The sequence below is a fragment of the Exiguobacterium sp. s157 genome, from assembly GCF_018618205.1.
GTDB classification, from domain to species: domain Bacteria; phylum Bacillota; class Bacilli; order Exiguobacteriales; family Exiguobacteriaceae; genus Exiguobacterium; species Exiguobacterium chiriqhucha.
On record NZ_JACSLQ010000001.1, the window covers coordinates 230687 to 346029 of the forward strand.

The 115343-nt window shown below is 53.2% G+C and carries 121 protein-coding genes, 1 other RNA gene and 3 other annotated features (2 of these 125 running past the window's edge); of the genes, 96 read left to right on the top strand and 26 right to left on the bottom strand.

Annotated elements, in window-relative coordinates; genetic code table 11:
- From KNP67_RS01215 to KNP67_RS01305, 19 genes are all read left to right on the top strand, one after another.
- Positions 1-161: the 3' end of a prepilin-type N-terminal cleavage/methylation domain-containing protein gene (locus KNP67_RS01215; RefSeq protein WP_052090090.1), read on the top strand. 301 nt of this gene lie to the left of the window's left edge; only the last 161 of its 462 coding nucleotides appear in the window; its start codon lies off the left edge, out of view; its stop codon occupies positions 159-161.
- A gap of 88 nt (positions 162-249) precedes the next feature.
- The gene (locus tag KNP67_RS01220; protein WP_214755737.1) at positions 250-1002 is read left to right on the top strand and encodes a prepilin peptidase; all 753 of its coding nucleotides are present in this window, start codon (positions 250-252) and stop codon (positions 1000-1002) included.
- Positions 1003-1014: 12 nt separating this feature from the next.
- A complete protein-coding gene (pilM, locus tag KNP67_RS01225; protein ID WP_214755738.1) occupies positions 1015-2658 on the top strand; it encodes a pilus assembly protein PilM in 1644 nt (547 codons plus the stop codon).
- On the top strand, positions 2655-3362 hold the full coding sequence (locus KNP67_RS01230; RefSeq protein WP_058763221.1) for a hypothetical protein: 708 nt from the start codon (positions 2655-2657) through the stop codon (positions 3360-3362). The genes pilM and KNP67_RS01230 overlap by 4 nt, the downstream gene beginning before the upstream one ends.
- Positions 3363-3500: 138 nt before the next feature.
- Positions 3501-4088, top strand: coding sequence for a Maf family protein (locus KNP67_RS01235; protein ID WP_251130757.1), 588 nt, complete (start codon positions 3501-3503; stop codon positions 4086-4088).
- A 29-nt stretch (positions 4089-4117) separates the two neighbouring features.
- Positions 4118-4741 (top strand): RadC family protein, encoded by a 624-nt coding sequence (gene radC / locus KNP67_RS01240; RefSeq protein WP_235420135.1) that lies wholly within the window; start codon positions 4118-4120, stop codon positions 4739-4741.
- 186 nt (positions 4742-4927) lie between these two features.
- The gene (locus KNP67_RS01245; protein ID WP_214755740.1) at positions 4928-5764 is read left to right on the top strand and encodes a DUF2785 domain-containing protein; all 837 of its coding nucleotides are present in this window, start codon (positions 4928-4930) and stop codon (positions 5762-5764) included.
- A gap of 193 nt (positions 5765-5957) precedes the next feature.
- Positions 5958-6995, top strand: coding sequence for a rod shape-determining protein (locus KNP67_RS01250; protein WP_021066877.1), 1038 nt, complete (start codon positions 5958-5960; stop codon positions 6993-6995).
- A 13-nt stretch (positions 6996-7008) separates the two neighbouring features.
- Positions 7009-7899, top strand: coding sequence for a rod shape-determining protein MreC (mreC, locus tag KNP67_RS01255; protein ID WP_021066878.1), 891 nt, complete (start codon positions 7009-7011; stop codon positions 7897-7899).
- A gap of 1 nt (position 7900) precedes the next feature.
- Positions 7901-8395: a rod shape-determining protein MreD gene (gene mreD / locus KNP67_RS01260; RefSeq protein WP_052013683.1), complete on the top strand. Its 495-nt coding sequence runs from the start codon at positions 7901-7903 to the stop codon at positions 8393-8395.
- A 5-nt stretch (positions 8396-8400) separates the two neighbouring features.
- Positions 8401-9069, top strand: a complete 669-nt coding sequence (locus KNP67_RS01265) for a septum site-determining protein MinC (protein ID WP_021066880.1) — start codon at positions 8401-8403, stop codon at positions 9067-9069.
- A gap of 5 nt (positions 9070-9074) precedes the next feature.
- Positions 9075-9932 carry a septum site-determining protein MinD gene (minD, locus tag KNP67_RS01270; RefSeq protein ID WP_021066881.1) on the top strand — a complete coding sequence of 286 codons (858 nt, stop codon included), beginning with the start codon at positions 9075-9077 and terminating at the stop codon, positions 9930-9932.
- Between the two features lie 42 nt (positions 9933-9974).
- Entirely contained in the window at positions 9975-11300 is a 1326-nt protein-coding gene (locus tag KNP67_RS01275) for a ribonuclease E/G (RefSeq protein ID WP_214755741.1), read from the top strand.
- A gap of 55 nt (positions 11301-11355) precedes the next feature.
- Positions 11356-11427: a sequence feature (ribosomal protein L21 leader region), on the top strand.
- Positions 11428-11442: 15 nt separating this feature from the next.
- A complete protein-coding gene (gene rplU / locus KNP67_RS01280) occupies positions 11443-11751 on the top strand; it encodes a 50S ribosomal protein L21 (protein WP_016508528.1) in 309 nt (102 codons plus the stop codon).
- 3 nt (positions 11752-11754) lie between these two features.
- Complete coding sequence (locus KNP67_RS01285) at positions 11755-12090, top strand: ribosomal-processing cysteine protease Prp (protein ID WP_031200131.1); 336 nt, start codon at positions 11755-11757, stop codon at positions 12088-12090.
- A 12-nt stretch (positions 12091-12102) separates the two neighbouring features.
- On the top strand, positions 12103-12384 hold the full coding sequence (gene rpmA / locus KNP67_RS01290; protein WP_016508537.1) for a 50S ribosomal protein L27: 282 nt from the start codon (positions 12103-12105) through the stop codon (positions 12382-12384).
- Positions 12385-12459: 75 nt separating this feature from the next.
- On the top strand, positions 12460-12900 hold the full coding sequence (locus tag KNP67_RS01295; RefSeq protein WP_021066884.1) for a Spo0B domain-containing protein: 441 nt from the start codon (positions 12460-12462) through the stop codon (positions 12898-12900).
- Entirely contained in the window at positions 12901-14190 is a 1290-nt protein-coding gene (gene obgE / locus KNP67_RS01300) for a GTPase ObgE (protein ID WP_021066885.1), read from the top strand.
- A gap of 16 nt (positions 14191-14206) precedes the next feature.
- Positions 14207-15493 carry a hemolysin family protein gene (locus KNP67_RS01305; protein ID WP_285800916.1) on the top strand — a complete coding sequence of 429 codons (1287 nt, stop codon included), beginning with the start codon at positions 14207-14209 and terminating at the stop codon, positions 15491-15493.
- A gap of 43 nt (positions 15494-15536) precedes the next feature.
- Here the strand turns inward: KNP67_RS01305 and KNP67_RS01310 are convergent, their stop codons facing one another.
- The 4 genes from KNP67_RS01310 to KNP67_RS01325 all read right to left on the bottom strand — a co-directional run bounded on the left by KNP67_RS01310 (position 15537) and on the right by KNP67_RS01325 (position 18772).
- Positions 15537-16313 carry an NUDIX domain-containing protein gene (locus KNP67_RS01310; RefSeq protein ID WP_131471096.1) on the bottom strand — a complete coding sequence of 259 codons (777 nt, stop codon included), beginning with the start codon at positions 16311-16313 and terminating at the stop codon, positions 15537-15539.
- 125 nt (positions 16314-16438) lie between these two features.
- Positions 16439-17020 (bottom strand): DedA family protein, encoded by a 582-nt coding sequence (locus KNP67_RS01315; RefSeq protein WP_214755743.1) that lies wholly within the window; start codon positions 17018-17020, stop codon positions 16439-16441.
- Between the two features lie 104 nt (positions 17021-17124).
- Positions 17125-17664 carry a transcription repressor NadR gene (locus tag KNP67_RS01320; RefSeq protein WP_021066889.1) on the bottom strand — a complete coding sequence of 180 codons (540 nt, stop codon included), beginning with the start codon at positions 17662-17664 and terminating at the stop codon, positions 17125-17127.
- Positions 17642-18772, bottom strand: coding sequence for a cysteine desulfurase family protein (locus KNP67_RS01325; RefSeq protein ID WP_131471098.1), 1131 nt, complete (start codon positions 18770-18772; stop codon positions 17642-17644). The genes KNP67_RS01320 and KNP67_RS01325 overlap by 23 nt, the downstream gene beginning before the upstream one ends.
- Positions 18773-18868: 96 nt before the next feature.
- Between KNP67_RS01325 and KNP67_RS01330 the strand changes: the two genes are divergently transcribed.
- From KNP67_RS01330 to KNP67_RS01370, 9 genes are all read left to right on the top strand, one after another.
- Entirely contained in the window at positions 18869-20302 is a 1434-nt protein-coding gene (locus tag KNP67_RS01330) for an L-aspartate oxidase (protein WP_214755744.1), read from the top strand.
- Positions 20256-21125 (top strand): carboxylating nicotinate-nucleotide diphosphorylase, encoded by an 870-nt coding sequence (gene nadC / locus KNP67_RS01335; RefSeq protein WP_214755745.1) that lies wholly within the window; start codon positions 20256-20258, stop codon positions 21123-21125. Before KNP67_RS01330 ends, nadC begins: the two co-directional genes overlap by 47 nt.
- A complete protein-coding gene (gene nadA / locus KNP67_RS01340; protein ID WP_214755746.1) occupies positions 21088-22167 on the top strand; it encodes a quinolinate synthase NadA in 1080 nt (359 codons plus the stop codon). The genes nadC and nadA overlap by 38 nt, the downstream gene beginning before the upstream one ends.
- A gap of 83 nt (positions 22168-22250) precedes the next feature.
- A complete protein-coding gene (ruvA, locus tag KNP67_RS01345) occupies positions 22251-22838 on the top strand; it encodes a Holliday junction branch migration protein RuvA (RefSeq protein ID WP_021066894.1) in 588 nt (195 codons plus the stop codon).
- Positions 22839-22848: 10 nt separating this feature from the next.
- The gene (gene ruvB / locus KNP67_RS01350) at positions 22849-23844 is read left to right on the top strand and encodes a Holliday junction branch migration DNA helicase RuvB (RefSeq protein ID WP_021066895.1); all 996 of its coding nucleotides are present in this window, start codon (positions 22849-22851) and stop codon (positions 23842-23844) included.
- A gap of 20 nt (positions 23845-23864) precedes the next feature.
- On the top strand, positions 23865-24908 hold the full coding sequence (queA, locus tag KNP67_RS01355) for a tRNA preQ1(34) S-adenosylmethionine ribosyltransferase-isomerase QueA (RefSeq protein WP_144429852.1): 1044 nt from the start codon (positions 23865-23867) through the stop codon (positions 24906-24908).
- Positions 24905-26050 carry a tRNA guanosine(34) transglycosylase Tgt gene (gene tgt, locus KNP67_RS01360; RefSeq protein WP_021066897.1) on the top strand — a complete coding sequence of 382 codons (1146 nt, stop codon included), beginning with the start codon at positions 24905-24907 and terminating at the stop codon, positions 26048-26050. The genes queA and tgt overlap by 4 nt, the downstream gene beginning before the upstream one ends.
- Before the next feature lie 83 nt (positions 26051-26133).
- Positions 26134-26412 (top strand): preprotein translocase subunit YajC, encoded by a 279-nt coding sequence (gene yajC, locus KNP67_RS01365; protein ID WP_021066898.1) that lies wholly within the window; start codon positions 26134-26136, stop codon positions 26410-26412.
- A gap of 186 nt (positions 26413-26598) precedes the next feature.
- Entirely contained in the window at positions 26599-28359 is a 1761-nt protein-coding gene (locus KNP67_RS01370) for a methyl-accepting chemotaxis protein (RefSeq protein ID WP_214755747.1), read from the top strand.
- Positions 28360-28399: 40 nt separating this feature from the next.
- Here KNP67_RS01370 and zupT read toward each other — a convergent pair whose 3' ends face one another.
- Positions 28400-29254 (bottom strand): zinc transporter ZupT, encoded by an 855-nt coding sequence (zupT, locus tag KNP67_RS01375; protein WP_214755748.1) that lies wholly within the window; start codon positions 29252-29254, stop codon positions 28400-28402.
- 217 nt (positions 29255-29471) lie between these two features.
- Between zupT and secD the strand changes: the two genes are divergently transcribed.
- The 8 genes from secD (at position 29472) to aspS (ending at position 40800) form a co-directional block, all read left to right on the top strand.
- Positions 29472-30773 (top strand): protein translocase subunit SecD, encoded by a 1302-nt coding sequence (gene secD, locus KNP67_RS01380; RefSeq protein WP_131471102.1) that lies wholly within the window; start codon positions 29472-29474, stop codon positions 30771-30773.
- Positions 30763-31686, top strand: a complete 924-nt coding sequence (gene secF / locus KNP67_RS01385; protein ID WP_125318020.1) for a protein translocase subunit SecF — start codon at positions 30763-30765, stop codon at positions 31684-31686. Before secD ends, secF begins: the two co-directional genes overlap by 11 nt.
- Before the next feature lie 101 nt (positions 31687-31787).
- Positions 31788-34079, top strand: a complete 2292-nt coding sequence (gene recJ / locus KNP67_RS01390; RefSeq protein ID WP_214755749.1) for a single-stranded-DNA-specific exonuclease RecJ — start codon at positions 31788-31790, stop codon at positions 34077-34079.
- A 1-nt stretch (position 34080) separates the two neighbouring features.
- Positions 34081-34599: an adenine phosphoribosyltransferase gene (locus tag KNP67_RS01395; protein WP_021066904.1), complete on the top strand. Its 519-nt coding sequence runs from the start codon at positions 34081-34083 to the stop codon at positions 34597-34599.
- Between the two features lie 189 nt (positions 34600-34788).
- A complete protein-coding gene (locus KNP67_RS01400; RefSeq protein WP_021066905.1) occupies positions 34789-36978 on the top strand; it encodes a RelA/SpoT family protein in 2190 nt (729 codons plus the stop codon).
- Positions 36979-36994: 16 nt separating this feature from the next.
- Positions 36995-37438: a D-aminoacyl-tRNA deacylase gene (gene dtd, locus KNP67_RS01405; protein WP_021066906.1), complete on the top strand. Its 444-nt coding sequence runs from the start codon at positions 36995-36997 to the stop codon at positions 37436-37438.
- Positions 37439-37476: 38 nt separating this feature from the next.
- Positions 37477-37711 (top strand) — a binding site (T-box leader).
- Between the two features lie 39 nt (positions 37712-37750).
- Positions 37751-39031 carry a histidine--tRNA ligase gene (hisS, locus tag KNP67_RS01410; protein ID WP_021066907.1) on the top strand — a complete coding sequence of 427 codons (1281 nt, stop codon included), beginning with the start codon at positions 37751-37753 and terminating at the stop codon, positions 39029-39031.
- The gene (aspS, locus tag KNP67_RS01415) at positions 39028-40800 is read left to right on the top strand and encodes an aspartate--tRNA ligase (RefSeq protein WP_131471105.1); all 1773 of its coding nucleotides are present in this window, start codon (positions 39028-39030) and stop codon (positions 40798-40800) included. The genes hisS and aspS overlap by 4 nt, the downstream gene beginning before the upstream one ends.
- Positions 40801-40840: 40 nt before the next feature.
- On the opposite strand, the gene KNP67_RS01420 is transcribed toward aspS, so the two are convergent.
- From KNP67_RS01420 to KNP67_RS01430, 3 genes are all read right to left on the bottom strand, one after another.
- Entirely contained in the window at positions 40841-41692 is an 852-nt protein-coding gene (locus KNP67_RS01420) for an alpha/beta fold hydrolase (protein WP_251130759.1), read from the bottom strand.
- Between the two features lie 85 nt (positions 41693-41777).
- Positions 41778-41996 carry a hypothetical protein gene (locus KNP67_RS01425; RefSeq protein WP_125318019.1) on the bottom strand — a complete coding sequence of 73 codons (219 nt, stop codon included), beginning with the start codon at positions 41994-41996 and terminating at the stop codon, positions 41778-41780.
- A complete protein-coding gene (locus tag KNP67_RS01430) occupies positions 41969-42319 on the bottom strand; it encodes an iron-sulfur cluster biosynthesis family protein (protein ID WP_021066911.1) in 351 nt (116 codons plus the stop codon). The genes KNP67_RS01425 and KNP67_RS01430 overlap by 28 nt, the downstream gene beginning before the upstream one ends.
- A gap of 118 nt (positions 42320-42437) precedes the next feature.
- Between KNP67_RS01430 and KNP67_RS01435 the strand changes: the two genes are divergently transcribed.
- The 3 genes from KNP67_RS01435 to tnpB all read left to right on the top strand — a co-directional run bounded on the left by KNP67_RS01435 (position 42438) and on the right by tnpB (position 46612).
- Complete coding sequence (locus KNP67_RS01435; RefSeq protein ID WP_214755750.1) at positions 42438-44150, top strand: ABC transporter ATP-binding protein; 1713 nt, start codon at positions 42438-42440, stop codon at positions 44148-44150.
- A 91-nt stretch (positions 44151-44241) separates the two neighbouring features.
- Positions 44242-45276, top strand: a complete 1035-nt coding sequence (locus KNP67_RS01440) for a zinc-binding dehydrogenase (protein ID WP_131471107.1) — start codon at positions 44242-44244, stop codon at positions 45274-45276.
- Positions 45277-45439: 163 nt separating this feature from the next.
- Positions 45440-46612, top strand: a complete 1173-nt coding sequence (gene tnpB / locus KNP67_RS01445) for an IS200/IS605 family element RNA-guided endonuclease TnpB (protein WP_214755751.1) — start codon at positions 45440-45442, stop codon at positions 46610-46612.
- A gap of 71 nt (positions 46613-46683) precedes the next feature.
- On the opposite strand, the gene KNP67_RS01450 is transcribed toward tnpB, so the two are convergent.
- Positions 46684-47328: a YczE/YyaS/YitT family protein gene (locus KNP67_RS01450; protein WP_214752749.1), complete on the bottom strand. Its 645-nt coding sequence runs from the start codon at positions 47326-47328 to the stop codon at positions 46684-46686.
- Between the two features lie 344 nt (positions 47329-47672).
- Here KNP67_RS01450 and KNP67_RS01455 point away from each other — a divergent pair, with 344 nt between their 5' ends.
- From KNP67_RS01455 to KNP67_RS01465, 3 genes are all read left to right on the top strand, one after another.
- Complete coding sequence (locus tag KNP67_RS01455) at positions 47673-48887, top strand: DASH family cryptochrome (protein WP_131471109.1); 1215 nt, start codon at positions 47673-47675, stop codon at positions 48885-48887.
- Between the two features lie 75 nt (positions 48888-48962).
- Positions 48963-49149, top strand: a non-coding RNA gene (gene ssrS, locus KNP67_RS01460) — 6S RNA.
- 95 nt (positions 49150-49244) lie between these two features.
- Positions 49245-50012: a tRNA threonylcarbamoyladenosine dehydratase gene (locus KNP67_RS01465; RefSeq protein ID WP_021066918.1), complete on the top strand. Its 768-nt coding sequence runs from the start codon at positions 49245-49247 to the stop codon at positions 50010-50012.
- Between the two features lie 24 nt (positions 50013-50036).
- Here KNP67_RS01465 and KNP67_RS01470 read toward each other — a convergent pair whose 3' ends face one another.
- Complete coding sequence (locus tag KNP67_RS01470) at positions 50037-51344, bottom strand: replication-associated recombination protein A (RefSeq protein ID WP_058763253.1); 1308 nt, start codon at positions 51342-51344, stop codon at positions 50037-50039.
- A 60-nt stretch (positions 51345-51404) separates the two neighbouring features.
- Between KNP67_RS01470 and cymR the strand changes: the two genes are divergently transcribed.
- Genes cymR through KNP67_RS01490 form a run of 4 tightly spaced genes read left to right on the top strand, consistent with a single transcriptional unit; the run spans position 51405 to position 54761 of the window.
- A complete protein-coding gene (gene cymR, locus KNP67_RS01475; RefSeq protein ID WP_058763254.1) occupies positions 51405-51812 on the top strand; it encodes a cysteine metabolism transcriptional regulator CymR in 408 nt (135 codons plus the stop codon).
- A 17-nt stretch (positions 51813-51829) separates the two neighbouring features.
- On the top strand, positions 51830-52966 hold the full coding sequence (locus tag KNP67_RS01480) for a cysteine desulfurase family protein (RefSeq protein WP_058763255.1): 1137 nt from the start codon (positions 51830-51832) through the stop codon (positions 52964-52966).
- 3 nt (positions 52967-52969) lie between these two features.
- Positions 52970-54091: a tRNA 2-thiouridine(34) synthase MnmA gene (mnmA, locus tag KNP67_RS01485; protein ID WP_214713888.1), complete on the top strand. Its 1122-nt coding sequence runs from the start codon at positions 52970-52972 to the stop codon at positions 54089-54091.
- Between the two features lie 4 nt (positions 54092-54095).
- A complete protein-coding gene (locus KNP67_RS01490) occupies positions 54096-54761 on the top strand; it encodes a tetratricopeptide repeat protein (RefSeq protein WP_214755752.1) in 666 nt (221 codons plus the stop codon).
- Positions 54762-54805: 44 nt separating this feature from the next.
- Here the strand turns inward: KNP67_RS01490 and KNP67_RS01495 are convergent, their stop codons facing one another.
- From KNP67_RS01495 to KNP67_RS01505, 3 genes are all read right to left on the bottom strand, one after another.
- The gene (locus KNP67_RS01495; RefSeq protein ID WP_021066924.1) at positions 54806-55252 is read right to left on the bottom strand and encodes a hypothetical protein; all 447 of its coding nucleotides are present in this window, start codon (positions 55250-55252) and stop codon (positions 54806-54808) included.
- Entirely contained in the window at positions 55249-55524 is a 276-nt protein-coding gene (locus KNP67_RS01500) for a hypothetical protein (protein ID WP_021066925.1), read from the bottom strand. The genes KNP67_RS01495 and KNP67_RS01500 overlap by 4 nt, the downstream gene beginning before the upstream one ends.
- A 63-nt stretch (positions 55525-55587) precedes the next feature.
- Positions 55588-56136 carry a VOC family protein gene (locus KNP67_RS01505; RefSeq protein ID WP_021066926.1) on the bottom strand — a complete coding sequence of 183 codons (549 nt, stop codon included), beginning with the start codon at positions 56134-56136 and terminating at the stop codon, positions 55588-55590.
- Positions 56137-56252: 116 nt separating this feature from the next.
- On the opposite strand from KNP67_RS01505, the gene KNP67_RS01510 reads away from it, so the two are divergent.
- From KNP67_RS01510 to udk, 9 genes are all read left to right on the top strand, one after another.
- Entirely contained in the window at positions 56253-56939 is a 687-nt protein-coding gene (locus KNP67_RS01510; protein ID WP_021066927.1) for a magnesium and cobalt transport protein CorA, read from the top strand.
- Positions 56940-57009: 70 nt separating this feature from the next.
- Positions 57010-59217 (top strand): SF1B family DNA helicase RecD2, encoded by a 2208-nt coding sequence (gene recD2 / locus KNP67_RS01515; RefSeq protein ID WP_034797288.1) that lies wholly within the window; start codon positions 57010-57012, stop codon positions 59215-59217.
- A gap of 310 nt (positions 59218-59527) precedes the next feature.
- Positions 59528-62167: an alanine--tRNA ligase gene (alaS, locus tag KNP67_RS01520; protein ID WP_029595798.1), complete on the top strand. Its 2640-nt coding sequence runs from the start codon at positions 59528-59530 to the stop codon at positions 62165-62167.
- A gap of 37 nt (positions 62168-62204) precedes the next feature.
- Positions 62205-62471 carry an IreB family regulatory phosphoprotein gene (locus KNP67_RS01525; RefSeq protein WP_029595797.1) on the top strand — a complete coding sequence of 89 codons (267 nt, stop codon included), beginning with the start codon at positions 62205-62207 and terminating at the stop codon, positions 62469-62471.
- A 1-nt stretch (position 62472) separates the two neighbouring features.
- Entirely contained in the window at positions 62473-62895 is a 423-nt protein-coding gene (gene ruvX / locus KNP67_RS01530) for a Holliday junction resolvase RuvX (RefSeq protein WP_214752772.1), read from the top strand.
- A 13-nt stretch (positions 62896-62908) separates the two neighbouring features.
- The gene (locus KNP67_RS01535; protein ID WP_021066932.1) at positions 62909-63208 is read left to right on the top strand and encodes a DUF1292 domain-containing protein; all 300 of its coding nucleotides are present in this window, start codon (positions 62909-62911) and stop codon (positions 63206-63208) included.
- Between the two features lie 71 nt (positions 63209-63279).
- Positions 63280-64422 (top strand): endolytic transglycosylase MltG, encoded by a 1143-nt coding sequence (gene mltG, locus KNP67_RS01540; RefSeq protein ID WP_214752774.1) that lies wholly within the window; start codon positions 63280-63282, stop codon positions 64420-64422.
- 66 nt (positions 64423-64488) lie between these two features.
- Positions 64489-65130, top strand: a complete 642-nt coding sequence (locus KNP67_RS01545; protein ID WP_214719531.1) for an O-methyltransferase — start codon at positions 64489-64491, stop codon at positions 65128-65130.
- A 16-nt stretch (positions 65131-65146) separates the two neighbouring features.
- Positions 65147-65782 carry a uridine kinase gene (gene udk, locus KNP67_RS01550; protein WP_214719530.1) on the top strand — a complete coding sequence of 212 codons (636 nt, stop codon included), beginning with the start codon at positions 65147-65149 and terminating at the stop codon, positions 65780-65782.
- Positions 65783-65881: 99 nt separating this feature from the next.
- Here the strand turns inward: udk and KNP67_RS01555 are convergent, their stop codons facing one another.
- Positions 65882-67015, bottom strand: a complete 1134-nt coding sequence (locus KNP67_RS01555; RefSeq protein WP_214755753.1) for an RNA-guided endonuclease TnpB family protein — start codon at positions 67013-67015, stop codon at positions 65882-65884.
- Between the two features lie 659 nt (positions 67016-67674).
- Here KNP67_RS01555 and greA point away from each other — a divergent pair.
- The 6 genes from greA (at position 67675) to KNP67_RS01585 (ending at position 74633) form a co-directional block, all read left to right on the top strand.
- Positions 67675-68148 carry a transcription elongation factor GreA gene (gene greA / locus KNP67_RS01560; RefSeq protein WP_138859707.1) on the top strand — a complete coding sequence of 158 codons (474 nt, stop codon included), beginning with the start codon at positions 67675-67677 and terminating at the stop codon, positions 68146-68148.
- A gap of 55 nt (positions 68149-68203) precedes the next feature.
- The gene (gene mtnN / locus KNP67_RS01565; RefSeq protein WP_214752776.1) at positions 68204-68908 is read left to right on the top strand and encodes a 5'-methylthioadenosine/S-adenosylhomocysteine nucleosidase; all 705 of its coding nucleotides are present in this window, start codon (positions 68204-68206) and stop codon (positions 68906-68908) included.
- Between the two features lie 75 nt (positions 68909-68983).
- On the top strand, positions 68984-69943 hold the full coding sequence (locus KNP67_RS01570) for a beta-ketoacyl-ACP synthase III (RefSeq protein ID WP_214755754.1): 960 nt from the start codon (positions 68984-68986) through the stop codon (positions 69941-69943).
- Positions 69940-71172, top strand: a complete 1233-nt coding sequence (fabF, locus tag KNP67_RS01575; protein ID WP_214755755.1) for a beta-ketoacyl-ACP synthase II — start codon at positions 69940-69942, stop codon at positions 71170-71172. Before KNP67_RS01570 ends, fabF begins: the two co-directional genes overlap by 4 nt.
- A 66-nt stretch (positions 71173-71238) precedes the next feature.
- Positions 71239-72771: a peptide ABC transporter substrate-binding protein gene (locus KNP67_RS01580; RefSeq protein ID WP_214755756.1), complete on the top strand. Its 1533-nt coding sequence runs from the start codon at positions 71239-71241 to the stop codon at positions 72769-72771.
- A gap of 203 nt (positions 72772-72974) precedes the next feature.
- Positions 72975-74633, top strand: coding sequence for a peptide ABC transporter substrate-binding protein (locus KNP67_RS01585; protein WP_214755757.1), 1659 nt, complete (start codon positions 72975-72977; stop codon positions 74631-74633).
- Between the two features lie 117 nt (positions 74634-74750).
- Here KNP67_RS01585 and trpS read toward each other — a convergent pair whose 3' ends face one another.
- The gene (gene trpS, locus KNP67_RS01590) at positions 74751-75752 is read right to left on the bottom strand and encodes a tryptophan--tRNA ligase (RefSeq protein WP_021066942.1); all 1002 of its coding nucleotides are present in this window, start codon (positions 75750-75752) and stop codon (positions 74751-74753) included.
- A gap of 47 nt (positions 75753-75799) precedes the next feature.
- Positions 75800-76007 (bottom strand) — a binding site (T-box leader).
- Positions 76008-76053: 46 nt separating this feature from the next.
- A complete protein-coding gene (locus tag KNP67_RS01595) occupies positions 76054-76422 on the bottom strand; it encodes a DUF3899 domain-containing protein (RefSeq protein WP_214755758.1) in 369 nt (122 codons plus the stop codon).
- A 272-nt stretch (positions 76423-76694) separates the two neighbouring features.
- Here KNP67_RS01595 and KNP67_RS01600 point away from each other — a divergent pair, with 272 nt between their 5' ends.
- The 5 genes from KNP67_RS01600 (at position 76695) to KNP67_RS01620 (ending at position 82613) form a co-directional block, all read left to right on the top strand.
- The gene (locus KNP67_RS01600) at positions 76695-78311 is read left to right on the top strand and encodes a peptide ABC transporter substrate-binding protein (protein WP_029595786.1); all 1617 of its coding nucleotides are present in this window, start codon (positions 76695-76697) and stop codon (positions 78309-78311) included.
- Between the two features lie 302 nt (positions 78312-78613).
- The gene (gene opp3b, locus KNP67_RS01605; protein ID WP_021066945.1) at positions 78614-79540 is read left to right on the top strand and encodes an oligopeptide ABC transporter permease; all 927 of its coding nucleotides are present in this window, start codon (positions 78614-78616) and stop codon (positions 79538-79540) included.
- Complete coding sequence (opp3C, locus tag KNP67_RS01610; RefSeq protein ID WP_021066946.1) at positions 79540-80565, top strand: oligopeptide ABC transporter permease; 1026 nt, start codon at positions 79540-79542, stop codon at positions 80563-80565. Before opp3b ends, opp3C begins: the two co-directional genes overlap by 1 nt.
- 24 nt (positions 80566-80589) lie before the next feature.
- Positions 80590-81663 carry an ABC transporter ATP-binding protein gene (locus KNP67_RS01615; protein WP_021066947.1) on the top strand — a complete coding sequence of 358 codons (1074 nt, stop codon included), beginning with the start codon at positions 80590-80592 and terminating at the stop codon, positions 81661-81663.
- Positions 81663-82613, top strand: a complete 951-nt coding sequence (locus tag KNP67_RS01620; protein ID WP_021066948.1) for an ABC transporter ATP-binding protein — start codon at positions 81663-81665, stop codon at positions 82611-82613. Before KNP67_RS01615 ends, KNP67_RS01620 begins: the two co-directional genes overlap by 1 nt.
- A gap of 71 nt (positions 82614-82684) precedes the next feature.
- On the opposite strand, the gene KNP67_RS01625 is transcribed toward KNP67_RS01620, so the two are convergent.
- Positions 82685-83218, bottom strand: a complete 534-nt coding sequence (locus KNP67_RS01625) for an HD domain-containing protein (RefSeq protein WP_021066949.1) — start codon at positions 83216-83218, stop codon at positions 82685-82687.
- Positions 83219-83438: 220 nt separating this feature from the next.
- Between KNP67_RS01625 and KNP67_RS01630 the strand changes: the two genes are divergently transcribed.
- The 4 genes from KNP67_RS01630 to KNP67_RS01645 all read left to right on the top strand — a co-directional run bounded on the left by KNP67_RS01630 (position 83439) and on the right by KNP67_RS01645 (position 86287).
- The gene (locus tag KNP67_RS01630; protein WP_021066950.1) at positions 83439-83576 is read left to right on the top strand and encodes a hypothetical protein; all 138 of its coding nucleotides are present in this window, start codon (positions 83439-83441) and stop codon (positions 83574-83576) included.
- Positions 83577-83755: 179 nt separating this feature from the next.
- A complete protein-coding gene (gene spxA / locus KNP67_RS01635; protein ID WP_015881217.1) occupies positions 83756-84154 on the top strand; it encodes a transcriptional regulator SpxA in 399 nt (132 codons plus the stop codon).
- Between the two features lie 180 nt (positions 84155-84334).
- Entirely contained in the window at positions 84335-84988 is a 654-nt protein-coding gene (mecA, locus tag KNP67_RS01640; protein WP_021066951.1) for an adaptor protein MecA, read from the top strand.
- Between the two features lie 66 nt (positions 84989-85054).
- On the top strand, positions 85055-86287 hold the full coding sequence (locus tag KNP67_RS01645) for a DUF2254 domain-containing protein (RefSeq protein WP_214755759.1): 1233 nt from the start codon (positions 85055-85057) through the stop codon (positions 86285-86287).
- Positions 86288-86324: 37 nt separating this feature from the next.
- Here the strand turns inward: KNP67_RS01645 and KNP67_RS01650 are convergent, their stop codons facing one another.
- Complete coding sequence (locus tag KNP67_RS01650; protein ID WP_214755760.1) at positions 86325-87047, bottom strand: SDR family NAD(P)-dependent oxidoreductase; 723 nt, start codon at positions 87045-87047, stop codon at positions 86325-86327.
- Between the two features lie 81 nt (positions 87048-87128).
- Here KNP67_RS01650 and cls point away from each other — a divergent pair, with 81 nt between their 5' ends.
- Genes cls through pepF form a run of 3 tightly spaced genes read left to right on the top strand, consistent with a single transcriptional unit; the run spans position 87129 to position 91534 of the window.
- Positions 87129-88640 (top strand): cardiolipin synthase, encoded by a 1512-nt coding sequence (gene cls, locus KNP67_RS01655; RefSeq protein ID WP_029595781.1) that lies wholly within the window; start codon positions 87129-87131, stop codon positions 88638-88640.
- A 12-nt stretch (positions 88641-88652) separates the two neighbouring features.
- Positions 88653-89714, top strand: a complete 1062-nt coding sequence (locus tag KNP67_RS01660) for a competence protein CoiA (protein ID WP_214755761.1) — start codon at positions 88653-88655, stop codon at positions 89712-89714.
- A 17-nt stretch (positions 89715-89731) separates the two neighbouring features.
- Positions 89732-91534, top strand: coding sequence for an oligoendopeptidase F (gene pepF, locus KNP67_RS01665; protein WP_131471117.1), 1803 nt, complete (start codon positions 89732-89734; stop codon positions 91532-91534).
- Between the two features lie 219 nt (positions 91535-91753).
- On the opposite strand, the gene KNP67_RS01670 is transcribed toward pepF, so the two are convergent.
- Together KNP67_RS01670 and KNP67_RS01675 are read right to left on the bottom strand one after the other, a co-directional pair.
- A complete protein-coding gene (locus KNP67_RS01670; RefSeq protein WP_236355671.1) occupies positions 91754-92290 on the bottom strand; it encodes a DsbA family protein in 537 nt (178 codons plus the stop codon).
- 322 nt (positions 92291-92612) lie between these two features.
- Positions 92613-93194, bottom strand: a complete 582-nt coding sequence (locus KNP67_RS01675; protein ID WP_207391684.1) for a CYTH domain-containing protein — start codon at positions 93192-93194, stop codon at positions 92613-92615.
- Positions 93195-93301: 107 nt separating this feature from the next.
- On the opposite strand from KNP67_RS01675, the gene yjbM reads away from it, so the two are divergent.
- Genes yjbM through KNP67_RS01690 form a run of 3 tightly spaced genes read left to right on the top strand, consistent with a single transcriptional unit; the run spans position 93302 to position 95625 of the window.
- Entirely contained in the window at positions 93302-93946 is a 645-nt protein-coding gene (gene yjbM / locus KNP67_RS01680) for a GTP diphosphokinase (protein ID WP_021066959.1), read from the top strand.
- A gap of 11 nt (positions 93947-93957) precedes the next feature.
- The gene (locus tag KNP67_RS01685) at positions 93958-94755 is read left to right on the top strand and encodes an NAD kinase (protein WP_021066960.1); all 798 of its coding nucleotides are present in this window, start codon (positions 93958-93960) and stop codon (positions 94753-94755) included.
- 3 nt (positions 94756-94758) lie between these two features.
- Positions 94759-95625 carry an RluA family pseudouridine synthase gene (locus KNP67_RS01690; RefSeq protein WP_214755762.1) on the top strand — a complete coding sequence of 289 codons (867 nt, stop codon included), beginning with the start codon at positions 94759-94761 and terminating at the stop codon, positions 95623-95625.
- A gap of 40 nt (positions 95626-95665) precedes the next feature.
- On the opposite strand, the gene KNP67_RS01695 is transcribed toward KNP67_RS01690, so the two are convergent.
- Positions 95666-96832, bottom strand: a complete 1167-nt coding sequence (locus tag KNP67_RS01695; protein ID WP_021066962.1) for an FtsW/RodA/SpoVE family cell cycle protein — start codon at positions 96830-96832, stop codon at positions 95666-95668.
- Positions 96833-96982: 150 nt separating this feature from the next.
- Here KNP67_RS01695 and fabI point away from each other — a divergent pair, with 150 nt between their 5' ends.
- Together fabI and KNP67_RS01705 are read left to right on the top strand one after the other, a co-directional pair.
- A complete protein-coding gene (gene fabI / locus KNP67_RS01700) occupies positions 96983-97756 on the top strand; it encodes an enoyl-ACP reductase FabI (RefSeq protein WP_029595774.1) in 774 nt (257 codons plus the stop codon).
- An 84-nt stretch (positions 97757-97840) separates the two neighbouring features.
- On the top strand, positions 97841-98029 hold the full coding sequence (locus tag KNP67_RS01705; RefSeq protein WP_021066964.1) for a hypothetical protein: 189 nt from the start codon (positions 97841-97843) through the stop codon (positions 98027-98029).
- 2 nt (positions 98030-98031) lie between these two features.
- Here KNP67_RS01705 and KNP67_RS01710 read toward each other — a convergent pair whose 3' ends face one another.
- A complete protein-coding gene (locus KNP67_RS01710) occupies positions 98032-98541 on the bottom strand; it encodes a YjcG family protein (protein ID WP_021066965.1) in 510 nt (169 codons plus the stop codon).
- Between the two features lie 172 nt (positions 98542-98713).
- On the opposite strand from KNP67_RS01710, the gene KNP67_RS01715 reads away from it, so the two are divergent.
- The 4 genes from KNP67_RS01715 to KNP67_RS01730 are packed head-to-tail and all read left to right on the top strand — an operon-like array spanning position 98714 to position 100561.
- Positions 98714-99259, top strand: a complete 546-nt coding sequence (locus KNP67_RS01715; protein ID WP_029595773.1) for a phosphatidylglycerophosphatase A family protein — start codon at positions 98714-98716, stop codon at positions 99257-99259.
- Positions 99259-99843, top strand: coding sequence for a phosphatase PAP2 family protein (locus KNP67_RS01720; RefSeq protein WP_029595772.1), 585 nt, complete (start codon positions 99259-99261; stop codon positions 99841-99843). The genes KNP67_RS01715 and KNP67_RS01720 overlap by 1 nt, the downstream gene beginning before the upstream one ends.
- A complete protein-coding gene (locus KNP67_RS01725; RefSeq protein ID WP_029595771.1) occupies positions 99840-100373 on the top strand; it encodes a hypothetical protein in 534 nt (177 codons plus the stop codon). The genes KNP67_RS01720 and KNP67_RS01725 overlap by 4 nt, the downstream gene beginning before the upstream one ends.
- Positions 100370-100561: a hypothetical protein gene (locus tag KNP67_RS01730; RefSeq protein WP_029595770.1), complete on the top strand. Its 192-nt coding sequence runs from the start codon at positions 100370-100372 to the stop codon at positions 100559-100561. Before KNP67_RS01725 ends, KNP67_RS01730 begins: the two co-directional genes overlap by 4 nt.
- 20 nt (positions 100562-100581) lie before the next feature.
- On the opposite strand, the gene KNP67_RS01735 is transcribed toward KNP67_RS01730, so the two are convergent.
- Both KNP67_RS01735 and KNP67_RS01740 read right to left on the bottom strand, forming a co-directional pair.
- The gene (locus tag KNP67_RS01735; protein ID WP_029595769.1) at positions 100582-100869 is read right to left on the bottom strand and encodes an FHA domain-containing protein; all 288 of its coding nucleotides are present in this window, start codon (positions 100867-100869) and stop codon (positions 100582-100584) included.
- Positions 100870-101142: 273 nt separating this feature from the next.
- Positions 101143-101874: a hypothetical protein gene (locus KNP67_RS01740; protein WP_021066974.1), complete on the bottom strand. Its 732-nt coding sequence runs from the start codon at positions 101872-101874 to the stop codon at positions 101143-101145.
- A gap of 151 nt (positions 101875-102025) precedes the next feature.
- Between KNP67_RS01740 and KNP67_RS01745 the strand changes: the two genes are divergently transcribed.
- From KNP67_RS01745 to nadE, 8 genes are all read left to right on the top strand, one after another.
- Complete coding sequence (locus tag KNP67_RS01745) at positions 102026-102592, top strand: GNAT family N-acetyltransferase (protein WP_021066975.1); 567 nt, start codon at positions 102026-102028, stop codon at positions 102590-102592.
- Between the two features lie 2 nt (positions 102593-102594).
- Positions 102595-103308, top strand: a complete 714-nt coding sequence (locus tag KNP67_RS01750; protein ID WP_158001044.1) for an alpha/beta fold hydrolase — start codon at positions 102595-102597, stop codon at positions 103306-103308.
- A complete protein-coding gene (locus KNP67_RS01755; RefSeq protein ID WP_029595767.1) occupies positions 103301-103861 on the top strand; it encodes an NADPH-dependent FMN reductase in 561 nt (186 codons plus the stop codon). The genes KNP67_RS01750 and KNP67_RS01755 overlap by 8 nt, the downstream gene beginning before the upstream one ends.
- Before the next feature lie 69 nt (positions 103862-103930).
- Complete coding sequence (locus KNP67_RS01760; RefSeq protein ID WP_035385680.1) at positions 103931-104170, top strand: hypothetical protein; 240 nt, start codon at positions 103931-103933, stop codon at positions 104168-104170.
- 72 nt (positions 104171-104242) lie between these two features.
- The gene (locus KNP67_RS01765; protein WP_029595766.1) at positions 104243-105334 is read left to right on the top strand and encodes a virulence factor; all 1092 of its coding nucleotides are present in this window, start codon (positions 104243-104245) and stop codon (positions 105332-105334) included.
- Between the two features lie 244 nt (positions 105335-105578).
- On the top strand, positions 105579-105773 hold the full coding sequence (locus KNP67_RS01770; protein ID WP_021066980.1) for a hypothetical protein: 195 nt from the start codon (positions 105579-105581) through the stop codon (positions 105771-105773).
- A gap of 100 nt (positions 105774-105873) precedes the next feature.
- Positions 105874-106716, top strand: coding sequence for a BsuPI-related putative proteinase inhibitor (locus KNP67_RS01775; RefSeq protein WP_242678884.1), 843 nt, complete (start codon positions 105874-105876; stop codon positions 106714-106716).
- Positions 106717-106833: 117 nt separating this feature from the next.
- Complete coding sequence (gene nadE, locus KNP67_RS01780) at positions 106834-107649, top strand: ammonia-dependent NAD(+) synthetase (protein WP_131471123.1); 816 nt, start codon at positions 106834-106836, stop codon at positions 107647-107649.
- A 381-nt stretch (positions 107650-108030) separates the two neighbouring features.
- On the opposite strand, the gene KNP67_RS01785 is transcribed toward nadE, so the two are convergent.
- Positions 108031-108420, bottom strand: a complete 390-nt coding sequence (locus tag KNP67_RS01785) for a disulfide bond formation protein B (RefSeq protein ID WP_214755763.1) — start codon at positions 108418-108420, stop codon at positions 108031-108033.
- Between the two features lie 110 nt (positions 108421-108530).
- On the opposite strand from KNP67_RS01785, the gene KNP67_RS01790 reads away from it, so the two are divergent.
- From KNP67_RS01790 to KNP67_RS01810, 5 genes are all read left to right on the top strand, one after another.
- Positions 108531-109409 carry a transcriptional regulator CcpC gene (locus KNP67_RS01790; RefSeq protein WP_021066984.1) on the top strand — a complete coding sequence of 293 codons (879 nt, stop codon included), beginning with the start codon at positions 108531-108533 and terminating at the stop codon, positions 109407-109409.
- Positions 109406-110527 (top strand): N-acetyldiaminopimelate deacetylase, encoded by a 1122-nt coding sequence (locus KNP67_RS01795; protein ID WP_131471124.1) that lies wholly within the window; start codon positions 109406-109408, stop codon positions 110525-110527. The genes KNP67_RS01790 and KNP67_RS01795 overlap by 4 nt, the downstream gene beginning before the upstream one ends.
- Before the next feature lie 268 nt (positions 110528-110795).
- Positions 110796-112184, top strand: coding sequence for a cytochrome ubiquinol oxidase subunit I (locus tag KNP67_RS01800; RefSeq protein ID WP_214755764.1), 1389 nt, complete (start codon positions 110796-110798; stop codon positions 112182-112184).
- A gap of 14 nt (positions 112185-112198) precedes the next feature.
- On the top strand, positions 112199-113230 hold the full coding sequence (locus tag KNP67_RS01805; protein ID WP_021066987.1) for a cytochrome d ubiquinol oxidase subunit II: 1032 nt from the start codon (positions 112199-112201) through the stop codon (positions 113228-113230).
- 107 nt (positions 113231-113337) lie between these two features.
- Positions 113338-114000 carry a potassium channel family protein gene (locus KNP67_RS01810; protein ID WP_029595762.1) on the top strand — a complete coding sequence of 221 codons (663 nt, stop codon included), beginning with the start codon at positions 113338-113340 and terminating at the stop codon, positions 113998-114000.
- 32 nt (positions 114001-114032) lie between these two features.
- On the opposite strand, the gene KNP67_RS01815 is transcribed toward KNP67_RS01810, so the two are convergent.
- Positions 114033-114809, bottom strand: a complete 777-nt coding sequence (locus tag KNP67_RS01815) for a Cof-type HAD-IIB family hydrolase (RefSeq protein ID WP_214719506.1) — start codon at positions 114807-114809, stop codon at positions 114033-114035.
- A gap of 219 nt (positions 114810-115028) precedes the next feature.
- On the opposite strand from KNP67_RS01815, the gene rnjA reads away from it, so the two are divergent.
- Positions 115029-115343, top strand: partial view of a ribonuclease J1 gene (rnjA, locus tag KNP67_RS01820; protein WP_021066990.1) — the start only. It continues 1353 nt past the right edge of the window; only the first 315 of its 1668 coding nucleotides appear in the window; the start codon lies at positions 115029-115031; the stop codon falls past the right edge of the window.

Genomic DNA, 115343 nt, shown 5'->3' on the forward strand with positions numbered 1-115343 from the left:
ATGCAGCATATAAAGCATCTAATGTTGTAATCACTGAGGATGCTACTACAAAAGGGAAATTTAATTACGCTGTTAACTTAGAGGGCACAAAGTACAAATTCACTGGAGTTTCTGAAGGGTCATTAAACAAAGAAGATGCAAATCTTGTTGCAGTAAAATAATATTTCCTCCGGCTGGCGCTGGGCACTCGCTCAGTCTAGCCGGTTTTCTTTTTTTGGCATATACTTACAAGTAAGGAAGTGACCTTGATTGGTTGAATTCATCGGACTTATTTACAGCCTCGTCCTTGGGGCCGTCATCACGTCATTCACGAACGTCGTCGGGCTCCGAGTGCCACGCAAACAGTCCATCGTCACGCCGCGCTCGCACTGTCCGTCATGCGGACACGTCTTATCCGCTTGGGAACTGATTCCGGTCTTCGGTTACGTGTTCCTGCGCGGGAAATGCCGCGGCTGTGGCGGGCGGATCGCGCCGACGTACCCGCTCTTTGAACTGCTCGGAGCGGTCGGTTACGCTTATAGCTTCTGGCTGTATGGCTTTAGCCTCACGACGCTTCTCGCCTTCGTCTTCTTATCGACGCTCCTCGCACTAGCGATGTCGGATTTGTCGACGATGCTCGTCCCGAACGTCATTTTGCTGTTCACGGCACCGGTCCTCATGTTGCTCGCCTATAGCGCGGGTGTGGCATGGTGGAGCCCGATTGCCGGGGCGGCACTCGGTTTCTCTGTCCTCGCCACCGTTTTTTTCGTCTCCAAGGGGGGACTTGGGGCCGGCGATGTCAAACTATTTACAGTAATCGGGCTCGTTCTCGGGCCGCGCGACGTCCTCGTCGCACTCTTTTTATCGAGCTTGATTGGCGCGATCGTCGGATTGACGCTCATCGGCTTGAAACGGATGGATCGCAAACAGCCGATTCCGTTCGTGCCGTCGATCGCACTCGGCACGATGCTGACGTTTTGGTTCGGCGAACGCTTCTTTGATTGGTATTTTGATTTGATGTAGGGGGAAACCAGCATGAGCCGGTCTATAGAGAAAGGAACGGTCGCGTATTTCTCGTTCGATGCGCTCAGCATCCACGGGGCCGTGATTAAACAAGGCGTGTTCAAACGCAGCGCGTCCGTCCAATTGGCGAAAGGCGCGTACGTGGGGGGACGGATTGAAGACGAGAACGCATTCGGTCTCGCATTCGATGAACTGTGCCGTAAACTGAAAGTACGAAAAGGGATGGTCTGTGCCGTCGATATGGCCGAGACCGAGGTATTGTCCCGTAAAGTCGAGATTCCATCGACGATCCCGAAAGATGAGATTCGAGGCTATCTGTTCATGGAAATCGGCAGCTCGATCATCTTGCCGTTCGACGACGTCGCCTTCGACTACGAGGTGCTCGGCGAGACGGAGACGAAGACCGAGGTCATGCTCCACGCCGTCTCGGTCGATTTGACGAAAGCCATCCGCGCCTACATGAAGAAACGTGGGTTCCAATTGAAGAAAATCGTCCCACGCCCGGTCGCGATCGCGAACGGCGTGAGCCGAATCGAGACGCTCGACCCGCTCAAATCAACACTCCTCTGGCACGTGACACCGTTCGCGCACCAGTTGCTCGTCCTCGAGGAAGGGCAAGTCCGGTTCATCCGGGCCATCGAGACCGACCTCCCGTATCGCGCCGAGACGACGGACGGAATCATCACGTATACATATAGCGGCTCGAAGGAGACGCTCGCGACGCAGACGGACGAGTGGTTGAACGAACTCGCTCGCTTCCTCGACTTCTATCGCTACTCGCTCCGGACGGACGGACGTCCGATTGACGAGTTGCTCGTCTCGGGGACGGTCCCGAACCTTGACGACCTTGTTCGGACGATTGAAAGCGAGGCGATGGTGCCGGTCAAACGCATCGACGACCCGCTCCCGCTCTCTCATGCGACACCGTTGTCGCACCAGATGTTGCCGCTCCTCGGAATGGCGACGCTTGACAAAGAGCACGACGCCAACTTCATCAACTCGACCGATGTGACACTCCGGTGGCCGATTATCGCGAGCCTGCTCGCGCTCTTGATTGGCGGCGGGGCGACCGGTTACTTGTTCTATGAAGTGAACGAATTAAAACAGAACGAGGCCCAGGTCGAAGAACAGTTGCAGCTCGTCCGCATCTATCAAACCGAGCAAGTGAACTCGAAGGGGCAGCAAGTCCTATCGCTCGACCAGACGGTGACGGCGCTCACGGCCGAAGAGAAGTTAGCCGTGCCAGCACTACGGGCCTTGACGGAACAACTGCCACCGACGGGCTACGTGTTGACATATAACTACGCCGACGGTTCGTTCATGAGCGTGCGCACCCAGTTCGAGACGCTCGCCGATTTGAACGTGTTCCAACGCTCGCTCTTGAACGACGTGCGGTTTGAGAACGTCAAACTGCTCGGCGTGACGACCGAGACGAAAGCGGAGACGGAACAGGAAGAGACGGATACCGAAACGGATTCGACGCTGTCGCCGAGCGTGCTCGATTCGACAGACGAACCGCTCCCACGCTACATCGGCGAGTTCACCTTCACGTTCATCGATGCCGAACCGGAGACGCCGGAAGGGGAGAGCCCAGATGGTGAGACACCGGACGGCGAGACGGAAGAGACGACCGATGAGGAGGTGGTGAGCGAATGAAACGCTCGACGATTTATTTGATTTTCACAATCTGTTTGTTCGCGGCCATCGCCGTACCTTCTTACTTCGGTTACCAGTATTTCATCCACCAAGGCAACGTCAAGTCGCTCGAACGGGAACTGTCGCTCGAACAGACGAAGCTCGAACTGTTGCGCCAAGAAGGCGAAGTCGTCGACGTCGCCGATTCGCAGCGCCTGCAGACGCGTGTCCCGACCGAAGCAGCCCTCGACACGGTCGTCGAGACGCTGTCCCAGGCGAGCCAACTGTCTGACGTTCGCGTGACGAGCATCGCTTTCGCCGACGGCATCATCGCTGAATCGGAAGTACCAGAAGACATCGACGAGCCGGAACCGAACGATGTGAGTGCGACGGCTGAACCGGCCGAACCGGTTGAAATCACGCCGGTCAACGCCTCATCGGTCCGCTCGACGGTGTCGCTCCAAGCGGACACGTACGAGTCGCTCGTCCTGTTCCTTGAGTCGGTCGAATCGATGAACCGGATTCACATCTTGCGCACGGTCCAATTCACTGGACCTACGGAGACGGGACCGAACACGACCGAGACGGCTGAGCCGCTCGACTTCACGGTCGAACTCGATGCGTTCTATCGCCCGGACCTCGATCAACTCGTCGAAGACCGCTACGTACCGGCCCAGACGTTCACACCGAAAGACATCCCGGTGTACGACTATACGACACCGTGACCGCACGTCCCTTCGAAAAGAAGGGGCGTTTTTTTGAGAGGTCTCTGATTGTATTCGCGTGCCCGTTTGCCTACAATCTACAGTGAAGTGTGATACGGAAAAGAAGCCCGTTACGCACATATGGAAGGAGTCGTTACAATGAAACCAACACAGAAACGTGTCATCCTTGCCTCGATGTCGCCGCGGCGGACCGAGCTGTTGACCCAGGCCGGCATCACGCATGAAGTCATCCCCTCGAACGTCATCGAAGGGACGAACGGACGGGAACATCCGGACGAGTACGTCGGACGCCTCGCCCGCGAGAAAGCGATGGACGTCGCCCGCGACAACCGTGACGCCATCGTCATCGGCTCGGATACGGTCGTCGTCTTAGACGGGACGATTTTAGAGAAACCGAAAGACCGGGACGATGCGCGAGCCATGCTACAACGGCTTTCGGGAGCGACGCATGAAGTGCTCACCGGCGTCAGCATCATCGGGCCCGAGCGGCAGGACTTGTTCGTCACGACGACGCACGTCACGTTCATCGACATCCCGGACGCGTGGCTCGACGGCTACCTCGATTCGACGGAGCCGTACGATAAAGCCGGCGCTTACGGCATCCAAGGATCGGGCGGTCTGTTCGTCGAACGGCTCGAAGGAGACTTTTATAACGTCGTCGGTCTGCCGATTCGTCCACTCGTCGAGACGCTCGAACGACACGGGGTATCGCCGCGCTTTCTGTGAATGAAGCGAAAGTTGGTGAAGGAATGACCATGGTGCTCGACCGAAGTGTTGAATCCGCGATCGCCCGGCTGCTCCAAATCGGGGGCAGGGGTGGCGACCCGCACGAGACGGCCCGACGGCTGTCCGACGTATATCCGACGCTCCGGGCGCTGTCGCAGGCGTCTGTGAGCGACCTCTGTCAAATCGAGGGCATGACGAAGAAGAAAGCCGAGCAGTTGCTCGCGGCGTTTGCGATCGGTCTCCGTTACGTCGAGGAACCGAAAGTGGAGACGCCGACAATCCGTTCGCCGCAGGACGCCTATGAACTGCTCCGTGATGAACTCCGGCTGTTGAATCAGGAGCACTTCATCTGCCTGTATTTGAACACGAAGAACCAGCTCATCGCCCGCAAGACGCTGTTCGTCGGCGGGCTCAATTCATCGATTGTCCATCCGCGCGACGTGTTCCGCGAGGCGCTCAAACTGTCGGCGGCGTGTTTCATCGCCGTGCATAACCATCCGAGCGGGGACGCGACCCCGAGCCGGGAAGATATCGAAGTGTCGGAGCGGCTCGTCGAGGCCGGTCATATCGTGGGCATCGCTTGCCTCGATCACGTCATCATCGGGGAGGACCATTACGTCAGCATGAAGCAACGCGGGTATATGAACGGGTGAACGGTGGGCAGGCGCATATGCGTCTGCTTTTTTGTTCAGACTTCATACTTCCTGACGCTCAGTCGCCGTCTTCATCGTAGCCATATTTTAGATGTTGTTGGTCCGTAACAGGAATCGTTCAACCGGTCGTCGAACACCGAGAGTAGACGTTTACATGCGACCTACGAAGAGGGAATGTGATCAGACATGAATGAAGAGACTATTTATAGCGAGCTTGATTCGAAAGTGATTTTGACAGATATCAAAAACCGAGCGACGAATCTGGAAGAGTTAGACGAAACTAGGCTTATCCAATCCATGCTCCATCACATTGGCTCGACGGATCCCGAACTTCGAGATCAGTTGATCTACACGTTATTCTATCGATTCATCATCGAAGACGAGCAGTTGACGAACGAGCAGGTGACGGACATGTTCCAGACGACGCTCAAATATCATTTGTTCCACGGCATCGGGGAGACGGAATCGGACACCGTCTTCACACGGGCGTTCTCGACGCTGTTGATCGCCTTGATTTTGTATCAGGACCGGCAACAGAGATTTTTATCGGAAACGGACCTGGACATGTTGAAAGCGAAACTTTTGGCGTATCTCGATTGTGAAATCGACATGAGAGGGTACGTGTCCGGGAAAGGGTGGGCTCATTCGATTGCCCATGTGGCCGACGCGTTCGACGAGCTCGTCCTGCATCCGCACCTCGACGAGTCCGAGTTCGGCGAGATGCTCGAGGCGTTGTGGGACAAGGTGATGATTCCGAGCTTATACGTGCATGACGAGGATGAGCGGTTGTTGAATCCCATCTTCGCCTTGCTCGGACGCGGGATGGACGAGCACGAAATCGTCGATCGATTAGACGGCTTGCCGGCTCAACTGAGCGCCCAAAAACAGCAACTCGGGCCCGAACAGTATTGGCATGTCGTCCATAACATGAAAACGTTTCTGAAGAGCTTTTTCGTAAAATTGAGTGAAACGAATCGACCCATGCTTCAAACCGCCGTATCCGAAACGTTGAAGCAGATGTGACGAAGTCTAAGCAGGCGCTTTCACGCGCTTGCTTTTTGATTTGCGTTTTTGTCGAAAAGAAGGCACACTAATATACGGTGAGACAGGACTGAGATGAACGTTATTGTAAATAACCTGTAATCGAATGAACGTTTTCAAACATGATTTTTCCGTTATAATAAAAAATAGTGTAACCAAGAGAGGAGCAGCACGTATGTTTCGTAGTTTTAACCGAGAAATCGGAATCGACCTTGGAACGGCAAATACGCTCGTTTATGTAAAAGGTCAAGGCATCGTTGTTCGTGAACCGTCGGTAGTGGCGTTCCGTACAGATACAGGTAGAATTGAGGCCGTGGGTAACCAGGCCAAGGATATGATTGGACGTACGCCGGGTAACGTCACGGCACGCCGTCCGATGAAAGATGGGGTTATCGCCGATTTCGAAACGACAGCGACGATGATCAAATACTTCATGGAGCAAGCGCAGAAGTCGAAGAGCGGTTTGTTCTCATCGAAGACGAACGTCATGATTTGTGTGCCAAGCGGCATCACGTCAGTTGAAAAACGTGCCGTGGAAGACGCAGCCAAGCAAGCAGGCGCGCGTGAAGCGTACACAATCGAAGAACCGTTCGCGGCAGCAATCGGTGCCGGTCTCCCAGTTTGGGAACCGACAGGCTCGATGGTCGTGGATATCGGTGGCGGTACGACCGAAGTCGCAGTGATTTCACTCGGCGGCATCGTGACGAGCCAATCGATTCGTGTCGGCGGTGACGAAATGGATGACGCCATTATTCGTTACATCAAAAACAAATACAACCTCATGATCGGGGAGCGGACGTCAGAGACGCTCAAGATGGAAGTCGGTTCGGCTCGCATCGACGCTTCGAACGAAAATGAGAAAATGGAAATCCGTGGTCGCGATCTCGTGACAGGTCTTCCGAAACAAATCGAAGTCTCGGCTGCTGAAGTGTGTGAAGCACTCTCGGATACGGTCGAAGCGATCCTCGCTGGCGTGAAACAAACACTCGAGCAGACGCCACCGGAACTTGCGGCTGACGTCATGGACCGCGGCATCGTCCTCACAGGCGGTGGAGCACTCCTTAAAAACTTGGATGACGTGATCTCAGATGAGACACACATCCCGACACTCGTCGCGGATGAGCCGCTCGATTGCGTCGCCATCGGGACAGGAAAATCTCTTGAAATGATGGACGTCCTCCGTTCAAAATCAGGCATCTCGTCGCGTCGATGAGTGGTGACACACGATGAGCCGGTTCGTACGGAATAAAAAGCTCATCATCACGCTGATCGGTATCATCTTATTCGTAGTGATTTTAGGGGTTTCGATTCGAGGACGGTCGGAATCCGCTTGGTACCAAGACGTCACGCGTGATGTGGTCGGAACGTTCCAACGGGTGTTCACGGTGCCGATCGGCTGGATGGACAGTACCGTGTCCTCGATTTCGAACGTACGCGATATTTATGAAGAGAACCGTCAATTGAAACAACATTTGACGAAATACGCGGAAGTGTCGGTCGAAGCCGATGACCTGCGCCGTGAGAACGAAGAATTGCGGCAAATGGTCGAGGCGGCCGATACATCGCTCCGTGACTTCGATTTGATTCCCGCCGAAGTGATCGGGCGCACGCCGAACGACTGGCAGCGCTATGTGACGATCAACGTCGGGGAAGAGCGCGGTGTCGAGAAAGGCATGGCCGTCACGGCCGCCGGCGGTATGGTCGGTCGCGTCATTCAAACGAGCGCCTACACGTCGCAAGTGCAACTCCTCTCGGACAACAACCGGACGAACAATGTCTCGGCCGTCGTCAAGGACGAGGACGGCAAAGCGACGTACGGGACGATTGACGGCTTCGACAGCGAGACGAACGAGCTCTTCTTCACGAAGGTCTCGAACAGCGTCAAGTTGAAAGAAGGCGAGATCGTGTCGACGTCAGGTCTCGGTGGCCGTTATCCGGCCGGTCTTGTCATCGGAACGGTCGAGTCGATCGAGACGGATGAATATGGCGTATCTCAAGTCGCCCGCATCAAACCAGAAGCGGACTTCAATGAGTTCTCGCAAATGTTCGTCATCAATCGAACGCTCGACGAACCGTTCTTGACGGGTCCCGAGGAAGGAGGAGCAGCGGGTGAGTAACATGAAAGTGTTCATCGCCCTGTTCCTCCTCTTTCTTATTGAAGGGACATGGGCCGCCATCTTCTCATGGCACTATGTGACGCCGTTCTTGTATTTGACATTGATCGGCTTGATGTACGTCGGTTTGTATGGTCGCTTCGAGGCGGCGTTCGGATTCGGACTCGTCTTTGGACTGTTGTATGACATCGTCTATACCGACTTGCTCGGAATTTACTTATTTACTTTTTCACTCATTCCTCTCTTAGTCAGCTTCGTGTTAAAATATATAGGTGAGAACTTCTTCTCGGTCGTCATCACGTTCACGTTCATGATTCTCGTGTTTTCCTTCGGGATCTTTAGCGTCATGACGGCGGTCGGTGGGACAACCATGACCATTCAAACACTATTAGTTGAACAGATTCCAGGGACGCTCGTCGCCAACGCTGTCGCCATCGCATTGTTATACGTGCCGATGACACGATACGTGGCGCCGCGACCTGTAGCGAAAAGAGGGTAGCCATGATGGAGCGTAAACGACATATTACGATAAAAGGACATCGCAACGGTATTGCAATCCACTTCAATCCACGGAGTGGCATCGATGAGGTGCTCGGAGAGCTTGAGGCCACGTTACAAGAAATGGAGCCGCCCTCTGGGAAGATTGCACTCAAATTGCACGCGGGTACTCGTTATTTAGACGAGGAGCTGTCACGTCAAATTCGTGAAGTCGTCGCTCGTCATGGCGTTTTTTATATCGAGGAGCTATCGAGCGAGGTCATGTTGACCGAAGAAGCGAAAGCGACCTACGGCAAAAAGACGTTCCACTACCATAGCGGGACGATTCGAAGCGGACAAGTGCTCGATTTCGATGGCTCGGTGCTCATTATCGGAGACATCAACCCTGGGTCCGAGGTTCGGGCGACGGGAAGTATCTATTGTTTAGGGACGATACGAGGAAATGTGCGTGCCGGTGTCGAAGGATGGGAGGAAGCGGTCATCACCGCCAGTCTACTCCATCCGAAGTTTTTAGCGATCGGTGAACACGTGCTCGCGTCGGACGACGGCGAAGAGCTTCCGGAGATCGAGATGGGATGCGCATATCAGACGAATCAAGGTATTGAAATGACGCGTCTCCGTCAAGTCATGACTGGGCTGAAAGACGCATATGCAATGGAATTACAGAGAGGGTGAGTTTGATGGAGCAAGTAGTAGAGCCTGTACATACAGCGAAAGAAGTGAAGAAAGGTCGGTCCATCGTCGTGACGTCGGGGAAAGGTGGCGTCGGGAAGACGACCACGACCGCGAACCTCGGGACCGGCCTCGCATTGTCTGGTCACTCGGTCTGTCTCGTCGATACGGATATCGGTCTTCGTAACCTCGACATCATCTTAGGACTCGACAACCGCAGCATCTATAACCTCGTCGACGTCATCAACGGCCAATGCAAATTGCATCAGGCGCTCGTCCGTGACAAGCGGTTCGAAGAGATGTATCTCTTGCCTGCGGCCCAGTCGAAAGACAAGACATCGGTCCAACCGGAGCAAGTGAAAGAAATCATCGACCAGTTGAAGACAGAATATGATTTCGTCTTGATCGATTGCCCGGCCGGCATCGAGCAAGGCTTCATGAACGCTATCGCCGGCGCCGATGAGGCCGTCGTCGTGACGACGCCTGAGAAGGCCGCCGTTCAGGACGCGGACCGCATCATCGGGATGCTCGAGCAAGCGGAACATGTCGCTGCGCCGAAATTGATCGTCAACCGCGTCAAGAACCACCTTGTGGAATCAGGGGACATGCTCGACATCGATGACATCATGCGCATCTTGTCGATCGACCTGCTTGGCGTCGTCGTTGACGATGAAGAAGTCATCGCCGCCGCGAACCGCGGGGTACCTGTCACGATGAACCCGGATAACAACGCCGGACAAGCGTACCGCAACATCACGCGCCGGATTCTTGGGGAGTCGGTGCCGCTCATGTCGATTCAGACCGAACAAAAACCGGTCGGCTTCTGGACACGACTCATGATGAAATTTGGAATGAAAAAAGCCTAAGGCAACGAAAGTTGCCTTTTTGTGTCGAAAGGAGAGACGCATATGCGATTGATCTATGAACGGACCCCGTCCATCGAACGGGCCATGCTCGTCGACGGGGAGCGTCTGCTCGAAGTCGAGGAACGCTTCATCGACCAACTGTCGATCGGGACGATTCTCGAGGCCGCGATCGAACGGATTCATCCGTCGCTCGGCGCCGCGTTTTTGACGACCGGCGAGACGACGCTCTTCTTGCCAATTGCCGAGACGCTGAAAGCGCTCGAGGCGTATCCGGACGTGCCAGCCATCGGTCAGGCGGCCGTCGTCGGTGAGAAGCGACTCGTCCAAGTGACGAAAGAAGGCATCAACGGCAAACACCATAAAGTGACGGAGAACATCCGCTTCGGCGGACGACATATCGTCTACTTCCCTTATGGTCGGCGCCAGTTGTATAGCCGCAAGCTCGATTTCGTCACCCAGGACCGGTTATCGAAAGTGTTCGACCTCGAAGAGGCAGAAGGGGTGTTGTTCCGGACCGAGTCGGGGCAGGCAAGCCCTGAAGACCTTCAAGAAGAGCTCGACTTGCTCCGGACGCGTGCCAAGGACGTCATCACGGCACGCGGGGGACAGGATGAGCTGTTGTGCGAACAGTTCGTGCGACGCCATGCGGTCGAATCGGTCATGTTGAATGACAAGGAAGCGCAGGACCGGTTGACGCGGCTCGAGGTCAACGTCGAACGTCACATCGGCAAAGGCCGGATGAAAGAAGCGGTCCGGCTCGACGGGGCAATCGAGAAGCTCGGCCAGCGTGTCGTCTGGCTCGAAGGCGGTTCGTACGTCTTGATTGAACAAGTCGAGACGATGACCGTCATCGATGTCAACAGCGGCAAGAACGTCGCCGTCAAAGACAAGGGTCGCGCCGCCGACACGATTAACGAGGCCGCGCTCTACGCCGTCATGGAACAGCTCCGGTTACGCAATATTGGCGGTATGGTCGTCATCGACTTCTTGAGGGGGTCAAAGGATGGACAGGCCCGGCTCTTGAAGAAGATGAAAGAGCTCGGTGCCCGCGATCCTCGCCGTGTCGAAGTGTACGGCTTCACGCGCATGGGCTTGTTCGAACTGTCGCGAGAACGAACCGGACGTTCGATGCAAGACCGGATGACCTATAACGGTAACCCGTCGAAGCTTGCCGTCTTCTCGCAGCTGGAGCGGACGCTGATGGAGCTCGCGCCTCAAGCCGAGGGTGTCGTCGTGACACTCCCGAGCAAGTGGCATGACGCGTCGTGGGACGGTTTTGACTGCACGGTCTTGCTCGTCGACGGGGAACCGGATGTGGCGTTCTACGGGACGCTCGAGGAATGTCAAAATTTCGTATCTCGTCATTGACAATGATTGAACGAGAGTGGTATTATCTATAACGTTAGTTCGTTTGGAAGCACCCAAATGGCTACAACCGCACAGAACGGGTTGAAATGGTTTCGCCCTGCCCTGGATGGCGAGTCTGAGTTTAATAAGGAGGTGCACGTATATGTACGCAATCATCAAAACTGGTGGTAAGCAAATCAAAGTTGAAGCAGGTCAAGAGATCTACATCGAAAAACTCGATGCTGATGTCGAGGGTACTGTAGAATTCGGTGAAGTTCTTTTCGTTGGTGGTGACGATGTTAAAGTCGGAGCTCCACTCGTAGAGGGCGCTAAAGTCGTAGCAACTGTCGTTAAACACGGTCGCGCGAAGAAGATCACTGTCTTCAAAATGAAAGCTAAGAAAAACTACCGTCGTAAGCAAGGTCACCGTCAGCCTTACACGAAAGTTCGCATTGAGAAAATCGAAGCGTAAGCTATGATTCGAGTAATGGTCAGACGAGACGAGACGAAGTCGATTCGTTCCGTTGAAGTGACAGGTCACGCCAACTTTGCTGAACCCGGTTCTGATTTGGTCTGTGCCGGCGTTTCTGCCATCATCTTTGGGGCATATAACGCTGTCGAGGTACTTGCCGGTCAATCGCTTCTTGTAGAAATGGCAGACAAAACAGAGGGTGGCTACTTTTATGTCGAGACATATCCTGACGTATCACCGGAGGACATGACTCGCACCCAACTGTTATTAGAAGGGATGCTCGTGCAACTAGACACGATCGCCCATAGTTACGGTGATTATATCCAAATTGAACAATAGGAGGTGGACCTCATGTTACAATTGAACCTTCAGTTCTTCGCATCGAAAAAGGGAGTAGGATCGACTAAAAACGGTCGTGACTCGATTTCGAAACGCCTCGGCGCTAAACGCGCTGACGGACAGACTGTTTCAGCTGGATCGATTCTCTACCGTCAACGCGGTACGAAAATTCACCCAGGTGAAAACGTCGGCCGTGGTGGCGACGACACATTGTTTGCAAAAGTTGACGGCGTAGTACGCTTCGAGCGTCTTGGTCGCGACAAGAAACAAGTGAGCGTTTACCCAGTTGCGTAAGTAGAACCACGCAGAAGACTCTAGCCACTTATTTGGTTAGAGTCTTTTTTACTAGTTTTACTAGGAGAGGATTGCATGAACTCACAAGCAGCACTGAAACTATTATCGACCGTCCGTCACGAATGGATGAATCGGCTTCAGATGATCTCCTTGTACGCGGCGCTCGAGCCTGAAAAACTTGAGGAGCTGTACGAGCGATATCGTCAGCACGCCGACGAGGAGAGTGCGCTCATTCGCTTGGACATGCCGACGACGAGTCTCGTCCTCATGCAAGCGAACTGGGAAGGGCGGTTGACCTATAAGGTATCGGCCGACCGCGTGTCGCTAGACGACGCACGCGTGGCGGACAAGCTTGTCCGTCTTCTGTCAGGAACGGATGGACCGATTCATGTGACGTTCACGGACGGACTGATGGTCCGCGTCTTCGGTCACGTACCGGACGACGTGTTCACGTCAGATGAAGTGTACGAGCAAACAGTAGAATGTTCTACGTTCGTTATAAAGGAGGGGAATTAAATGTTTGTCGATCAGGTTAATATTTTTGTAAAAGCTGGAGACGGCGGTAAAGGGATGGTTGCATTCCGCCGCGAGAAGTATGTTCCAGACGGTGGACCAGCAGGAGGAGACGGAGGTCATGGTGGTGACGTCGTCTTTGAAGTAGAAGAGGGATTACGTACACTCGTTGATTTCCGATTCTCGAAAAAGTTCATCGCCCATGACGGTGAAAAAGGGATGTCGAAAGGCATGCACGGACGAAAAGCGAAGCCGCTCGTCGTCAAAGTCCCACCAGGTACGATCGTGTTCGATGCACAAACAGATACGGTCATCGCCGACCTTACCGAGCACGGCCAACGGGCCACGATCGCCAAAGGTGGACGTGGGGGCCGCGGGAACTGTCGTTTTGCGACGCCATCTAACCCGGCACCAGAGATCGCCGAGAACGGGGAGCCAGGTCAAGAGCGTGAATTGCGCCTTGAGTTGAAATTGCTCGCTGACGTCGGTCTTGTCGGATTCCCGTCAGTCGGGAAATCGACGCTCTTGTCAGTCGTCTCGTCGGCACGCCCGAAAATCGGCGCGTACCACTTCACGACGATCACACCGAACCTCGGTGTCGTCAAGACGGCAGACGACCGTGACTTCGTCATGGCCGACCTTCCTGGACTCATCGAAGGGGCGAGCCAAGGCGTCGGCCTCGGTCACCAATTCTTGCGTCACATCGAGCGGACGAAAGTCATCGTTCACATGATCGATATGAGCGGCATGGAAGGGCGCGACCCGTTCGAAGACTACACGACGATCAACCGCGAGCTCGAGTCGTACAACTTACGTCTCCTCGAGCGTCCGCAAATCGTTGTCGCCAACAAGATGGACATGCCGGATGCGCCGGAATTACTTGAAGAATTCCAGAAGAAAATCGGAGACGACGTCAAAGTCTTCCCGATCTCGGCACTCGCCAAAGAAGGACTTCGCAACCTGCTCATCGAAGTAGCTAATCTTGTAGACTCGACACCTGAGTTCCCACTCGAAGAGCTCGAAGAGAAGACGGCCACACCACGTGTCGTTTATCGTTACGAGAAGGAAGAGAAGGGGTATCAGATTCATATTGATGAATACGAACGCTTCGTGATCACAGGGCCTCGTATCGAGAAGCTCTTCAAGATGACGAACTTCGATCACGACGAATCCATCAAGCGCTTTGCGCGTCAAATGCGTCAAATGGGCGTCGATGACGACCTTCGCAAATTAGGTGCCGAAGACGGTAGCGTCGTCGCCATCTTGGACTTTGAATTCGAATTCGTCGAATAATCTTTTTAATTAGGAAATGGAGTGTGAAGTAAACGTGGACCCTGTGCCCTCGTCTAGTTTAATTCTTTATGTAGTTTTAGTTATGTTGTCAGCTTTCTTCTCTTCTGCCGAGACCGCGCTTTCGAGTGTGAACCGTGTCCGGATGATTCGTATGTCGGAAGATGGGGACAAGGGCGCCAAGCGCGTCCTTCACCTCGTCGACCGCTTCGACGATACGCTCTCGACGATTCTCGTCGGGAACAACATCGTCAACATCGGGGCAGCGACCGTCTCGACAGCCATCGCCACGAGTATTTACTCGGGCGGGACTGGCCTCGTCATCTCGACGTTCGTGACGACTGTCATCATCTTGATCTTCGGTGAGATTTTACCTAAGTCGCTCGCGAAAGAGTTCGCCGAGAAGTATTCGCTTCTCATCAGCGGCATCTTGCTGTTCCTCGTCAAAATCTTGAAACCGATCACGATGATTTTCACTGGCTTGAAAAAGCTCGTGCTTCGTCTGTTCGGTATGAGTACGAAGGAGCCGTCGGTGACGGAAGAAGAGTTGAAAGTGCTCGTGGATATGGGAGAAGAAGAAGGGGTGCTCGGCGAGACCGAAGCGGAACTCGTGCATAGCGCCTTCGCCTTCAACGACATCACTGTCGACGATGTGTTGACGCCGCGGATTGATATCCTCGCCGTCGACATCGACGATACGCTCGAAGAAATCAAAGACACGATCTTTAGCGGTGGGCATTCTCGTCTACCGGTATATAAAGACTCGATTGACAACGTCATCGGGGTGTTGTCAGAACGTGATTTCCTTCGTTCGATGATGCGGGATGAAGTGACGGACGTTCGTTCGCTCATTCGTCCGCTCACATACGTATCACCGCAGACAAAATTAATTGAACTGCTCCCAGTCCTTCAGCAAAAACAATCGCACATGGCGATCGTCCTCGACGAGTTCGGTGGGACGGCCGGCCTCATCACACTCGAAGACATGCTCGAGGAGCTCGTCGGAGACATTTGGGATGAGCACGATGAGTCGATCGTCTATCTCAAACGACTCCGTGACGGGGTCTACGAGTGTATGGCCGACATGGATGTCGATGAATTTGCGGATGAGATGGGAATTAAAGAACCTGAAGTAGATGCCAACACGATGGGTGGTTGGATCGTCGAACTGTTAGGAGACATTCCAGAGAAAGGTGCGCGTGTCACGTATGAAGACATGACGTTCACCGTTCTCCACGTCGAAAAGCGTCGGATTCGCAAATTGCTCGTCGAAACGGGTCAATCCGAAGCGGCGGAACAAGCGTAAACGAACAGAGGAGGGATCGCCAACCGGCGGTCCCTCCTTTTGTTTATACAGTGTGGTGGCGCTCGACGCGTTCGAGCAGCTCGTAAGGGCGTACTTTATAGATGGCGTGCGGCATATACGTCGGATCGATCGCATCAAGCAGGCGCATCTGGAAGTGATTGCGCTTGATATAGTCGCCGACGTTCGAGGCGTCGACCTTGAAGAAGCCGACTTCTTGCGTCTCACCTTCCTGCGGTTGCAGGTCGCCCGAGACGTAGCGCGCGCGGAACGTGACACAGAGTACGCGTGAGGATACGTTTTGATAGATGCCGGTGATCCCGTCGACCTCGATCTCAATCCCGGTCTCTTCTTTTACTTCGCGATGCACGGCGTCGACGATCGATTCATGTTCCTCGACTTGTCCGCCCGGCATCTCATACGTATCGTTCCGGTGCGTGTTCTGAACGAGGAGCACCTCGCCGTCGGCGTTCGTGACGTAGGCCGTCACGGAGACGATGGTGCGCGGTGGTGTGTAGTGACCGGTCGGCATCATGAATTCCTCGCTCGACTTGATATATAAATCTTTGCCGAGACGGGCCCGCTTCTTCATCGCCTCGCGGCGCAGGCTGCTTGAGCGGTAATCGCGTTCGACTTGTTCGTAATGCTCGCGGTCACGATATTCCCAGAGGGCCATGACCTCGTCCTTGTCTTCGGTCACCCAACGACCGACGAGACGGGCGCCGTGCGATACCTGTATCGGATACAGGTATGTATGGAAAAACTCGGTGAATTCATCTAAGCGTTCAGGACGGATGGTGTACGTTTTTCGACGATGGAACATGGTAATTCCTCCTTTGAAGGTGGTAATCTCTATTCCGAGAAAAAAACGCTTTCCTCACTATTCTTAATTCGGTACCAGATCCGATTTTCCCTCTATTCAAAAAAAGTCAGCTCGAGCGAATTTGCTCAGGCTGACTTTTTGAATAGACGCGGATTCGCGCGGATATAGCGGATGAGGACATATAGTCCGATGGCGGTGCCGACGTACGGCAAGAACCCGTGCGAGACTTCACCGATATGACGCCAATTGCTACCGAGCATCATCCCGAGTTTGACGAACACGAACGACCAGACGGCGAAGACGACGACGGTCACCGTCAAAAATTTCCGGAACGACAAGCGCATGACGCCGGCGCTGACGGCGAACAGCTGGCGCCAAATGACGCTCAGACAGACAATCCAGGCGCCATACGTCTCGAACCACGTCTCGGCGCGCTGTTGCTTCGCTTCACTGATGCGAAATGACTTGTAGAGCCGAAGGGTGACAGGACGACCGCCGTAACGGCCAATCCAATAGAGAACGATTTGACTGAAGACGAACGCCGACCACGCGAGGAGGAAGACGAGCAGGAACGAGACGTCGAGAGACCCGATCAAGTGGCCCCCGTAGGCGAGCACGAGCTCGTTCGGGATGAATTGGATGAAGATGCCGAGCGGGACGCTGAAGACGCCGCAGCCGAGCAACAGTTGTTCAAAGAAATGCCACATGACCGTTCCCTCCTTTCCAAATTATGTACGGTCTTTGTTCCATCCATCAGTATAACGGACATGGACTGAAAGCAAAAGAAAAGATGTCACGTATTTGTGACATCTTAGTCGAGCTCGGAGACGAGGACGCCGAGCCGCTCGAGTTCCGAGACGGCGGCATCGATGGCGTCTTCGCTATCGGCCTCGAGCGTGTGGATATGCAAGCCACCCGTCAAATGCGAAAGTGGGGCGGCCTGGTTCGCCTCGACCCGTTCGAGGAAAGCACGGACGTCGCGACGGCTCTTCACCATCAACTGACCCGTTAACGAACCGTAGACCGGATGATCGATGATGACGTCCCGAATTGTGACGCCTTCGTCGACGATGGCGTTCATTTCGGCCTCCATGGCCTCCGCCTCGTGACGACAGACGATTTTACGGGTGTAGGCGGACGGCGACGACTCGCCCGGTAGATAGACGTATCCACGGGCGGTCGCGACGATTTGATGGCCCTTCGCCTTCAAGAGCGACAAGTCTTGGACGACGACTTGTCGGCTGACGGCGACGCGGCGGGCGAGCTCGGAGCCGGTGATCGGCTCGGAACTCTGTTCAATCATTTCCAATAATGTGCGCCGGCGTTCTTCACCGGCTAAGCGTTTGTTCATAAGATCCAACTCTCCTTGCTAAAGTGACGATGGCTTCGGCGAGCGCCGTCGTGGCTTCAACGGTCGTGGCTTCGCCGAAGGAAATGCGGACGAGGCCGTGGCAGGCGCTCGTCTCATAGCCGAGTGACTCGAGCATCCGGTTCGGTCCGTTTTGGCCGGCCCGACAGGCCGAGCCTGCCGAGACTTGGAAGCCGAGCCCGTCGAGTTCGGTCATCCACCATTGTCCGTCCCGCTGATTCGAGACGAACGAGAAGATGGCGGGACTCTGCTGGTCGAACTCGAGCCAGTCCACGTAAGACGATGTCTTCTCTTTCAAGATAGCACGAAACGCCAAGAAATTTCTTTCATGACGTGTCCGTGCCTCGTGCCGGTCGGTGAACGCTTTAACGAATGCACAGATGCCGGGGACGTCAATCGTGCCGGGACGAATGCCGTACTGGTGGTGTCCCGGATAGTAGGGCGGTGGCAACAGCCGTTCCATATAGAGGCCGCCGACGCCTTTTGGACCGCCGACCTTATGGGCGCTGAACGAATAGGCGTCAATCCCGTCGACCGAGACAGGAATCTTGCCGAGCGCCTGGACGCCGTCGATATGGAGCAACACTTTCTTATATTTCAATTGGCAGAGGATGTTGTGGAGCGGCAGCGTCCATCCGGTATCGGAGTTGACGTGCTGGAACGTCACGAGCCCGATATCACGGTCGAGCAGACGCGTGAACGTCTCTTGGTCGAAGCGACCGTCTTTTAGTTTCAGCCGATGGACGGTCACGCCTTCCGCTTCCCATTCGTCGAGAAGGAGGGCGACCGAGTCGTGCTCTTGCCACGACGTGATGACTTCACTGCCTTTCATGCGCTTACGGAGACTCGTTAGCGCGATATAGTTGCTCTCCGAACCGCTCCCGGTGAAGAGCAGCTTCCCGCGGAGCATGTCGAGCCCGAGAGCCTGCTTCACCAAACGCCTTGCCTCGGTCAAGTAATCTTCGGCCATATATCCGTGCGTGTGGAGGGAAGACGGATTACCGTATACGCTCCGCGCCATGGCGACGTAATGGTCGAGGGCGGATTTTGTCATCGGGTGCGTCGCCGCATAATCAAAGTAACGGTTCATCGTAAAGTTCCCCTTTTCTTATGTTGTCTTCTTCACAAAATTATGCGAAACTAGTTTACAAGTCAAAATTACATATGAAAAACAGGTGATATACAGATGTCTTTACAGTTTGAACGGGTCGATGTGTTGATTATCGGGGCCGGTTTGGCCGCTGTGACGGTCGCCCTCCATCTGCCCCGGACGTTGAACGTCCTGCTCGTCGCCAAGCATGAAGTGACGAGTGCGAACTCGGACTTGGCTCAAGGCGGAATCGCTAGCTCGTACTTGGAACCGTCGAGCGTCGACCATGAGCGGGATACGCTCGTCGCCTCGAAACTTGCGGCCGTACCCGACCGTGTTTATACACTCGTCGAGGAAGGGCGGACGGCGATTCAAGAGCTGGAGCGGTTCGGCGTCGTCTTCGATCGCGACGCGACTGGCTACGCGGTCGGTCGGGAAGGTGCCCATGGCATGAATCGAATCTTTCACGCCGGTGGCGATGAGACGGGACGGCACGTGATGGCGACGCTGCGGCGTCAACTGCCTGACAATGTGACCGTCATGGAGCATGTCCTGATCGATACGTTGACGAAAAGCGGTGGCCGTGTGAGCGGGGCGACCGGTTTCAACGGTGAGACACGCCTCCACGTTCAGGCCGGGGCCGTCGTCCTCGCGACCGGTGGCATCGGCGGACTGATTGACTGGACGTCGAACTGTCGCTCGGTCACAGGAGACGGGCTCGTCTTGGCAGAATCGGTCGGGGCTCGGCTCACGAACTTGTCTCGGATTCAGTTTCATCCGACGCTACTCGCAGTCGATTCACCCCATCTCGTGACCGAAGCGCTACGCGGGGCGGGAGCCACGCTCGTCGATACGTCCGGGAACCATGTGATGGGACAACACCCGCTCGGTAGCCTCGCCCCGAGGGATGAGGTCGCACGAACGCTCACGAACCATGTCGGACCGGTGTACTTGGATACGAGTCGTGTCGAACGGCTCGATGAGCGGTTCCCGAAACTGGTGGCGACATGTGACGCGCACGGCATCGACATCCGGCGCATCCCGGTCCGGCCGGGACTACATTTCCACATGGGCGGTGTCGACGTCGACGCCTATGGACGAACCAAGGTAGCGGGACTATATGCGGTCGGGGAGGTCGCCGATACGGGCGTCCATGGGAAGAATCGACTCGCGTCAAACTCGTTACTTGAATGCTGGGTGTTCGGGAAGCGGGTGGCGGCGACGATGACTTTGGAGGAGAAGCCGTTCGCGGTGAACGAGACGACCGTATTTGAGGTTTCAGATGATCTGTTCGGCCGCTATCGGCAACAGATTGGGGAATGGCTGACAATCTCGTCGCAACTCGGCAAAATCGTAAGTTTCTTAGAAAATACCCAACAACTGCCACGGACGAAACACGTGACAAGACAATTAAGTGAACAGACATTGAGTATAGAAGCGGCACGGCTTTTGGCTCGTGCCATGATGAGGACGGAGGATGGTTATGAACAAGATTGCTTTGCGCGAACAGCTGACGGCATTTCTACATGAGGACATCGGCTTTGGCGATATCTCGAGCGGACTGATCGATCAGCGCGAGACGTCATTCGCCACGGTCACCGCCAAAATGGATGGGGTGTTCTGTGGCATGGATGTCGTCCTGGAGCTGGCCCAGATGCAACGGCTCGTCGTCGAGTCATGCCAACCGGACGGCACGGTTGTCTCGACTGGAGATGAACTGTTCACGTTGCGGGGCAAGACACGGACGCTCCTCGAGACGGAACGGGTGTTATTAAACCTTATCCAACATTTGAGCGGGATCGCCACGATGACGCGGCGCTGCGTCGAACAGCTCAATGACCCGACGATTGCCGTCACGGACACGCGCAAGACGACACCTGGACTCCGCATGCTCGAGAAGCATGCCGTCCGTTCGGGTGGTGGGAAGAACCACCGGCTCCGGCTCGACGATGCCGTCATGATTAAAGACAACCACATCACGGCACTCGGTGGGATCACGAACGCGGTCGCCCGGGCCCGGATGCTTGCTGGCCACACGACGCCGATTGAAGTCGAGGTCGAGACGCTCGAACAGTTGCATGAGGCGATTGCGGCGGACGCCGACATCATCATGTTCGACAACCGGACGCCAGAAGAACTGAAGGCGTGGCGCGCGCTCGTCCCAAGTCATATCAAGACGGAAGCGTCAGGCGGCATCACGGTCGAGACGATCGCCTCGTATCGCGGTACGGGCGTCGACGTCATCTCAATCGGGCAGTTGACCCATTCGGTGAGGGCGCTCGATTGTAGTTTAAATCTCGTAGGAGGAATCAAACATGCAGTTACTCGGAACGATGCCAGCGCTATACGCTGACTTGACGCTTGAACAGATGGAACAACGGATTGAAGCCATTAAAGCACGGCTCGGCAGCCGCCTATTTTTACCGGCCCACCACTATCAAAAGGACGAGGTCGTCCAGTTCGCGGACGCGACCGGAGATTCGCTCCAGCTCGCACGGCTCGCCGAACAGATGAACGAGGCCGAATTCATCGTCTTTTGCGGCGTCCACTTCATGGCCGAGACGGCCGACATGTTGACGCGTGACGACCAGCTCGTCATCTTACCGGATATGCGGGCCGGGTGTTCGATGGCCGACATGGCTGATATCGATCAGACGGAGATTGCGTGGGAAGAGCTGACCGATACGTTCGGCGACAGTATCGTCCCGATCACATACGTCAACTCGACAGCGGCCATCAAGGCATTCGTCGGCAAGCATGGCGGGGCGACGGTCACGTCGTCGAACGCCCATGACATCGTGCGTTGGGCACTCGAAGCGGGCGAACGGATCTTGTTCTTACCGGATCAGCATCTCGGACGCAACACGGCATATGACTTGGGCGTGCCGCTCGAGGCGATGGCCGTCTGGGACCCGCTCCGGGAACGACTCGTCTATGAAGGCGATATTGAGGACGTCCGCGTCATTTTATGGAAAGGGCATTGCTCGGTCCATGAGAAGTTCAACGTCGCCCAAATCGAGGCGTTACGGAAGAACGACCCGGAGCGACGCATCATCGTCCATCCCGAGTGCACGTTCGATGTCGTGCAGGCAGCGGACGAGGCCGGGTCGACGTCATATATCATCGACCAGATCGAGGCGAGCGCGCCGGGGACGAAGTGGGCCGTCGGCACCGAGATGAACTTGGTCAATCGACTTGCGGCGACGCACCCTGAGCTCGACATCAATTCGCTCAACCCGTACATGTGCCCGTGCTTGACGATGAACCGAATCGATTTGCCTCATTTGCTCTGGGCGCTCGAGTCACTCGAGACCGATCCCGTAAATATTATTCGCGTCGATCAAGAGACGACAAAGTGGGCGACACTCGCCCTCGAGCGGATGCTCGCACGCTAAGGACAGGCAATCGCCTGTCCTTTTTTCGTGGCGACGGTTATGGTACAATGAATGCAGTTTTCCTATGAAGAGGAGATATGACCGTGATTGAATTCGTAAAAGGCTCCGTCGCCTATGTGTGCGCGGAATATATAACGTTGGATGTTTCGGGCGTCGGCTACAAAGTACATGTGCCTAACCCGTTTTTTTATCGTGAACAAGACGAACATGTAATCGTATTTACGCACCATTACGTGCGCGAAGATCAACAGACGCTGTACGGTTTCCGTTCACGTCGCGAACGCGAACTGTTCAATAAATTGCTCGGCGTCAACGGAATCGGACCGAAAGGCGCACTCGCGATCGTCGCCTCGGGCGATATGGATGCGCTCATCGACGCAATCGAGACTGAGAACGAGAAGTATTTGATGAAGTTCCCAGGTGTCGGCAAGAAGACGGCGAAACAGATGGCGCTCGACTTGAAAGGCAAGCTGTCCGAGCTCGCCCCGGATTATGTACCGAACACCGGACTGTTCGCCCAAGGCGCGTCCGAACTAGACGAGGCGTGCGAAGCGCTCGTTGCGCTCGGTTACTCAGAGCGTGAGATCACCCGTGTCCGCAAGGAACTGAATTCAGAAATATTGACGACAGACGCTTACATAAAGCGCGCCCTGCAATTGCTATTGAAATAAGGAGGAGACCATGGACGAACGATTGTTGTCACAATCCCATCAACAATATGAAGACTCTGAAGAGTGGAGCTTGCGTCCGCAAAAGTTCGAGCAATATATCGGACAGGAGAAGGCGAAAGGAAACTTGTCGATCTTCATCCAAGCCGCGAAGCTCCGCAGCGAAACACTCGACCACGTCCTCCTATACGGTCCCCCGGGACTCGGAAAGACGACACTCGCCCAAATCATCGCCAACGAGATGGGTGTCGGCATCAAGACGACGGCCGGCCCGGCCATCGAACGTCCGGGTGACCTCGCCGCAATCCTCTCGACCCTCGAACCGGGCGATGTTCTGTTCATCGATGAGATTCATCGCTTGAGCCGCACGATTGAAGAGATCCTCTATCCGGCGATGGAGGACTACTGTCTCGACATCGTTTACGGACAAGGCGAGATGGCGCGAAGCGTCCGCATCGACTTGCCACCGTTCACGCTCGTCGGCGCGACGACGCGGGCCGGCATGTTGTCGGCCCCGCTCCGTGACCGCTTTGGTGTCACGTTAAAGCTCGAATACTACGAGACGCATGAGCTCGCCGCCATCGTCAGTCGGACGGCCCAACTGTTCCGCCTGTCGATTTCACCAGAGGCGAGCGGTGCCATCGCGAAACGTGCACGCGGCACGCCGCGGATTGCCAACCGGCTGTTACGCCGGGTTCGTGATTTCGCCCAAGTGGCAGGAACGAAAGAAATCGATCCGGTGCTTGCCTCAGACGCACTCGACCGGTTACACGTCGACGCCCTCGGGCTCGATGAAGTCGACCACCGGCTTTTACGGGCGATGGTTGAACGGTTCGGCGGTGGTCCGGTCGGACTCGAGACGCTTGCCGCGACGATCGGGGAAGATGCCCAGACGATTGAGGACGTGTATGAGCCGTACTTGTTGCAGCAAGGTTTCCTGCAACGGACGCCGCGCGGCCGCATGATCACCCAGTACGCAAAGACGCATTTTGGCTATGAAGAGGAGTAAACGATATGCAAGACATTCAATTGAACGTAAACGATTATGATTTTGACTTACCGGAAGAACTGATCGCCCAAGTACCGCTCCTCGATCGGACGAGCTCACGACTGCTCGTCCTCGACCGCGACACGGGCGACATCGAGCATCGTCACTTCCGCGACGTGCTCGACTATTTGCAGGCAGGCGACGCCCTCGTCGTCAACGACTCGCGCGTGCTCCCGGCTCGACTGTTCGGGGCGAAGCAAGAGACGGGCGGGAAAGTCGAACTTCTTCTTTTGAAGCAGACGGAAGATGATGTCTGGGAAGCGCTCGTCAAACCGGCGAAGAAAGTCCGCGTCGGCGCCATCGTCGAGTTCGGCAACGGATTGCTCCGGGCCGAATGCGTCGAAGAGCTGCCGGAAGGGGGACGCCGCTTCAAGTTCGATTATGACGGCATCTTCTATGAGATTTTAGATGAGCTCGGCACGATGCCGCTCCCGCCATACATCCGTGAACAGCTCGACGACCAAGACCGTTATCAGACGGTGTACGCCCGTGAACGCGGGAGTGCGGCCGCACCGACGGCAGGTCTTCACTTCACGGAAGAACTGCTCGCAGCGGCAGAAGCGAAAGGCGTCAAGTTGATTCCGCTCACGCTTCACGTCGGGCTCGGCACGTTCCGTCCCGTCACGGCGGATACGATTGAAGAACACACGATGCACAGTGAGTATTTCGAGCTGTCGGCCGCTTCGGCCGAGGCGCTCCGTGACGTCCGTACAAACGGCGGCCGTATCTTCGCAGTTGGGACGACATCGACCCGGACGCTCGAGACGATCGTGCGCGACCATGGGGATTTCGTCGAGTCATCGGGCTGGACGGACATCTTTATCTACCCAGGCGTCGAGTTGAAGGCGATTGATGGACTGATCACGAACTTCCATCTGCCGAAGTCGACACTCGTCATGCTCGTCTCGGCGTTCGCGTCGCGCGACATCATTTTGAACGCGTACCGCACGGCGGTACAAGAACGTTACCGCTTCTTCAGCTTTGGAGACGCGATGCTCATCACGAGGAAGGAAGAGAACAAATGACCAAACACGCAGTCACATACGAACATATCCACACATGTAAACAGACGGGAGCGCGGCACGGAATCGTCCATACGCCGCACGGCTCGTTCGAGACACCTGTCTTCATGCCGGTCGGCACGCAGGCGACCGTCAAGACGATGGCCCCGGAACAAGTCAAGGCGATGGGAGCGAACATCATCCTCTCGAACACGTATCACCTTTGGATTCGTCCAGGACACGAAGTCGTCAAACAAGCCGGAGGCCTTCATAAGTTCATGAACTGGGACGGCGCGATTTTGACAGACTCGGGCGGCTTCCAAGTCTTCTCGCTCGCCGACCTGCGCAACATCCAAGAAGAAGGCGTCCATTTCCGCAACCACTTGAACGGCGACAAGTTGTTCTTGTCACCGGAGAAAGCGATGGAGATTCAAAACGCGCTCGGTTCGGATATTATGATGGCGTTCGACGAGTGCCCGCCGTTCCCGGCGACACATGAGTACATGAAGAAGTCGGTCGAGCGGACGAGCCGTTGGGCTGAGCGTTGCCTCGCGGCACACGAACGTCCGGAAGACCAGGCATTGTTCGGTATCATCCAAGGCGGCGAGTACGAAGATCTCCGTCGTCAAAGTGCGGCCGACCTCGTCTCGCTTGATTTCCCAGGTTATGCTGTCGGTGGATTATCGGTCGGCGAACCGAAAGACGTCATGTACCGCGCGCTCGAGTTCACGACACCGTTCATGCCGGAGAACAAGCCGCGCTACTTGATGGGCGTCGGTTCACCGGATGCGTTGATTGAAGGCTCGATTCGCGGCATCGACATGTTCGACTGCGTCTTGCCGACCCGAATCGCCCGCAACGGGACGCTCATGACATCGAAAGGCCGTGTCACGATCAAACATGCGAAACATAAGACGGACTTCGGCCCAATCGACGAGAAGTGCGATTGCTACACGTGTAAGAACTATTCACGTGCGTACGTCCACCACTTGATTCGTGCCGACGAGATGTTCGGGCTTCACCTCTGCTCGACACACAACCTTCACTTCCTCGTGAACTTGATGAGTCAAGTACGTCAAGCCATCCGCGAAGACCGTCTCTTGGACTTCAAGGAAGAGTTTTTCGAAGAATATGGGTATAACAAACCAAACGCCAAGAATTTCTAATTGTTCTGACAGCGATTATGTGACAACGTTTCAGTTTCACGGTATAATGAACCTGATATTGAAGGAAAGGGTGAATTTTACGCATGGAAACTCTCGTAGCACTATTACCGATGATCCTTATTTTCGTCGTGTTCTACTTCTTGTTGATCCGTCCGCAGACGAAACGTCAGAAAGAAGTACAATCGATGCAAAACGCGCTTGAGCGTGGGGATCACGTCGTAACAATCGGCGGCCTTCACGGCGTCGTCCACCAAATCGAAGACACACAAGTCACATTGAAATGTGACCAGTCACTCCTCAAGTTCAATCGCAGTGCGATTGCTGAAGTGACGAAAAAAGGCAACTCATCATTCGCTGAGTAACCAAACCACGCCTGACCATCCCTGGTCAGGCGTCTTTTTTTTGTCATACTTTGAAAAATGATTTATTTTTGACAAACTTCGTCAATCCGACGAATCATCCACCTTATTTCCAAAAATCAAATTGAATCGTGAAAACGTTTGCATTATCGTCAAGTTGAGAAGAATTGGAAAGAAGGAGAAGAAGACATGGATGTGAAACGATTGCTACGCCCACTCAAAGATTGGAAGGTACGACGTCGCCCTGACCGCGTGAAAGGACGCTCGTCGATGCGCCGTAAGATGGCGATGGCGCTCGTGCCGACACTGATCGCCTTATTGATCGTCGGTGCGCTCGGCTCGTATCAATTACAGAATGCGACGTCAGAGTATGACCGCGTCTTGAACGAGCGGCTCCAAGATATGCTCGTCGCCGAAGATTTGGCGTTGACCGTGACCGATGCCGAGCGTTATTTGAACTACTATCTGCTCGTCTCGAACCCGAAGACACTGATTAGTCTCGAAGCGGCGCAGACAAAACGTGACGAACTGATGGATACGCTCAAGCAGTCGTCGTCAGATTCGAAAGTCATCGCCTGGATCGGTGATCTTGAGAAGTTCAATCAACATCTCGACACGGAAATGGCGCGCGTCATCGACCTCCGTCAACAACAAGACGAGATCGGATACAAGACGGTGCTCAATACGAGCGTGACACCGACGACGGATCGCGTCCGGATGACGGTGACCGACCTCGTCACGTATCAAGGCGAAGCGCTCGCAGCTGAGTCGGAAGCGGTCCAGGCGAGTGCCGGGCAGTCGATCATCTGGATGGTTGTCATCAGCATCATCGGCGTCGCTGTCGGTCTACTTTCATTAGTAGCACTCCAAAAGTTGTTCTTGAAGCCGATCAATCGACTCGTGAACGAAGCGCGCGTCGTCGCCGAAGGTGATTTGACCGGGGGTGATATCGAGGTCGGTTCGAACGATGAGCTCGGTGACCTCGTCACGGCGTTCAACGATATGAAACGCAACCTTGTCGGCTTGATTCGTCAAGTCGGGGCGGCCTCAGACAAAGTGACGGCCTACTCGGAAGAACTGTATGCCAGCACGGACCACGTCGCCACGACGACGCAAGGTGTAGCCGGTCTATTTGAACAGATGAACCTTGCCGCCCAAGTGTCGGCGAAACGGGCCGAAGAAGGGACGTCCGGCGTCAATCAAGCCGTCGTCGGCTTGAACCAAATCGCCGCTGCCTCGCAAGGCGTGAACGAGCAGACGATTCATACACTCGAAGCGGCGAGTGGGGGACTGGAGACAATTCAGTTGGCCGAGCAGCAGATGCGGGAGATTCAACAAGCGAACGACTTGACGCAACAGATGGTCGAGCGCTTATCGAATCAATCGCTCGAGATTGAGAAAATCACTCGTTCCATCACGGCCATCACGGAACAGACGAACCTGCTCGCCTTGAACGCGGCGATTGAAGCGGCTCGGGCCGGGGAACACGGCAAAGGGTTTGCCGTCGTCGCGGCCGAGGTCAGAAAACTGGCCGAAGAATCGAAACAGTCGGCAAAACAGATTCAAGCGGTCGTCGTCGATATTCAGCGCGACACGTCGGAAGTCGAGGCGGCGTTCGATGTCACGAGCCAGCATGTGACAAGCGGTGTGATCCAAATGGGCGAAGTCGCCGGTGCGTTCCGTGAAATCGTCACCGTCATTCAAGAGACGTCCCGTCAAATGAGTGAGATTGCGGCAGCGACAGAAGAAGTAAGTGCGAACACGACCGAGGTCGCCGTCTCGGTCGAAGATATGTCAACGAACGCCGTCTCAACGCAACGAAGCGTCGAAGAGGCGGGCGCGAACGTCGAAGAGCAACTCGCCGCGATTCAAGAAATCAACGGCATCGCCGAGACGATGAGTCATATGTCGGTCGAGTTGAAAGACCTCGTCCACTTATTCAAGGCATAAAAACAGCGTCTCCTCGACAATCGAGGGGACGCTGTTTCGGTTACATTAACAAAATCAGGCTGGCTGCCATGACCATCATACCGGCGACCATGCCGTACACCGCATGGTGGGCCCGTCCGTATTCACGGGCGGCTGGGAGCAATTCATCAAGCGAGATGAACACCATGATGCCGCCGACAGCCGCGAAGATGATTCCGAACACCGTGTCGCTCAAGAACGGCATCAACAACAGGAAGCCGACGGCCGCGCCGAGAGGTTCGGCGAGTCCGGATAAGAAGGACAGTTTCAGCGCCTTCTTCCGAGAGCCGGTCGCGTAGTAAATCGGGACCGAGACGGCGATCCCTTCCGGAATGTTGTGCAGTGCGATAGCGATGGCGATCGCTAAACCGACGGCCGGGTCATCGAGAGCCGAGATGAACGTGGCCAAACCTTCCGGGAAGTTATGGATGGTGATGGCGAGTGCCATGAAGATTCCCATCTTATGAAGCCGCTGTTTCGTCTCGTGATTCAATGGGACGCGTTCGGTCGCCGTCGTCGCGAGTTCTTGGGACGACGGGTCGTTTTGCATCGTCTCGACGAATTTGACTTCATGCGGGTTCTCGGGAGACGGGATGAACTTGTCGACCAAGGCGATCAACAGCATACCGCCGAAGAACGCGAGGACCGTATAAAGTGTCCCGGTCTGCTCGCCATGGGCGCCGACGAGTTCATCGAGCGCTTTTGGGAAAATCTCGATAAAGGATACGTAAATCATGACCCCGCCTGAGAAGCCAAGGGACACCGACAAGAAGGCTGTGTTGGTCCGTTTGGCGAAGAAGGCGATCATACTTCCGATCCCCGTCGCGAGTCCAGCGAACAACGTCAGTAAAAAGGCATAGATAATCGTGCTATCCATTGAAAAGGACTCCTTTACGTGTAGTGTAAGTTGATAATCACATCATAGCTCAAGTTTTGCCCTAATGCAACTTTTAGTCGCATACGCAAAAAAACGTGGGAAATCAACGCTCCCGTGTTACAATTTTAGGAAAACGATTGATAAATGTTTAGAATATTTGTAATGTTAACGAGAGAAGTTTTTTACGAGAACATGTGTTTAGAAAGGAATTTGTCGTATGTACAAAAAAGGGAATATCGCGATCTTTGCGGTCATCATGATTGCAACGATCCTACTCGCCGTCTTGACGACACCATGGGTCGTGAAGAACACGAACCTTGGCCTTGACCTCAAAGGCGGATTTGAAGTGCTGTACGAAGTCCAGCCGCTTGAAGACGGCGATGTCATCGATCAATCTGCGATGAATGCAACCGTTCGCGCTATCAACAACCGGGTCAACGTGCTCGGTGTGTCTGAACCGGACATTCGGATTGAGGATGATAACCGGATCCGTGTCCAACTCGCGGGTGTATCGAACCAAAACGATGCCCGAGAAGTGCTCTCGTCGACGGCGCAGCTTACGTTCCGCGACATCGATGACAACGTCCTGCTCGACGGAAAAGATCTCGCGCCGCGCGGCGCCTCAATCAGCTACGATCAGCAAGGCAACCCGGTCGTTGAATTGACGCTCCAATCGGCAGAACAGTTCGGTGAAGTGACGTCTGAGATCGCTCAGCGCCCGGCACCGGAAAACCGCCTTGTCATCTGGCTCGATTATGAGGAAGGTGACTCGTACGAAGAAGAGATTCAAAAAGAGAACTCGAAAATCGTCTCGGACGCCTCGGTCAACGGACCGATTCTTTCGGATAAAGCCATCATCTCCGGTGGGGATATCGACGCCGAGAGTGGTCAACGTCTCGCTGACATCTTGAACGCCGGGGCACTCCCGGTCAAACTTGAAGAGATTTATTCGACGTCGGTCTCGGCCCAATTCGGTCAAGATGCACTTGAGAAGACTGTATTCGCTTCGGTCATCGGTGTCGTCGCTATCTTCTTGTTCATGTTGTTCTTCTATCGTTTACCCGGTCTCGTCTCGATCATCACACTCATTTTGTATATCAATTTGATTATGTTGTTCTTTAACGGGATTAACGCCGTCTTGACGCTCCCGGGGATTGCCGGTCTCGTTCTCGGTATCGGTATGGCAGTCGATGCCAACATCATCACGGCCGAGCGAATTAAAGACGAACTCCGCTCAGGGAAGTCGGTCCTATCGGCGTTCCGTGCCGGTAACCGTCGCTCGCTCAGTACGATCATCGATGCCAACTTGACGACGCTCATCTCGGCAGCGGTCTTGTTCTATTTCGGAACGAGTTCCGTCAAAGGGTTCGCGCTCATGCTCATGATCTCGATCGCGATGACGTTCATCTCGAACGTCTTCATCTCGCGCTATTTGATGCACCTCCTCGTCGCAAGTCGTCTCTTCGACAAGCGCAAAGGCTGGTTTGGTGTGAAGGAGAGTGAAATCCGTGAACTTTAAGCTCACTGAATTAAACTATATTAAACCGATGCGCACGTTGTTCCTCATCTCATGTGCCGTCGTCATCATCGGGCTCGGGATCTTGTTCTTCCGCGGCTTGAACCTCGGAATCGACTTCGCGTCTGGAACGCGGGTCGAAGTCCAGACCGAGTCGCAAGTGTCGCAAGACGATTTAGCGGCCGCCTTCACCGAGGCAGGCGTGGATGAAGACATCTCTTCTGTCCAATATGCAGAAGGCGGGACGCTCGCGAACGTGACGTTCGTCGGGCAGCTCACTCAAGATGAAGTCGCTTCGGTGAAGACTGTATTCACGGAGACGTTCGGGAACGACCCGAACATCAGCACCGTCTCAGCCGAGGTTGGCCGAGACATCGCCCGTAATGCGATTTATGCCGTCTCGCTCGCATCGCTCGGGATTATCTTGTATATCACGTTCCGCTTCCAATTCTCTTACGGTGTCGCCACCGTCGTCGCCATGCTCCACGATGCGTTCTTCATGCTTGTGGCGTTCTCGATTTTTGGCATCGAGGTCAACTTGTACTTCGTCGCCGCGATCTTGACGATTATCGGGTATTCGGTCAACGATACGATCGTTACGTTCGATAGGGTGCGCGAGAACATTCAAGCGTATGAGAAAGAACGGAAAATCAAGACGATGGACGAGTACCGTATGCTCGTGAACAAAGCGATTCAAGAGACGATCGTCCGCTCGATCAATACGGTCGTCACTGTATTGTTCACCGTCATCGCCTTGTACATCTTTGGTGCCGAATCGATTCGCGGCTTCTCGCTCGCGCTTCTCGTCGGCCTCATCATGGGAATGTACTCGTCGATCTTCATCGCTTCGTACCTTTGGTTGCTCATCAAAGGTATGTCGCTCAACAAAAAGAAATCAGCTGCCCCAGAGGCGTAACCACTGGTCTCCCGAATTAATCGGGGGACCTTTTTGAATGTCAAGACGGCACTTCACTCGCTCGTTCTGATATAATCTACAATTGATTGGAGTGAGGCATTATGTATCATGCGAAGAAACGTTGGGTGTATCCGGAGACGGATACAACGGCTGTTGAACAGTTACAGACAGAACTGAATATATCGGAGCAACTTGCGACGCTCCTCACACAACGGGGGCACCGCGACGTCGAGGCGGCCAAGGCGTTTTTATACGTCGAGGATGAATTGACGTTCCACGACCCGTTTTTATTTGAACAGATGCCAAAAGTAGTCGAACGTTTGAAACGAGCGGCCGACGAAGGTGAGATGGTATTGATTTATGGTGACTATGACGTCGATGGTGTCAGCGCCTCGGCCGTCATGTGGCACGCCTTGACCGAGATTGGCGTCATGGCGGAATGCTATATCCCGAACCGGTTCACCGAAGGATATGGGCCGAACAAAGAGGCGTTCAGCTGGGCCGCCGGTGAAGGGTTCACCCTCATCATCACGGTCGACTGCGGCATCTCGGGGATTGAAGAAGCGGCGCTCTTGAAAGAGCTCGGTGTCGATTTGATCATCACCGATCACCACGAACCGAAAGAGACGTTACCGGATGCATTCGCTATCATCCATCCTCATATCGACCCGTCGTATCCGTATGACAAACTCGCCGGGGCAGGCGTCGCCCTCAAAGTGGCGCACGCCGTGCTCGACCGGATGCCGGACGAGCTTCTCGACTTGGCCGTCCTCGGCACGATCGCCGATCTCGTCCCGCTCGATGGAGAGAACCGTCTGCTCGCCAAGCTCGGACTCAAGGCGCTCGATGATTCGAAACGCCCGGGTATTTTGGCGCTCCGTGAAGTGTGTGCGTTGACGGACGGGACATTGAACGAGGAATCGGTCGGGTTCGCGTTCGGTCCGCGCATCAACGCCGCTGGTCGTCTCGACTCGGCGATGCCGGCGCTCCAGATGTTGCTCGCCGAGAGCGAGGAAGAAGCGCTCGCACTGGCACAACAGCTCGACAAACAGAACAAAGAACGCCAAGACATCGTCAAGACGATCGCCAAAGAAGCGACGGAACTCGTCGAAGCCTCGATGACGGACGACCGCGTCCTCGTCGTCGCCAGTGAACGCTGGAACCCAGGCGTCGTCGGAATCGTCGCCTCACGTCTCGTCGAGGCGTACTATCGTCCGGTCATCCTATTGTGCCATGACCCGAAGACAGGGAAGGCGAAAGGGTCGGGCCGGTCGATTGACGGTTTCGACTTGTTCAAAGAACTATCGAAGAACGAAGACATCTTGCCGCACTTCGGTGGCCACCCGGCCGCAGCCGGGATGACGCTGTTATCGGAAAACGTGGCCGAACTGCGCCGTCGTCTGAACGAACAAGCCGAATCGATTCCGGACGAGACGTTCGTCGCCCGCGTCAACGTCGACTTGAAGCTCGACGTGAACGATGTGTCGCTCGACTTGATTTCAGAGATTGGCAAGCTCGCCCCGTTCGGGATGGGTAATCCGTCACCGCGTGTCGTCGTGGCAGACGCTAGACTTCGCGATATCCGTCAAATCGGGCGCGACAACACCCATTTGAAGGTTCAGCTCGCCGGGGATAAGCGGGAACTTGATGGCATCGGCTTCGGTTTCGGTCACGTCGTCTCTGAAATCTCGAAGATGGCCCACGTCTCGGTCATGGGCAGTCTGCAAGTAAATGAATGGAACGGGATGCGCAAGCCGCAGCTCATGATTCAAGACATCCGTGTCGACGGGTTCCAAGTGTTCGATTATCGGGGCAAGAAAAATTCGCTCGACGAATTGAAACAGCTCCCGGGCGACACGACGTCGTTCATCTCGTTCCAAGGGCGGGACGACTTCCCGCTCCACGACCTTGATACGCCGCTCAAGCCGTTTGTCGTCTTGCTCGATTTGCCGGACGAGGAAGACGTATTGGCGGACTTGTTGACCGAGGACGTCGAACGCATCTACTGTGCGTTCGGACAAGGCGGCTCGTTCTTCGAGAAGTTGCCGACGCGTGAAGATTTCCGAACATACTACGTCCACATGGCGACGTGCGAACGGAAAAACCTGCGCGAAAACTTGATTCGTTTGTCAATCGAGCGAAAATGGTCAAAAAATACGATTCAATTTATGCATCAAGTATTCTCTGAACTCGAATTTCTTGTTACAATGGAAGACGGACTGCCTGGAGTGAATCCAGAAGCGCCGAAACGCGATTTGACCGAAGCGCCGTGTTATAAGCGCCGGGTCGGACGAGTCCAACTCGAGGAGCGTTTCATCTATGCGTCGTTGGCAGAACTGAAAGAGCGGTTACAATCATTGCGATCGAACAAGATGCAGGAGGCTTACACATAAAATGGATTTCAAACAGCATATTAAAGAAGTAGCGGATTACCCGAAAGAAGGAATCAGCTTCAAAGACATCACGTCACTCATGCAAGACGGGCCGGCTTACAAAAAAGCGGTCGATGAGCTCATCGCTTACGCTCAGGAGCGCGGTGCTGAACTCATCGCTGGTCCGGAAGCACGCGGATTCGTCGTCGGTTGCCCGGCAGCGTACGCACTTGAACTCGGGTTCGTCCCGGTCCGTAAAGAAGGCAAGTTGCCACGTGAGACGGTTCGCGTCGCATACGGCCTCGAATACGGCACAGACATTTTGACGATGCACAAAGATTCAATCAAACCGGGCCAACAAGTCGTCATCTTGGATGACTTGCTCGCAACAGGCGGCACGATTGAAGCGACCATCAAAATGATTGAACAACTCGGCGGCGTCGTCGCGGGGATTGGATTCTTAATTGAACTTGATGGACTTGGTGGACGTGAGCGTCTCGAAGGATACGACGTGTTCTCACTCATCCGTTACGAAGATTGACCTAGACGGGAAGCGATTAGCTTCCCGTTTTTGAATAGTTTTTGAGGAAAATAACCCACAACCTTTGACAGGTCGTCAGATTTTTTCGATAATAGTAAGTAAAATTACATTACTCATGCACGTTAACTACTACCATGCTGCGACGAGTCCAAGTCGATTGGAGCGGTAAGAAAAAGGGTGTCGAATGTTATGACCAAAAAACAAATCGTAAGTATTGAGGACCTTCTCGACGCGCTCGGGGAGTATATGGGTGAAGACGAGATTGCCGAAGTGAGACGCGCTTACGAATACGCAAAACTGCATCATACCGGTCAGTTCCGACGTTCCGGCGAACCCTACATTCTGCATCCGGTCCAAGTGGCCGGTATTCTCGTTGATATCGGGTTAGACGCGACGACGATTATCGGTGCGCTTCTTCATGATGTCGTGGAAGACACGGACATCACGCTCAAACAGCTCGCTGACGAGTTTGGGGTCGAGGTGGCCATGCTCGTCGACGGTGTGACGAAGCTCGGTAAAATCAAATATAAATCGAAAAAAGAAGAGCTCGCCGAGAATCACCGCAAGATGATTATCGCGATGGCTGAAGACGTACGTGTCATCTTGATCAAACTCGCCGACCGTCTGCATAACATGCGGACGCTTCAACATATGCCGAAAGAGAAGCAAGTTCAAAAAGCGGAAGAAACGCTCGAGATTTTCGCGCCGCTCGCCCACCGGATGGGGATCTCGACGATCAAATGGGAGCTCGAGGATATTTCGTTACGTTATATCAATCCGCAGCAATACTATAAAATCGTCTCGATGATGAAACAGAAGCGGACCGAGCGGGAAGCGCTCGTCACTTCGGTCATCACAGAAGTGAACACCGTACTTGAGGACGTGAGCATCGAGGCCGACGTCAACGGCCGTCCGAAGCACATCTACTCGATTTACAACAAGATGGTGAAGCATAAGAAAGAGTTCAATGAGATTTATGACTTGATGGCCGTCCGCATCATCGTCGATTCGATTCGCGACTGCTACGCCGTCCTCGGCATCATCCACACGCAATACAAGCCGATGCCGGGCCGGTTCAAGGATTATATCGCCATGCCGAAACCGAACATGTATCAGTCGCTCCACACGACGGTGATCGGACCGAAGGGTGAGCCGCTCGAAGTGCAAATCCGTACGAAGGACATGCACTTCATCGCCGAGTTCGGGATTGCCGCGCACTGGGCCTATAAAGAAGGAAAGAGTGTCGCGACGAACGGGTTCGATGAAAAGATCGCCCATCTGCGCGAGATTTTAGAGCTACAAAAAGATACGACCGACGCCGAGGAGTTCATGGAATCGCTCAAAGTCGATTTCTTCAGCGACATGCTCTACGTCTTCACACCGAAAGGGGACGTCTTCGAGTTGCCGAAAGGATCGGTCCCGATCGATTACGCCTATCGCATCCATACCGAGATCGGTCACCGGATGACGGGGGCGAAAGTGAACGGACGGATGGTGCCACTCGACCATAAACTCGAGACAGGTGACATCATCGAGATCATCACGTCGAAACATAGCTATGGGCCGAGCAAGGACTGGCTCAAGCTCGCCGTCTCGAGCCAGGCGAAGAACAAGATTCGCCAATGGTTCAAGCGCCAACAGCGTGAAGAGAACGTCGAGAAAGGCAAAGAGCTCGTCGACGTCGAGATTAAGAAGCTCGGCTTCGAGCCGAAAGAAGTGATCGATGACCAGTCGCTCGCCGTCGTCGTCGAGAAGTTCAACTTCGGGAACGAGGAAGAGATGTACGCCGCGGTCGGCTATCATGGCATCACGGCCGCCCAAGTCGCCCACAAGTTGACGGAGAAGCAGCGCAAAGAGCCAAAGCTCGAGCTGTCGGACGCGATCAACGAATTGAAAGTCAGTCAGTCGCCGAAGAAGAAGACGGCCGAGGCCGGCGTCTCGGTGAAAGGGATTGACAACATGCTGATCCGCATGAGCCGCTGCTGTAACCCAGTGCCGGGCGATGAAATCGTCGGGTATATCACACGTGGACGCGGCGTGTCGATTCACCGGAAGGACTGCTTGAACATCATCAATGAGCAGCACCCGGAGCGACTCCTCACGGTCGAGTGGGAAGTCGGTCAGGCGAAGGAGAAGAACTATAACGTCGACATCGAGATCACCGGCTACGACCGTTCCGGTTTGTTGAACGACGTGCTCCAAGCCGTCTCGGCGACGAACACGAACATCGTGGCGGTGAGCGGACGCGGGGACCAGAACAAACAGGCCCGTATCTCGATGACGATCTCGATTCCGAACGTGAACCATCTGCAAAAAGTCGTCGACCGGATTAAGCAAATCTCGGACGTGTACTCGGTCAGCCGAGTCATGATGACGTGACGAAAGGAAGATTTCTGTGCGTGTATTGTTGCAACGAGTAAAAGAAGCATCCGTCACCGTCGATGAGGAGACGATCGGTCAAATCGAGGCCGGTTATTTGCTCCTCGTCGGGGTGACGCACGAGGACACCGAGACGGAAGTAAACTGGCTCGCCGACAAGGTGGCCGGACTCCGTGTCTTCGAGGACGCGGACGAGAAGATGAACTTATCGATTCAAGACGTCGCCGGCAAAGTGTTGTCCGTGTCGCAGTTCACGCTTTACGGGGACACGCTCAAAGGCCGTCGTCCCGCTTTCACGCAAGCAGCGAAGCCGGATATCGCCGAACGTCTTTACGAGAAGTTCAACGAGCGTTTGCGGACGCACGGGCTCGTCGTCGAGACCGGGAAGTTCGGGGCGATGATGGATGTCGCGCTCGTCAATGACGGTCCGGTCACGCTCATGCTCGAAAAAAACGCTTGACAGAAGCAGGCGTGATTCGGCATCATGAACCATATAACCTAACACCTACGATAAAGAAAAGTACGGTCACCCCACCAGCAAAGAGAGCGATGCCGAGGCTGAAAGCATCGACTGGATGATGACCCGAACGACACTTTGGAGGTGCTTCCTTGAACTCTTAGTAGGGGGAGCCGTTTCATCGGGCGTTAACCGATTTCGAGTGGCAGAGTATCGATTATGGCTCTGCAACGAGGGTGGTACCACGGGAAACTTTAACAGGCTCTCGTCCCTTTGCGGACGAGAGCCTTTTTGTATTCTAAGGAGGGAATTTAGATGAAAGCACCACGCGGCACACAAGACCTGCTTCCGGGCACGGTCGAGACGTGGCAGTATGTCGAAGAGAAACTACGCGACATTAGCGCCCGTTACAACTATAAAGAGATTCGTACCCCGATTTTTGAAACGACCGACCTGTTCACACGCAGCGTCGGCGAGACGACGGACATCGTCCAAAAAGAGATGTTCACGCTCGTCAAGAAAGGCAAGGACGAGTATACGCTCCGTCCGGAAGGGACGGCCTCGGTCGTCCGCGCTTTCGTCACGAACAAGCTGTTCGGCAGCCCCGACCAGCCGACGAAACTGTACTACATGGGACCGATGTTCCGCTACGAACGTCCACAAAAAGGCCGGTTCCGCCAACTGCACCAATACGGTGTCGAGGCGATCGGTAGCAGTGACCCGGCCGTCGACGCAGAAGTGATCAGCCTCGCCTACACGATTTACAAATCGTTCGGCCTGAAGCAAATCAAGGTCGTCGTCAACTCGCTCGGTGACGCCGAGAGCCGCAACGCTCACCGCGAAGCGCTCATCCGTCACTTCGAACCGGTCCAGCACGAGCTGTGCCAAGATTGCCAGACGCGATTGCACCAAAACCCGCTTCGCGTCCTCGACTGTAAAGTCGACCGCGACCACCCGTCGATGAAGTCGGCACCTTCGATTCTCGACTTCTTGAACGAAGAGTCGAAGACGTACTTCGAGAAAGTACTCGCGCACTTGGATGCGCTCGGCGTCGCTTACGTCGTCGACCCGACGCTCGTCCGCGGTCTCGACTACTATACGCACACAGCGTTCGAGATCATGTCAGAGGCAGAAGGCTTCGGCGCCATCACGACGCTATGCGGCGGTGGACGCTATAACGGTCTCGTCCAAGACATCGGTGGACCGGACATGCCGGGCATCGGTTTCGGGATCGGGCTCGAGCGTCTCATCCTCGCTCTCGAGAATGAAGGGGTGCTCCCGGCACTCGAGACGGGACTTGATGTTTTCGTCGTCGCCCAAGGCGGATCAGAAGTCGAAGTGACGGCGACACGCCTGTTGCAACTGCTTCGCATCGAAGGCTTCAAGGCGGACCGCGACTATCTCGGCCGCAAGTTCAAAGGACAATTCAAACAAGCCGACCGCTTGAACGCGAAGTTCACCGTCATCCTCGGAGACGATGAAGTCGAACGCGGCTCGGCCTCTCTCAAGGTCATGGCGACCGGGGAACAAGTCGACGTGCCGCTTTCGGCTGTCGCAGACAAAATTCGTGAACTATCGGAAGGAGCAGGACAATGATTGGACGCACACATATGAACGGCCGCGTGACAGAATCACTCATCGGCCAAGACGTACAATTGAAAGGATGGGTACAAAAACGTCGCGACCTCGGAGGCCTCATCTTCATCGACCTTCGTGACCGCACAGGCATCGTCCAAGTCGTCGTTCGCCCAGAAAACGAAGCGGTGCACAAGCTCGCCGAGTCGATCCGCAGCGAATACGTACTTGATATTAAGGGAACTGTCCTCGAACGTGAGAACAAGAATCCGAATATGCCGACCGGGAACATCGAAGTCATCGCCTCTGAAATCAACATCTTGAACGCGGCGAAGATGACGCCGATTCCAATCGGTGACGAGGCCGAGAACGTATCGGAAGACCTCCGTCTTAAATACCGTTACCTCGACCTCCGTCGTCCGGCGCTCCAAGAGACGTTCCGTCTCCGCTCGAAGGCGTCGAACACGATCCGTAACTTCTTGACGGAAGAGGAGTTCCTCGAAGTCGAGACACCGATTTTGACGAAGTCGACACCAGAAGGCGCGCGTGACTATCTCGTCCCAAGCCGTGTTCACGGCGGCGAATTCTACGCGCTCCCGCAATCACCGCAGTTGTTCAAGCAGCTCCTCATGGTGGCTGGATTCGACCGTTACTTCCAAATCGCACGCTGCTTCCGTGACGAAGACCTTCGGGCCGACCGTCAACCGGAATTCACGCAAGTCGATATCGAGACGAGCTTCATGGACGTCGAAGACTTGATGGCGATGATGGAATCGATGATGGGCCAAGTCATGGAAGCGACGCTCGGTCGCACGGACACACCGGCCAAGTTCGAGCGGATGACGCACGAAGAGGCGATGCGCCGTTTCGGTTCAGACAAACCGGACACACGTTTCGGTCTTGAGCTCATCGACGTCGCGGACGCTGTCACAGGTGCCGGCTTCAAAGTGTTCGACATGGCGCTCGAGTCAAACGGACAAGTCAAAGCGATCAACGTCAAAGGTGAAGCGGACAAGTTCTCGCGTAAAGACATCGACAAGCTTCAAGAGTTCACGGCCGTCTACGGCGCGAAAGGTCTCGCTTGGCTCAAAGTGACGCCAGAAGGCTTGAACGGACCGATCGCCAAGTTCTTCGACGAGACGTATGCTCAGAAGTTGATGGAAGCGACGAACGCAGAAGCGGGCGACCTGCTCCTCTTTGTGGCGTCAAAACCGACAGTCGTCGCCGACAGCCTCGGCGCGCTTCGCGTCAAACTCGGTCATGAGCTCGGGCTCATCGACGAGTCGAAATTCAACTTCCTTTGGGTGACGGACTTCCCGCTCGTCACGTTCGAAGAAGAAGACGGACGTTTCTACGCCAACCACCACCCGTTCACGATGCCAAACCGTGAAGACCTCCACTTGCTTGAGACGGATCCAGCGAGTGTACGCGCCCTTGCCTATGACCTCGTCTTGAACGGCTATGAGCTCGGTGGCGGATCGCAACGGATTTATGAGCGTGACATTCAAGAGCGCATGTTCAAATTGCTCGGCTTCACAGAACAAGAAGCAGTCGACCAGTTCGGCTTCTTGCTCGAAGCGTTCGAATATGGCACACCGCCACACGCGGGTATCGCGCTCGGTCTCGACCGTCTCGTCATGATCCTCGCGGGTCGTTCGAACCTTCGTGACACGATTGCCTTCCCGAAAACGGCGTCGGCGAGCGACTTGCTCACACAAGCACCAAGCCCGGTCGCGGACGCGCAACTCCAAGAGTTGTCGATTCGTACCGCATTGAAAGAGAAGAAATAAGCAATCAAAAGGAGGTTCGCCGCGGCGAACCTCCTTTTACTTACACGGAAACAGATGTGACCCAGTTTTCTTTGACTTCTTGAACGACACGATCTGGATTTTCCCAATGGAGCATGTGTGAAGCGGATGGGACGGGTTTGACGACGGCACCGGTCAATTCGGCGATTTGATTCGATGCATCGATTTTAAATGGCTCATCTGCTTCTGGAAGCGTCGCCCGCAACAGGATGATCGAGTTCGATTGCACCCGGCTTGAAAAATCGAGCACCTCATCGCGATACATCGATCGAATGATGGCTGCACCAGTTTTTCCGCGAGCGTGCCAATAGTAGCGGTTGTCTCTATGTACGGCAAGGTCTTGCGCGGCCAAATCTAGGAGTGGGGAACGTCTCGAGATCCCATCGTAGACCGCCATCGATTCGAATTCGCCCCAAGTCTCACAAAAAACTTCAAAATCTGTTTCGTAATACGCCGCCTCTTTCTCTGAAGAGCGTCCGCGCAGCCGCTTACTTTGATACCCACCATCGATCAAAATTGAACCGTCGACGCGGTCGCCTTGATCGATCAAATAGTAGAGGTGGATGAAAGACCCCCAGGAATGGGAGAGGAAATAAAAACGGTTCACATCAAGCATGTCGAGCACTTGATTCAGCCACTCACAAAAGCGAGGGAAGTCGTATGCATGGTCATCCTGAAAAGATTGGGACATCCCATGACCCGGTGCATCAATCGCAAGGATGCGGAAGTGGTGTTGTAGTTTGTCCGCAACTTCGATGAAACTGAGTGCTGTACTGCCGAGGCCGTGCAAACAAAAGATGACTGGCTTGTCGCGTTCGCCCCATTCGGTGACGCGGACATCGATGTCCTGGCAATGAATCATATAGCGTTTCAATTTCAAATTCCTCCAAATCGTATGTATTAAAAAAGAAGGGTCGACCGAATTGTCCGACACCTTCTCTTCATTTCTTTATCTGTTGTTAGTTTTCCTCTTGGTCATTCATCTTTTTCGCCGTTCGCTGAAGCGCGAATCCGAACGCGAACAGCGAGGCGATCACGGCCGTCATCGTGTAGACCGAGTCCGCGAACGCCAGGTAAATGCCGAACAGGCCGAGCCCGAAGCTGAGGATGAACCAAAGCCAGAGGCTCGGATGGTCGCGTAACGCCTGCTTCATCGGCTCGGGACGTTCAACTGGCAACCGGTCCCATCGGTCACGAGCAAGTTCGAGTTGAACACTTGGCCGTTACTCTTCAAGACGAGCGTCCGTTTATCGTCACGATAGTCGATGATCATGTCCTCGTCCAAAAAGATTTTCGTCCAGTTCTTGATGAGAATCGGGCCGACGTTCGAGTCGATCTCGACATCTTCTGGTGTCGTCTCGGTCACATAGCGAATCTCGAAGATGCCGCTATTGCCACAGCCGCAACCTTCCGTCTCATAAAACAAGTGCATTTGTCCGTCACGGTCGCCTTTTAAGGCATCAATCCGCGCCTGAGCGCGTTCTGTAATCTGTACGTTCATGTGTATCACTCCTTAACTCTATTATACCTCGCTGGAAAAAAGATTGAAAAAGACGTGCTTCCCGTTTTCCACTTCCTGCAAAAAGGCGTAAACTATTTGTTTAGAAGGGGGAAACGACATGATCTCACGTTTTTTTAGTTATTACCGTCCACATAAGAAGTTATTCATTCTCGATTTCTCGTTCGCCATCCTCGTCGGCCTGCTCGAGCTAGGCTTTCCGCTCGCTGTGCAATGGTTCATCGACGACCTGTTGCCGGGTGGGGAATGGAACTGGATTATCATTATCAGCATCGGCCTATTGATTCTTTACATACTCGCCATGATGATGCAGTACGTCGTCAACTATTGGGGGCATAAGCTCGGCATCAATATCGAGACCGATATGCGGGAAGAGCTGTTCACCCACATCCATAAACAATCGTTCCGGTTCTTCGATAATCATAAGACCGGCCATCTGATGAGTCGGGTGACGAACGATTTGTTCGATATCGGCGAAGTGGCGCACCACGGTCCTGAAGATTTCTTCATCGCCATCATGACGCTGCTCGGTGCGTTCGGGATCATGTTCTCGATCGACCCGCAACTCGCGCTCGTGACGGTCGTCGCCGTGCCGTTCCTCGTCATCATGATCACGTACGCAAACAAAAACATGAACAAGGCGTGGCAAAAGATGTATACGAATATCGGCGAAGTGAACGCCCGTGTCGAGGACAGCGTCTCCGGCGCGCGTGTCGTCCAATCGTTCACGAACGAGACGTTCGAAATCAATCGGTTCCAGAAAGATAACAATTTCTATCGCGGTTCGAAAATCGAGGCGTACCGAGTCATGAGTAAATCGCTCGCCGGCATTTATATCACGACGCGGCTCATGACGTTGCTCGTCCTCGTCTACGGCGCCTATTTGACGTATCAAGGGCAACTGTCTTACGGACAGCTCGTCGGATTCATCCTCTACATGAACTTGCTCATCAAACCGATCGAGAAAATCACGGCGCTCCTTGAGATGTATCCGAAAGGGATGGCCGGCTTCAAACGCTTCACGCAACTATTGGACGAGGCACCGGACATCGAGAACCGTCCGGACGCTGTCGACGTCACGGCACTGAAAGGTGATATCGCCTTCCACAACGTCTCGTTCGGCTATTCGGACTATCGCCAAGTATTGACCGACATCGACCTCGACATCAAGTCGGGTACGACGGTCGCCCTCGTCGGGACGAGCGGGGCCGGGAAGACGACGATTTGTTCGCTCATCCCGCGTTTCTATGACGTGACGAGCGGCGCCATCACGATTGACGGCATGGACATCCGCGATATGACGAAAGAGAGCCTGCGTCGCCAAATCGGGATCGTGCAACAAGATGTGTTCTTGTTCGCGGGAACGCTCCGTGAGAATATCGCTTACGGGAAACTGGACGCGACCGATGAAGAAATCATGCATGCGGTCGAGAAAGCACATCTGAACTCGCTCGTCGAAGAGTTGCAGTACGGCCTCGATACGCAAATCGGGGAACGGGGCTTGAAGCTGTCGGGCGGACAGAAACAACGGATTGCCATCGCCCGGATGTTCCTCAAAAATCCACCGATTTTGATTTTGGACGAGGCGACGTCCGCGCTCGACACGGAGACGGAAGCGATCATTCAAGACTCGCTCAATGAACTCGCGGCCGACCGGACGACGCTCATCATCGCCCACCGCTTAGCGACGGTGAAAAATGCCGACCGTATCCTCGTCGTCACAGCTGACGGCATCGTCGAGGACGGGACGCACGATGAATTGAGCATGAAAGGCGGCGTGTTCGCCGGATTGCTCAGACGCCAACAACTATAAGGAATGGGCAGCCACCAATAATTTTTGGTGGCTGTCGTGCGTTAGTGGGGTATAGACAGGAATATAGTTGTGATGAGGAGGAAAACAAGTGATGAAAGCAATACAGGTCATCGGTTACGGTGACGTCGATCAATTACAAGTCGTCGATGTCGCGATTCCGAGCCTAAAACAAGGAGAAGTGCTCGTGCGTGTGAAGGCGTGCGGGATTAACAATACCGAGATTTGGATGCGAGAAGGGGCGTATGGGACGGACAAAGAGTCAGGCTGGCGGCCGGAAGGGGTCCAGTTCCCACGGGTCCCGGGTTCAGATATCACCGGGGAAGTCGTGAAAGTCGGCAGCGGGGTCGAGGAGACGATGGTAGGACGTCGTGTCATCCTGTTCCCGTTCACATCGAGCGGGCAGGACGGGGAAGAGCATATCGCTGACGATATGTCGTTCATCGGTTCCGAGTACGATGGCGGTTATGCCGAATATGTCGCTTGGCCGGCCGCACTCTGTTACGATATGCCGCTCGACAGTTTCGTCGATAGCGCCGTCTTCACGGTGAGCGGGTTGACGGCGTGGCATATGAATGAGCAGATTGAGATTCAGCCGGGGCAGACGATCGTCGTCACCGGTGCGAGCGGTGGGGTCGGGTCGTTCAACGTCCAAATCGCGGCGAACGTGCATGGTGCGAACGTATTCGCCATCGTCGGCGACTTGAAAGATGAGGCGAAGCTGAAAGAACTTGGCGCGAGCCGTGTCTTTTCATACCGCTCCGAGACACTCGCCGACGAGATTCTCGAGGCGAACGGCGGGCCGGTCGATGCCGTCCTTGATGTCGTCGGTGACGCCTTGTTCGCGACGTCGCTCGAGGTGTTGAAAAACGGCGGTAAGTTCTGTATTTCCGGTTCGGCCGGGGGACAACAGACGAACCTCGATTTCCGGAAGCTGTATTTGAAACATATCACCATGTACGGCTCCGTACTCGGCACGCGGGCCGAGTTCCAAGCGATGCTCGAGGCGATTGAGGCCGGTAAGATTCGGCCACTCGTCGATCGGATGTTCCCGCTTGCTGAGGCGCGGGACGCCCAAACGTATTTCAAACAACGGGGCAAATTCGGGAAAATTGTCCTCGTGCCATAACGAAAAGAGAGGAAACCGGACTGTGTCCGATTTCCTCTCTTTTTTATCAAAATTAGGCGAGAATACGCCCACTTCTAAACGTGACGGGCGAAGCCCCAGTGAAAGTGGGCAATGAATCGCCACCCTCTCTTTTGGGTATAAATACCTAGAGGAGGTGAACATCATGTTGAAGCAAAAAGCGTATCGATTCCGGATCTACCCGACAACGGAGCAGGAGATCCTGATCGCCAAAACGATCGGCTGTTCCCGCTTCGTCTTCAACCATTTTCTAGCGAAGTGGGAAGAGACCTACGAGGCGACAGGAGAAGGACTGTCCTACGGTTCCTGTTCGAAAGAAATCCCTGCCTTGAAGCAAGAGTTCGACTGGCTGAGGGAGGTCGATAGCACCTCTGTCCAAGCGAGCGTCAAGCACCTGGCCGAGGCGTATGACCGCTTCTTCGAGAAGCAGAACGGACGGCCCCGGTTCAAGTCGAAACGGAACCCGGTCCAATCCTACAAGACGAACATCCAAGGCAAGTCTCAACTTCCTGAGGTGTCGATCGTCGGGAACAAGCTCAAACTCCCGAAGCTGAAGTGGGTCCGGTTCGCCAACTCGAGGAAGGTCGAGGGCCGCATCTTGAACGCGACGATCCGCCGGAACGCGACGGGCAAACACTTCGTCTCCCTCTGCGTCGAGCAGGTGATCGACGAGCTGCCGAAGACCGGCTCCTCGGTCGGCGTCGACGTCGGCCTGAAGCATTTCGCCGTCCTGTCCGACGGCACGGTGTACCAAAACGACCGCTACTTCCGTTCGCTCGAGAAGAGACTGGCGCGCGAGCAAAGCAAGCTCTCCCGGCGTCGGCTCATCGCCCTGAACCGGAACATCAAGCTGTCCGAGGCCAAGAACTACCAGAAGCAGAAGCGGAAGGTCGCCCGCATCCATGAGAAGATCGCCAACAAGCGCACCGACTTCCTGCACAAGGTGTCGACCGAGATCGTCAAAAGCCACGACGTCATCGGCATCGAGACCCTGCAGGTGAAGCACATGCAGCAGGACCGCAAGTTGAGCAAGTCCATCTCTGACGTCAGTTGGTCGGAGTTCTTCCGCATGCTCGCATACAAGGCGGACTGGTACGGCAAGACCGTCGTGAAGGTCGGGAAAACGTTCGCCTCGAGCCAGCTCTGTTCGAGTTGCGGCCATCAACACAAGGACGTGAAGCATCTCGGTCTGCGCGAGTGGACATGCCCGGGTTGCGGGACCCATCACGACCGCGATGTGAACGCAGGACTGAACCTCAAACGCGAGGCCGAGCGCATCCTGGCCTCCTCAACCGTCGGGACGACGGGGCTAGCCTGATCAGGTTCCGGTCGTCAGACCGGATCACCCAGGAATCCTCCACCTCCAAGCGAAGCGTAGGTGGGGGTAGTTCAAGCGGCCACTTTCGCCCGGTCGATGACTGAGACGAGGCGCCGGAACTGTTCAAGCCAAAACTGGAAGAACGGGCCGATCAGGAAAATCGACAGCACCGTTCCGAAAAAGACCGGTCCGCCGAGCACCCAGCCGATGAGGCAAGCCGTCAGTTCCATCCACGTCCGCATCATGCGGACCGACGTGTTGAACCGGTCGGCCAAGGCGAGTGTCAACCCGTCACGTGGGCCGGCCCCATAGCCGATGGCGACGTACAAGCCGGCACCCATCCCGATGACGAAGATGCCGAGAATGAGCCAGGCGATGTTGAGTGCGATGCCGTCAAGTTGCGGCAACCAATGATGGTCGAGAATCAGGTTCATGAATACGCCGACGAAGACGGCGTTGACGAGCGTCCCGAACTGGGGCCGAATCCGGTCCAGTATGTACTTGCAGAGGACGAGCAAGAGACCGACGAGCAAGATGATCGTCCCGACGGAAATCGGGGTGTGCCGGGCGAGCCCGAGATGGAGCACGTCCCATGTCGATACGCCGAGGTCGGCCGTAATCATCATCGAAGACCCGAGGGCGAGCAAGAACAGGCCACCCATGAATAACGCCCACTTCAAACTGATTCGTAAAGATTGTACCCATACCGCGTGCATGATGGTCGCCTCGATTCCCTAAAATGTTCCATCATCATATCATATCTGGTTTCACGACAAGAAAAAAACGCCTCGGACGAGGTCCGAAGCGCTTGGCTCACTTTTTAGGTGTCGATGCTTTTTTTGCTTTGTTCTTTTTATAGTAATCGTAGACAAACGGTGCGACCGCCGTCGCGACTTTAATGAGTGTACCAAATTTACCTTTTCTAGCCATGTTGCTGCACCCCTTTCTGTTCTAATGATGTATATTCCACCTGTTCCAGAAATGAAAACATATTTCATACAGTTTCGTCTAAGCGAACACCGGCAGCCATGTCCCATAATGGGGGGAGGAGGCGAAAAAGGTGAAGACGATTATCTGGTATCAAAACGATTTAGGGGTCGATGACCATCGTCCGCTCGAGGAGGCGCTCCGTCATGACGATCCGATTGAAGGTCACTACATCATTCCACAAGAAGAGCTCATTGAAAACCGGTTCGGCCATATTCCGCTCGGACCGCGGCGACTTCAGTTTTTGAACGAGGCACTCGACGACTTGGCCGGTTCGCTCGCAGCGCTCGGCATCCCGCTCTTCGTCCATGTCGGTCATCCGCTCGACATGTTCGAACCGACTGACCGCTTGTTGTTCCAACGGTCGATCGGCTATAACGAACGGAGGCGCGAACGTGAGGTCATGAACGCGTGGCGGGGTGATTGTCAAGCGTTCGACGGGTTCACCCTCTATCCACGGGACGAGATTCCGTTCGAGAAATTGCCATTCCTCTTCACAGAGTTTCGGAAGGCAGTAGAGGCTGAAGCAAGACCGGACCACTTGATTGAGCGCTCACCTGCGAAGGAACCGTATGCCGTCGATTTTCCGGTCGCTTATGAACAGCCGCGATATGACGCACGGACTGCGTTTCCGTTTCGAGGCGGGGAACGGGCGGGGCGAGAGCGACTCGCGGCATATTTGGCCGGTCCGGTCCGGACGTATAAAGAAACACGGAACGGCTTCGGGGTCGACGACTCATCGAAACTGTCGGCTTATCTTGCCAACGGCTCGTTGTCACCGCGCCGGGTGCTGCACGAGCTCGAGCAACATGAGCGGTCACACGGGGCGAACGAGTCGACGTATTGGCTCTATTTCGAGCTGCTCTGGCGCGAGTTCTTCCAATGGGTCGCCCTCGAGCAAGGGAAACGACTGTTCCGCGCCCAAGGCATCCGTTCGAAACAGAAGACATGGCGCGTGGACGATGACGTCATCGGGCGTTGGCAAGCGGGAGAGACGGGCGTCGACTTCGTCGATGCGTTCATGCGCGAATTGAACGCGACGGGATGGATGTCAAACCGGGGGCGTCAAATCGTCGCGAGCTATTTTGCGAAAGAGCTCGGGCAGGACTGGCGTATCGGCGCGTCGTATTTCGAATCGATGCTGATCGACTATGATGTTGCCAGCAATACCGGCAATTGGGCGTACCAGGCCGGCGTCGGCAACGACTCGAGAGATCGCCGTTTCAACGTCACGCGGCAACAAGATACGTACGACCCGACCGGTGCGTTTCGTAACAGCTGGTTGTGACGAAACTGTCATAAGAAGTCGTCGTTTCTGATTGACTTCTTTTTACAGACAGTGCTATAGTAAGGGCAACAGATGGGATACCTGAGGTGTACGAGAGCCGCCTTCGTTATTTTGAGCCAACACTTTGAATACGGGAGACCGAACTGCCATCCAGATCAACTGCCTCATCACGTGCAGGAGGACTTGTGAAGGGGACGCTAGGTCACCCACCTGCTTAAGCAGGTTCAAAAGCAGGGCATCGTCACGGCACTCCGGGTCCCATCGATTTTATTGTAAAAACGTCGCTAGACGTCTTTTTTTTGATTATAATTCCGAGTAAAATAGTGTGAGAAAATAGGATTCATTTGGAGGAAGAGTATGTTACACCAGTTTTCACGTAATGAGTTGGCCATCGGTCAAGAAGGTTTAGAAGCATTAAAAGGGAAGACGGTCGCCATCCTCGGTGTCGGCGGTGTCGGGTCGTTCGCGGCCGAGGCACTTGCCCGGAGCGGAGTCGGACGCATCGTCCTCGTCGATAAGGATGACATCGACATCACGAACGTCAACCGCCAAATCCACGCGCTCTTGTCGACGGTCGGGCAACCGAAAGTCGAAGCGATGGGAACACGTCTCCTCGACATCAACCCGGAGCTCGAGCTCGTCAAACTGAAAATGTTCTATACAGAAGAGACGTTCGAAGAATTCTTCGCCCAAGACCTCGATTTCGTCATCGACGCCTCGGATACGATTATCTATAAGATTCATTTGATCGTCGAGTGCAAACGCCGGGGCATCCCGGTCATCTCGAGCATGGGCATGGCCAACAAGATGGACCCGACGCGCATCAAAGTCGTCGACATCAAGGATACGACGTACGACCCGATCGCCAAGATGGTCCGGACACGTCTCCGTAAAGAGCGTATCCATAAAGGCGTCCCGGTCGTCTTCTCGGACGAGTCACCGATCGTGACACGCGAAGACGTGAACGAGGTCGTCGGGAAGAAAGATGCCCCGATCCGTAAAGCGAAGATGCCGCCGAGTTCGAACGCGTTCGTCCCGTCGGTCGCAGGCCTCGTCGCTGCGGGCTATGTCATCAATCAAATGCTCGAGACAGCGGGTGTCGAGATCAACCGCATCCAGAAATGAAAAAACGACGCCGGCTCATCAGAGTCAGCGTCGTTTTTCCCAATAGTCGAGCCGTTTTTGCAGCTGTTGCTCGAAGCCACGGCTCGTCGGCGTATAATATTTAGGACGTTTCCGGGCCAGATTCTCTGGCCAATAGTTTTGCGGGACGTAGCCATCTTTCTCGTCGTGCGGGTATTTGTAGCCGGCACCGTTGCCGAGCTCACGGGCACCCGGGCTATGGGCGTCGCGGAGATGGACCGGGACCGGACCGCCCTCGACGGTACGGACGTGATGAATCGCCTTGTCGATGGCGGTGATGACCGCGTTCGATTTCGGTGCCGTCGCAAGATAAAGGACGGCCTGTGCCATCGGGATGCGCGCTTCCGGGAAACCGACATGTTCGCTCGCGCGGGCGGCCGCATCGACGATGACGAGCGCGTTCGGGTCACTGAGCCCGATATCTTCGGCCGCATGGACGTAGAGCCGGCGCATGATGAAGCGCGGTGATTCACCGGCCTCGATCATGACGGCGAGCCAGTATAGAGCCGCGTCCGGGTCTGAGCCACGAATCGACTTGATGAACGCCGAGATGACGTCATAATGCCGGTCGCCCGTCTTGTCGTACTTGATTGCTTTTTGTTGAATCGACTCTTCGGCGACTTCGAGCGTGATGTCGATTTTGCCGTCAATCTCGGGTGTCGTCAACACGGCCAGTTCGAGTGCGTTCAACAGCACGCGGTAGTCACCGTCCGCCATTTTGATATAATGCTCCACGGCGGCTTCCTCAATCTTGACCGGATAATTGCCAAGTCCCTTTTGATCAGCTAGAGCCCGTTCCAAAACGACACGAAGTTCGTCTGGTCCAGGCGGTTCGAGCCGAAACACGGTCGCGCGCGACAGCAACGCCGCGTTGACCTCGAAACTCGGGTTTTCGGTCGTCGCCCCGATCAAGATGAGCTTTCCGGCCTCGAGTGCCGGGAGCAGGGCGTCTTGCTGCAATTTATTGAAACGATGAATCTCGTCTAAAAATAAAATCGTTCGTTCTTGTTCGAAGTCGAACCGGGACTCGGCCTCACGGATGACACTTCGTAGTTCATCAAGTTTGGCCGTGACGGCGTTCAATTGGACGAACGTCGCTTTCGTATAATTTGAAATGACGCGGGCGAGCGTCGTCTTGCCCGTTCCCGGCGGTCCATACAGGATGATCGTGCCGAGACGGTCGGCCTCGATGGCCCGGCGCAACAATTTGCCTTCGCCGATGATGTGGCGTTGACCGATGACTTCGTCTAACGTTTCCGGCCGCATCCGATTGGCGAGTGGGCCGCTATTCGATTGCTGAAATAAATCACTCATACGTACACATTCCTTTCGACAAACGTTTGTTCGATTAGTATAGCAGAAGGAGACATGAAGATGAAAATATCTACAAAAGGTCGTTATGGATTGACGATCATGATCGCACTGGCTCGGGAAACGGACAACAAACCGCTCAGCTTGAAAAAGATTGCGGCCCGGCATGAACTGCCGGAACATTACTTAGAGCAATTGATCGGTCCACTCCGCAACGGTGGTCTCGTCAAGAGCGTGCGCGGGGCGTATGGCGGCTATCAGCTCGTCAAACCGGCGACGGACATCACGGCTGGAGAAATCATCCGTCTGCTCGAAGGCCCGCTCACGATTGTCGAAGATTCAGAGGCAGATGACGCCGTGAAACGGAAGCTATGGGATAAAATCAAAGCCGCAATCGAGAAAGTGCTCGAAGAGACGACACTTGCCGATCTTGCTGAAGAAGATTCAGACGGCTATATGTTCTATATTTAAAGGTGAGGTGAACGAATATGAACTACTTTGATCATGCCGCAACGACGCCGATGCGTCCGGAGGTGCTCGAGGCGATGACGCCGTATTTGCTCGAACAATACGGTAATCCGTCGAGCATCCACGGCATCGGACGGACGGCCCGCGCCGCGTTAGACGCTTCACGCCGGACACTCGCCACGTGGATCGGGGCGACCTCGAACGAGATCGTCTTCACGTCGGGTGGGACCGAGTCGGACAACTATGCGTTGTTCGGCGCGGCGTACGCGAATCAACATAAAGGCAAACATTTGATTACGACGAAAGTCGAACACCACGCCGTCTTGCACGCGATGGAGCAACTCGAACGGGAAGGCTTTGATGTGACGTATCTCGATGTCGACGCGACGGGTGCGGTGACGCTTGACTCCGTTCGTGCTGCGCTCAGGGACGATACGATTCTCGTCTCGGTCATGTACGGCAACAACGAGGTCGGCACATTGCAACCGATTGCGGAAATCGGGGCGCTCCTCGCCGACCATCAGGCCTATTTCCATACGGACGCGGTCCAAGCGCTCGGCACGGAAACGATTGACGTTAAGGCGCTCGGTGTCGATTTATTGTCGGCCTCGGCCCATAAAATCAACGGCCCGAAAGGTATCGGTTTTCTTTTTATGAAAACAGGTGTAAAATTAGCGACGCGTTCTTTTGGAGGACAACAAGAACGGAAACGTCGAGCCGGCACGGAAAACGTTCCGGGTGCCGTCGGGTTCCAACAAGCGGCCGAACTGGCCAAAATCGAACAGGCCGAACGGGTGAGCACGTATCAGCAAATGGCTGAGGCGCTCTTCGGGCGACTCGATGAACTTGGAGTCGAGTATGACGTGAACGGGGCGAATCGCTTGCCGCACATCGTCAACTTGTATCTCCCGGGCATCGAGCTCGAACCGTTCCTGATCATGATGGACATGCGCGGTTTTGCCATCTCGAGCGGCAGTGCCTGCACGGCCGGGTCGATCGAACCGTCACACGTATTGACGGCGATGTTCGGGACGTCGGAACGGACGAAACAGTCCGTCCGCATCAGCTTTGGACACGGCAACTCGGTCGAAGACGTGGAACGGCTCGCCGAACGACTCTCTGAGGTCGTCTCGACATTCACGAACGGAGTGAGATAACGAATGAACTTACGCACAAAAACCCCTGCTGAGACGACGGTCGTCGTCGGGATGTCAGGCGGCGTCGATTCATCGGTGACGGCCCATCTGCTGAAAGAGCAGGGCTATAACGTCATCGGAATCTTTATGAAAAACTGGGATGATACGGACGAGAACGGTGTCTGTACGGCGACCGAAGACTATGAAGATGTCATCGCGGTCGCGAACCAAATCGGAATCCCTTATTACGCGGTCAACTTTGAGAAAGAATATTGGGACCGCGTATTCGAATACTTCTTGGCCGAGTACCGTCTCGGACGGACGCCGAACCCGGACGTCATGTGTAACAAGGAAATCAAGTTTAAGGCGTTCCTCGATCACGCGCTTCGTCTCGGTGCCGACTTTGTCGCAACCGGGCACTACGCACGGGTCGAGTATGTCGACGGTGAGCATCGACTCCTTCGTGGGAAAGATGACAATAAAGACCAAACGTACTTCTTGAACCAGTTGTCACAAGACCAACTCGCGCGGACGATGTTCCCGATTGGTCATATGGACAAGAAAGACGTCCGTGTCATCGCCGAAGAAGCGGGACTCGCGACAGCGAAGAAAAAAGATTCGACGGGCATCTGCTTTATCGGAGAGCGAAACTTCAAAGAGTTCCTCTCGGAATATTTGCCATCACAACCAGGCATCATGCAGACGCTCGAGGGGGAACAAAAAGGAAACCATGACGGGCTCATGTATTACACGCTCGGTCAACGCCACGGTCTCGGCATCGGCGGCGACGGGGACCCATGGTTCGTCGTCGGCAAAAACGTGGAAGAAAACATCCTCTACGTCGGCCAAGGGTTCCATCATGACGCGCTCTATTCGGACGCGCTGCTCGCCTCGAAGTTGTCATGGACAGGTGCCGTCCCAACAGGTGAGTTCCGGGCTACGGCGAAATTCCGCTACCGTCAACAAGACGTACCCGTGACGATCGCACCACTTGAAAATGGCGAAGTGCTCGTGAAATTTGATGAGCCGCAACGCGCCATCACACCAGGCCAAGCGGTCGTCTTCTATGACGGCGACATCTGCCTCGGCGGTGCGACGATTGACGAAGCGTATCGAAACGGAAAACGACTCGACTATATCGGATGAGGTGATGATTTTGAACGCAAACGAATTAGGCATCCAAGCGATGCAACAAGGTGAGTTCGAACAGGCGGCCAAGCAGTTCAACGCTGCCATCGAAGCGGACTCAACCGACCCGACTGGTTACGTCAATATGGGTACGCTCCTGCAAGCGATCGGTGACCATGAACGGGCCATCGTCTTTTACGATAAGGCGCTCGAACTCGACAACGCGTTCGGCGCGGCGCATTATGCGAAGGGAGCGCTCGCCTATGAGCTCGAACAGCTCGACTTGGCGGAGGCTTCGCTTCGTCAGGCACTCCTTGCCGGGATGAACGACGCCGACCTTCATTTCATGCTCGGCTTGACGTACAAGGCGATGGGCGATTTCGTCCGGGCGTTGCCACGTCTTCGCGAGGCGATGAAGCAGGCGCCAGAAGACGTCGAGATTTCGTTCCAGTACGGGCTCGCGCTCGCACAGAACGAACAGCTCGATCTGGCCGTTGAAGCGCTCGAGCATACGCTCGACCTCGACGCGAGCCATACGGACGCCCGCTACAACTTGGCGATTGCTTACGCGTTCCTCGGAGAACAAGACAAGACGTACGCCGAGCTTGAACGCGTGCTCGAGTTGCAACCGGACCATGCGCTCGCGTATGACGCGAAAGCGAAAATGGATGAGCTGCTCGGTAACTAAATCAATAAAGCGCTTCTCGCAGTGTTTGCGAGAGGCGCTTTTTGTTAGTCCCAATAATGGAAGATGACGTTACCAATTGTTTCTGGTTCCCAATATTCGATTTCTCCGCGTTCCGCCTTGTTCAGAAACGGCTGTAGCGACAAATCGAACCGCTCATTCAACTCCGCCGCTGATGGGATTTGATATAAATCAGGAAACAAATCGGTCAGTTCGGGCACATCGATATACTCGTACTGAAACGGTTCATATTTTGAGATGCCGATGACGGGATAAACTCTGCTGAGCAGCACATAGATGCTACGTCCACGGATGGTGATGGTCGCTTGGTCATAGTTCGGGGTGACCGAGTCCCCGAGGATGATGCTACACGTCCCACCTTTACGACGGGCGTAATCGAAACAAACCGTTCGGAACGATTGATCATCGAACTCGGGGGCGGGGCAGTCGCCGTATGAAAAGCCGGTGATGCATTCTGGTAAGATGAGCGTCATGACGCCACCTCCCCGATGATCCAAACCGAAACATTAAAAATCGTCACGAACAACGCGCCGGTGAGCGCGATATAGCTCCACACGACGCCCGTTCCTGATTTGGTCCGGCGTACCCCATCCGTTAAGATGAGCAACATGGCGCCGAATGACAAAAACGATAAGGCGGCAAACGAAGTCGGCCGGTCGAGCGTAGGAAACGCATCGAACACGAAATAGAGTCCGAGCGTGAGAACGGTTAACCCAGTCATGATCAGAAGTGGGAAGAAACGCATAAAACACAACCTTTTCCATTTTCTCTCATCGTATCATGTGGGGTTGTCGAGCGTATACGTGAATCAGAGTTGCTTCGTCGTGATTTTTACGGGCTCGCCACCGAACTTCTCGTACGCCTCGTCCATGTTTTTCGTATACAGCTCGATGACGTTCTTGCTCGGGTCTTTAAAGTAGGCCGAGCGCTCTTTGCCGTTGACCGTCTCGTCTTCGTCCCACGTCCGGAGCTTCGTCGGGATGTTTGACGCCTCTAATACCTCGAGCGCTTGGTCGAACGAGTCCATCGGCACATAGAACGCGCAGTGGACGTGGGCGCCGCCCTCATCATAGAGCGTATCCCACTCGGTCACCTCTTCTTGCCGATTCGATTCTTCTTCCGATGTGAAATCACGTTTCAGCCAGAGGCCGAGACGGGTGTTCCCCCCGACATAGAGCCACGTCGCCCATGGTTCGTCCGCCTGTTCCTGTGCTTCGCTCGGCTCGGCATCGTCACCGACCCATTGTTCGACGACGGGAAGTCCGAGCTTGCCGTGCCAAAAGTCGACGGCCTCCGCCATATCGGTCACTTCTAACACGAGTTCACACAGGCCACTGATTGGAATACGTTTCGTCATACATAGTCCCTCCTTCATAGGTTCACTCGAACAGTTCCCGCTTTGATTCGACGAAAAACGTGCATAGCCGTCCAATTGTTCGGGAAATGGAATAACAATTGAGAGGGGAGAAGTGTATGCGATTGATCAGTCTGGTCAGTGTCCTTGTTTTTTTTATCATCGAATGGTTTATGCTCGGTCGTCTGTTTGCCGCCATCGACGAACGTTTAGCGACGGGCGAATGGACAAACAATCTGTTGTTCCGGGTCGTCGTCGAGTCGGAGCGGGCGTCGACCGTCCTGTTAGTCTTATTCGCGACGTTCTTCGTGCTCGGTATCATCATGCATTGGGTGTTGTCGACTCATCGCTCTTGGTCCGTAACGCTCGGGACGGTCGGGGTGGCCTGGGTCGTACCAGCCCTGCTCGCGATTGTGGCTTGGTTCATCCCAAATCCATACATCCAGCTCGCCATCATCGTGTTGCAGTTGTCGTTCATCCCGCTCATCCCGTTCGTCGGACAGACGGTGCGGCTCGGTCATGTCGTGCTCAACTGGGGCGTCCATGTCGTTGCCGCAGGTCTCGTGTTGTTGATTCAGCGGCCATCTTTGGAGCAATTGTTCCGCATCGAGCGGACCGAACTGTTCGAGCGGCTCGAAGGGTACGTCAATTCGGGCGAGTTGGAACGGTTCGAACGGTTGCTTGAAACCGTGGACTTAGATCAACTTGAACGAATCTTGAACCGAATCGATCTCGATCAACTCATTCAAATCTTGGAACGGGTCGACCTCGATCAACTTGAGCGCATCTTGAACCTGTTCAGTTAGGCGATTTGTCCTATCGTTTCAACTCGGGCTATAATGGGGGATGGAAAACTAGCTGGAGGTGGCTCGAATGATGGCAGCACCTTACGAGTTGACAGGAAAAGTCATCCGCGTCCTGTTTCAATCGGAAGAAGAAGCGCACACGATCGCGCTCGTACGTATAAAAGAAAAGAATTTTGAGACAGACGAGACCGAGATGGTCATCGCCGGTGTCGGCGTCGGCATTGAAAAAGGTGAGACATACAAAGCGCACGGGCGTCTCGTCGACCATCCCCGGTTCGGGAAACAGATGAAGGCCGAGTGGATTCGTCGTGTCGTCCCGATGACGAAGCGCGCGGCCGTCCGCTTTTTAACGAACGGTTCGTTCCCTGGAATCGGACAAAAGACGGCCCAGAAGATTGCTGACGCACTCGGAGACGACTGTATCGATCAAATCGTCAAGCATCCGAGCCTTTTGTCAAACGTCGACGGCTTGAAAGAGAAACAAGCCCGCGTCATCACCGAACGGTTGAACATCTTGTATGGGGTCGACCAGTTGCTATTGTTTTTGGCGCCGTTCGACGTGACACCGCGCCTCGCCTCAAAGATTCATAAAGAGTATGAAGGACGGGCGATGGAGACGATTGAAAAAAATCCATACGCCCTCATGTATGATGTCCCTGGTATCGGCTTCAAGACGGCCGATGCCATCGCCGCTCACTTCGGAATTCAAGGAATTCATCCGGAACGGATTGCTGCGGCCGTGTTATACGTGCTCGAGCTCGAGCAAGGAAACGGGCATTTGTTCGTCACGGCCGACCAACTCGCGAACGAGATGCCGCGCATCATCGGCGGCGACCCGGGTGAGGCACTCGTCTCGGCGCTCGAGACGCTCGCGAACGATGAGCGAGTCATCGTCGAAGACGGGGTCGTCTATCATCCGCGCGTGTACCGGGCCGAACAAAAAGCGGCCGAAGAACTCGCGCGCATCATGTCGACCTCGACGACAGAAGACGTCGATATGACGACGATTTTCGATGCGGTCGGACGCGTCGAAGAGATGTTCTCGATTGAGTATGCGAAACAACAACGAGAAGCGATTGAACTCGCTTTGAAGTCGCCGCTCATGGTACTCACCGGTGGACCGGGTACCGGGAAGACGACCGTCGTCCGCGGCATCATCCACGCGCTTAGCGATGTGTTCGATTGGAAGCTCGAACCGGTACAGAATCAACCGTTCCCGTTCGTGCTCGCCGCACCGACCGGACGAGCTGCGAAACGGCTCAGTGAGTCGACGGGCTTACCGGCGTCGACGATTCACCGCCTCTTGAAGTTCGATGGCAGTTCGTTCCAAGTCGATGACACGAATCCGCTCGTCGGAAAAGTGCTCATCGTCGATGAGGCGTCGATGATCGATATCTTCTTGTTCCGAAGTCTGCTCCGGGCCGTGCCGAACGGGATGAAGATTCTCTTCGTCGGGGACCGTGATCAATTGCCTTCGGTCGGACCGGGCCAAGTGCTCGCCGATTTGATGGCGACCGACGGCATCCCGGTCGTCCGCCTTGATGTCGTCCATCGGCAGGCGTCCGAGTCGAGCATCCTGCGCCTGGCGCACGCGCTCAACGCGAAACAGATGCCGGACGATTTGCTCGCGGCGCTGCCGGACCGCCGTTTCTATACGGCCAACCAAGAGACGGCACTTCAAGCCATCTGCCAAATGGCAGGGGCCGCGCTACGAAAAGGCTATTCACCGTTCGATATCCAAGTGCTCGCGCCGACGTACCGCGGGGTATGCGGCATCGACGGCTTGAACGAGGCACTTCAAAACGTGTTCAATCCGAAATCGGCGGCCCGGGAAGTGAAGCACGGCAACCGGACGTATCGAAACGGGGACAAAGTGCTCCAACTCGTCAATAACGCCGAGGAGAACGTCTACAACGGTGACATCGGCGAAATCACGAATATCTTTTACGCCAAAGAGAACGTCGACAAGGTCGATAAAATCTATATCCGTTTCGATCAAACCGAGGTCGAGTATAACCGGAGCGAATGGGACCAGTTCACCCACGCCTATGCCATCACCATCCATAAGTCGCAAGGGTCCGAGTTCCCGATCGTGCTCATGCCCGTCTTCTTCAACGGCGGCTTCCGCTCGTCGCGCAACTTGATTTATACGGCCGTCACGCGGGCGAAGAAGAGCCTGCTCTTGTTCGGGGACGTGCGTGCGCTCGAGGCGGCGACACGGGAAGAGGAACCGGTGCGGCGGACGAAACTCGTCGAGCGGCTAGGCGGCAAGTCTTGACGTCTCCTGATTGACGTGTGATAATGACCAATAGAAAACTGAAACGATTAAAGACGATGAAGGAAATGAGTACGTCGTAACCGCCTCACCAGAGACATCTTCCTAGGCTGAGAGAAGATGGGGGTCCGGTCGACCGAAGCTAGTCTGGAGTCCCCACTCACCCTGGGCGCCTCATCCGCGTTATCGGATGTTCGAGGCACGGCTTTGCCGTGCGAACGAGGGTGGTACCACGAAGCGATGCTTTCGTCCCTTTCCACAGGGATGAGCATCGCTTTTTTTCGTTTCGTTTAAACTGAAGGAGGAATTGTTGATGAAACCGCTCAAACCATTAACTGGCGCACAGATTCGCCAAATGTATTTAGATTTCTTCAAATCAAAAGGACACAGTGTCGAGCCGAGTGCCTCGCTCGTACCGGTTGAGGATCCGACGCTTCTTTGGATCAACTCAGGTGTCGCGACGCTTAAAAAATACTTCGATGGCCGCGTCATTCCTGCCAACCCCCGCATCGTCAATGCGCAGAAGTCGATTCGGACGAACGACATCGAGAACGTCGGGAAGACGGCTCGTCACCATACGTTCTTTGAGATGCTCGGAAACTTCTCGGTCGGGGACTACTTCCGTGAAGATGCGATTAAATGGGGCTGGGAACTCCTCACGAGCGATGAGTGGTACGGACTCGATCCGGACCGCCTGTCGGTGACGATTCACCCGGAAGATGAAGAAGCGAAACAAATCTGGCTCGCACTAGGCGTTCCGGCTGACCGCATCATCCCACTTGAAGAGAACTTCTGGGAAATCGGGGAAGGCCCGTCTGGCCCGAACACGGAAATCTTCTTCGACCGCGGACCGGCGTTCGGCGACGACCCGACGGATCCGGAACTATACCCAGGCGGCGAGAACGAACGCTACCTTGAAATCTGGAACATCGTCTTCAGTCAGTTCAACCATGACGGGCACGGGAACTACACCGAGCTCCCACGGAAAAACATTGATACAGGGATGGGTCTCGAGCGGATGGCGAGCGTCATGCAAGACGTGCCGACGAACTTCGATACCGATCTGTTCATGCCGATTATCCGTGAGACAGAAAAAATCAGCGGCGAGGCGTATCGCGCCGACAACAGCAAAGATGTGGCGTTCAAAGTCATCGCCGACCATATCCGGACCGTATCGTTCGCGATTGGTGACGGGGCCCTCCCGTCGAATGAAGGCCGTGGCTACGTCCTTCGTCGTCTGCTCCGCCGTGCCGTTCGCTATGCGAAGATGCTAGGGATCGAACGTCCGTTCATGTATGAGCTCGTCGACGTCGTCGGTGACATCATGGTCGACTTCTATCCGGAAGTCCGTGAGAAGAAAGACTTCATCAAGAAAGTCGTCAAGAACGAAGAAGAGCGTTTCCACGAGACGCTTCATGACGGTCTTGCCATTTTGAACGAAGTCGCGAAAGCACAGAAAGCAGCCGGTTCGAACGTCATCAGCGGAGAAGATGCATTCCGTCTTTACGATACGTACGGTTTCCCGCTCGAGTTGACGATTGAGTATGCTGAAGACCATAACCTCTCAGTCGACGAGGACGGCTTCAAACAAGCGATGAACGCCCAGCGCGAACGTGCCCGGACAGCCCGCGCCGACGTCGAGTCGATGCAAATCCAGTCAGGCGTACTCGCAGACATCACGCTCGCGTCATCATTCGTCGGTTACACGAACCTCGGCACGGAAGCAAAAATTATCAGCTTGATTCACGATGGTGAGCTCGTCGACGTCGTCGCAGCAGGCGAAGAAGCGCAAGTCATCCTCGACCAGACGCCATTCTATGCAGAGAGCGGCGGACAAATCGGTGACAAAGGCCAAATCGTCGGGTCGGACTTCGTCCTTCACGTGAAAGACGTCTCGAAAGCACCGAACGGCCAAAACTTGCATACGGTCACGGTCACATCGGGTGTCGCCAAGGCAGAGGTCGCGGTGACGGCAACGGTCGACTTCGACTCACGTCAAGCGATTATCAAAAACCACACGGCGACGCATTTGTTGCATCGCGCGTTGAAAGACACGCTCGGTGAGCACGTCAACCAAGCGGGTTCACTCGTGACACCGGATCGCCTCCGCTTCGACTTCTCGCACTTCGGTCAAGTGACAGCTGAAGAGCTTCAGTCGATCGAGCGTCAAGTGAACGAACGCATCTGGGCGTCAATCGCTGTTGATATCGAAGAGATGAACATCGCCGACGCGAAAGCGAAAGGTGCGATGGCGCTCTTCGGTGAGAAGTATGGGGACGTCGTCCGCGTCGTCGCGGCCGGTGACTCGGTCGAGCTTTGCGGTGGTTGTCACGTCGGCAACACGGCTGAAATCGGACTCTTCAAAATCTTGTCGGAGTCAGGAATCGGGGCCGGTACACGTCGCATCGAGGCGGTCACAGGCGCTGGGGCTTACGAAGTGATGAACCAGCATATTGAGACGCTCGAGACGGCAGCGAAACTGCTCAAGACAAAACCGCTCGAAGTGCCGACACGTGTCCAAGCGCTTCAAGCTGAAATGAAAGAACTCGAACGCGCGAGCGAATCGCTCAAAGCGAAGCTTGCGAACATCGAAGCGTCGTCCCTCACTGACGCCATCGAAACGTTCGGCGATGTCCAATTGATTGCCAAACGCGTCGACGGACAAGACATGGACGCGCTCCGTGGCATGGTCGACGAATTGAAAGGCAAGCTCGGTTCAGCCGTCATCTTGCTCGGTTCGGCGAACGGCGACAAGGTTAACCTCGTCGCAGGGGTGACGAAAGACTTGAACGACCGTGGCTTCCATGCCGGGAAATTGATTAAAGAAGTGGCAACACGTTGCGGCGGTGGCGGTGGAGGCCGTCCTGACATGGCACAAGCCGGAGGCCGTGACGCGACAAAACTGGACGAAGCATTGAAGTTTGCTTCACATTACGTTCAATCACTGGCATAATAGAATGTGAAGTGCAAACGGAAAGAGGTGGATTCTTGTGAGCCAAATGGATCGCACGATGCAATTCAATTTTCCAGAAGATGATAATCGAGCCAACACTCGGGAAACGCTGATCACGGTGTATCAAGCACTCGAGGAGAAAGGCTACCAACCGATCAATCAAATCGTCGGATACTTGTTGTCAGGTGACCCTGCCTACATCCCGCGTCATAACGATGCGCGAAACTTAATTCGCAAAATCGAACGAGATGAACTGCTCGAAGAGCTGGTCAAATCGTATTTGAACGATCGTAGAGAGGATTAATATGAAGCGAGTCATGGGGCTCGATGTCGGTTCGAAGACGATTGGGGTCGCTGTGAGCGATCTCATGGGATGGACGGCGCAAGGTGTGGAGACGGTCTACTGGACCGAGCCGGATTTTGAAGAAGCTGTCCGTCTGCTTCAACCGATTATTGAGCAGTACGATGTGAAAGAAGTCGTCGTTGGTCTACCGAAGAACATGAACGCGACGATCGGACCTCGGGGCGAGGCGTCACAGGCGTTTGCCGCAGCCCTCACCGAGGCGACCGGTTTGCCGACGATTCTCGTCGACGAGCGTTTGACGACGATGCAAGCGGAGCGGATGCTGATTTCAGCAGACGTCAGCCGAAAAAAGAGAAAGGCCGTCATCGATAAGATGGCAGCCGTCATGATTTTACAAAACTACCTGGATCGCGCAGGCAAATAAGGAGGAATTACGTATGGCAGAACTTAGCCGTAACGAAGAAGAAATGTACCGTATTCCAGATGAAAATGGAGACGAGCATTTATTCGCAGAAATTTTCCGTATGACGAGTGACCGCACGAACAAGACGTTTGTCGTTCTTGAGCCGGTCGGTAACCCGGAAACGGAAGATGAAGACACAATCGAAGTATACGCGTTCGAAATCGAAGAACTTGAAGACGAAGAGTTCGTCTTGAAGATCGTCGAAGACGACGCTGACTTCGAGGAAGTCATGGAAGCGTTCGATATCGTCAATGACGAAGTAGGATTAGACTAATACGTGGGCGGGCGGCTAGGGGAAACCCTCGTCGCCCATCTTCATAACAGAAGAACAGGGGAGAAATGCGCATGAACCATCCATCGATGTTTGATGAGAAGCGTGCACGTAACCGGATCGTTCGGCGAATTACGGTCATCATCCTTGCTGTCTTTCTTCTAGTTATCGCCACAGGTGCCGCGGTGTCGTATGCGTTCGTGAAACGATCGCTCGAACCCGTCGATCCGTCTTCGACCGAATCGGTCGAGGTCGAGGTCCCGCTCGGTGCAGGTTCAGGATACATTGGCGAACTACTCGAAGAGAATGGGCTCGTGAGGAATAGCACGATTTTCCGTTTTTATACACGATTTAAAAATGAATCATCGTTCCAAGCGGGGACGTATACATTGTCTCCGTCACAGTCGCTTGACGAGTTGATCGCCACGCTGAAGACCGGGAAAGTCATCGTCGTCCCGGACATCAAATTGGTGATTCCGGAAGGCTTTACGATCGACCAGGTCATCTCACGTCTCGCTAAAGTTGCGGAGATCCCGAAAGAAGAGATTTCGGCCCAGCTGAGCGACGAGGAGTATATCCGCTCGCTCGTCAATGAGCATGAGATGTTGACCGACGAAGTACTCGCCGATGGGATTTATCATCCACTCGAGGGGTACTTGTTCCCGGCCACGTATGAGTTCGACAAAGGTGTCACACTCACACAGATTATCGATGAGATGTTGAAGCCGACCGAACAGCTCTATGTCGAGTATCAAAGTGAAGTCGAAGCTTCAGGGCGCACGTTCCATGAGACGCTCGCGCTTGCCTCGGTCGTCGAGAAAGAGGCCGTGTCGACGGAAGACCGACAAGAGATTGCCGGCGTGTTTGAAAATCGTTTAGCCGATGGCATGAAATTGCAGTCTGACCCGACCGTCTGGTACGGCACCGGGGAGACGTCAATCTTCACATCGTTCAACGACCTTCAAAACGATTCGCTTTACAACACGTACCGCTATGAAGGCATCCCGATTGGGCCGATCGCTTCGGTCAGTCGTGACGCGTTCGTCGCCACACTCAACCCGAACGATACGGATAACGTTTATTTCTACGCCCGACCACCACGTGAAGGATTCCCGAACGGGGAAGTCTTGTTCGAAGTGGACTATGAGGCGCACCAACAAAACGTCAACAAGTACCGTCCGGAGTGGGAAGCGTTCGAAGAAGCAAACAACAATTGACGGATATGCGACCGGAAGCCTAGGCTTCCGGTCGTTTGAATGAATAGAGAGTAAGAGGTGTACGACGTGGAACATTCATCCTATGAAGGTTACGTGGAAAACTTGGTCACGCCGCGGTCCCCGCTCTTGGCGGAGATGGAGGCGTTCGCGAAAGAACACCACGTGCCAATCATGGACTTGACCGGTTCAGAAGTGTTGCTGTCGCTTCTGGCGTTGCAGCGCCCGGCCCGCATCCTCGAGGTCGGGACAGCCATCGGCTATAGCGCGATTCGGATGGCCGAGCTGTTACCGGACGCTGAAATCGTCACAATCGAGCGGAATGCGCGACGTCACGAAGAGGCGCTCGGCTTTATCGGACGCTCGGACGTGTCGGACCGAATCACCGTCATCCATGGAGATGCGGTCGAATTGATTGGGACGATTGAAGGAGAATTCGATGCGGTCTTTATCGATGCGGCCAAAGGCCAGTATCAAAAATTCTTTGATGGGTATGGCGCTTTAGTACCAATTGGTGGTACGATTTACAGCGATAATTTATTTTTACGAGGGGACGTCCTGCTCGAAGACGTGTCAGTGCTTGACCGCCGCCGCCGCCGGCTCGTCCGTCTCGTAAAAGAGTTTACTGAGCAATTGATGGCACGGACCGATTATCATACTGCAATTTTGCCCCTTGGTGATGGCCTAGCAATCAGTCGTAAATTACGATGAGGAGGATTTAACTTTGATGCAACATAAACCCGTCATTATCGGCGTGGCCGGGGGCACCGGATCAGGCAAGACGACCGTGGCCCGCGCGCTCGTGGATGCGTTCAAAGGACAATCGGTCGTCATGATCGAGCAAGACGCGTATTATAAAGACCAGTCAGAGATGACGATGGAAGAACGGTATAAGACGAACTATGACCATCCGTTCGCATTCGATAACGATTTATTGATTGAACATATCAAACAGTTACAAGAACATAAGGCGGTTGAGAAGCCGGTATATGATTATGCCGCACACACACGTTCGGATCAGACGATTTTGATTGAACCGGTCGATGTCGTCATCGTCGAAGGTATTTTGGCGCTCGAGGACGACCGTCTCCGTGATTTGATGGATATTAAAGTATTCGTCGACACGGACGCGGACGTGCGGATTTTACGCCGGATGCAACGTGATTTGAATGAGCGGGGCCGGTCAATCGACTCGGTTGTCGCCCAGTATACGAACGTCGTCCGGCCGATGCATCTTCAATTTTGTGAGCCGACGAAACGCTACGCGGATATCATCGTCCCTGAAGGCGGAGAGAACTTTGTCGCCATCGATTTGCTCGTGACGAAGATTCGCTGGGTGCTGACAGAACGTAACCGCGCGTAAGGGAAATAAATCGTTTTCAATGTGAACTACTCACCACTTGCTTGTTTCGCAACTTGAAGTGGGAGTTTCTTGGGAAGACCGTGCTTTTACTAGCCGCGGTTATGGACCAAGCTCGTCGGGCAGTCCCTGCCCTGGGATGTTTCGGTCAGCGAGGCGCAACAGGTTGAGGCTCGCGTTGACGTCGCGGTCGTGGTGCGCGCCGCACGTGCCGCATGTCCACTCCCGGATGTCTAGTCCCTTCCTGCCGTCGTTCTCGCCACAGTTCGAACAGACTTGGGTCGAGGCGAACCATGGGTCGGCCTTGATCAGCGTCCGGCCGTAGAACCTGCATTTATATTCGAGTTGGCGGACGAACTCGCCCCACCCGGCGTCCCCGATCGATTTCGCCAGGCGGCGGTTTTGCATCATCTCCCTCGGTTTCAGCGTCTCGACCACGACGACTTGGTTCTCGTCGACGATGCGTCGCGACAGCTTGTGGAGGAAGTCGTTGCGCCGGTTCCTGACCTGCTCATGCTTCCTCGCGAGGAGGAGCCGGGCCTTCTCGCGGTTCTTGCTGCCCGGCTTCTTGCGGGAGAGCGCGCGTTGCGCCCGTTTCAGCCGCGCCTCGGCCTTTCGCAGGTTGCGTGGGTTCGCAATCTTCTCCGTGACGAGCGCGTCGTTCGTCGTGACGGCGAAGTGCCCGAGGCCGAGGTCGATCCCGACCTTGTGCTCGGCGGGGACCCACGGCTCGTCGTCCTGTTCGACGAGGAGCGACACGAAGAACGTGCCCGTCTTCGTCATCGACACGGTCGCCGATCGGATCTTCCCGTTGAAACTGCGGTGCTGTGTGAACCGGATGAACCCGATCTTCGGGAGCCGTACCCGGTCTCCCTCGATGCGGATTGTTCCGTGCTGGTTGTTCGTCGTGTAGGACGCGTGCGCCTTCCGTCTCGACTTGAACACCGGGAAGCCGGCCGTCCCGGCGAAGAACTTCGCGAACGCCGCATCGAGGTGCAGCTTCGCGTTCGCGAGCGCGAGGCTGTCCGCCTCGCACAGGAACGGGAACAGTGGCTTGTAGGAGGCGGGTGTCGGCGGTTTCCGTCTCGGCCCACCGCCCGCCTTCGCCTCCTCGTGGATGGTGATACGGTCCTCGAGCAGCTTGTTGTAGATGAACCGGGCGCAGCCGATCGTCCGGATCAGGAACTCGGCCTGTGCCGCCGTCGGGTGGAGCCGGTATTTGTAGCCCTTCAGCATGTCCGTCCCTCCTTTGGGCGGTGTCAGGATGAGTCTCGTCCCATTCCGATACCCGCGGTGGGGGCGAGAGAATCTGACAGAATCACGAACCTTCGTTCGTTATATCTGTCACAGGGATATCCAAAGGATTTGCAAGCAGGCGGTTCATCTTCCACCTACGCTGGGCCTTCCCTCTTCGACGTTTAGAGGTGGGAGAATTCTCGCCAAATTTAGTTAAAAGAGCTTTGACACTCTCACCATTGAAACCGTGGGATTCTGAAGTGCTTGTGCGAACGCAGTTCATTTTTGTTTTGTTCAAGCCTTCAAATGAGAGTGTGCCATCACCTCTACCGAGATAGACTCTATAGGTCCCCAGGTTGGTGGACTGTGACCATCTACCACAGGTCGTTACAGGTGTGCCTACTTGATGTTTTAGCGTCTTTAGCATGACGACAAGCATCGTATCATCGGTCTGCTGCCGGACTCGATTTTCAAAGGTCGGTGGACAAAGGTGTTTTAGAGACTTGTATGTGTCTATGCGATAGATTTAACCGAATGTCGGATATGGAGAACGTCCGAACTCACGTTTATTCCATGTTTAAAAACGGGATGTGTCGGATATGGGCTTTCCCGTTCGTAAATTCTGTAATATACTAGGAGACAATGAAGGAGTGACAGAAATGGCTGAAAAACAACATTACATGACGTTAGACGGAAAAGCGAAAATCGAAAATGAATTGAACGAACTGAAGACGGTGCGCCGTAAAGAAGTCGTTGAGAATATTAAGATTGCCCGCGATTTCGGAGACTTGTCTGAGAACGCTGAATACGATGCAGCGAAAGAAGAGCAGGCAATGGTCGAAGGACGGATTGCTCAACTCGAAGAGATGCTTCGTAACGCAGTCATCATCCAAGACGATGTGGCTGATAACTCGATGGTCGCAATCGGAAAGACCGTGACGTTCTTCATTCAAGAAGATAACGAGAACGAGACGTACACAATCGTCGGTGGCGCTGAGGCTGACCCGTTCACAGGGAAAATCTCGAACGAATCACCGATTGCAAAAGCACTTCTCGGCCGTACGGTCGGAGATGTCGTCAACGTGCAAACGCCAGGCGGCGACATGGTCGTCGAAATCAAAGAAATCAAGTAACACAAATGAGCGACTTCCACATGGATGTCGCTCTCTTTCTGAGGAGGCACTTATAATGAAAATTGGAATCATTGGAGCAATGGAAGAAGAAGTGAACTTGCTCCGCAACGAATTGACAGAACGGACGGACACGGAAATCGCTAACTATCACTTCTACGAAGGGTACCTCGGCAACGTCGAAGTCGTCATTTTGAAGTCAGGGATCGGGAAAGTGAACGCGGCCATCGGCACGACGCTTCTTATCGATAAGTTCAAACCAGATGTCGTCATCAATACCGGTTCGGCGGGTGGCTTCAAAAAAGGAATGAAAGTCGGAGATGTCGTCGTCTCGACCGAAGTCCGTCATCACGATGTTGACGTGACCGCGTTCGGCTACGAGTATGGCCAAGTGCCAGGCATGCCGGCAGCGTACAAAGCTGATGCTCATCTGATGGACGTTTGCAAAGAAGTGATTGAGAGCCTACATGATGTGAACGTGCATACGGGTCTCATCGTGACTGGTGACTCGTTCATCAACGACTCGAAACGTGTCGCCGACATCCTCGGGCATTTCGAAGGCGTCGCGGCCGTCGAGATGGAAGCCGCACCGATTGCGCAAACGTGCTATCAGTTCGGGATTCCGTTCGTCGTGACCCGTTCAATCTCGGACAGTGCCGACGAAGAAGCAAACTTGTCGTTCGACGAATTTTTAGAGACGGCATCAATCAACTCGGCAAAAATGGTCATGGCCGTCACGAAACGACTCGGTCAAAGTGAATAATCGAGAGGGATGCGTTGACATCCCTTTTTTATTCCCTTATATTAGTACCAGATACTAAGAATAGGGGTCATCAATATGAACATTGGAATCATTGGAATCGGTTCGTTCCTTCCGGAGCATCGGGTCACGAACATCGATTTGGAAAAACGAATGGATACGAGCGATGAATGGGTTCGGACCCGCACCGGGATCGAGGCGCGACATTTGGCCGACGCTGATCTCTCGGTCGCCGATATGGCCACACATGCTGCCGAGCGGGCGCTCCAAAGCGCAGGCGTCTCAATTGAAGATATCGACGCGATTATTTGTGCGACGGCGACGGCGCCCTCGTTCCCGGCGACAGCGTGTCTCGTTCAGGCCAACCTCGGAGCCAAGCGAGCGGTCGCTTTCGACGTCAGTGCCGCCTGTAGCGGCTTCATCTTCGCAATGGATACGGCGAAGAGCATGATGCAGGCGAAAGGCTTGAAACGGACGCTCGTCATCGGGGCCGAGAAGATGGGGAACCTCATCGACTGGGACGATCGCTCTACCGCCGTCTTGTTCGGTGACGGGGCAGGTGCCGTCGTCCTCGGTGAAGACAAAGTGGCCGCCATCGATTCGATCGTGCTCGGCAGTGATGGGACAGGCGGAAAGTTCTTATATGAGAATGAAGAAGGTAAAATCGTCATGAACGGACGTGAAGTATTCAAATTCGCCGTTCGTAAAATGCCAGATATCGTGCTAGAGGCGCTACAAGGGGCCGGGAAATCGATTGATGACCTGGACGTTCTCGTGCCGCACCAAGCCAACCGTCGCATTATCGACGCGGCGATTGAACGGCTAGGGCTTCAAGAAGAAAAAGTCGTCGTCACGATTCAAGACCATGCGAACACGTCAGCCGCTTCGATTCCGCTCGCTTTGGCCGAAGCGGTCAAGCACGGTAAGATTTCAAACGGTCAGACGGTCGTCGTCGCCGGATTCGGCGCCGGGCTCACATGGGGAGCGAGTTGTCTAACATGGAATAACGCTAACATCACGGAGGAGATTAACGCATGAAACGAGTAGTCATCACAGGATTAGGAGTCGTTTCCCCACTCGGGAACGACGTTACGGCAATGTGGGAGCGACTGTTGAACGGGGAAAATGCAGTCGATACGTTAACGAAGATTGATATTAGCCAGTATCCGGCGAAAGTCGGGGCAGAAGTCAAGGAATGGAACATCGATCACTTGGTCGAACCGAAAGAAGCGCGTAAGATGGATTCGTTCATCCAATACTCGATTTTAGCCGCTGACGCCGCACATCGGGATAGCGGTCTAGATGTGAAAGCAATTGCGGACGACGTCGGGATTTGGATTGGAAGTGGCATCGGTGGTGTCGAGACAATCGACAAACAAGCGAGCATCTTGCATGAGCGGGGACCACGTCGCATCAGCCCATTCTTCATCCCGATGATGATTCCAAACATGGCGAGCGGTCAAGTTTCGATTTACCTCGGAGCAAAAGGGCCGAGCAACTGCTCGGTCACAGCTTGTGCGTCTGGAACGAACTCAATCGGTGAGGCGTTTAAAGTCATCCAACGTGGTGATGCCCTCGCGATGTTCGCAGGTGGGGCCGAAGCACCAATCACGCCGCTCTCATTCTCAGGATTCTGTGCCAACAAGGCACTATCGACGAATCCAGACCCGAACACGGCATGCCGCCCGTTCGATCAGAACCGTGACGGCTTCATCATGGGTGAAGGCGCGGGCGTGCTCGTTCTCGAGGAATATGAGCATGCGAAAGCGCGCGGAGCCAAAATGTATGCGGAAGTCGTCGGGTATGGCATGAGTTCGGACGCTTACCACATCACGGCACCGTCACCTGAGGCAGAAGGTGGATCAAAAGCGATGAACGAGGCGCTTCGTGACGCGGGAATTCGTCCAGAAGACGTTCAATACATCAACGCACACGGGACGAGCACACCACTCAACGACATGCTCGAGACGAAAGCGATCCACAACGTTTTCGGTGACCACGCGCACAACTTGGCCGTCAACTCATCAAAATCGATGATCGGGCACTTGCTCGGCGCAGCCGGCGGAGTCGAGGCCGTCATCACGGCGCTATCGATTCATGAGGGACGGATTCATCCGACGATCAACTGTGAGACACCAGCTGATGATTGCGATTTAGACTATGTCCGTGATGGAAATCGGGAACTTGATATCCAGTACGCACTGAGCAACTCGCTTGGCTTCGGGGGCCACAACGCGACGCTCGCATTCGCGAAAGTGAAAGACTAATAGTAGAAAAAAGTGACAAAAACGGGTAGGGTATAAGGGTTGGTCTAACAGAGAGGAGAATGCCAGATGAAACGATTTTTCATCGGTGCCGCCTTGTTGGGTTCAGTCCTTATCCTTTTTTTCGTTATTTGGTACGGACAACGAGAGCAGGCACGAGAATTACTACCACCAGAAGAACAAATCGTGACGATCCATGGAGAGACGTTGCCGGAGCAGCCGAACACACTGCTCGCGATCGATCCGAGTTCGCAAACTGTGTTATCGCATATTTATGAAGGATTGTATCGCTTCGGAGCGAACGGTGAGATTGAACCGGGACTCGTTGAGACGATGACGCGTTCCGAGGACGGGGCGACATATACGTTTAACTTGAAGGCAAGTCAAACTGTGAATGGAAATGCGATCACGGCTGAAACGTTCGTCGAGCATTTTCGCATGCTCGCCGATGACGATACGAATTCCCCGTTCAGTTTCCTCCTCGGAGATGTATTGAACGCGAAAGCGATCAGTCTCGGGACGAAAGAACCAGAGACGCTCGGCGTGAAAGCGATTGACGAACAGACACTTGAGCTGACGCTCGAGCGGCCGATGGAAGGGTTCGAGCAGATGTTAGCGATGCCGGCCTTTCTGCCGCAGACGATGGTCGGCGAATGGCAAGAGCTTGATGCGAACGGACCGTTTCAAATCGAGTCAATCGACGCGGCCCAGGCGACGTTGATAAAAAACGAGGATTATTATGATGCAGATCGCGTCACGCTCGAAAAGGTTATCATCTGGGCGGATGAAGGTCTAAGTTCAGAGCCCGACGGTATTCACCCGATCCCTTACGGCACGGACGAGGGGACAATCGAATCACTCGAAGGTAAGCTCGTTGATGTTCCGCGAAGCGGCGTCTTCTATTTAAAACCGAACGTCGACGAGTATCCGTTCGATGATGCCGATTTCCGACGCGCGCTCGCGCTCTCCTTAGATCGCGAAGCAGTGGAAGGGTCACTCGCAAGAGCCGAACGGACGACAGAACGATTGCTCGTCACCGATCAAACGGAGACGGAGCCGACGCTTGAAGGAGAGGCGGCGACACTGTTCGCAGACGTGCTTGATCGGCTCGAAGAAGAGGAAATCGAGATTGAGTTGCTCAGCTTTGTCGATGAAGAGGCGAGACAAATCGCCCAGACGATTGAAACAGAGCTTGAACAACTTCCTGGTCTTCAAGTGAACGTCGTCGAGTTGCCGCTCGGTGACAAAGTTAGGAAAGAAGTCGCAGGCGATTACGCGTTGTCACTATCAGGGTGGCAACCGGACTACCCGGCATTCAGTGCCTATTTGACCCAATTCGAGACAAATAACTATTTGAATTCGAGCGGATACACGGACGAAACGTTCGATCGTTTGATGGATGAGGCCCGCTCGACAGAAGTACTTGCGGACCGGAACGAGACGTATCGACAGGCGGAAAAACGGCTGTTGGAAGAAGCTGTCGTTATCCCAATCTACCAAGCTGGAAGATCTTACGCAGTCGATTCCAAATATGCGGAAATCGGTTTTCCGGTCATCGGTCCTTCGTACGTCCTAACTTTTTCTAAAGTTTATGAAAAATGAGCTAAAAGCCCGTCTCCCTAGGCGGGCTTTTAGCCTATAATAAAAATTTTTTAGAAAAATCAAAATAAACACTTTGCAAAATTATCAGAATATTGTATTATTGCTTCAACGGGATTGTGGTAGCAAATTTTGTAAAGTGAGATATCTGAATTTTCTACCATCGTTCATTTCGTTAAACCGAAAAAAATCAGGGGGTCATCGCAATGAATAAGAAAAAAGGTTTTGCTTTAGCAACGTCGGTAACGCTTCTATCTAGCGCATTCCTAGCAGCTTGCTCGGGTGGGGAAGAAGAGACATCATCAAAAAATCAAGGTTCTGAAGGCGGCGCAGACGAGGAGCAAGTCCTCAACTTGCTCGATAGTTCTGACATCCCTTCACTTAACCCAACGCTTGCAACAGACGCAGTTTCATTCAACGTCTTGAACAACGTTAACGAAGGTCTCTATCGTATGGACGACGAAGATAACCCGACACCAGGGATCGCGGAGTCACACGAAGTTTCTGAAGACGGGAAAACGTACACGTTCAAAATCCGTGAAGGCGCAACTTGGTCTAACGGCGAGCCTGTAACGGCTAACGACTTCGAATACGCTTGGAAAGAAGTCCTTAACCCGGACAACGCATCACAATACGCTTACGTTATGTCAATCATCGAAGGTGCTGAAGCCTATAACACAGGTGAAGGTGAGCGGGACGCTGTCGGCGTCAAAGCTACTGATGAGCAGACACTTGAAGTTAAATTGACTGCACCAGCTAAGTACTTCCTCGGTCTCACAAGCTTCGGCGTATTCATGCCTAAACTTGAGTCGTTCGACAAAGAGCAAGGCGAGAACTTCGGTACATCTGCAGAGACAACTCTCTACAACGGACCGTTCAAACTCGAAAGCTGGGAGCGCGAGCAAGGCTGGAAAATGGTCAAAAACGACGACTACTGGGATGCTGAAGCCGTCAAACTTGACGAAATCAACGTTAAAGTCGTTAAAGAAGTTTCAACAGGTGTTAACTTGTACGAAAACGGCGACGTTGACCGCACTGGTTTGACTTCTGAACTCGTTGCTCAATACCAAGACCACGAAGACTTCTCGACTGTCCTTGAGCCAACACTCTTCTACCTCCAGTTCAACACTGCGGTTGAAGCACTCGACAACCAAAACATCCGTAACGCGATCGACGCGGCATACGATAAAGCAGCGATCTCTGAAACGCTCCTTGCGAACGGTTCAATCCCTGCCAACTTCCTCGTACCAAAAGACTTCGTAACTGGACCAGACGGCGCAGACTTCCGTGAAGCGAACGGCGACATCGGCGGCTACGATGTGGACAAAGCGAAAGAACTTTGGGAAAAAGGACTTGAAGAAATCGGTCAAGACTCTGTCGAAATCGAGCTCCTCAACTATGACTCAGAATCTGCGAAGCAAATCGGTGAGTTCATCAAAGGTGAACTTGAGAAGAACCTTCCAGGCATTACGCTTACAATCAAGCAACAACCGTTCAACAACAAACTTGACCTTGAGAACAAAGGTGAGTTCGAGTTGACATTCGCTGGATGGGGCCCTGACTACCAGGATCCAATGACATTCGTTGACCTCTTCGTCACTGACGGACCATACAACCGTGGTAAGTGGTCGAACGAAGAATTCGACAAACTCATCGAATCTGCGAAATCAAGCACAGATGCTGAACAGCGTTGGGCTGACCTTCAAGCTGCAGAGAAAATCGTTCTTGAAGAGAACGCGATCTCACCAGTTTACCAACGTGGATCGGCTCGCCTCACGAAGCCATACGTTAAGAACATCGTTGAACACGCGTTCGGCGCTGACTACTCGTACAAGTGGGCATTCATCGAAGGCAAAGAGCAATAAGAAACAACACGCATACGAAAAGAGACAGGGACGCCTGTCTCTTTTTTTGTGCCTTCAGATGAAGTTAATATACCGTACAAAAAAAGCCGCACCTTGCATGCAAAGGGCGGCTAAACGTTATTTCTTCACTTTGGCCCGTTTCCGGTTGAGTCCCATCGCTTTCTCGATTTTGGCGAGGTTCTTGTTGGCGACGGCTTCCGCTTTCTCACGGCCCGCATCGAGGATGGCATCGAGCTCAGCTGAGTCGACGAGTTCGTGATAGCGATTCTGGATTGGCTCAAGCATGGCGACGACCGCTTCGGCGACGTCTTGCTTGAACGTTCCATAATTCGAATCCTTGTAGCGCTCGACGAGATCATCGATCGGGGTATCGGTCGAGAGCGAGTAAATCTCAAGCAAGTTCGAGATGCCCGGTTTGTTCTCACGGTCGAAGCTGATGACACCGCTCGAGTCCGTGACCGCGCTCTTGATTTTCTTACGGATGACGTTCGGCTCATCGAGCATCGAGATGAAGCCCTTCGCGTTCGCGTCTGATTTCGACATCTTTTTGACTGGGTTCGTCAAACTCATGATGCGCGCGCCTTCTTTTTGAATGAGCGGCTCAGGAATCGTGAACGTCTCATAGTATCGTTTGTTGAAGCGTTCGGCCAAATCACGCGTCAATTCGACGTGTTGTTTTTGGTCATCCCCGACCGGGACGAGTTCCGTGCCGTACAAGAGGATATCGGCTGCCATCAAGGTCGGATAGACGAATAGGCCAGCGCCGATATTCTCACTGTTCTGTGATTTGTCTTTATACTGCGTCATGCGGCTCAGTTCACCCATGCCGGCGATGCATGTCAACATCCATCCGAGTTGGGCGTGCGCCTTCACTTCCGATTGGACGAAAATCGTCGATTTCTCAGGGTCGAGACCGCAAGCGAGATAGAGAGCCGCAAGTTTGCGCGTGTTGTCCATCAACTCGACGCGGTCCAATTGAACCGTGATTGAATGGAGATCGACGACACAGTAAAACGCTTCGTGTTCTTCCTGCAGCTCGACGAACTGTTTCATCGCGCCTAAGTAGTTGCCGAGCGTGACGACGCCGGTCGGTTTAATGCCAGAAAAGATTTTTGCCATGATTGCACCTCCAGAGAATATAAAAAACCGCGGTTCCCCGCCCGATAAATCGGGACGAATAACCGCGGTGCCACCCAAATTTGCATGAAACTCATGCCACTTGATCGCGTTAACGGGCGTGACCGTCTCGCCGTACTATCGTTCAGGCGAGCCACTCCGAAGTCCATTCGCTCGACGCTTTCCATCTACTCGCAGCAACGTAGACTCTCTGGGGGAAAGGGGATTCGAGGTACTTGTCTTCTTCCTTGTGTTTCCTATTGTTCTAGCCATAGTGTAGCATATCGACCGCGAAATCGGAAGGTCAAACGAGCGTGATCACGTAGGAAAGAATGACGCTCGCGACACCGACGTACACCCAACGCCACGCCGATCGTCTTTGGTCGGCTCGATCTTCTGGTGAGGCTTCTTCGTCTTCTTCGTAGTCAGGGTCGATTTCTTTCAACTTGGCCCGACGATTGCGTTTGAACCCGTACATGAACCCGTCAAATAATCCGGTGGCACCCATATGAGAGAACATCCCGACCGCGAAGACGAATATACCGGCCACGAACAAGCCGCCACTCAAATGGAACCCGATCGTCTCGTCTTGGTAGTATGACAAGTTCGACCAAACGGTGTAGGCAATTGTGACAATTCCCCAAACGATTAATATACTTCTAAAATTTTTCAATGTGACAAACTCCTTTCAGCGTGGATGCGCTCCATCGAGTCATCCGCCCTATGGCTCTATGATACCTGTTGTGCCACATATATGGCGAGAAGTTCGTGTTAAAAATGACAGCGGTTTATTGGGGAGTTGACAGTTTGATTAAAAATTTTTTACAATAGCCCTAACGTTCTTTCGTCGGATACAAAATGAAATATTCAGAAAATTAAAGAAAAAGTAAGATGTTACGGTCCGACGAAACGCCATGCTTCACGATTCAGAAAGGGGACATCGCAATGAAGAAAAAATCGATTCTGCTCATGATGACACTCATCTTGGCACTCGGTTCAGTGCTCGCCGCTTGCTCGACTGGCGGAGACTCTGACGGCGGTTCGTCTTCGAACGGAGAAAAGATTCTCCGCTTGACGGACACGTCTGACATTACAACAGCTGACCCGGCGCTCGCGACGGACGCTGTGGCGTTCAACTTGATCGCCAACACGATGGAAGGTCTCTATCGTCTTGACCAGGAAGGAAATGCCGTTCCAGCCATCGCTGAAGGAGAACCAGAAGTGAGTGAAGACGAAACGGTCTACACGTTCACACTTCGTGACGCGGAATGGTCAAACGGAGAACCTGTCACTGCGAACGACTTCGTCTATGCTTGGCAACGCGCCGTGGATCCTGAAACAGGTTCACAATACGCGTACATCATGAACACAGTTAAAAATGCCGAAGCCATCAACACGGGTAAACTTCCTAAAGAAGAACTCGGTGTGAAGGCAATCGATGAGAAGACACTTGAAGTTACACTCGAGCGTCCAGACCCATCGTTCATCTCACTCACATCGTTCGGTACGTTCACACCGATCAACGAAGCGTTCGCCACTGAAAAAGGCGCAGACTTCTCGACGACTCCAGAAAACCACATCTACAACGGTCCATTCACTTGGTCGGAGTGGGATCGCGAGCAAGGATACGTGTTGACGAAAAACGAATCGTACTGGGATGCTGAGAATGTAGCTCTAGAGAAAGTCGACGTTCGCGTCGTCAAAGACACATCGACAGTCGTTAACTTGTATGAAGCAGGAGAAGTCGACTACGCCGGCCTCTCGTCTGAACAAGTTGCAGCGTTCCAAGAGAACGACGACTACAGCACAGGTCTTCGTTCAACAGTCGGTTACTTCAAGTTCAACCATGAAGATGAACTCTTTGCTGACGTCAACGCCCGTAAAGCAGTCGCTCGTGCGGTCGACCCAACCGGGATTATCGATCAGTTGTTGAACAACGGTTCAATCGCCACGACTTCGTTCGTCCCGAAAGAATTCATCAAGTATGAAGACGGAACGGATTATGCAGAAGGCGTAACACACTTTGAGACGAACGCTGACGAAGCGGCATCACTTTGGGAAGAAGCGACTGGCGGCGAAGCTGTCACGATTGAACTTCTCTCATTCGATAGCGAAGTAGCAAAACAAATCTCAGAGTACATGAAAGGCCAACTCGAATCGAACTTGCCGAACGTGACCGTGAACATCTCACAACAACCGTTCAACAACAAGCTCGAACTCGAAGCGAACGGAGAGTATCAGATGTCATTCGCCCTTTGGGGACCTGACTATCAAGATCCACTCACGAACCTTGGTATTTTCACATCTGACAACGGTCAAAACGACATCAACTACAAGTCGGCAGCATACGATAAGTTGATTGATGAAGCATCAGCTGAAACAGCAATCGATGCGCGTTATGACAAGTTTAAAGAAGCAGAAACGCTCTTGATTGAACAAGACCAAGCTATCATGCCGCTTTACCAAGCGGGTGTCGCTTACTTGCTCCGTCCGAACGTCGAAAACTTCAACCGTCAACTATTCGGTGCTGACTACCAGTACAAATACGTCGATATCAACTAAATGAGAAGGGGGCATGCACCACGCATGTCCCCCCTTTTCTAAAAAAAAATCAGAAATTAGAGAAAAAACTATTCAAAAGTTTTGTTGGTAAAGTATAATGTAGTAACAGTGAAAATTCAGAATACTTTACAAACTAAGGATTCTTCGATTTTCATGTGCTGTGCTAAGAGCCTTGAGATGACGTTTGACCTATTCTTTCAGAAAATTCCTTTCATTTTGTGAATTTATGAAAAGGGAAATATGTCATAGTGACGCTGTTGGTGCAAGCATAGACACATTAGAAAAACAGGGGGTATTTATTTATGGGACGTTATATTCTTCAGCGGCTGACTTACGGCCTCATCACGTTCTTCTTGATTGCGACGTTCACGTTTTTCCTGATGGACCTGCTTCCAGGTTCGCCGTATCAAAACCAGGAGAAATTGACAGAGACACAAATTCAACTCTTGAACGACCGCTACGGACTCAATGATCCGCTTCCAGTTCGTTATGCGACCTACTTAGGAAACCTTGTGCAAGGGGACCTCGGTGTATCGTTCCGTACGGCCAACCGGCCAGTGACGGATTTGATCATGGAACGAATCGGTCCTTCAGCTCAACTAGGTATTCAAGCACTTGTGCTTGGGACGTTTGTTGGATTGTTGCTCGGGATCGTGGCAGCCATTCGTCATAATACGTTCATCGACTATGGTTCGATGTTCATCTCGGTAATCGGGATTTCTGTCCCATCGTTCGTCTTTGCAGCACTTCTCCAGTACTACGTTGGGGTTAAGTTGCAATTGCTCCCTGTTGCGTTCTGGGATTCCCCGGCGCATACGATTTTACCGACCATCTCGCTCTCACTCGGGGTCACGGCGTCTATCGCTCGTTTCGTCCGGACCGAGATGTTAGAAGTTACCGGACAAGATTACGTCACCCTCGCGAAAGCGAAAGGGTTGACCGGGAATGCGATCGTCTGGAAACACATGGTGCGTAACGCGATGATTCCAGCAATCACAATCCTCGGACCAATGACGGCCGGTCTATTGACAGGTACGTTCGTCATCGAAAAAATCTTTGCGGTACCTGGTTTAGGTGAATTGTTCGTCACATCTATTACGTTGAATGATTACTCGGTCATCATGGGCACGACGCTCTTCTTCTCTGGCCTGTTCATTATTATCATTCTACTTGTCGATTTGCTCTACGGAGTCGTTGACCCACGTATTCGTCTTGGGGGGAATAACTGATGATTGAAAACAAAAAGAACTTCGAGCAGTTTGACCAAGACATGTTCCAACGTGTCGAAATGAACGAACAGCTCGCTGAACGAATCGCTGGTAAAAGTCTAAACTTCTGGCAAGATGCTTGGATGCGCCTAAAGAAAAACAAAGCGGCCATCTTGTCGTTATCGATTATCGTCATTCTTGTCTTGCTCGCTCTATTCGGCCCGATGCTGTCTGGTCGTGACGCTTATACGCAAAACATCTCGCAAGCGAAACTTCCACCTAAAGTCACAGGACTTGAGTGGGCAGGGTTAGACGGGATGGCTAACCTCGGTGGCCGTGAAATCGACTTCTATGAACAAAAGAACGTCGAAGAGAACTACTGGTTCGGTACGGACTACCTCGGCCGTGATCTTTGGTCACGTGTTTGGGAAGGTACACGTATCTCACTCTTCATCGGTTTAATGGCCGCAATCGTCGATACGGTTATCGGTGTCGCCTATGGTGGTATCTCGGCTTACTTCGGAGGCCGTACGGATAACATCATGCAACGGATTGTTGAGATTTTGACTGGTGTACCAAACTTGATTTTGATTATCTTGTTCATCTTGATCTTTGACCCAGGTGTCTTCACCATCATCTTGGCGATGGCCATCACCGGCTGGATCGGGATGAGTCGACTCGTCCGCGGTCAGATTTTGAAATTGAAGAACCAAGAGTTCGTCTTGGCTGCCCGTACACTCGGCGCTTCAAGTACTCGTTTGATTTTCAAACACTTGATTCCGAACACGCTCGGCGCCATCATCATCACACTTATGTTCACGATTCCATCTGCCATCTTCTTCGAGGCATTCCTTAGTTTCATCGGGATCGGACTTCAACCGCCACAAGCATCACTTGGTACGTTGATTAACGACGGATACAAAGAGCTACGGACGTTCCCGTACTTGCTCGTGATCCCGTCAATCATCATCGTCTTGCTCATGGTCAGCTTCAACTTGCTCGCCGATGGCTTGCGTGATGCGTTCGACCCGAAAATGCGTAAATAATTATAGAAACAGGGGGACTCGTGCATGGAAACGATTTTATCTGTCCGAGACTTAGCGGTCTCGTTCCATACGTATGCTGGAACAGTACAAGCCGTTCGCAACGTATCGTTTGATTTGAAAAAAGGCGAGACGCTCGCCATCGTTGGTGAATCGGGTTCTGGTAAATCCGTCACATCGAAAGCGATTATGCGTCTCATTCCGAACCCGCCAGGTGAAATCACGAATGGAGAAATCTTGTTCGAAGGTAAAGACTTGGCGAAGTTGTCGGAAAAAGAAATGCTTAAAATTCGTGGACGCGATATCGCAATGATCTTCCAAGATCCGATGACATCGCTCAACCCGACGATGACGATCTACAAACAGATCGCCGAAGGATTGAAGCAACACCAAGGACTCACGGGTGAGGATGCGAAGAAGCGTACGCTTGAATTGCTCACACTCGTTGGGATTCCAAACCCTGAGGCACGCCTCAAGCAATACCCGCACCAACTTTCAGGTGGGATGCGTCAGCGGATCGTTATTGCGATCGCGCTCGCATGTAACCCAAAAGTATTGATCGCCGATGAGCCGACGACGGCCCTCGACGTAACAATTCAAGCTCAGATTTTAGAGTTATTGAAAGACATCCAGCAAAAGACGGGCACAGCGATCATTTTCATCACGCACGACCTCGGTGTCGTTGCGAACATGGCAGACCGCGTTGCTGTTATGTACGCTGGTAAAATCGTCGAGAAGGGAACGGTCGATGAGATCTTCTATGAGCCGCGTCACCCATATGCATGGGGACTACTCGGATCGATGCCGCGTCCATCCGATGACCCGAACGAGGCACTTCCGGCCATCCCGGGTACGCCGCCGAACTTACTCAACCCACCGAAAGGCGATGCCTTCGCACCACGTAACCCGTATGCGATGAAAATCGACTTTGAAAAAGAACCACCGATGTTCCAAATTAGCGACACACACTATGCGGCGAGCTGGCTATTGCACCCACAAGCCCCACAAGTGAGCCCGCCGAAAGCAATCCGTGATCTTGCGCTCAAGTATCGTCCGGACAGCGCGTTCGCGAAATCGATTTTGAAAGGTGGTGCTGAATAATGGAACGCGAGAAATTACTCGAAGTAAAAGACCTGAAGCAGCACTTTAAAATCGGCCGAGGCCGCGTCGTCAAAGCGGTCGACGGCATCTCGTTCGATATTTATAAAGGTGAAGTGCTCGGACTCGTAGGGGAGTCTGGATGTGGGAAATCGACGACAGGTCGTACCATCATCGGACTTTACGATGCGACTGACGGGGATGTCATCTTCAAAGGTGAGAACGTTCACGGCAAGAAGAGCACCGCTGAAAAATTGAAGTTCAACCGAGCGATGCAAATGATTTTCCAAGATCCATACGCATCCCTCAACCCGCGTATGACCGTCGCTGATATCATCGCCGAAGGCATCGATATCCACGGTCTTGCCAAGACGAAAGAAGACCGGATGAACCGCGTCTATGACCTTCTCGAGACAGTCGGTCTTACGAAAGAGCACGCGAGCCGTTACCCGCACGAATTCTCGGGCGGTCAGCGTCAGCGGATCGGGATTGCCCGCGCTCTCGCAGTCGAACCGGACTTCATCATCGCTGATGAGCCGATTTCGGCTCTCGACGTATCGATTCAAGCCCAGGTCGTCAACTTGATGAAAGAATTGCAACGCGACCGTGACCTCACGTACTTGTTCATCGCCCACGACTTGTCGATGGTCAAGTATATCTCGGACCGGATCGGTGTTATGTATCAAGGTCACCTCGTCGAGCTCGCTCCTGCAGCGCGCCTGTATGAGAACCCACTCCACGCTTATACGAAGTCACTTCTCTCAGCAATCCCACTTCCGGATCCTGAGCATGAGCGGACACGTAAACGCATTGTGTATGAGTCGAAGTCGCTCGGTGCCGTCGGACGTTCGGATGAGGATTCAAGTATCCCGCCACTCCGCGAAGTCGAGCCAGGCCACTTCGTCTCAATGACAGACGAAGAGTACGAAGCTTACAAAGTACAACTCGTATAATAGGAAAGTCCCGAATCCAGATGGATTCGGGACTTTTTTCGTACAAAAAAACACCGTCCATGATGACGGTGTCAGGCGTTTGAGATGCGTGGCAAATTCGAGAGCCGGTCGACAACCGCGTCAATCAAGCGGACGCGGGCCAGGGCGTCTTCGATATCCATCGTCTCATAGTGGTGCAATCCACCAGGCTGTTCGACGTACGTGTCCGCATCGTGAACGAGCTGTTGGAGTGGCGTCCGTTGAATCCGGTTGGGCGGCAAATAGGAGTCGGTGTGAAGCAATATCATGACCGAGATCTCTTTCGCGCGGGCCGGGTCTTCGCCGAGACGAATCAACAGCTTATGGGCACGTTCGGCGCCTTTAATGGCATGGATATCGTTTTGACGATACAAATCATAATTCCATTTTCCTTCGGTGTACCATTCATAATGACCGATGTCATGGAGCAGGGCGGCTTTCGTCGCTAAATCCGTATCGAGGCCTCGTCGCGTCGCCAATTCGAGAGCGCGTTCACACACATCGACGGCGTGTTTCAAGCCAGAACGGGTCAAGTATTTCTGGGTGACCGGGTGTTGCATAATCGTCTCTAACGTAATTCTCATCATCGCTCTCCTCCTTGGTGATTTCAAAGGTTATTTCTATTAACTATACGGGAATGAGATAGGAAAAGCAAATTTGGAACGTGTGAAATGATGAAAAAATTGGAGATTGTTCAACTATTTTCATAAGAATGTGCTATAATTTAAATGTAGATTAGTGCAAGTTCAAGATTTTCAGATTCAGTAACGGTCGGTCCGGTCCTTTTGGCGTTGGGGGTGAGAGACCATGAAAGAACGTAATAAAGTTTTGCAACAGAAAAAGAAACTTCTAAAAGAAGTCCTCAAGAAGAAATTGAAAGACTTGCAAGTGAAGCCAGGCAAAGAGACGGTATCACAACCGGTTTCTCGAATGCCGGCGTCCTAGAACGGTCGATCAAGGGTCGCATTCTCGAGAATGCGTCCTCTTTTCTTACCCGAGTGAGAAAAGTTATCATTGAAGTTTCAATTGATAAGAATTATTATAATTAAGTGAACGATTTTTTGGGTATACAAATAGAGTCACTTGAAAAAGATGAACGAACATTTGATCAGGGAGGAACGAAAATGGTCACACTTTACACGTCTCCGAGCTGCACATCGTGCCGAAAAGCACGGGCTTGGCTTGAAGAGCATGATATCCCATTTACGGAACGAAATATATTTTCAGAACCACTCTCACTTAATGAGATCAAACAAATCCTACGTATGACAGAGGACGGGACGGATGAAATCATCTCGACCCGGTCTAAAGTTTTCTCTAAAATCGACGTATCGGTCGATGCGCTCTCGCTTCAACAACTATACGATTTGATTCAAGAGTATCCTGGATTGCTTCGCCGTCCAATCTTGATTGATGAAAAACGTCTTCAAGTCGGGTATAACGAAGATGAGATTCGTCGATTCTTGCCGCGCAAGGTCCGGACGTTCCAACTTCAAGAAGCGCAACGACTCGTCAACGAGTGAGGAAGCATACTGTCTAAGCAGTGTGCTTTTTATTATTCCGTTTTTCCGATAAAATAATAGTAACAACCCCATCATCAATAGATTGACACGTTAAAAAAAGGGTACTATGATAACAAGACAATTTCCCCTCTCCTCCTTAATTGTTGAAGTAGGAGTGAGGTGAGAAGGGAGTGGACAATCGTGAAAATTGAGCGCATCAATGACAATACCGTCAAATTTTTCATTACGTATGTCGATATCGAAAAACGCGGTTTCGCTCGTGATGAAATCTGGTATAACCGAGAACGTGGTGAGCAGCTGTTCTGGCAGATGATGGACGAAGCGCACGAACGAGAAGATATCTCGTTTGATGGTCCACTATGGATACAAGTACAAGCTTTTGAAAAAGGACTCGAAGTGACCGTGACGATCGCGAAAAACGTGATTGGCGCCGAAGACGATTCTGAGCTCGGATCACTCCTACGCTCGGCAATCGATGAGGCACGCGATCAACAATCGGTGCTCGACCAGTTGAGTGAACTCGATGAAGAAACCGAGCAGGAGGCGTGGGCTCCGCTCGCTATGGAAACGGATGACTTTGAGGCAATCATCTCGCTCAGCAAACGGGCGGGAGAGACGTTAAGCAACGTCGACCTCAAACTGTTCCACTACGATCAGAAGTATTACTTGTGGATCGATTTCCCGGAAGAGATGGAACCAGAGGAAGAAGAGAACGTATTGAGTCTCTTGGCCGAGTATTTGACGTTCAGCACGCAGACGTTAGCGATGCTCGAAGAATACGGTAAGCTTATCCTCGATGGGGATGTCTTCGCTAAAGTCCGTCACTATTTCTAAACCCCAATCGCCTGTTCATATGGACAGGCGATTTTTTTCTAACTAATACATAAACGAGGTGTCGTGATGTTCAAGCGTTTGCAGTTGATGTTGGCCGATAGTGCCTGGTTTGTCCCGTTTTTATATGGGGTCGGGGGGATTGCCTTAACGTTCCTGACCCAATACTTCGGAAACTTCTTTCGGGAACTGTTGCCCGAAATCGTCTATTTAGATAAGGATTCGGCAGCAACCGTGCTGTCCTCGTCCTTTACGAGTCTGATGACGATGATGACGTTTAGTTTCTCAACGATTCTCGTCGTCTTGACGACGTACTCGTCACAGTTCTCACCACGAACAATCAATAACTTTTTGACGAACTCGGCATCGAAACATACGCTCGGCTTGTTCATCATGACGACGGTGTACGGGATCACGAACTTATTTTTAATTCGGACGTCGGATGAGGATGTCGTACTCGCCTCGGGCGTCAGCGTGTTGCTCGTCGTCAGTTCCATCTGGGCGTTCGTCAAGTTCATACAAACGATAAGCGTCTCAATTCAAGCCGAACGTCTCTTGTCAGCCCTGCATCGCGAGGCGTTGTCCGTCATCGAGACGCAACAGCAAGCGGTGGAGGACGGAAAGATGCACATCGTTCCCGAACGTTCGGTCCACACGTTCGAGGGCCAGGCCATCTATGCGCCGCGCACCGGCTATATCCAATTGTTCGCAAGCGAGAAACAAGAAAGCCATGATGTCGATTTCGAGTCGGTCGTGGCCGTCGGGGATTTCGTGGCGAAAGGAGACTTGCTCGGCTATTGGCTCGGAGAAGAAGCGCTCGATGTCGACGTGTTCCAAATTGGGGAGATTCGCTCCTCGATTCAAGACCCGGCCTTCGTCATCGAGAAATTGAGTGAAATCGCGTTGAAAGGCATCTCGCCCGGGATTAACGATCCGAATACTGCGATTCACGCCATTCATTACATCGGCGACATTTTGCGAGAACTGAGCCGATTACCTGAAGGGGATTTCTTATTTTCCAATGACAAGAGCGAATGGCACGCCAAACGTAAACCGATGGAGGCGACGTTGTTCGAGGCGCTCACCCCAATCAAGACGTATGCGAGCCATGACATCTTTGTGATGGCATCCGTGTTCGAGGCGATCCGAATCGCCCGACTGGAAGCACATGCCACACACGAAGAGACGTTCGAGGAGTTCATCGACTATTTCGAGGAGTCGCTCGATTTTGAAGAGTTGCATCCGAGAGAACGCGCGTTTCTGACGAATCAGATGATGCGTGCCCGAAAAGTACAGACGTAAAAGGGAGGGGTCTCGAGTGACCGCTCCCTTTTGGTACTTATGAGAGTGTATAACCACCGTCCACCGTGATGGCTTGAACGTTAATATAGCTTGACGCTTCGCTCAATAGGAATGTGACGACCGGTGCGACTTCCTCCGGTTTGGCGGCATGTCCCCGGAAATGATGGGTCATCGCCTCTTGGAATTTGGCCTCACCGCCATACAGTTTATGACTGAGTGGCGTATCGACCGGACCGAAACAGACCGCATTGAAACGTATTTTGCCTTTCATCCGATGGGCGAACGTCTTCGTCAAGGCGATGACGGCCGCTTTCGAGGCGGCGTATGGACCGAGCATCGGCGGAAATTTGACGTGGCCGACGATTGCAACGTTATTGACGACGCTCCCTCCCGTCGCCAACAGCGGGATGGCGCGTTGGATAAGCCGGTTCACAGCCAACACGTTCAGTTCGAATACGTCGTCAAACGCGGTCGCCGGCAACCGCTCCGGTGTCCCGGGACGACCGAACGTCGCGGCGTTGTTGAATAATCCGTTGAGGACGACCTTGTCCTCGCTCAAGCGGTCCATCAATGCTTCAACTTGCTCGGATTCGGCTAAATCACATGTAAGGAAAGTGATGCGTGGTGAGGCGTCTTCGAGTGCGGCACCTCGTGTCTCGTCGCGGCCGATGCCGATGACGTCATGTCCGTCCTCAGCCAAACGAAGGGCGACGGCCCGTCCAATCCCGCTCGTCGCTCCTGTAACCAAAAATGTGCCCATATTTTGTTCGCTCCCCTCAAAAGATGGTGTTAAGTTGTATAATTATGATAATACAAGACAGAAACGAGGTCAGTTTATAATATGTTGCGACGCATACAAGTACTTTTATCCCTGATTTTGCTCGCAGGTCTCATTGCCGTATTATCGTATTACTGGAGCTCGCAAGTGATCGGGTTGTTCTCGGTGCTCGTCTTTTTGACGACGTTCAGCATCCTGCTCGTCATCCTGCTCGAGAATCGAAATCCGCAGCGGACGCTCATTTGGGCCATCGTCATGCTCGGCTTCCCGGTCGTCGGGCTGTTCGCCTATTTTGTGTTCGGACAGAACTATCGCCGGAAGCGCATGTTCAAAGAGAAGGCCATGTTGGACGAAGAGACGTACCTCGCTTATCGACAGAAGGCGATGACGTTGTCGCCGTCGCTCATGTTCTCCCATGACGATTATGAGAAGTTGCTCCATTTGACGTCGTCTCTGAATCAATTACCCGTTTCGTCAAACACGTATACGCAAGTGCTGACGAACGGACAACAGAAGTTCTCGAAGTTGTTGCCCGCTTTGAAAGGGGCGACCCGCCACATCCATCTCGAATATTATATTTTCCGGGAAGATCGTATTTCTCGGGAAATTCAACGGATTTTGATTCAGAAGGCGAAGGCCGGGGTCGAGGTGCGCTTTCTATATGACGCGGTCGGCTCGATTCATACGAGCGGGACGTTCTTTGACGAGATGCGCCAAGCAGGCGTCCATGTCAAAGCGTTCTTCCCGGTCGTCCTGCCGCTCGTTTCGAGTAAGACGAACTATCGGAACCATCGGAAAATCGTCGTCATCGATGGAACAGAGGCGTTCACAGGCGGGTTGAATGTCGGAGATGAATATTTGGGCGAGCATTCGAAGTTCGGTTTTTGGCGTGACACGCATCTATACGTCAGAGGGGAAGGGGTGTCGGAACTCCAGCTCATCTTCTTGCAGGACTGGTACTACATGACGGGTGAGCGTCTATTCACGCCGTTCTATCTAGAGCCGCTCGAGACGGTGCGAAGTGCGAGCGGCGGCGTACAGATTGTGGCGAGCGGACCGGATGAGCCGTACGAGACGATGAAATCGATTTATTTCGCGCTGATCAATGCGGCGAAGAAGTCGGTATACATCTCGTCCCCGTACTTGATTCCAGACGAGGACATCATGAGCGCGCTCAAGACCGCTTCGTTATCAGGCATCGATGTCCGTATCGTGCTTCCGAGCTATCCGGACCATAAAATCGTCTTTTATGCGAGCCGCTCATATTTTGAGGAGCTACTCAGTGCCGGCGTCAAGATTTACTTGTATGAGGAAGGGTTCATGCACTCGAAAGTCATCGTCGTCGACGATGGGTTGGCGACAATCGGAACGGCGAATATGGACTTCAGAAGTTTCCACCTCAATTTCGAGGTGAACGCGCTCTTGTATAACACGAACTCCGTCCATCAGCTCAAACAAGATTTGTATAAAGACTTTGAAGGGTCACACGAGTTGGAGATTCGGGCGTTCTCGGAACGATCCTACTTCATCAAACTCGTCGAATCATTGGCCCGAATGTTTTCACCACTATTATGAGGGGGAAGCGGAATGCGATTTGCCATCGGTCGAACTGGAGGGTATGTGGATGCCCTTACGCTCAGTCGGGGGCGGATTGAACCGTTTGCCCCTTTTTCGTGCCCAGAATGCGGGGAACGGGTCATCGTCAGGCAAGGTGTGAAACGGCGTCTCCATTTCGCCCACGTCAATCCTTGCGGATGCGGCGAGTCGACCGGACACCATGAAGACAAATGGGGAGTGCGGCAATGGCTTCAAGGGCAAGGGTATGAAGTCGAACAAGAAGTCGTCATCGGCGCACGTCGTGCCGATTTAGTGGCAGTACGCGACGATACACGGCTCGTCGTCGAAATCCAGGCGTCCACGCTCTCAATCGAGTCTTACGTCGACCGGACGAAACATTATCGCGACAATGGACTTGACGTCGTCTGGCTGGCGAGCGGGCTGCAGCCCGGGGGTGTGACAACGTTCAAACCGTGGATGCGGGCCGAACTGGCGCGACGACATAGCCTGGTCGTCCCGACCGGACAGGCGTTATACCGCTTCGTCGGCTTTCCGGTCTCCATCCGAGCGGGCGTCGGGCAATGGCAGGTCGCGACCTCGTTCGATGTCTCGCCGTTCGCGGCATATTATGGCTTCGATGCCCATCGTTGGACCCAAGTCATTCGGCGGAGGCGGATGACGCCACCTTATCCGACGCCACAGTATCGCCGCCTCATCTTGAACCGACTGTATCCGCTCGGGATGTTGCCCTCGTTGTTACCGAGCTACTGTTATTTGCCTTTGCCGTCACTGTGGGGGATCCATGTCCATCCGTTCATGTTCCAGACGGTGCTCTACTTGAATCGACGGGATTGCCCCGGAGACTCCATCAATTGGAGCATCGAGAAGACGTGCCGCCAGTTCGACATGACCCCGACAAGCGACTTTCTGCAAGCGTTTGAAGTACAATGGAGACAGCTGTTGAACGTATTCGACGTGACGGAGGCGGTGCGCGATTGGCGAGTGCCTAAGACGTTAGACACGGCGTTGCTTCACGATTTTCGATACTTTCAAGGGTTTCAGCGATTCATGGCGAAATCGTATACAAACTAAGAAAAGGAAGTGGACATATGTCAGAAGTACTTACACGACAACAAGTACCCGTCGAGGAGACGTGGAACTTAGAGACGATTTATGCAGACGATCAAGCTTGGGAACAAGATTTTGAGGCGCTAAAAGCAAGCGTACCGGCCTTGGTCGAGTTCAAAGGGAAACTCGGAGAATCCGCGGCTTCTTTATTCGCAGGTCTGCAACTACGCGACGACATTTCGCGTCAATTGCATAAACTGTATACATACGCCCATATGCGCTACGACGAGGATACGTCGAACAGCCATTATCAGGCACTGAACGACCGTGCCGGTTCGCTCGCTGCCCAAATCTCGGCTCAGCTCGCGTTCATGACGCCAGAGCTGCTCGCCATCGACGAAAGCCAAATCGAGGCGTTCATGAGTGAGCACGAGTCACTCAACGTCTATCGCCACGCGTTCGACGAGTTGGCACAAGAACGTCCGCACGTGTTGACGGAAGCGGAAGAGGCGATTCTCGCCCAAGCCGGTGACGTCCTCGGGCAGTCGAGCTCGACGTTCGGCATGCTCAACAACGCCGACTTGAAGTTCCCGAAAGTGAAGAACGAGAAAGGCGAAGACGTCGAATTGACGCATGGCCGCTATATCACGTTCCTCGAATCAAGTGACCGCAGCGTCCGCGAAGGCGCATTCAAGGCGATGTACGGGACGTACGAGCAATATTTGAACACGTTCGCCTCGACGTTGTCAGGTAGCGTGAAAAAAGACAACTTCTATGCGACGGTCCGCAAGTTCGAGAGCGCCCGCCAAGCGGCGCTTCATCATAATGCCATCCCAGAATCCGTATACGACGGGCTCGTGGAGGCGGTGAACGAACGTCTCGACTTGTTGCACCGTTATGTCGCGCTCCGGAAACGGGCACTTGGTGTGGACGAGTTGCATATGTACGACTTGTATACGCCGCTCGTCAAAGACGTGGACATGAAAATTCCGTATGCCGAAGCGAAAGACTTGATGGTCGAGGGGCTCGCGCCGCTCGGAGACGAGTACGTCCAAATCGTCAAAGACGGACTTGCTTCACGTTGGGTCGACGTTCGTGAGACACGTGGTAAGCGTAGTGGCGCCTATTCATCAGGCGCGTACGACACGCAACCGTTCATCTTGATGAACTGGCAGGACAACGTCAACAACTTGTTCACGCTCGCCCATGAGTTCGGCCATTCGGTCCATAGCCATTATACGCGTGCGACGCAGCCGTATCCGTACGGGGACTACTCGATTTTCGTGGCTGAAGTGGCTTCGACGACGAACGAGGCGCTCTTGAACGATTATTTGTTGAAGACGCGCACGGACCGCCAGGAGCGGCTCTATCTGTTGAACAATCAGCTCGAAACGTTCCGGGGCACACTGTTCCGTCAGACGATGTTCGCCGAGTTCGAGCACATGATTCATAAAGCGGCCCAAGAAGGCGTCTCGCTCACACCTGAGTATTTGAATGAGACGTATCTCGAGCTCAACAAGCGATACTTCGGAGACGAACTCGTTATCGATGGTGAGATTGCGTTTGAATGGGCCCGTATCCCGCACTTCTATTACAATTACTACGTCTATCAGTACGCGACAGGGATCTCAGCATCGGCCGCGTTGTCGCAACAGATCATGGAAGAAGGCGAACCAGCTGTCCGTCGTTACATCGACAAGTTCTTGAAGGCCGGTTCGAGCGACTATCCGATTGAAGTATTGAAGGCGGCCGGCGTCGATATGACGACGAAAGCGCCGGTGCTCGCAGCACTCGATCAGTTCGAGGCCGTCCTCGACGAGATGGAGACGCTATTGTTCCAATGAGTGGATGCGTGAACATTATGTGACAATATGAACAAAGTGCTTGTCACGGCGCACCTGTCTCGGTATATTATAAGTGTGAAATCAATCACAAACCCCTTTATTGACCGTAAACTTTCTCCCAACCTGTGATCTGTATAGATACTCGGGTCGTGATGTTTTCCGTCCCCGCGGAGAACATCGCAAAAAACCCACGGCTCCCCGGCCGTGGGTTTTGTTGTGTCATTTATTCGTCGCCCAAGCTTGTCCGCTGCAACCTGGGACAGGTCGGCACCGTTGCTGGAGTGACAGTTTTTTCAGTTCTCTCTCGATGACCGGCTTCTCGAGCTCCAAGATGAAGGCGAGCTCGGTGATGGTCGAGGCATCGTAGCGCCCCAATACTTTCTCGACGTTCCACTCGGACTCCCGGGTTGGGACGTAACCGAGCAGTTCGGCCATGACGGCCTGGTAGACGTCGTACGGGTACAATCCTTCGATTTTGAGTGCTTCGTCACGCGTGACGAACGTCAAAGCAGGAAGTGACTCAATTTCCCAATCTTTTAAGATCTCATGGTCAACAGCTAGAGCGCTGAGCAGTTGATTGGATTGGATATCGGCCGCCAACTCCTCGATGTCGAGCCCGTAATCGACGAACGAGCGGGCAATTTCCCACAAATCGCTGTCGCTAGAGCCATCCTTCAAAAAGATATCGTTTATATGCAGATGGCGTAAGAAGCGCATCGCATGACGTTTCCCTTGTAACTCCATAGCCTTAATCATCGTGAGAAGGCGAACCTCTTCTTGACATCCGCCAACACAACTAGGAACCGTCGAAACCATACGGAAACGAATCAAATGCCCGTATTCAAGTTCGAGCTTTTTAATGAGCGTCATCACATGAAGTCCATCTGGATCAGAAATGTCCATGAAATAGAATAACTCTAATGGTTTATAGGTTGCTTGGATAGGAGATTCTTCCAGTGAACAGGATGACTCATTACATTGTTCTAGTTCCATTGTGTCGCCTCCTCTCGTAAACAAAAATCAAATATATCGTATGCTCATTGTAGCAACGAAAAAAAAAGGTTGGCAACGTATCTGCTCAACCTTGATTTCGACGCACCTTTTCTTCCATGAATCGAACGATTTTATTTTTAGCGGGACGAAGGGGAATGCCATGCTCGCGAAGGAGCTGTTCGAAAGCGATTTTCCCTCTCGCCTCGTCGGTCACTTCAAATTCTATTTCGTAGTCGTGAATTTCCAAATAATGACTTTCATCAAGGACGATTAGGCCGTCCGGTGTCGCGATTTCGGCCCGTTTCGTCTCGAGACGGCCGAGGTGTTCGAGCGGTCCAGACAAGTTGAATGGAGCGAGCGCGGCCGTCATTTGATCATCGTGGATGATGCCGTATTTGAACAAGTTCTCGGCTTCCTCTTCGTTGATGGCGGCGTGCGTCTCGAGCAAGCCGACTTCATGCGGCTGCTTCAGTGTCAGCACTTGGCCGTTCTTTTTCTCACGGATGCGAAGGGCGGCACCATGGTTCTTCAGTTCGAACGTCGGCGTGTCAAAGTAGTCGTTGGCTTGCCATTTCACTTCGTCTGTCAAATCGTAGGCGGCGAGCAACATTTCGTACTCGTCTTTTGTCAACATCGATTTAAATTCAATTTCCACTTCTTGGGTCATAAATCATCGCTCCATTCTATGAACAATTGTTGGTTTATGATACCATACAATCGGATACATACGGAAAAAGCAGGGCTTTCCGATACGAACGAAAGTGGTGACAGCATATGCAATCCATGGATTGGGATCAATATTTAGTGCCGTATCAAATCGCGGTCGATGAACTGAAAGTGAAATTCAAGGCGATTCGAAAGCAATATAAATCTCAAAATGACCATTCTCCCATCGAGTTTGTCACCGGAAGAGTGAAGCCGGTCGGCAGCATCCTCGAGAAGGCGAAGCGAAAGCAAATTCCTTATGACAAATTGTCGACGGAGATGCAAGATATCGCCGGACTCCGCATCATGTGCCAATTCGTGGACGATATCGTCCACGTCCTCGAACTGCTCCATCATCGGACCGACTTTAAAATCGTCGAGGAACGCAACTATATCACGAACCAAAAGGAATCGGGCTATCGCTCGTACCATTTGATTCTCGAGTACCCGGTGCAAACGATTCATGGCGAGTTCCCGACACTCGTCGAGGTCCAAGTACGGACGCTCGCGATGAACTTCTGGGCAACAATCGAGCATTCGCTTAACTATAAATACGACGGGGATATGCCGCTCGAAGTTCAAGAGCGTCTGCGGCGAGCGGCCGAGGCGGCGTTCTTGCTGGATGCCGAGATGAGCCAGCTTCGCGTCGAGATTCAAGATGCACAGCAAGTGTTCCGGGATAAAGAAATGAACGTCCAGACGGACCAAGACTAGGGGGCCACGGCATGCAGTTTGCGATTGTAGCACGGGGAGACGCGCGGTCGGCTGACATCGCGCAAGAGTTGACGAATAAATTGACCGAAGCGGGGCATTCGGTTTCGAAAGAGCCACGCATCGTCGTCTCAGTCGGAGGCGACGGGACGATGCTGCAGGCGTTCCACGAGTATATCGACCGGCTCGATCAGACGTTGCTCGTCGGCATCCACACAGGCCATCTCGGATTTTACGCCGACTGGCAACCGGATGAACTCGATGAGTTGACGGAGATGATTACAAGCGAGTCGTTCGAACCGGTGTCATACCCGCTCGTCGAGGTACTCATCGATTACGAGGATGGGACGACCGATCGACAGCTCGCCATGAACGAATGTACGATTAAAAACTATAAGCGCACACTCGTCTGTGACTTGTCGATTCGCGATGATTACTTCGAGACGTTCCGGGGCGACGGGTTGTGCATCTCGACGCCGTCCGGGTCGACGGCCTATAACAAAGCGCTCGGCGGGGCCATCGTCCATCCGTCCATCGAGGCAATTCAAGTGACGGAGATGGCGTCGATTAACAACTTGGTGTACCGCACGATTGGGTCACCGCTCTTATTGCCGAAACATCATCAAGTGAAGATTGCTCCGCACACGAAAACCGAGTTTGAACTCGCGTTCGATCATCAAGAAGCGTTGTCGTGGTCGAACGTGCGCTCCATCCGCTGTGCGGTCGCGAAAGAAAAAGTGACGTTTGCCCGGTTCCGGCCGTTCCCATTTTGGCGACGGGTCCGCGAATCGTTCATTGAAGAAGGGAAGTAACCGATGTACGGATTTACATTGCGTCGCGTCGCGGAGACAACCGTCCCGTTGCGCGACTTTTTAATGACAGACTGTGGCATCTCACGAAAGATGTTGACCCAAATCAAACAAGGTGGCCTCATCCTCGTCGATGGCAAGCCTCGCACCGTCCGCTATGACATCCGAGCAGAGGAGGCAGTGACCGTCCACTTCCCGGTCGAACAGCCCGCAGAGACGATGGTCCGTTCCAAGCGGCCGCTCACGATCCTATTTGAGGATGACTATTTGCTCGCGATCGACAAACCGGCAGGCATTGCGACAATCCCGTCCCGGCTCCATCCGGATGATACACTCGCCAACGCCGTGCTCGGCTATTATGAACAGATTGGATTGCAGTCGGCGATTCACGTCATCAACCGGCTCGACCGTGACACAAGCGGGGTCGTCCTGTTCGCAAAATATGCATACGTGCATCATCGCTTTAGCGAGTTGCAACAGACTGGCGGCTTGTCGCGGACGTATCTCGCGTTAGTCGAAGGGCAGCTTGAACCACAGACGATCGATGCCCCAATCGGCCGCGCCCCCGATTCGATTATGGAGCGAATCGTGACAGCGGACGGACAGCATGCTGTCACACATATTCTCGAAGCGGAGGCGCATGGCGCATATACGGCACTATCGATTGCCCTTGAGACCGGTCGGACGCATCAAATCCGGGTCCATCTGCGCCATATCGGCCATCCGTTGCTCGGGGATACGATGTACGGTGGCAAGACTGTTCTCGACCGTCATGCGCTCCATAGCGCTTCGGCGGCGTTTCATCATCCATTGACCGGCGAGAAGCTGTTCATCCAAGCCCCTGACCCGGCTGATTTCCAATTCATCCTGTAACAACAATAGTCCCGCACTCGGATGAGTGCGGGACTATTGTTTAGTCGTCGTCGAACATATACGTTTTTGATTTAGAGGCGACGTTCATGACGAGCCCGATGGCGATCATGTTCATGATGATCCCGGTCCCACCATAACTGATGAACGGTAACGTCAGACCGGTGATCGGGAGGACGCCGATCGTCATCCCGATGTTTTGGAAAATTTGGAACGTGAACATGGCGATGACGGCCGTGACGATGTAGCTTCCGAACGGACTGCTCGCTTCGAGGGCGATATGAATCATTCGGTACAAGAACAAGAAGAAAACGATAATCACGATCGCTGCCCCGATAAAGCCATAATGCTCGGCGATGACGGCGAAGATGAAGTCGGTTTGCGACTCAGGAAGATAGACGAGCCCTTGTCCATAGCCGGCCCCGAACATTTGGCCAGATCCAATCGCTTGAAGCGATTTGATTAACTGGAACGCCAGGTCATCGGAATACTCATACGGGTAAATCCAAGCTTGGAATCGATTCAAGGCGTGGCCTGGTACGAAACTTTGTAACAACTCGAAATGCGAGAAGAACAAATACATGAAGCCACCGATCGTTAAGGCAGCGGCGCTGAACAATCCGAGCAACCACTTCCACCCGATACCAGACACGATGATAATCGCTCCGAGCATCGTAATCAACACGAGCCCTGTGCCTAAGTCTGGTTGCGTCACAATCAGCGCGAGAGGCGGAATGGCGAGAAGCACCAATTTCATTAATAGCCATGTGTCCTGTTGGGACGAACCGTAGCGTTTATTATGGTCATAGACGATCGTCGCCATGGAAATAAGTAAGAACAACTTCATGAATTCGGCTGGCTGGAAACTGAAGCCCGGTACGTTATACCAGCCGTACGCCCCGTTGATGTTCGGAACGAGAGTCGTATCGCGGAGCGGAATCAAACCGGCTAGTAGCAATAACCCGAAGCCATACAAATACCAGTGTATTTTTCGCAACTGTTCATATTCGATGGTCATGATGGCGAACATGGCGAAGAACCCAATGATGTAGCGGATTCCTTGGTCAAATGCGAAATTAATATGTTGCAATCGCGTCGGCAACATCGGTTGGGCCGTATAGATGGCACCTAAACTGATGATCATCAAGAAAAAGACGATTGTCAAAAGTGTTGTGTCTAAACTTTTAAAATAAGATTGAATGCGGTTCATGATGAAGTCGTCTCACCCTTTCTCTACGTATTTTATCTTACCGTAAGTTAAAAAAATCGCAATACGTTACGCGCTAGTTGACAAAACAGACACCATTCTGTAATCTGATAACAGATATTATCACCAGGTACTAAAAAAGGGGAGTTTACGATGTCAATCTATCCAACGTTAACGAATAAGACGTATGTCGTCATGGGAATCGCCAATAAACGCTCGATCGCTTGGGGAATCGCGAAGACGCTCGACGCAGCAGGCGCGAAGCTCGTGCTCACATATGCGGGCGAACGCTTCAAGTCAGGACTCGAGTCGCTTGCAGCCGACTTGAACGGAGAAGCCTTGCTGTTAGAGTGTGACGTCACGAACGACGAAGCCATCGACACGACGTTCCGGGCGATTCATGAACTAGCAGGCCCGATTCAAGGGATTGCGCACTCGATCGCATTCGCAGACAAAGAAGCACTCCGCGGTGAATTCTCAGAGATGACACGCGGCCAGTTCGCGCAAGCGCTCGATATTTCGGCATACAGCTTGACGGCTGTCGTCAAAGCGGCCAAACCGTACTTCGCAGAAGATGCATCGGTCATCACGCTCACATATCTCGGCGGCGAACGCGTCGTCCCGAACTATAACTTGATGGGTGTCGCCAAGGCGGCGCTCGACTCGAGCGTCAAATATTTGGCAAACGAGTACGGCCCACACGGCGTCCGCGTCAATGCGATCTCGGCTGGCCCGATTCGGACGTTGTCGGCTAAAGGAGTCGGCGACTTTAACAGCATCTTGTCTGAACTCGAGCAAAAAGCGCCATTGCGCCGCAACGTCTCGGTAGAAGAAGTGGCCTCGACCGGCCTGTTCCTCTTGTCGAGCATGGGCAGCGGCGTGACAGGTGAAGTCATCCACGTCGATAGCGGTTATCACATTTTATAAAGATGGGGAAGGGCGTAGCGATACGCTCTTTTTTGTATTATCGTTGAAGAATTTCGGGTAAGGACTTGTGAAGGAGGTTGGATCATGGGTCCTTATCAGATTGATTTCACAGTCGTCCAATATGGAAATCGCCAAGTTCAACCAACAGAACGGGCGAATATCGAGCCGGTCACACGCATTCAACGTGTCCAACGAATCCGGCCCCGTCAAGAAGAATGGTTAGAAGCCGAACAACAAAACAGCCCCGGTCGTTTCGTCGACCGGAGCGTGTAATCTTATCCGCGGAACCGGAACGTCTCATAGACGTTCCATGTTTCGTTTTCGAGCTCATACATGACGGCCATGCGATTGATCGTCTCCTCGAAATGCACTTGTTCCATTCGCATCCGTTCGAGCACGTCGAACAGTTCGGCATCGGTCAAATCTTGACCGATGGTGATATGCGGCAGAAACTCGTATTTCGGAGGCTGCTTGAGCAGACCGTCGTGCAGTTTGTCGTGAAGCGCTGACAGTTCGCGCGTCGGCAATACTTTTAAGTAGAGGACGTTGTTCGTCGGTGCGAACGAGCGGACCCCGTCGATTTTCAATTGAACCGGTTTGGTCGAGTCTGCGACTTGCTGGAGATACTCGAGCACTTTCGGCAAATCGGCCTCGTCGATTTCAGTGCGTTCCTTGATCGTCACGTGAGGTGAGATCAACGCATACTTCGTGTCGTATCGCTTCCGATACGAGTTGGCGAAGTCTTGAACTTGTTTTGATGGAAATAAGACTACCCCAATCTTCATTCCAGTTCCCCCTTTATAAAGTGGTCTACTTTTTTATGATGACCGATTTAATGAATGAAGTCAAAGCGGGCTTAGTCTTTTTTTCGAGTTTTCAGTATAATAGACATTGAGTACTTCGAGAAGCTCTTCTCGAGATGAAAGGATGTGTAGCGGGAATGTTCCCGCATCTATGATGAAACATGTACCACACTCACGCGATGTACGCGACGCGGCACGGGCTCGCTTGATTGAACGGGGCGTATCGATCGAATCGATCGCCGAAATCGTCTATCAAATGCAAGCACCGTATTCGCCACACTTATCATTGAAAGACTGCATGGACTCGGTCGAGGCCGTGTTAGATAAACGCGAGCTCCAACACGCGATTCTCGTCGGGTCGGAACTCGACATGCTCGCCGAGCGCGGGCAATTGTCGGAGCCGCTCTTGTCAATCGTGGCGTCGGATGAAGGGTTGTTCGGTGTCGATGAGACGATTGCGATCGGGGCCGTCAACACATATGGTTCGATTGCCGTGACGACGTTCGGATACTTAGACAAAGCGAAAATCGGGATCATCAAACAGCTCGACACGAAAATGGACGACGGCCAAGTCCATACGTTCATGGATGACCTCGTCGGTGCCATCGCGGCGAACGCCTCAGGTCGGTTGGCGCACCGTCTGCGTGACATGACCGACTTCGGCGAAGACGAGATGCGGGAACGGAAAGGGTTGTATTGATGACTTCTCGCTTACAAGAGCTGGCGATCACCGGGACGATTGGATTCGTTCTCTTCTCGGTGGTCGTCGTTTTAGGTTGGGTCGTACCGGTCGACCGCTTCGTCACGGCTTCGCTTGAACCGCTCGCTGGACCATTGTTCGTTTATGTGACCGAGCTCGGCAGTGTGAAAGTGTTGATTGGTCTATCCATTATTGGCATGCTCTATTTCTTATGGCGAGGGAACCGCTTTGAGGCGTTCCGTTTGCCGATTGTCGTCATTGCCACGCTTCTCGTGACACAAGTGTTGAAGCTCGTGTTCGGGGTTGACCGACCGTCAATCGATGCCGCGCTCGACGCGACGACTTATAGCTTCCCGAGCGGTCACGCCTCTGGATCACTCGCCTTGTACGGTATGCTGGCGATCTTGATGTACCGCCGCAATGAAAACTTGATCGGGTTCGGCTTGCTTGTCGCGATGGTGTTGGCCGTCTCGTTCAGCCGGGTCATCTTGAACGTCCACTATTTCAGTGACGTCATCGGCGGGTGGCTCGTCGCGCTCGTCATCGTGGCAGGGTCAGAAGTAATAAGGAGGAAACGAAATTGATTTTAGTCTCACAAGTCGAAACATGGTTGTTCATGGACCAAACTCGAGCGGACGCCGCCGACGCCCCGACGATTTTGGTCGAAAAAGATGCGTCCGGGGCCAAGTCATTCACGGCGATGCGAACGTTGTTCCAACTCAAGAAGTGGACGGGACAACGACGCTTCGTGCCGCTCTTATCGTGCGATGAGACGGCGTATCGAGCCTATGAAGTGTTTCATGTCGACGCGGTTCCGCCGTTCGCCATCCTCGATTCGGGCCGAGTCTTATTAAAGGACAACGAAGTGGATGTGGCCTATGCGGTCGCCCTCGACGACGCTGCGCCAAAAACGTACGGTGAACGGATCGCGTTTGTAGTCGATTATGTGGAGCGGGCACTCGGTGAAACGGTCGTGCTCGCCATCGATGAGCCGGTCGCGTCGCATCCTCAGGTGCCGGAAGATGTGTTCGTACCGGAAAATGTGATGCAGACGAGTGAACGATTGTTCGCCTGGGCAAACCGACAACAAACGGAGAGGGATGAAGTGAAATGAACGAGTGGGAACCAAAAATTCAAGAACTTCTCTACGGGACGGTCGACGAACTCATCGTCCCGAAAGACGACTTTTTGACGGTCCGTTCGCTCTTGGTCGACAAGGGCTGGCTGTTTGAAGTCGTCGGTGAAGCGAAACACGGCGGCGTGACGATTTATCGGAAAAACGAACAAAGCGCGTCCTCATAAGAGGAACGCGCTTTGTTCGTTTAGGCGTTAGAAGCCAATTTGATTTTTTGTCGTTTTAACTTGTGTAATAACCAGGCATGTAACACTTCACAAGAATGGTGAGGAAGGGTCAGTTCGACAAGTGGGTGTGACTGACCGAATATAGTGAAGCGCGAATGGTCCTCGTCGAGCATTGAGACTTGAATATCGGTCGCTTCTTGAAGCGAAATCCGTTGCTCGCCGGCTACTGCATCTTTTAGTTTCAGCATTTTTCCATTCGTCGCAAACTTGGTGAACGAAGACATTCCCTGTACTTTCAGTTGTTCCATCTCGTGTATCTATTCATCCGCGTGATGAATAGATTTTCACCTCGCTTTCTCTATATTGCCTTCCATTCCTCCAGAAGGTTATTCCTAGTATACCCTCCTCGCGATAAAAGAAAAGAGTTAATTTAACGAAAAATTAAGACAATTTGTTATCAATTTATAAAAATAGTGTCTCAGGCGCTTGGTGATGGGATTTGAAACGTAATCCGTATGAGCGGGATAACAAAAAAGAACCTGATTGGCTCAGGTTCGATAAAGATTATTGCACGGGTGAACTCAAAATCGTTCAATCTCCCACGTACGACGGCGATACGTCAATTGTCCTTTCAACGCGATCGATTCTTTTTTCGCATCAAAGTCTTCTTCGAGCACCGACATGTCCTCGTAACGCCCGGCGACATAGAAGGCAATCGAGACTTGCCGATTGAACAGGCTCCGCTTCGTATGATCGAAATCGATAATCAACCCTTGCGGTGATAACGCCAAAATCTCATCGATGACCGGGAGCGGGATTGGGACGAAACTGATGTTGCGAATGTCGCGGTCGAGCTTGCTTTGCAGCACGCTCTGCAAGAAGTGCGAGATCGTCGACCAGTCTTTTATGTACAGGCTGCTATGACGATCATTCGATTCGTTGAAGAAGGCAATCTCGTTTTGAATCGAGTTCAGGAAAGGTCCTTTTAAGCCACGTTCCATATGACTGAGGAACAAGATTTCAGCGATCTCGTGATCCGATAACGATTCAAGCAGATGATAGTCAGGAAAGTCGATGGCGGTGAAACTCGTTTGGTTATTTAAATACTTGGTCGAGAACGTCGACAGTTCGTGCGCCTCGATATAGCGGAACCGGGTCCGGGACGACTGTCTCATCCCTTTCATGTCCGTCCGACAAATAATCATCGGGCGGGCGAGTGATAACGCCTCGGTGACATCGTTTAAAGTGACGCCATGCAGTGTAAAACGTTGCAGTTCTCGGTCTTGTTTAATATAGAACAACTGTTTTGACATAATTATCCCCTCAGTTCGAAGTCACTATAGTTTGATTTTAGCAAATCCCTTCGTGGCGCGCCATGTTTGAGCGGTTCTAGAGGATTGAGATGATGGTTTTTTTGGGAAAATGGTTATAATTGAGGAAAAGAAGCAGAAAGGCGGATTCCATATGTGGGGGTTGAAAAAAAGCTTTCCCGAGCTCGTGACGAGCCGGTTCATTTTGAGGGAACTCGAACCCCGTGACGCGAGGGCGCTCTATGTTATTCTTTCGACCGAGGAAGTGATGCGTTATTACGGGTCCGATCCTTTACTGGCTGTTTATGAGGCGAAGAACGTCATCGCTTATTTCAAAGATCAATTTCAGCAAGGAAAAGCGATTCGCTGGGCGATCTGTGACCGCGACACGAACGAACTGATTGGGACGATCGGCTTTCACAACTGGACCCCGCAGTATTTTCGGGCCGAAATTGGCTTCGAGGTCGCGCCGAGCCATTGGCGCCGGGGTGTCGCGTTCGAGGCGGCGTCTGCCGTCATTCGATACGGGTTTGACGAGTTCAAGTTTCATCGGATCTCGGCGCTCGTCGCTCCAGGGAACGAAGGGTCGAACCGGTTGGTGCAAAAGCTCGGCTTTACGGAGGAAGGATTGCTCCATGACTATGCCTATAGTCACGGACGTTTCATGGATTTGACGATGTATCGTCTCTTGAAAGACGAATGGAACGAAAGGGAGGAATGACGTTGAGACAAGTTGTACTGTTACATGGATTGTGTGGATCACCTGACTATTTTGAGGAACTCATCCCATTGATGGACGCGGACGTATACGCGCTGACATTACCGGGACATGCCGGGACGGAGGCCGGACCAGAGACGATGAATCAGTTTGCGGATTGGGTACTTTCTGAGATGAAACTGCGCAATCTCAAGCGTCCAATCGTGCTCGGTCATTCGTTCGGGGGCTACATCACGACCAACCTCGTCCGCCGTCATCCGGACGCGCTATCCGGTTTCGGATTGATTCATTCGACAGCGGCGGCTGATCCAGAGACGGCCAAAGTGAAGCGGAATGAAGCCATCGAACGAGTGATGGAAGAAGGGGTACATCCGTTCATCGACACGATGATTCCGAGTGTGTTTGCCGCTGATTCCGACACCGCGTTGATTGAACGCGCCAAGCAAATCGGCTACGAGATGTCAAAAGAAGGAATCATTTCCGCGCAGATGGCCATTCGCGACCGTGCCGATGAAACGGAGACGGTCCGGTCGACGAAATTGCCCGGTCTATTCCTCTATGGATCTAGTGATCCGAACATGGATGCGGAACGCGCTTTCCTAGGGGCGGACCGTCATACGAAACAGACGGTACCGGCTAGCCATATGGGGATGATGGAACAGCCAGAACGAGAAGCGCAACTCATCAATGATTGGCTCAAGGAGGTACAGGATGTCTAAATTCAAACTCGTTGCCGTATCAGGAAGTCTTCGTAAGGCGTCATATAACACGGCGCTGCTCCATTCCATCATCGAGCTCGGGCAAGATTGGTTCGACGTCGAGATCGCTTCGATTGAGATGCCGCTCTATAACGACGACTTGATCGACCCGGATGAACCCGAAGTCGTACGCGACTTCAAACGAGCCGTGCGTGAGGCGGACGGTCTGCTCGTCGTCACCCCGGAATATAACCACAGCATCCCGGGTGTGTTGAAGAACGCAATCGATTGGCTGTCGCTCGAACCAGGCACGCCGCTCCGTGAGAAACCGGTCATGATTGCCGGGGCGTCTCCGGGTATGCTTGGGACGGCGCGATGTCAAATTCATCTCCGTCAAGTATTTGCCACAAATCGTGCTAACGTTTTACCAGGAAATGAAATCTTTATCACACATTGTAAAGAAAAGATTGATAATACTGGATTACACGATGAAAAGTCTCGGCAACAAATCGACAGAGTGTTATCTGAGTATTATAACTGGATTGATTTTTGGAAGCGTCACGCAAAAAATTAACTTGAAGTCGCCCTGATTGTTTGATAGAAATGAATTGTGAAAACAAACACAAAGGGAGCGACGACAAACATGCAAAGGTATATTGAACTGTATAATGGCGGCGAGTTGGAGGACCGGGCAATCATCAATGACGGGATGACGTTCGGCCGGGTGACGATTGTGGAATTGTTCTATCAAACGAGCCATATCTTCGGATACGTCAAAGCCGATGGGGAGAAGCGCTTCTTCCTTGAGCCTGTGTCAGCAGATGATACGTTCATCGTCGAAGGAGAAGAGTATTCGCTCCAACAGTTCATCGCCCTATTTTGATTGTTCACGACGCAAGCGACTCGCTTGCGTTTTTTTGTCGTTTTCGTCACGATTGAGAGTGAGGTGATGAGAATGAAATTAGTAGCAATCGAACCAACTCCAAGTCCAAATAACTTGAAGATTATCGTCGAACCGGCGTTCACGGGCCGTGGTGTCACGTATGACAAGGCGAGCCGTGATATGCCGCCGATCATTGAAGACATCGTCGGCTTACGCGGGGTCAAGTCGGTCTACGCTGTCTCCGACTTCCTCGCCGTCGAACGCCATCCGAAACATGACTGGCACGACGTCATGAACGAGATTCGCCGCGCGTTCGGGGAAGACGTGCCGGAAGTCGAGGCAAGCCAAATGGCGGCGGACTACGAACCGGTGCACGTCTCGGTCCAGTTCGTCCTCGATGTGCCGATGCAATTGAAACTCGTCAAAGGCGACTCGGAAAAACGGGTCGGCCTGTCAAAACGGTTCGTCGACGCCGCACTTGACGTGCAGGCCCAAGTGAAAAACGTCATCCAAGACCGACGCTGGGTCGAACAAGCCCCGCGTTACGGCGAGCTAGAGGACGTGAGCGTCGTAGCGCAAGAAGAGCTCGAGGCGGCGTATCCTGAAGAACGGGTTGCTCGCATCGTCGCTCGGGCGTTTGGTCGGGAAGCCGACTATGAAGCCAATGCGAACCAATTGCAATCAGACGATTGGAAAGCACGTTTGGCGTTCTTGGACGAGCTCGAGATTACCCCGGACAACATGGTGTACTTCCGCCGCGCCCTCGAGGACAAGGTGATGGCCATCCGTCGACAAGCGGTCGTCATGATTGGCATGTTCGAAGAGAATCGGGAAGAGTATGTCACGTATATCGAACAGGCGCTCGTCGACTCGTCACCGATTGTACGGCGTACGGCCGGCGACACGGTGTCCGATTGGGCGTTGCCGCAGTCGCAACCGTCGATGATTGAGGCGCTCAAGGATAAGAGCAAGCTCGTCCGGTGGCGGGCCGCTCGATTCTTGTTCGACTGCGGAGATGAACAGGCCGTACCCGCCCTCAAAATCGCCGAAGACGATCGTGAGTTCGAGGTGTCGTTGCAGGCACGCCTTGCCAAAGAACGGATCACGAGCGGGGAAACGGCACTCGGGACAGTGTGGCAACAAATTTCAAACCGAACGAAGTAACAAATCATTCGACAATCATGAATTTAATTTTTTTACAGTTACAGGAAGAGAGACGAATCGGATTGCGATTCGTCTCTCTTTTTGCACGAATAATTTGATAATTCATCCAAATGACTAACAATCGATACCAGCAATTCGACAGTTGGGTAAACGGGTCTTTTGGCCTGTCGAACGATGGGACGTTATTCTCAATATAATCGTTGATACACTATACATATCTTATAACCGAAAAGGAGCCACACTCATGATGCTTTTTGCAGAAACACCAGAACTCGTAGCCTATAAGGAAGTCGTCGATGGTATGATCACGGTCATCTTTGAGTCGATTCACAGCGAGACGTTCTCGATCTCTGCACAAGTTCGGTCCGATATCGACGTCGCTGACGCGTTGTTCATGACAGGATGGCAGCAATACGTGGAAAACGTCCAAGTTTCATAATAAAGGTGAATAATATCCGTAAACCCATTACAAACGTCTGCACGAACGTTTACACTAGTGCTATAGACGTTTTTTTATTTTTCAGAGGAGAGTGGGATACGTGAAGAAAACTTGGTTATTGGCAATCGTTACGGCGATGATGTTGGTCGTCGCGGCTTGCAGCAAAGAAGAAGCGAACCCGAGCGATGTGGACGGTAACGCGTCGACACCGCCTGCCTTATTGACACTCGAGACGGACGTGAGCTACGATGCCGAGTCCAAACAGTTGTCGGCGACGGTATCGATGACGAATCCGAACGAGGAGCCCGTCAACGTGACGTTCAATTCGTCGCAACGCTTTCAGATGACGGTGATGAACGGGGATACGACCATCTTCGACTATGGCAGTGAATATATGTTCACAGAATCGATTATCGAAGAGACGTGGGCACCAGGTGAGAAGAAAGTGTTCGATGAAGTATTCCCACTCACGCTCGAAGCGGGTGAGTACACGGTGGATTTCGTCGGTCTGGCCCAAGTCGAAGGTGCACCTGAGATGGCGGTCACCGATCAACAGTCGCTGACCGTTGAAGCTTCCGAGGTGCCGACTGAAGAAACACCGGAAGAGCCGGCCGAAGAAACGACGGAAGAAACGACAGAAGAAACGACAGAAGAACCCGTTGAAGAGCCGAGCGACCAACCCGCGCAAACGGACGGTTCGTTCCGCGATGTGGTCATCAAATTGAACGGTAACGCGATCGATGTTTCTGGATACACGGACGTCGAAGAGTTCGAATGGAGCGTGTCGGACGGTCATAATCTATATGCCCAAGGTGCGGCCGAAGTGACAAGTGGCAGCTTCACATTTGGTGTCTTAATGGATGAAGAACCACCGGCAGGAAAAGCATTATTCTTGGAGATGACACCGATCGGCGGCGACGTCGCATCGTTCCGCATTCAATAACCGGACGACGGAAACTTAGGTTTCCGTCGTTTTGTTTCGGGAATGAAACAAGTTGACGGCATTCATAGATTGTCAGACAATTAGGCAAACCAATATCAGATAGGGAGGAAGTTGAGAATGCAGCAACATATTATTGAGACGACACACGTCAAACCATCCATCAACCCAGCCGAGGAGATTCGTCGCCGAATCGATTTTTTAAAGGCTTATGTCAACCGAGCAGGCGCGAAAGGGCTCGTCCTCGGTATCTCGGGAGGACAAGACTCAACGCTCGCCGGCAAGCTCTGCCAGCTGGCGATGGAAGAATTGCGTGAGGAAACAAGTGCGGACTTTACATTCTACGCCGTCCGTCTGCCATATGGCGAGCAACATGACGAGGCCGACGCCAAACGTGCCCTCGACTTCATTCGACCGGACAAAACGTTCACGGTCAACGTGAAACCGGCCGTCGATGCCTCAGCCAACTCGTTCCATGAAGCGACGGGACTCGAACTTGGCGACTTCCATAAAGGGAACACGAAAGCGCGCGAGCGGATGAAAGTGCAATACGACATCGCAGCCACGTACGGTGCCCTCGTCGTCGGCACGGACCATGCGGCCGAATACGTCACTGGTTTTTACACGAAGCACGGGGACGGGGCGGCCGACTTGACGCCGCTCACAGGATTGAACAAGCGCCAAGGGAAAGCGTTGCTCCATGAACTTGAAGCGCATGAGAGCTTGATTTATAAAGTGCCGACGGCTGATTTGGAAGATGACAAACCGGGACTCCCGGACGAGGTCGCTCTCGGGATGACGTATGATCAACTCGATGATTATCTCGAAGGGAAATCAGTCGATCCAGCCATCGCTGAACGGATTGAGACAATCTTCAAACGGTCGCGCCATAAACACCATATGCCGGCCTCGCTCTATGACGAGTGGTGGCAGTGATCTTAAGAACCAGCCCCCGGCTGGTTCTTTTTTATGTGGTAACTTTCGAACCGTCCCGTTAGGCGCCCATGCTTTCAGCAGGCAATCCCGAAGCCTCCTCGCGCCGAATCCGGCACTGCGGGGTCTTCGTTGGATTGCTTACCTGCATGAGTCAGGGCGCCACGGGCCGGATCGAAGGGACTTCCCTATGCTACAAATCAATCGATGCCAAAAGCCGGCAACCGAACTCCTAGGGGAGAGCGATGCAAGGACGACCCCGTAAAGCGCGATTCGCGCTGCGGAGGCATCCGCATCGCCCCAGAAACGAAGGATGCCGGCCAAAGCGATCGTAAATCACACAAAAGAACCGATCGATAGACCGGTTCTTTTGTGTATCACAGATTAGCGCTTCGAGCGTGTCGGCACGAATTGGATGAGCAAGATGAGTGTGAACGCGATCAAGCTGAGCAGCGGGATCGTGATGAATCCGAAGTAGTTCACCCAACGAATCAAACAGTCGTTACTGCAGAACGCGTCGCCGTTCGGAATGCGTTCGAGAATGACGTGATAGATGGCGATTGCCCAACCCGCCCCGGCCATGAGACCGACGAACAATTTGTTCACAGCACGGTTCGAGAGAAGCACCGTCAAGTAATAGATGGCGAGCGGATACATAAATATGCGTTGGAACCAGCATAACTTGCATGGCACGTACAGCATGATTTCCGAGAAATAAAGACTGCCGAGCGTCGCGATGGTGGCGACAATAAAGGCAAAATGATGACGTTGCATCTGATTTCCTCCTGACGATTCAAAACTAATCGACAAACATGATATGATACAGTGAAGCAATAACGTATCCAGTATACAATCTTTGAAACGATAGAGAAATAGGTGACGTCATGCAAGTATCAGAAGTGGAAGTGTTAATCGTCCTCGCCGAAGAGTTGAATATGCGGAAAGCGGCGGAGCGCTTGTTCGTCTCCCAGCCCGCACTCAGTCAGCGCCTCGTCACAATCGAGCATCAGTGGGGCAAGAAAATTTTTGTCCGTTCGACACGGGGCCTCGCGCTCACGCCGGACGGTGAAAAAATCATCGACTTCGCGAAGAAGATGTATAGCGAGGAGCAGGAGCTGCGTGGGGAGTTGACAGCGCAACAAGGTGAGGTGTACGGTACATTAAAAATCGCTGTCGCATCCATCATGGGTCAGTATTGGCTACCGCGCGTCTTGAAGCGATTCGTCGAGCGGTATCCATCGGTTCGAGTCAAACTCGTCACGGGCTGGTCAAGCGAGATGATGCGCTATATGCTAGAGGAAAATTTCCATATCGGCATCATTCGCGGGAATCCGGATTGGCGCGGTGAGAAGATGAAATTGTTCTCAGATTCGCTTCATCTGGTCGACTTGCGGATGACCGATTTGAAACAATTAAAGAATAACGAGCGTTCGTTCATTCAATTCAAGAGCGACTCGACGTATTATCAAGAAATTTTGGAGTGGTGGCAAGAGCGCTTCTCGAGCCCGCCGCTCACGACGCTCGTCGTCGACCAAATCGAGACGTGCAAACAGATGGCGTTACACGGAATCGGATTCGCGATTTTACCTGAGTCGACGATTCGCGACGTCGAGGCAATCAATAAGATTCCGCTCACGTCGTCGGATGGGATTCCGCTCGTCCGGGATACGTGGATGTTATCGACCGAGTCGATGCTCGAGTTGGCGCAAGTGAAGGCGTTTTGGGAGATTGTTGATGAAGTGACGAAGGAGAGTGTGGAATGAGTTGGGCAATTGAGGCAAGACGGCAATTACATTTGATTCCAGAACGAGGTTATGAAGAGTTCAAGACACAGGCGACGCTTGAGGAACTGATTCGATCCTTGAACTCGCCGCGCGTGCACATCTCGCATTGGCGTACCGGTTTGTTCGTCCGCATCGACGGGCTTGCCGGTGAAAAGACGATCGGTTACCGGGCCGACATGGACGGCTTACCGATCACCGAAGAGACGGGCCTCGAGTTTGCCTCGGTCCATGAAGGGATGATGCACGCCTGTGGCCATGACGTTCATATGGCAATCGCTCTCGGGTTGATTAAGCGAGCCGTCGAAGAGCCGCTCGACCATCACCTCGTCATCTTCTTCCAACCAGCCGAAGAAGGTCCGGGCGGAGCTGAGCCGATGGCCATGTCGGAATTGTTCTATCATTTCCGTCCCGATGCGATGTTCGGACTTCACGTCGCACCAGAATATCCTGTCGGCACAATCGCGTCGCGTCCAGGTGTATTGTTCGCGAGTGCGCGCGAGTTGCATCTGACGATTCATGGGAAAGGCGGGCATGGTGCCTTCCCACACGCCGGAATTGATGCCGTCATCGTCCAGGCCGCGTTGATTATGCAACTGCAAACAATCGTCTCGCGGAACATCGACCCGATGGGCAGCGCGGTCATCTCGATCGGGAAAGTGATGGCTGGGACGAAAGAGAACATCATCGCGGACACGGCGAAGCTCGACGGTACGATTCGGGCCTTGTCGGACAAGGAAATGGTCGTGCTCGAACGACGCATCCGTCAAATCATCGCCGGGGTGGAGATGACGTATAACGTCCACATCGACCTCGAGTTCGGCAATCGTTATCATGAGGTCGTCAACGACGAGCGTTATTTGTTCCAATTCGAAGAAGCGGTCGAGGAAGTCGGATACTCATACAAGACGTGCGTACCGGCCATGACCGGTGAAGATTTCGGATACATGCTGAAACAAGTTCCAGGCTTTATGGTCTGGCTCGGCGTGAACGATATGGGGTCGGGACTTCACCAATCGACGCTCAATCCGGATGAGCGGGCCATCGATGTCGCCATCGAGCTGTTCGATCATTTCTTTAGAACGGCCATCATTAAGTGAAGCAAGCGGACACGACGGTGTCCGCTTTTTTGTATGAAATGTGTAGAATTGTGCGTGAACCGTTAAAGATTTGGGAAAAAAGTAAGAGTTGTAAAGCGTCGATATTGTTAAGCATGCTCAAATGTGAACATTTTGCGAACTCAAGCATTGAAACATTACAGCGCTATATAAAATCATTATGATAAGGGTATCCAAGGGAAATCATCTGTGATGTTGCGCGATAGACATTGGTTTAAAGCGCTAGAGAGAGATAGGAGGTAATCAATAGATGTTTCAAGATCCTGTCCTGATGAGCCGGGCGTTAACGGCACTCACGTTGGGTTTCCACGTGATATTTGCCACAATCGGCGTCGGGGTTCCATTACTCATTTTATTGGCAGAGTTTCTAGGTATTAAAAAGAAAGATCCGAAATACACCTTGATGGCCCGTCGGTGGTCACGGGGATATGTCGTCACAGTAGCGGTCGGTGTCGTGACAGGTACGGCAATCGGGCTCCAGCTGTCTTTACTTTGGCCGAACCTCATGCGGGTCGCCGGTCAAACGATCGCACTTCCACTGTTCATGGAAACGTTCGCCTTCTTCTTTGAAGCGATCTTCCTCGGGATTTATTTGTACACGTGGGATCGATTTAAAAACCCGTGGCACCATATGCTAGTCGGGATTCCAGTCGCGGTCGGTGCCTTGTTCTCAGGGTTCTTCATTACGACCGTCAACAGCTTCATGAACCAGCCGGTCGGATTTGATATCGTCGACGGTCGACTCGCCAACGTGAGTCCAATCGAGGCGATGTTCAGCCCGGCGATGCCGACCAAAATGGCGCACGTCTTGACGTCGGCCATTCTGACATCGGCGTTCATTTTAGCTGCTATCGCCGCTGTCCAGTTGCTCCGTCAGCGACGGAACCAACTCGACAAGTTATCAATCGAGTATCATAAAAAAGGTCTTCGCTTGACGATGACCGTCGCGCTCATCTTCGCGATTGCGACTGCACTCGTCGGAGACTTCTCAGGTAAATACTTGGCGAAGTACCAGCCGGACAAATTGGCGGCTGCGGAGTGGCATTTTGAAACCTCCTCGGAGGCCGAGCTGATTCTAGGCGGATGGCTCGAGGAAGACGGAGACGGCGGTTACGAAGTACGTGGCGCCTTGAAGATTCCGTACGCCTTGTCAATCCTAGCGGGCGGTGTGCCGAACTACGAGGTGACCGGTCTTGATGAATTTGCGAAAGAAGATCAACCTCCACTATTCATCCACTACCTGTTTGATGCGATGGTCGGGATTGGGATGTTGCTGGCATTGATTTCGTTCTTGTTCGTGCTCGGACGGTATATCAAGCGACTGCCTCAATTCAGTAAACCGATGCTCATCGCCATCGCCGCAGGCGGTCCGCTCGCGATGATGGCCATCGAGTTCGGTTGGTTCTTCGCAGAGTTCGGTCGCCAGCCTTGGGCGCTCTATGATTTGATGCGCACGAGTGAAGCGGCGACGACATCGGCAAACGTAGGATGGATGCTTATCGCCTTTGCGATCCTGTATGCAGTTCTTGGCGTGGTCACGGTACTCGTCTTGACTCGTCTGTTCAAAGACAACCCAGTAGGGAAAGAACTAAAACAATCGGAGCTTCGCGGTGAAGCGATGTTCGCGGATGAAGTGTGATCGGAGGGTATGACATGCAGATTCAAGAATTAGGGATTGCCGTACTATGGACGTTTTTGTACGGCTACCTCATCGTCGCATCGATTGATTTCGGTGCCGGCTTCTTCGCTTTCTATAGTAAGTACACGAAGCGGGACCAAAAGATCAACCGTCTGATTGCACGGTATTTATCGCCGACGTGGGAAGTGACGAACGTGTTCTTCGTCTTCTTCTTCGTCGGGATCGTCGGTTTTTTCCCAGATACGGCTTACTATTACGGGACGGCGCTTCTCGTACCGGCCTCGGTCGTGTTGATTCTGTTGGCGATTCGCGGTAGTTTCTACGCGTTTGCCAACTATGGATCAAAAGAGAGCACGTTCTATATGTTCTTATATGGGGCGACTGGGCTGTTAATCCCGGCCTCGATGTCTACCGTTCTTACCGTCAGCCAAGGTGGATTTATCAATGAGACCGAGTCGGGCGTCTTCTTTGACGGCATGAAGTTGTTCACCAACTTCTACTCTTGGACCGTCGTCACCTTGGCAATCGTGTCGGTGCTCTATATCAGTGCCATGTTCCTCTTGTTCTATGCCGATAAGGCGCGTGACGCTCAGGCGGTCCCACTCGTTCGAAAATGGGCCTTGTTCTGGAGCGTTCCGACGATTGTCGCGTCGGGCCTCGTCTTCTTCGGGTTGAAGTCGCAGGCAGCTTGGCATTATGAGAGCATCTTAGCGGGCAACTGGTGGTGGTTCGCTGCAAGTTTCATCTTCTTCGCTGTAGCCGTTGCACTCGTCTACATGAAGCGAAACTACGGCATCGCGTTCTTGATGGTCATGGGTCAGTTCTTTATGGCCTGGTTCGGATACGGATATACGCACTTGCCGTACATTCTTTATCCGTACATCGACATCAACGGAAGCGTCGTCAACGAGTCGATGGCCATCGCCCTCGTCGTCGTCTTCATCCTCGGATTGCTCTTGCTCGTACCGGCGCTGTATCTCTTGCTACGCCTGTTCTTGTTCGACAATGACTATGTACGCGGAAAGCGTTCGAGTGGTAAAGCGTAAAGACCGGATATTCCGGTCTTTTTTTATATAGTTTTTTTGAGGGGAATCGGTTACACTGTACGAAGAATCGGGAACAGAAACAGCGTAGGAAAGGGATGTATGAAATTATGACAGGTGAATTTGCAGTCATCGGATTAGGACGGTTTGGCGGCTCGATCGTTCGGGAACTATCGGCGAACGGTTATGACGTGTTGGCGATTGACGCGGATGAAGAACGCGTCAACGAGTTTATGGGATTGGCGACACATGCGGTCATCGCGGACACGACCGACGAGAACGTATTGAAAAGTCTCGGCATTCGCAACTTTGAACACGTGATCGTGGCCATCGGTGAAAACATTCAAGCCTCGATTTTGACGACACTCATTTTAAAAGAGCTCGGTGTTCAAATCATCACGGTCAAGGCGACGAATGATTATCACGAGAAAGTGCTGCGCCGCATCGGGGCCGATAACATCGTCCACCCAGAGCGCGACATGGGCATCCGGATTGCGAACGGATTGATGAGCCAAAGCATCCTTGACTACCTCGAGCTCTCGAACGAGCACTCGATCGTTGAAATCAAGGCGTCGGACAAACTGTCGAACAAGTCGCTCATCGATTTGGACCTTCGCGCCAAATACGGCGTCAACATCGTCGCGGTCCGCCGCAATGATGACGTCATCATCTCACCGCAAGCCGACGAGATGATTTTGCCAGAGGACATCTTGATCATCATCGGGAAAGATACGGACTTGGATCGACTCGAACGCACACTTCGGTCCAGATAAAAAAACGAGAGGCGCGCGCCTCTCGTTTTTCATTAAATGAGTTTCATTGATTTTAAGCCGTACTCGATTCCATCTTCGAGAATCGATTTCGTCACGAAGTCGGCGACTTCTTTCGCTTCGACCCGGGCATTGCCCATTGCGATGCCCGTTCCGACGTATTGAAGCATCGCCAAATCGTTCAAAGCGTCGCCGAACGCGTACGTGTTCTCGAGCCGATAGCCGTTCGTCTCGATGAAGTGACGGATACCGTCGGCTTTACTGGCGCCACGATTGATGACGTCCATGGCGTGCGGATGCCAGCGGATGAAATCAAACTCGCCGTACGCATCCAAATAGTGATGTTCTTCTTCAGGCGTGCAATACAGGAGCGTCTGATAGACGGCCTGTTCGATATGGAAATTCGGATCATATGTCGGAATCGGCATATCAAGTTCTCCGAGTGACTGCTCGACGACATGGTCGTTCGCTTTCGTGGCACCGCCACGGTGTTGTCCGAGATAGACGAGCGTATGGTCGTTTGAGCCGGCATGTTCGGTCAAGCGACGGAGCGCGTCGGTCGGCAACGTGTTCCGATAGACGACCTCGCCTTGGTGGACGACGATTTGTCCGTTGTAGCAGACAAAGCTGTCGATGCCGAGCTGTTCTGGGATATCAGACAGCATCGCCGGGCCACGCCCTGTCGCGATGAACGTCTCGACGCCGTTGTGGCGTAGCTGCTGAATGGCCGCGATCGTCGAAGGGGGAATGTACGACCCTTCATGGAGCAACGTGCCATCGATGTCAAAAAAGACTACTTTCTTATCTTCCATTTTTCTTCACCATGCTTTCTCTGTCTTGATTAAGTCAGTTGTATACTAAAAAGCATAACACGAAATCGAGAAACCGCCCTCAATCTTACGTCAATAGTGAAATATTGTCACAATATGAGCTATAATGAAGAAAGAATCTTACGGAACGTAATTATATTGCGAGAATCACTTATGTTTCACATAGATGAACATCAACTACTTGTAGTAAGGAGAGATTAAATGAAGTTTGTAAAGAACCACCAAACAGCTGTGTTCGCACTAGGCGGACTCGGAGAAATCGGGAAGAACACGTACGTTGTTCAATTCCAAGATGAAATCATCGTCATCGATGCGGGCGTCATGTTCCCGGAGGATGACTTGCTTGGAATCGACTACGTGATCCCTGATTACTCGTACTTGATTAAAAACAAAGATAAAGTCAAAGGGGTATTTATCACCCACGGTCACGAAGACCACATCGGCGGCATCCCGTTTCTCTTGAAACAAGTGAAGCTTCCGATTTACGCGACGAAACTCGCGCTCGGCTTGATTAAA

Excerpts from the sequence above, each read along its gene's own strand:
- pilM (WP_214755738.1), top strand. The coding sequence starts at position 1,015 with ATGAGCCGGTCTATAGAGAAAGGAACGGTCGCGTATTTCTCGTTCGAT.
- KNP67_RS01230 (WP_058763221.1), top strand. The coding sequence starts at position 2,655 with ATGAAACGCTCGACGATTTATTTGATTTTCACAATCTGTTTGTTCGCG.
- KNP67_RS01235 (WP_251130757.1), top strand. The coding sequence starts at position 3,501 with ATGAAACCAACACAGAAACGTGTCATCCTTGCCTCGATGTCGCCGCGG.
- radC (WP_235420135.1), top strand. The coding sequence starts at position 4,118 with ATGGTGCTCGACCGAAGTGTTGAATCCGCGATCGCCCGGCTGCTCCAA.
- KNP67_RS01245 (WP_214755740.1), top strand. The coding sequence starts at position 4,928 with ATGAATGAAGAGACTATTTATAGCGAGCTTGATTCGAAAGTGATTTTG.
- KNP67_RS01250 (WP_021066877.1), top strand. The coding sequence starts at position 5,958 with ATGTTTCGTAGTTTTAACCGAGAAATCGGAATCGACCTTGGAACGGCA.
- mreC (WP_021066878.1), top strand. The coding sequence starts at position 7,009 with ATGAGCCGGTTCGTACGGAATAAAAAGCTCATCATCACGCTGATCGGT.
- mreD (WP_052013683.1), top strand. The coding sequence starts at position 7,901 with ATGAAAGTGTTCATCGCCCTGTTCCTCCTCTTTCTTATTGAAGGGACA.
- KNP67_RS01265 (WP_021066880.1), top strand. The coding sequence starts at position 8,401 with ATGGAGCGTAAACGACATATTACGATAAAAGGACATCGCAACGGTATT.
- minD (WP_021066881.1), top strand. The coding sequence starts at position 9,075 with ATGGAGCAAGTAGTAGAGCCTGTACATACAGCGAAAGAAGTGAAGAAA.
- KNP67_RS01275 (WP_214755741.1), top strand. The coding sequence starts at position 9,975 with ATGCGATTGATCTATGAACGGACCCCGTCCATCGAACGGGCCATGCTC.
- rplU (WP_016508528.1), top strand. The coding sequence starts at position 11,443 with ATGTACGCAATCATCAAAACTGGTGGTAAGCAAATCAAAGTTGAAGCA.
- KNP67_RS01285 (WP_031200131.1), top strand. The coding sequence starts at position 11,755 with ATGATTCGAGTAATGGTCAGACGAGACGAGACGAAGTCGATTCGTTCC.
- rpmA (WP_016508537.1), top strand. The coding sequence starts at position 12,103 with ATGTTACAATTGAACCTTCAGTTCTTCGCATCGAAAAAGGGAGTAGGA.
- KNP67_RS01295 (WP_021066884.1), top strand. The coding sequence starts at position 12,460 with ATGAACTCACAAGCAGCACTGAAACTATTATCGACCGTCCGTCACGAA.
- obgE (WP_021066885.1), top strand. The coding sequence starts at position 12,901 with ATGTTTGTCGATCAGGTTAATATTTTTGTAAAAGCTGGAGACGGCGGT.
- KNP67_RS01305 (WP_285800916.1), top strand. The coding sequence starts at position 14,207 with ATGGAGTGTGAAGTAAACGTGGACCCTGTGCCCTCGTCTAGTTTAATT.
- KNP67_RS01310 (WP_131471096.1), bottom strand. The coding sequence starts at position 16,313 with ATGTTCCATCGTCGAAAAACGTACACCATCCGTCCTGAACGCTTAGAT.
- KNP67_RS01315 (WP_214755743.1), bottom strand. The coding sequence starts at position 17,020 with ATGTGGCATTTCTTTGAACAACTGTTGCTCGGCTGCGGCGTCTTCAGC.
- KNP67_RS01320 (WP_021066889.1), bottom strand. The coding sequence starts at position 17,664 with ATGAACAAACGCTTAGCCGGTGAAGAACGCCGGCGCACATTATTGGAA.
- KNP67_RS01325 (WP_131471098.1), bottom strand. The coding sequence starts at position 18,772 with ATGAACCGTTACTTTGATTATGCGGCGACGCACCCGATGACAAAATCC.
- KNP67_RS01330 (WP_214755744.1), top strand. The coding sequence starts at position 18,869 with ATGTCTTTACAGTTTGAACGGGTCGATGTGTTGATTATCGGGGCCGGT.
- nadC (WP_214755745.1), top strand. The coding sequence starts at position 20,256 with ATGAACAAGATTGCTTTGCGCGAACAGCTGACGGCATTTCTACATGAG.
- nadA (WP_214755746.1), top strand. The coding sequence starts at position 21,088 with ATGCAGTTACTCGGAACGATGCCAGCGCTATACGCTGACTTGACGCTT.
- ruvB (WP_021066895.1), top strand. The coding sequence starts at position 22,849 with ATGGACGAACGATTGTTGTCACAATCCCATCAACAATATGAAGACTCT.
- tgt (WP_021066897.1), top strand. The coding sequence starts at position 24,905 with ATGACCAAACACGCAGTCACATACGAACATATCCACACATGTAAACAG.
- yajC (WP_021066898.1), top strand. The coding sequence starts at position 26,134 with ATGGAAACTCTCGTAGCACTATTACCGATGATCCTTATTTTCGTCGTG.
- KNP67_RS01370 (WP_214755747.1), top strand. The coding sequence starts at position 26,599 with ATGGATGTGAAACGATTGCTACGCCCACTCAAAGATTGGAAGGTACGA.
- zupT (WP_214755748.1), bottom strand. The coding sequence starts at position 29,254 with ATGGATAGCACGATTATCTATGCCTTTTTACTGACGTTGTTCGCTGGA.
- secD (WP_131471102.1), top strand. The coding sequence starts at position 29,472 with ATGTACAAAAAAGGGAATATCGCGATCTTTGCGGTCATCATGATTGCA.
- recJ (WP_214755749.1), top strand. The coding sequence starts at position 31,788 with ATGTATCATGCGAAGAAACGTTGGGTGTATCCGGAGACGGATACAACG.
- KNP67_RS01395 (WP_021066904.1), top strand. The coding sequence starts at position 34,081 with ATGGATTTCAAACAGCATATTAAAGAAGTAGCGGATTACCCGAAAGAA.
- KNP67_RS01400 (WP_021066905.1), top strand. The coding sequence starts at position 34,789 with ATGACCAAAAAACAAATCGTAAGTATTGAGGACCTTCTCGACGCGCTC.
- hisS (WP_021066907.1), top strand. The coding sequence starts at position 37,751 with ATGAAAGCACCACGCGGCACACAAGACCTGCTTCCGGGCACGGTCGAG.
- aspS (WP_131471105.1), top strand. The coding sequence starts at position 39,028 with ATGATTGGACGCACACATATGAACGGCCGCGTGACAGAATCACTCATC.
- KNP67_RS01430 (WP_021066911.1), bottom strand. The coding sequence starts at position 42,319 with ATGAACGTACAGATTACAGAACGCGCTCAGGCGCGGATTGATGCCTTA.
- KNP67_RS01435 (WP_214755750.1), top strand. The coding sequence starts at position 42,438 with ATGATCTCACGTTTTTTTAGTTATTACCGTCCACATAAGAAGTTATTC.
- KNP67_RS01440 (WP_131471107.1), top strand. The coding sequence starts at position 44,242 with ATGAAAGCAATACAGGTCATCGGTTACGGTGACGTCGATCAATTACAA.
- tnpB (WP_214755751.1), top strand. The coding sequence starts at position 45,440 with ATGTTGAAGCAAAAAGCGTATCGATTCCGGATCTACCCGACAACGGAG.
- KNP67_RS01450 (WP_214752749.1), bottom strand. The coding sequence starts at position 47,328 with ATGCACGCGGTATGGGTACAATCTTTACGAATCAGTTTGAAGTGGGCG.
- KNP67_RS01465 (WP_021066918.1), top strand. The coding sequence starts at position 49,245 with ATGTTACACCAGTTTTCACGTAATGAGTTGGCCATCGGTCAAGAAGGT.
- KNP67_RS01470 (WP_058763253.1), bottom strand. The coding sequence starts at position 51,344 with ATGAGTGATTTATTTCAGCAATCGAATAGCGGCCCACTCGCCAATCGG.
- cymR (WP_058763254.1), top strand. The coding sequence starts at position 51,405 with ATGAAAATATCTACAAAAGGTCGTTATGGATTGACGATCATGATCGCA.
- KNP67_RS01480 (WP_058763255.1), top strand. The coding sequence starts at position 51,830 with ATGAACTACTTTGATCATGCCGCAACGACGCCGATGCGTCCGGAGGTG.
- mnmA (WP_214713888.1), top strand. The coding sequence starts at position 52,970 with ATGAACTTACGCACAAAAACCCCTGCTGAGACGACGGTCGTCGTCGGG.
- KNP67_RS01490 (WP_214755752.1), top strand. The coding sequence starts at position 54,096 with ATGATTTTGAACGCAAACGAATTAGGCATCCAAGCGATGCAACAAGGT.
- KNP67_RS01495 (WP_021066924.1), bottom strand. The coding sequence starts at position 55,252 with ATGACGCTCATCTTACCAGAATGCATCACCGGCTTTTCATACGGCGAC.
- KNP67_RS01500 (WP_021066925.1), bottom strand. The coding sequence starts at position 55,524 with ATGCGTTTCTTCCCACTTCTGATCATGACTGGGTTAACCGTTCTCACG.
- KNP67_RS01505 (WP_021066926.1), bottom strand. The coding sequence starts at position 56,136 with ATGACGAAACGTATTCCAATCAGTGGCCTGTGTGAACTCGTGTTAGAA.
- KNP67_RS01510 (WP_021066927.1), top strand. The coding sequence starts at position 56,253 with ATGCGATTGATCAGTCTGGTCAGTGTCCTTGTTTTTTTTATCATCGAA.
- recD2 (WP_034797288.1), top strand. The coding sequence starts at position 57,010 with ATGGCAGCACCTTACGAGTTGACAGGAAAAGTCATCCGCGTCCTGTTT.
- alaS (WP_029595798.1), top strand. The coding sequence starts at position 59,528 with ATGAAACCGCTCAAACCATTAACTGGCGCACAGATTCGCCAAATGTAT.
- ruvX (WP_214752772.1), top strand. The coding sequence starts at position 62,473 with ATGAAGCGAGTCATGGGGCTCGATGTCGGTTCGAAGACGATTGGGGTC.
- KNP67_RS01535 (WP_021066932.1), top strand. The coding sequence starts at position 62,909 with ATGGCAGAACTTAGCCGTAACGAAGAAGAAATGTACCGTATTCCAGAT.
- mltG (WP_214752774.1), top strand. The coding sequence starts at position 63,280 with ATGAACCATCCATCGATGTTTGATGAGAAGCGTGCACGTAACCGGATC.
- udk (WP_214719530.1), top strand. The coding sequence starts at position 65,147 with ATGCAACATAAACCCGTCATTATCGGCGTGGCCGGGGGCACCGGATCA.
- KNP67_RS01555 (WP_214755753.1), bottom strand. The coding sequence starts at position 67,015 with ATGCTGAAGGGCTACAAATACCGGCTCCACCCGACGGCGGCACAGGCC.
- greA (WP_138859707.1), top strand. The coding sequence starts at position 67,675 with ATGGCTGAAAAACAACATTACATGACGTTAGACGGAAAAGCGAAAATC.
- mtnN (WP_214752776.1), top strand. The coding sequence starts at position 68,204 with ATGAAAATTGGAATCATTGGAGCAATGGAAGAAGAAGTGAACTTGCTC.
- KNP67_RS01570 (WP_214755754.1), top strand. The coding sequence starts at position 68,984 with ATGAACATTGGAATCATTGGAATCGGTTCGTTCCTTCCGGAGCATCGG.
- fabF (WP_214755755.1), top strand. The coding sequence starts at position 69,940 with ATGAAACGAGTAGTCATCACAGGATTAGGAGTCGTTTCCCCACTCGGG.
- KNP67_RS01580 (WP_214755756.1), top strand. The coding sequence starts at position 71,239 with ATGAAACGATTTTTCATCGGTGCCGCCTTGTTGGGTTCAGTCCTTATC.
- KNP67_RS01585 (WP_214755757.1), top strand. The coding sequence starts at position 72,975 with ATGAATAAGAAAAAAGGTTTTGCTTTAGCAACGTCGGTAACGCTTCTA.
- trpS (WP_021066942.1), bottom strand. The coding sequence starts at position 75,752 with ATGGCAAAAATCTTTTCTGGCATTAAACCGACCGGCGTCGTCACGCTC.
- KNP67_RS01600 (WP_029595786.1), top strand. The coding sequence starts at position 76,695 with ATGAAGAAAAAATCGATTCTGCTCATGATGACACTCATCTTGGCACTC.
- opp3b (WP_021066945.1), top strand. The coding sequence starts at position 78,614 with ATGGGACGTTATATTCTTCAGCGGCTGACTTACGGCCTCATCACGTTC.
- opp3C (WP_021066946.1), top strand. The coding sequence starts at position 79,540 with ATGATTGAAAACAAAAAGAACTTCGAGCAGTTTGACCAAGACATGTTC.
- KNP67_RS01615 (WP_021066947.1), top strand. The coding sequence starts at position 80,590 with ATGGAAACGATTTTATCTGTCCGAGACTTAGCGGTCTCGTTCCATACG.
- KNP67_RS01620 (WP_021066948.1), top strand. The coding sequence starts at position 81,663 with ATGGAACGCGAGAAATTACTCGAAGTAAAAGACCTGAAGCAGCACTTT.
- KNP67_RS01625 (WP_021066949.1), bottom strand. The coding sequence starts at position 83,218 with ATGATGAGAATTACGTTAGAGACGATTATGCAACACCCGGTCACCCAG.
- KNP67_RS01630 (WP_021066950.1), top strand. The coding sequence starts at position 83,439 with ATGAAAGAACGTAATAAAGTTTTGCAACAGAAAAAGAAACTTCTAAAA.
- spxA (WP_015881217.1), top strand. The coding sequence starts at position 83,756 with ATGGTCACACTTTACACGTCTCCGAGCTGCACATCGTGCCGAAAAGCA.
- KNP67_RS01645 (WP_214755759.1), top strand. The coding sequence starts at position 85,055 with ATGTTCAAGCGTTTGCAGTTGATGTTGGCCGATAGTGCCTGGTTTGTC.
- KNP67_RS01650 (WP_214755760.1), bottom strand. The coding sequence starts at position 87,047 with ATGGGCACATTTTTGGTTACAGGAGCGACGAGCGGGATTGGACGGGCC.
- cls (WP_029595781.1), top strand. The coding sequence starts at position 87,129 with ATGTTGCGACGCATACAAGTACTTTTATCCCTGATTTTGCTCGCAGGT.
- KNP67_RS01660 (WP_214755761.1), top strand. The coding sequence starts at position 88,653 with ATGCGATTTGCCATCGGTCGAACTGGAGGGTATGTGGATGCCCTTACG.
- pepF (WP_131471117.1), top strand. The coding sequence starts at position 89,732 with ATGTCAGAAGTACTTACACGACAACAAGTACCCGTCGAGGAGACGTGG.
- KNP67_RS01670 (WP_236355671.1), bottom strand. The coding sequence starts at position 92,290 with ATGATTAAGGCTATGGAGTTACAAGGGAAACGTCATGCGATGCGCTTC.
- KNP67_RS01675 (WP_207391684.1), bottom strand. The coding sequence starts at position 93,194 with ATGACCCAAGAAGTGGAAATTGAATTTAAATCGATGTTGACAAAAGAC.
- yjbM (WP_021066959.1), top strand. The coding sequence starts at position 93,302 with ATGCAATCCATGGATTGGGATCAATATTTAGTGCCGTATCAAATCGCG.
- KNP67_RS01685 (WP_021066960.1), top strand. The coding sequence starts at position 93,958 with ATGCAGTTTGCGATTGTAGCACGGGGAGACGCGCGGTCGGCTGACATC.
- KNP67_RS01690 (WP_214755762.1), top strand. The coding sequence starts at position 94,759 with ATGTACGGATTTACATTGCGTCGCGTCGCGGAGACAACCGTCCCGTTG.
- KNP67_RS01695 (WP_021066962.1), bottom strand. The coding sequence starts at position 96,832 with ATGAACCGCATTCAATCTTATTTTAAAAGTTTAGACACAACACTTTTG.
- fabI (WP_029595774.1), top strand. The coding sequence starts at position 96,983 with ATGTCAATCTATCCAACGTTAACGAATAAGACGTATGTCGTCATGGGA.
- KNP67_RS01705 (WP_021066964.1), top strand. The coding sequence starts at position 97,841 with ATGGGTCCTTATCAGATTGATTTCACAGTCGTCCAATATGGAAATCGC.
- KNP67_RS01710 (WP_021066965.1), bottom strand. The coding sequence starts at position 98,541 with ATGAAGATTGGGGTAGTCTTATTTCCATCAAAACAAGTTCAAGACTTC.
- KNP67_RS01715 (WP_029595773.1), top strand. The coding sequence starts at position 98,714 with ATGAAACATGTACCACACTCACGCGATGTACGCGACGCGGCACGGGCT.
- KNP67_RS01720 (WP_029595772.1), top strand. The coding sequence starts at position 99,259 with ATGACTTCTCGCTTACAAGAGCTGGCGATCACCGGGACGATTGGATTC.
- KNP67_RS01730 (WP_029595770.1), top strand. The coding sequence starts at position 100,370 with ATGAACGAGTGGGAACCAAAAATTCAAGAACTTCTCTACGGGACGGTC.
- KNP67_RS01735 (WP_029595769.1), bottom strand. The coding sequence starts at position 100,869 with ATGGAACAACTGAAAGTACAGGGAATGTCTTCGTTCACCAAGTTTGCG.
- KNP67_RS01740 (WP_021066974.1), bottom strand. The coding sequence starts at position 101,874 with ATGTCAAAACAGTTGTTCTATATTAAACAAGACCGAGAACTGCAACGT.
- KNP67_RS01745 (WP_021066975.1), top strand. The coding sequence starts at position 102,026 with ATGTGGGGGTTGAAAAAAAGCTTTCCCGAGCTCGTGACGAGCCGGTTC.
- KNP67_RS01755 (WP_029595767.1), top strand. The coding sequence starts at position 103,301 with ATGTCTAAATTCAAACTCGTTGCCGTATCAGGAAGTCTTCGTAAGGCG.
- KNP67_RS01760 (WP_035385680.1), top strand. The coding sequence starts at position 103,931 with ATGCAAAGGTATATTGAACTGTATAATGGCGGCGAGTTGGAGGACCGG.
- KNP67_RS01765 (WP_029595766.1), top strand. The coding sequence starts at position 104,243 with ATGAAATTAGTAGCAATCGAACCAACTCCAAGTCCAAATAACTTGAAG.
- KNP67_RS01770 (WP_021066980.1), top strand. The coding sequence starts at position 105,579 with ATGATGCTTTTTGCAGAAACACCAGAACTCGTAGCCTATAAGGAAGTC.
- nadE (WP_131471123.1), top strand. The coding sequence starts at position 106,834 with ATGCAGCAACATATTATTGAGACGACACACGTCAAACCATCCATCAAC.
- KNP67_RS01785 (WP_214755763.1), bottom strand. The coding sequence starts at position 108,420 with ATGCAACGTCATCATTTTGCCTTTATTGTCGCCACCATCGCGACGCTC.
- KNP67_RS01790 (WP_021066984.1), top strand. The coding sequence starts at position 108,531 with ATGCAAGTATCAGAAGTGGAAGTGTTAATCGTCCTCGCCGAAGAGTTG.
- KNP67_RS01795 (WP_131471124.1), top strand. The coding sequence starts at position 109,406 with ATGAGTTGGGCAATTGAGGCAAGACGGCAATTACATTTGATTCCAGAA.
- KNP67_RS01800 (WP_214755764.1), top strand. The coding sequence starts at position 110,796 with ATGTTTCAAGATCCTGTCCTGATGAGCCGGGCGTTAACGGCACTCACG.
- KNP67_RS01805 (WP_021066987.1), top strand. The coding sequence starts at position 112,199 with ATGCAGATTCAAGAATTAGGGATTGCCGTACTATGGACGTTTTTGTAC.
- KNP67_RS01810 (WP_029595762.1), top strand. The coding sequence starts at position 113,338 with ATGACAGGTGAATTTGCAGTCATCGGATTAGGACGGTTTGGCGGCTCG.
- KNP67_RS01815 (WP_214719506.1), bottom strand. The coding sequence starts at position 114,809 with ATGGAAGATAAGAAAGTAGTCTTTTTTGACATCGATGGCACGTTGCTC.